Annotated in this window: 104 protein-coding genes and 1 riboswitch (1 of these 105 only partly in view); of the genes, 18 read left to right on the top strand and 86 right to left on the bottom strand. The window is 46.5% G+C overall.

From position 1 onward, the window contains the following. The 5 genes from ACKTT9_RS26875 to ACKTT9_RS26895 form a co-directional block, all read right to left on the bottom strand. Positions 1–367, bottom strand: the 5' end (the start) of a protein-coding gene (locus ACKTT9_RS26875) for an FAD-binding protein (RefSeq protein ID WP_407868316.1). 893 nt of this gene lie to the left of the window's left edge; the window shows 367 of its 1,260 coding nt (coding positions 1–367); its start codon is at positions 365–367; its stop codon lies beyond the left edge, outside the window. 78 nt (positions 368–445) lie between these two features. After that, positions 446–1,075: a LysE family translocator gene (locus tag ACKTT9_RS26880; RefSeq protein ID WP_407868317.1), complete on the bottom strand. Its 630-nt coding sequence runs from the start codon at positions 1,073–1,075 to the stop codon at positions 446–448. 278 nt (positions 1,076–1,353) lie between these two features. After that, positions 1,354–1,860: an SRPBCC domain-containing protein gene (locus ACKTT9_RS26885; protein ID WP_407868318.1), complete on the bottom strand. Its 507-nt coding sequence runs from the start codon at positions 1,858–1,860 to the stop codon at positions 1,354–1,356. Positions 1,861–1,911: 51 nt separating this feature from the next. After that, on the bottom strand, positions 1,912–2,238 hold the full coding sequence (locus ACKTT9_RS26890; protein ID WP_315955497.1) for a metalloregulator ArsR/SmtB family transcription factor: 327 nt from the start codon (positions 2,236–2,238) through the stop codon (positions 1,912–1,914). A gap of 122 nt (positions 2,239–2,360) precedes the next feature. After that, positions 2,361–3,164 carry a uroporphyrinogen-III synthase gene (locus tag ACKTT9_RS26895; RefSeq protein ID WP_407868319.1) on the bottom strand — a complete coding sequence of 268 codons (804 nt, stop codon included), beginning with the start codon at positions 3,162–3,164 and terminating at the stop codon, positions 2,361–2,363. A gap of 192 nt (positions 3,165–3,356) precedes the next feature. On the opposite strand from ACKTT9_RS26895, the gene ACKTT9_RS26900 reads away from it, so the two are divergent. The 3 genes from ACKTT9_RS26900 to ACKTT9_RS26910 are packed head-to-tail and all read left to right on the top strand — an operon-like array spanning position 3,357 to position 7,357. Continuing rightward, on the top strand, positions 3,357–5,102 hold the full coding sequence (locus ACKTT9_RS26900; RefSeq protein WP_407868320.1) for a spore germination protein: 1,746 nt from the start codon (positions 3,357–3,359) through the stop codon (positions 5,100–5,102). After that, a complete protein-coding gene (locus tag ACKTT9_RS26905) occupies positions 5,086–6,183 on the top strand; it encodes a GerAB/ArcD/ProY family transporter (protein WP_407868321.1) in 1,098 nt (365 codons plus the stop codon). Before ACKTT9_RS26900 ends, ACKTT9_RS26905 begins: the two co-directional genes overlap by 17 nt. Beyond that, positions 6,170–7,357 (top strand): Ger(x)C family spore germination protein, encoded by a 1,188-nt coding sequence (locus tag ACKTT9_RS26910; RefSeq protein WP_407868322.1) that lies wholly within the window; start codon positions 6,170–6,172, stop codon positions 7,355–7,357. The genes ACKTT9_RS26905 and ACKTT9_RS26910 overlap by 14 nt, the downstream gene beginning before the upstream one ends. A gap of 20 nt (positions 7,358–7,377) precedes the next feature. Here the strand turns inward: ACKTT9_RS26910 and ACKTT9_RS26915 are convergent, their stop codons facing one another. Beyond that, positions 7,378–7,947: a DJ-1/PfpI family protein gene (locus tag ACKTT9_RS26915; protein ID WP_407868323.1), complete on the bottom strand. Its 570-nt coding sequence runs from the start codon at positions 7,945–7,947 to the stop codon at positions 7,378–7,380. Between the two features lie 102 nt (positions 7,948–8,049). Between ACKTT9_RS26915 and ACKTT9_RS26920 the strand changes: the two genes are divergently transcribed. Together ACKTT9_RS26920 and ACKTT9_RS26925 are read left to right on the top strand one after the other, a co-directional pair. Then, on the top strand, positions 8,050–8,835 hold the full coding sequence (locus ACKTT9_RS26920) for a class I SAM-dependent methyltransferase (RefSeq protein WP_407868324.1): 786 nt from the start codon (positions 8,050–8,052) through the stop codon (positions 8,833–8,835). 161 nt (positions 8,836–8,996) lie between these two features. Next, on the top strand, positions 8,997–9,617 hold the full coding sequence (locus ACKTT9_RS26925; RefSeq protein WP_157322432.1) for an isochorismatase family cysteine hydrolase: 621 nt from the start codon (positions 8,997–8,999) through the stop codon (positions 9,615–9,617). A 162-nt stretch (positions 9,618–9,779) separates the two neighbouring features. Here ACKTT9_RS26925 and ACKTT9_RS26930 read toward each other — a convergent pair whose 3' ends face one another. Next, positions 9,780–9,953, bottom strand: coding sequence for a hypothetical protein (locus ACKTT9_RS26930; protein WP_407868325.1), 174 nt, complete (start codon positions 9,951–9,953; stop codon positions 9,780–9,782). 167 nt (positions 9,954–10,120) lie between these two features. On the opposite strand from ACKTT9_RS26930, the gene ACKTT9_RS26935 reads away from it, so the two are divergent. The 3 genes from ACKTT9_RS26935 (at position 10,121) to ACKTT9_RS26945 (ending at position 12,894) form a co-directional block, all read left to right on the top strand. Then, complete coding sequence (locus tag ACKTT9_RS26935; RefSeq protein WP_407868326.1) at positions 10,121–11,185, top strand: LLM class flavin-dependent oxidoreductase; 1,065 nt, start codon at positions 10,121–10,123, stop codon at positions 11,183–11,185. Positions 11,186–11,355: 170 nt separating this feature from the next. After that, the gene (locus tag ACKTT9_RS26940) at positions 11,356–11,673 is read left to right on the top strand and encodes an ArsR/SmtB family transcription factor (RefSeq protein ID WP_407873122.1); all 318 of its coding nucleotides are present in this window, start codon (positions 11,356–11,358) and stop codon (positions 11,671–11,673) included. Positions 11,674–11,778: 105 nt separating this feature from the next. After that, positions 11,779–12,894, top strand: coding sequence for an NADH:flavin oxidoreductase (locus ACKTT9_RS26945; RefSeq protein ID WP_407868327.1), 1,116 nt, complete (start codon positions 11,779–11,781; stop codon positions 12,892–12,894). A gap of 240 nt (positions 12,895–13,134) precedes the next feature. Here the strand turns inward: ACKTT9_RS26945 and ACKTT9_RS26950 are convergent, their stop codons facing one another. The 8 genes from ACKTT9_RS26950 to ACKTT9_RS26985 all read right to left on the bottom strand — a co-directional run bounded on the left by ACKTT9_RS26950 (position 13,135) and on the right by ACKTT9_RS26985 (position 21,621). Continuing rightward, on the bottom strand, positions 13,135–13,896 hold the full coding sequence (locus ACKTT9_RS26950; protein ID WP_407868328.1) for an arylamine N-acetyltransferase family protein: 762 nt from the start codon (positions 13,894–13,896) through the stop codon (positions 13,135–13,137). A 92-nt stretch (positions 13,897–13,988) separates the two neighbouring features. After that, positions 13,989–14,807 carry an inositol monophosphatase family protein gene (locus tag ACKTT9_RS26955; RefSeq protein WP_407868329.1) on the bottom strand — a complete coding sequence of 273 codons (819 nt, stop codon included), beginning with the start codon at positions 14,805–14,807 and terminating at the stop codon, positions 13,989–13,991. A 35-nt stretch (positions 14,808–14,842) separates the two neighbouring features. Further along, positions 14,843–15,286, bottom strand: coding sequence for a DMT family transporter (locus tag ACKTT9_RS26960; protein WP_407868330.1), 444 nt, complete (start codon positions 15,284–15,286; stop codon positions 14,843–14,845). 18 nt (positions 15,287–15,304) lie between these two features. Further along, positions 15,305–16,246 (bottom strand): ComEC/Rec2 family competence protein, encoded by a 942-nt coding sequence (locus ACKTT9_RS26965; protein WP_407868331.1) that lies wholly within the window; start codon positions 16,244–16,246, stop codon positions 15,305–15,307. A 12-nt stretch (positions 16,247–16,258) separates the two neighbouring features. Beyond that, entirely contained in the window at positions 16,259–17,362 is a 1,104-nt protein-coding gene (locus ACKTT9_RS26970; RefSeq protein WP_407868332.1) for an ABC transporter ATP-binding protein, read from the bottom strand. Positions 17,363–17,374: 12 nt separating this feature from the next. Beyond that, positions 17,375–19,021, bottom strand: coding sequence for an ABC transporter permease (locus ACKTT9_RS26975; RefSeq protein ID WP_407868333.1), 1,647 nt, complete (start codon positions 19,019–19,021; stop codon positions 17,375–17,377). Positions 19,022–19,108: 87 nt separating this feature from the next. Further along, positions 19,109–20,221, bottom strand: a complete 1,113-nt coding sequence (locus ACKTT9_RS26980; RefSeq protein WP_407868334.1) for an ABC transporter substrate-binding protein — start codon at positions 20,219–20,221, stop codon at positions 19,109–19,111. Positions 20,222–20,286: 65 nt separating this feature from the next. After that, positions 20,287–21,621, bottom strand: coding sequence for a hypothetical protein (locus ACKTT9_RS26985; RefSeq protein WP_407868335.1), 1,335 nt, complete (start codon positions 21,619–21,621; stop codon positions 20,287–20,289). Between the two features lie 315 nt (positions 21,622–21,936). On the opposite strand from ACKTT9_RS26985, the gene ACKTT9_RS26990 reads away from it, so the two are divergent. Further along, positions 21,937–22,650 carry a GntR family transcriptional regulator gene (locus ACKTT9_RS26990; protein WP_407868336.1) on the top strand — a complete coding sequence of 238 codons (714 nt, stop codon included), beginning with the start codon at positions 21,937–21,939 and terminating at the stop codon, positions 22,648–22,650. A gap of 58 nt (positions 22,651–22,708) precedes the next feature. On the opposite strand, the gene ACKTT9_RS26995 is transcribed toward ACKTT9_RS26990, so the two are convergent. From ACKTT9_RS26995 to ACKTT9_RS27130, 28 genes are all read right to left on the bottom strand, one after another. Further along, positions 22,709–23,008: an iron-sulfur cluster assembly accessory protein gene (locus ACKTT9_RS26995; protein ID WP_407868337.1), complete on the bottom strand. Its 300-nt coding sequence runs from the start codon at positions 23,006–23,008 to the stop codon at positions 22,709–22,711. A gap of 177 nt (positions 23,009–23,185) precedes the next feature. Next, positions 23,186–23,395: an alpha/beta-type small acid-soluble spore protein gene (locus ACKTT9_RS27000; protein ID WP_161411024.1), complete on the bottom strand. Its 210-nt coding sequence runs from the start codon at positions 23,393–23,395 to the stop codon at positions 23,186–23,188. A 55-nt stretch (positions 23,396–23,450) separates the two neighbouring features. After that, positions 23,451–23,987: an RsfA family transcriptional regulator gene (locus tag ACKTT9_RS27005; RefSeq protein ID WP_407868338.1), complete on the bottom strand. Its 537-nt coding sequence runs from the start codon at positions 23,985–23,987 to the stop codon at positions 23,451–23,453. Positions 23,988–24,109: 122 nt separating this feature from the next. Continuing rightward, on the bottom strand, positions 24,110–24,268 hold the full coding sequence (locus ACKTT9_RS27010; protein WP_127456391.1) for a DUF3934 domain-containing protein: 159 nt from the start codon (positions 24,266–24,268) through the stop codon (positions 24,110–24,112). A 59-nt stretch (positions 24,269–24,327) separates the two neighbouring features. Further along, positions 24,328–25,236: a multidrug resistance efflux transporter family protein gene (locus tag ACKTT9_RS27015; protein WP_407868339.1), complete on the bottom strand. Its 909-nt coding sequence runs from the start codon at positions 25,234–25,236 to the stop codon at positions 24,328–24,330. After that, positions 25,233–25,940 carry an ABC transporter ATP-binding protein gene (locus tag ACKTT9_RS27020; protein ID WP_407868340.1) on the bottom strand — a complete coding sequence of 236 codons (708 nt, stop codon included), beginning with the start codon at positions 25,938–25,940 and terminating at the stop codon, positions 25,233–25,235. Before ACKTT9_RS27020 ends, ACKTT9_RS27015 begins: the two co-directional genes overlap by 4 nt. Further along, positions 25,937–26,722 carry an ABC transporter ATP-binding protein gene (locus ACKTT9_RS27025; RefSeq protein ID WP_407868341.1) on the bottom strand — a complete coding sequence of 262 codons (786 nt, stop codon included), beginning with the start codon at positions 26,720–26,722 and terminating at the stop codon, positions 25,937–25,939. Before ACKTT9_RS27025 ends, ACKTT9_RS27020 begins: the two co-directional genes overlap by 4 nt. Further along, positions 26,719–28,020 carry a branched-chain amino acid ABC transporter permease gene (locus ACKTT9_RS27030; RefSeq protein WP_407873123.1) on the bottom strand — a complete coding sequence of 434 codons (1,302 nt, stop codon included), beginning with the start codon at positions 28,018–28,020 and terminating at the stop codon, positions 26,719–26,721. The genes ACKTT9_RS27025 and ACKTT9_RS27030 overlap by 4 nt, the downstream gene beginning before the upstream one ends. Positions 28,021–28,029: 9 nt before the next feature. Beyond that, positions 28,030–29,016: a branched-chain amino acid ABC transporter permease gene (locus ACKTT9_RS27035; protein ID WP_315955387.1), complete on the bottom strand. Its 987-nt coding sequence runs from the start codon at positions 29,014–29,016 to the stop codon at positions 28,030–28,032. 73 nt (positions 29,017–29,089) lie between these two features. Further along, complete coding sequence (locus ACKTT9_RS27040) at positions 29,090–30,304, bottom strand: branched-chain amino acid ABC transporter substrate-binding protein (RefSeq protein ID WP_315955388.1); 1,215 nt, start codon at positions 30,302–30,304, stop codon at positions 29,090–29,092. Between the two features lie 1,129 nt (positions 30,305–31,433). Further along, positions 31,434–32,357 carry an NlpC/P60 family protein gene (locus ACKTT9_RS27045; RefSeq protein WP_407868342.1) on the bottom strand — a complete coding sequence of 308 codons (924 nt, stop codon included), beginning with the start codon at positions 32,355–32,357 and terminating at the stop codon, positions 31,434–31,436. 2 nt (positions 32,358–32,359) lie between these two features. Next, positions 32,360–33,463 carry a dipeptide epimerase gene (locus tag ACKTT9_RS27050; RefSeq protein WP_218033175.1) on the bottom strand — a complete coding sequence of 368 codons (1,104 nt, stop codon included), beginning with the start codon at positions 33,461–33,463 and terminating at the stop codon, positions 32,360–32,362. A 12-nt stretch (positions 33,464–33,475) separates the two neighbouring features. Continuing rightward, positions 33,476–34,408, bottom strand: coding sequence for an LD-carboxypeptidase (locus ACKTT9_RS27055; RefSeq protein WP_407868343.1), 933 nt, complete (start codon positions 34,406–34,408; stop codon positions 33,476–33,478). 72 nt (positions 34,409–34,480) lie between these two features. Beyond that, entirely contained in the window at positions 34,481–36,124 is a 1,644-nt protein-coding gene (locus tag ACKTT9_RS27060) for a peptide ABC transporter substrate-binding protein (protein ID WP_407868344.1), read from the bottom strand. Positions 36,125–36,155: 31 nt separating this feature from the next. Further along, positions 36,156–37,202 carry an ABC transporter ATP-binding protein gene (locus ACKTT9_RS27065; protein WP_407868345.1) on the bottom strand — a complete coding sequence of 349 codons (1,047 nt, stop codon included), beginning with the start codon at positions 37,200–37,202 and terminating at the stop codon, positions 36,156–36,158. 5 nt (positions 37,203–37,207) lie between these two features. Continuing rightward, entirely contained in the window at positions 37,208–38,125 is a 918-nt protein-coding gene (locus ACKTT9_RS27070; RefSeq protein WP_407868346.1) for an ABC transporter permease, read from the bottom strand. Positions 38,126–38,128: 3 nt separating this feature from the next. After that, positions 38,129–39,061: an ABC transporter permease gene (locus ACKTT9_RS27075; RefSeq protein ID WP_407868347.1), complete on the bottom strand. Its 933-nt coding sequence runs from the start codon at positions 39,059–39,061 to the stop codon at positions 38,129–38,131. Positions 39,062–39,082: 21 nt separating this feature from the next. Further along, positions 39,083–39,907 carry a M55 family metallopeptidase gene (locus ACKTT9_RS27080; protein WP_407868348.1) on the bottom strand — a complete coding sequence of 275 codons (825 nt, stop codon included), beginning with the start codon at positions 39,905–39,907 and terminating at the stop codon, positions 39,083–39,085. A gap of 123 nt (positions 39,908–40,030) precedes the next feature. Continuing rightward, entirely contained in the window at positions 40,031–40,387 is a 357-nt protein-coding gene (locus ACKTT9_RS27085) for a DUF3870 domain-containing protein (protein WP_127456414.1), read from the bottom strand. Between the two features lie 162 nt (positions 40,388–40,549). Further along, positions 40,550–41,707: a serine hydrolase domain-containing protein gene (locus tag ACKTT9_RS27090; RefSeq protein WP_407868349.1), complete on the bottom strand. Its 1,158-nt coding sequence runs from the start codon at positions 41,705–41,707 to the stop codon at positions 40,550–40,552. A 51-nt stretch (positions 41,708–41,758) separates the two neighbouring features. After that, complete coding sequence (locus ACKTT9_RS27095) at positions 41,759–42,997, bottom strand: MFS transporter (RefSeq protein WP_407868350.1); 1,239 nt, start codon at positions 42,995–42,997, stop codon at positions 41,759–41,761. A gap of 27 nt (positions 42,998–43,024) precedes the next feature. After that, a complete protein-coding gene (locus ACKTT9_RS27100) occupies positions 43,025–44,599 on the bottom strand; it encodes a response regulator (protein ID WP_407868351.1) in 1,575 nt (524 codons plus the stop codon). Continuing rightward, a complete protein-coding gene (locus ACKTT9_RS27105) occupies positions 44,596–46,389 on the bottom strand; it encodes a sensor histidine kinase (RefSeq protein WP_407868352.1) in 1,794 nt (597 codons plus the stop codon). Before ACKTT9_RS27105 ends, ACKTT9_RS27100 begins: the two co-directional genes overlap by 4 nt. Before the next feature lie 125 nt (positions 46,390–46,514). Continuing rightward, positions 46,515–47,342: a carbohydrate ABC transporter permease gene (locus ACKTT9_RS27110; protein ID WP_407868353.1), complete on the bottom strand. Its 828-nt coding sequence runs from the start codon at positions 47,340–47,342 to the stop codon at positions 46,515–46,517. A gap of 27 nt (positions 47,343–47,369) precedes the next feature. Beyond that, entirely contained in the window at positions 47,370–48,242 is an 873-nt protein-coding gene (locus tag ACKTT9_RS27115) for a carbohydrate ABC transporter permease (protein WP_407868354.1), read from the bottom strand. A 106-nt stretch (positions 48,243–48,348) separates the two neighbouring features. Next, positions 48,349–49,482 (bottom strand): Gfo/Idh/MocA family protein, encoded by a 1,134-nt coding sequence (locus ACKTT9_RS27120; RefSeq protein WP_407868355.1) that lies wholly within the window; start codon positions 49,480–49,482, stop codon positions 48,349–48,351. A 20-nt stretch (positions 49,483–49,502) separates the two neighbouring features. Continuing rightward, positions 49,503–50,300 (bottom strand): sugar phosphate isomerase/epimerase family protein, encoded by a 798-nt coding sequence (locus ACKTT9_RS27125; protein ID WP_407868356.1) that lies wholly within the window; start codon positions 50,298–50,300, stop codon positions 49,503–49,505. A gap of 56 nt (positions 50,301–50,356) precedes the next feature. After that, entirely contained in the window at positions 50,357–51,688 is a 1,332-nt protein-coding gene (locus ACKTT9_RS27130; protein WP_407868357.1) for an extracellular solute-binding protein, read from the bottom strand. Positions 51,689–51,958: 270 nt separating this feature from the next. Between ACKTT9_RS27130 and ACKTT9_RS27135 the strand changes: the two genes are divergently transcribed. Together ACKTT9_RS27135 and ACKTT9_RS27140 are read left to right on the top strand one after the other, a co-directional pair. Beyond that, the gene (locus tag ACKTT9_RS27135) at positions 51,959–52,678 is read left to right on the top strand and encodes a 3-ketoacyl-ACP reductase (RefSeq protein ID WP_407868358.1); all 720 of its coding nucleotides are present in this window, start codon (positions 51,959–51,961) and stop codon (positions 52,676–52,678) included. 109 nt (positions 52,679–52,787) lie between these two features. After that, positions 52,788–52,970, top strand: a complete 183-nt coding sequence (locus ACKTT9_RS27140) for a hypothetical protein (protein ID WP_407868359.1) — start codon at positions 52,788–52,790, stop codon at positions 52,968–52,970. A 163-nt stretch (positions 52,971–53,133) separates the two neighbouring features. Here the strand turns inward: ACKTT9_RS27140 and ACKTT9_RS27145 are convergent, their stop codons facing one another. The 18 genes from ACKTT9_RS27145 to ACKTT9_RS27230 form a co-directional block, all read right to left on the bottom strand. Further along, positions 53,134–56,253, bottom strand: a complete 3,120-nt coding sequence (locus ACKTT9_RS27145; RefSeq protein ID WP_407868360.1) for a glycosyl hydrolase family 95 catalytic domain-containing protein — start codon at positions 56,251–56,253, stop codon at positions 53,134–53,136. Positions 56,254–56,298: 45 nt separating this feature from the next. Continuing rightward, positions 56,299–57,171 carry a carbohydrate ABC transporter permease gene (locus tag ACKTT9_RS27150; RefSeq protein ID WP_407868361.1) on the bottom strand — a complete coding sequence of 291 codons (873 nt, stop codon included), beginning with the start codon at positions 57,169–57,171 and terminating at the stop codon, positions 56,299–56,301. Positions 57,172–57,183: 12 nt separating this feature from the next. Beyond that, complete coding sequence (locus ACKTT9_RS27155; protein WP_407873124.1) at positions 57,184–58,113, bottom strand: ABC transporter permease; 930 nt, start codon at positions 58,111–58,113, stop codon at positions 57,184–57,186. A 131-nt stretch (positions 58,114–58,244) separates the two neighbouring features. Beyond that, on the bottom strand, positions 58,245–59,885 hold the full coding sequence (locus tag ACKTT9_RS27160; protein WP_407868362.1) for an ABC transporter substrate-binding protein: 1,641 nt from the start codon (positions 59,883–59,885) through the stop codon (positions 58,245–58,247). 227 nt (positions 59,886–60,112) lie between these two features. Beyond that, positions 60,113–62,479, bottom strand: a complete 2,367-nt coding sequence (locus tag ACKTT9_RS27165) for a helix-turn-helix domain-containing protein (protein ID WP_407868363.1) — start codon at positions 62,477–62,479, stop codon at positions 60,113–60,115. Between the two features lie 416 nt (positions 62,480–62,895). Beyond that, on the bottom strand, positions 62,896–63,384 hold the full coding sequence (locus ACKTT9_RS27170) for a hypothetical protein (RefSeq protein ID WP_407868364.1): 489 nt from the start codon (positions 63,382–63,384) through the stop codon (positions 62,896–62,898). Between the two features lie 130 nt (positions 63,385–63,514). Next, a complete protein-coding gene (gene kynA / locus ACKTT9_RS27175; protein WP_407868365.1) occupies positions 63,515–64,372 on the bottom strand; it encodes a tryptophan 2,3-dioxygenase in 858 nt (285 codons plus the stop codon). 27 nt (positions 64,373–64,399) lie between these two features. Then, entirely contained in the window at positions 64,400–65,026 is a 627-nt protein-coding gene (gene kynB / locus ACKTT9_RS27180) for an arylformamidase (protein WP_407868366.1), read from the bottom strand. 14 nt (positions 65,027–65,040) lie between these two features. Next, a complete protein-coding gene (gene kynU / locus ACKTT9_RS27185; protein ID WP_407868367.1) occupies positions 65,041–66,327 on the bottom strand; it encodes a kynureninase in 1,287 nt (428 codons plus the stop codon). 1,201 nt (positions 66,328–67,528) lie between these two features. Next, positions 67,529–68,356, bottom strand: a complete 828-nt coding sequence (locus tag ACKTT9_RS27190) for a carbohydrate ABC transporter permease (protein ID WP_407873125.1) — start codon at positions 68,354–68,356, stop codon at positions 67,529–67,531. Between the two features lie 74 nt (positions 68,357–68,430). After that, on the bottom strand, positions 68,431–69,387 hold the full coding sequence (locus tag ACKTT9_RS27195; RefSeq protein ID WP_407868368.1) for an ABC transporter permease: 957 nt from the start codon (positions 69,385–69,387) through the stop codon (positions 68,431–68,433). A 178-nt stretch (positions 69,388–69,565) separates the two neighbouring features. Next, entirely contained in the window at positions 69,566–71,383 is a 1,818-nt protein-coding gene (locus ACKTT9_RS27200) for a sensor histidine kinase (RefSeq protein ID WP_407868369.1), read from the bottom strand. After that, complete coding sequence (locus ACKTT9_RS27205; protein ID WP_407868370.1) at positions 71,380–72,396, bottom strand: response regulator; 1,017 nt, start codon at positions 72,394–72,396, stop codon at positions 71,380–71,382. The genes ACKTT9_RS27200 and ACKTT9_RS27205 overlap by 4 nt, the downstream gene beginning before the upstream one ends. Positions 72,397–72,501: 105 nt before the next feature. Continuing rightward, positions 72,502–74,064: an extracellular solute-binding protein gene (locus ACKTT9_RS27210; protein ID WP_407868371.1), complete on the bottom strand. Its 1,563-nt coding sequence runs from the start codon at positions 74,062–74,064 to the stop codon at positions 72,502–72,504. Between the two features lie 121 nt (positions 74,065–74,185). Next, on the bottom strand, positions 74,186–76,495 hold the full coding sequence (locus tag ACKTT9_RS27215) for a glycosyl hydrolase family 95 catalytic domain-containing protein (protein WP_407868372.1): 2,310 nt from the start codon (positions 76,493–76,495) through the stop codon (positions 74,186–74,188). Between the two features lie 195 nt (positions 76,496–76,690). Then, complete coding sequence (locus ACKTT9_RS27220; protein ID WP_407868373.1) at positions 76,691–78,301, bottom strand: S-layer homology domain-containing protein; 1,611 nt, start codon at positions 78,299–78,301, stop codon at positions 76,691–76,693. Positions 78,302–78,391: 90 nt separating this feature from the next. Continuing rightward, on the bottom strand, positions 78,392–83,164 hold the full coding sequence (locus tag ACKTT9_RS27225; protein WP_407868374.1) for a pectinesterase family protein: 4,773 nt from the start codon (positions 83,162–83,164) through the stop codon (positions 78,392–78,394). A gap of 23 nt (positions 83,165–83,187) precedes the next feature. Continuing rightward, complete coding sequence (locus ACKTT9_RS27230; protein WP_407868375.1) at positions 83,188–85,662, bottom strand: FxLYD domain-containing protein; 2,475 nt, start codon at positions 85,660–85,662, stop codon at positions 83,188–83,190. 628 nt (positions 85,663–86,290) lie between these two features. Here ACKTT9_RS27230 and ACKTT9_RS27235 point away from each other — a divergent pair. Continuing rightward, positions 86,291–86,611: a hypothetical protein gene (locus tag ACKTT9_RS27235; RefSeq protein ID WP_407868376.1), complete on the top strand. Its 321-nt coding sequence runs from the start codon at positions 86,291–86,293 to the stop codon at positions 86,609–86,611. 212 nt (positions 86,612–86,823) lie between these two features. Here the strand turns inward: ACKTT9_RS27235 and ACKTT9_RS27240 are convergent, their stop codons facing one another. From ACKTT9_RS27240 to ACKTT9_RS27250, 3 genes are all read right to left on the bottom strand, one after another. Beyond that, entirely contained in the window at positions 86,824–87,855 is a 1,032-nt protein-coding gene (locus tag ACKTT9_RS27240; RefSeq protein ID WP_407873126.1) for a PAS domain-containing protein, read from the bottom strand. A 7-nt stretch (positions 87,856–87,862) separates the two neighbouring features. Next, complete coding sequence (locus ACKTT9_RS27245; protein WP_407868377.1) at positions 87,863–88,516, bottom strand: response regulator; 654 nt, start codon at positions 88,514–88,516, stop codon at positions 87,863–87,865. A 109-nt stretch (positions 88,517–88,625) separates the two neighbouring features. Continuing rightward, on the bottom strand, positions 88,626–89,093 hold the full coding sequence (locus tag ACKTT9_RS27250) for a GAF domain-containing protein (RefSeq protein ID WP_407868378.1): 468 nt from the start codon (positions 89,091–89,093) through the stop codon (positions 88,626–88,628). 203 nt (positions 89,094–89,296) lie between these two features. Here ACKTT9_RS27250 and ACKTT9_RS27255 point away from each other — a divergent pair, with 203 nt between their 5' ends. After that, positions 89,297–89,977 carry a Crp/Fnr family transcriptional regulator gene (locus tag ACKTT9_RS27255; protein ID WP_407868379.1) on the top strand — a complete coding sequence of 227 codons (681 nt, stop codon included), beginning with the start codon at positions 89,297–89,299 and terminating at the stop codon, positions 89,975–89,977. 38 nt (positions 89,978–90,015) lie between these two features. On the opposite strand, the gene ACKTT9_RS27260 is transcribed toward ACKTT9_RS27255, so the two are convergent. The 8 genes from ACKTT9_RS27260 to ACKTT9_RS27295 form a co-directional block, all read right to left on the bottom strand. Next, the gene (locus ACKTT9_RS27260) at positions 90,016–90,558 is read right to left on the bottom strand and encodes a hemerythrin domain-containing protein (RefSeq protein ID WP_407868380.1); all 543 of its coding nucleotides are present in this window, start codon (positions 90,556–90,558) and stop codon (positions 90,016–90,018) included. Positions 90,559–90,667: 109 nt separating this feature from the next. Beyond that, on the bottom strand, positions 90,668–91,192 hold the full coding sequence (locus tag ACKTT9_RS27265; RefSeq protein ID WP_407868381.1) for a DoxX family membrane protein: 525 nt from the start codon (positions 91,190–91,192) through the stop codon (positions 90,668–90,670). 153 nt (positions 91,193–91,345) lie between these two features. Beyond that, positions 91,346–92,128 (bottom strand): carbohydrate ABC transporter permease, encoded by a 783-nt coding sequence (locus ACKTT9_RS27270; RefSeq protein WP_407873127.1) that lies wholly within the window; start codon positions 92,126–92,128, stop codon positions 91,346–91,348. A gap of 129 nt (positions 92,129–92,257) precedes the next feature. Next, entirely contained in the window at positions 92,258–93,130 is an 873-nt protein-coding gene (locus ACKTT9_RS27275; RefSeq protein WP_407868382.1) for a carbohydrate ABC transporter permease, read from the bottom strand. 1 nt (position 93,131) lies between these two features. Next, complete coding sequence (locus ACKTT9_RS27280; protein WP_407868383.1) at positions 93,132–94,211, bottom strand: ABC transporter ATP-binding protein; 1,080 nt, start codon at positions 94,209–94,211, stop codon at positions 93,132–93,134. A 21-nt stretch (positions 94,212–94,232) separates the two neighbouring features. Continuing rightward, a complete protein-coding gene (locus ACKTT9_RS27285) occupies positions 94,233–95,546 on the bottom strand; it encodes an ABC transporter substrate-binding protein (RefSeq protein ID WP_407868384.1) in 1,314 nt (437 codons plus the stop codon). Positions 95,547–95,738: 192 nt separating this feature from the next. Further along, positions 95,739–96,371, bottom strand: coding sequence for a glycerol-3-phosphate responsive antiterminator (locus tag ACKTT9_RS27290; RefSeq protein ID WP_407868385.1), 633 nt, complete (start codon positions 96,369–96,371; stop codon positions 95,739–95,741). A gap of 26 nt (positions 96,372–96,397) precedes the next feature. After that, positions 96,398–97,240, bottom strand: coding sequence for a metallophosphoesterase family protein (locus tag ACKTT9_RS27295; RefSeq protein WP_407868386.1), 843 nt, complete (start codon positions 97,238–97,240; stop codon positions 96,398–96,400). Between the two features lie 174 nt (positions 97,241–97,414). Continuing rightward, a riboswitch (SAM riboswitch) is annotated at positions 97,415–97,547 on the top strand. Between the two features lie 98 nt (positions 97,548–97,645). Here ACKTT9_RS27295 and ACKTT9_RS27300 point away from each other — a divergent pair. The 3 genes from ACKTT9_RS27300 to ACKTT9_RS27310 all read left to right on the top strand — a co-directional run bounded on the left by ACKTT9_RS27300 (position 97,646) and on the right by ACKTT9_RS27310 (position 100,242). Continuing rightward, positions 97,646–98,146: a hypothetical protein gene (locus ACKTT9_RS27300; protein ID WP_407868387.1), complete on the top strand. Its 501-nt coding sequence runs from the start codon at positions 97,646–97,648 to the stop codon at positions 98,144–98,146. 64 nt (positions 98,147–98,210) lie between these two features. After that, positions 98,211–99,593: an MFS transporter gene (locus ACKTT9_RS27305; RefSeq protein ID WP_407868388.1), complete on the top strand. Its 1,383-nt coding sequence runs from the start codon at positions 98,211–98,213 to the stop codon at positions 99,591–99,593. 10 nt (positions 99,594–99,603) lie between these two features. After that, positions 99,604–100,242, top strand: a complete 639-nt coding sequence (locus tag ACKTT9_RS27310) for a peptide-methionine (S)-S-oxide reductase MsrA (RefSeq protein WP_407868389.1) — start codon at positions 99,604–99,606, stop codon at positions 100,240–100,242. A 46-nt stretch (positions 100,243–100,288) separates the two neighbouring features. Here the strand turns inward: ACKTT9_RS27310 and ACKTT9_RS27315 are convergent, their stop codons facing one another. The 4 genes from ACKTT9_RS27315 to ACKTT9_RS27330 all read right to left on the bottom strand — a co-directional run bounded on the left by ACKTT9_RS27315 (position 100,289) and on the right by ACKTT9_RS27330 (position 103,149). Beyond that, positions 100,289–100,816: a DUF2569 domain-containing protein gene (locus tag ACKTT9_RS27315; RefSeq protein WP_407868390.1), complete on the bottom strand. Its 528-nt coding sequence runs from the start codon at positions 100,814–100,816 to the stop codon at positions 100,289–100,291. A 244-nt stretch (positions 100,817–101,060) separates the two neighbouring features. After that, positions 101,061–101,915 carry an IS3 family transposase gene (locus ACKTT9_RS27320; protein WP_407872978.1) on the bottom strand — a complete coding sequence of 285 codons (855 nt, stop codon included), beginning with the start codon at positions 101,913–101,915 and terminating at the stop codon, positions 101,061–101,063. An 11-nt stretch (positions 101,916–101,926) separates the two neighbouring features. After that, positions 101,927–102,223, bottom strand: a complete 297-nt coding sequence (locus ACKTT9_RS27325; protein WP_407867563.1) for a transposase — start codon at positions 102,221–102,223, stop codon at positions 101,927–101,929. Between the two features lie 269 nt (positions 102,224–102,492). Then, complete coding sequence (locus ACKTT9_RS27330) at positions 102,493–103,149, bottom strand: cupin domain-containing protein (RefSeq protein ID WP_407868391.1); 657 nt, start codon at positions 103,147–103,149, stop codon at positions 102,493–102,495. Positions 103,150–103,355: 206 nt separating this feature from the next. On the opposite strand from ACKTT9_RS27330, the gene spoVB reads away from it, so the two are divergent. Continuing rightward, positions 103,356–104,906 (top strand): stage V sporulation protein B, encoded by a 1,551-nt coding sequence (gene spoVB, locus ACKTT9_RS27335; protein WP_407868392.1) that lies wholly within the window; start codon positions 103,356–103,358, stop codon positions 104,904–104,906. 44 nt (positions 104,907–104,950) lie between these two features. Here spoVB and ACKTT9_RS27340 read toward each other — a convergent pair whose 3' ends face one another. Continuing rightward, positions 104,951–106,237 (bottom strand): S1C family serine protease, encoded by a 1,287-nt coding sequence (locus ACKTT9_RS27340; RefSeq protein ID WP_407868393.1) that lies wholly within the window; start codon positions 106,235–106,237, stop codon positions 104,951–104,953. A 291-nt stretch (positions 106,238–106,528) separates the two neighbouring features. Between ACKTT9_RS27340 and ACKTT9_RS27345 the strand changes: the two genes are divergently transcribed. Continuing rightward, positions 106,529–106,876: a VOC family protein gene (locus ACKTT9_RS27345; RefSeq protein ID WP_157319408.1), complete on the top strand. Its 348-nt coding sequence runs from the start codon at positions 106,529–106,531 to the stop codon at positions 106,874–106,876. 65 nt (positions 106,877–106,941) lie between these two features. Here the strand turns inward: ACKTT9_RS27345 and ACKTT9_RS27350 are convergent, their stop codons facing one another. From ACKTT9_RS27350 to ACKTT9_RS27390, 9 genes are all read right to left on the bottom strand, one after another. Continuing rightward, complete coding sequence (locus ACKTT9_RS27350; protein ID WP_407868394.1) at positions 106,942–108,150, bottom strand: multidrug effflux MFS transporter; 1,209 nt, start codon at positions 108,148–108,150, stop codon at positions 106,942–106,944. A gap of 98 nt (positions 108,151–108,248) precedes the next feature. Then, the gene (locus ACKTT9_RS27355) at positions 108,249–108,944 is read right to left on the bottom strand and encodes a DNA alkylation repair protein (RefSeq protein ID WP_407868395.1); all 696 of its coding nucleotides are present in this window, start codon (positions 108,942–108,944) and stop codon (positions 108,249–108,251) included. Between the two features lie 68 nt (positions 108,945–109,012). Continuing rightward, positions 109,013–109,330: a GDSL-type esterase/lipase family protein gene (locus ACKTT9_RS27360; RefSeq protein WP_407868396.1), complete on the bottom strand. Its 318-nt coding sequence runs from the start codon at positions 109,328–109,330 to the stop codon at positions 109,013–109,015. A 138-nt stretch (positions 109,331–109,468) separates the two neighbouring features. Then, positions 109,469–110,230 carry a DeoR/GlpR family DNA-binding transcription regulator gene (locus ACKTT9_RS27365; protein ID WP_181646587.1) on the bottom strand — a complete coding sequence of 254 codons (762 nt, stop codon included), beginning with the start codon at positions 110,228–110,230 and terminating at the stop codon, positions 109,469–109,471. 110 nt (positions 110,231–110,340) lie between these two features. Beyond that, positions 110,341–111,381, bottom strand: coding sequence for a hypothetical protein (locus ACKTT9_RS27370; RefSeq protein ID WP_407868397.1), 1,041 nt, complete (start codon positions 111,379–111,381; stop codon positions 110,341–110,343). Between the two features lie 19 nt (positions 111,382–111,400). Continuing rightward, positions 111,401–112,228, bottom strand: a complete 828-nt coding sequence (locus ACKTT9_RS27375) for a glycerophosphodiester phosphodiesterase (RefSeq protein ID WP_407868398.1) — start codon at positions 112,226–112,228, stop codon at positions 111,401–111,403. A gap of 23 nt (positions 112,229–112,251) precedes the next feature. Continuing rightward, on the bottom strand, positions 112,252–113,583 hold the full coding sequence (locus ACKTT9_RS27380; protein WP_407868399.1) for an ABC transporter substrate-binding protein: 1,332 nt from the start codon (positions 113,581–113,583) through the stop codon (positions 112,252–112,254). Positions 113,584–113,622: 39 nt separating this feature from the next. Then, on the bottom strand, positions 113,623–114,432 hold the full coding sequence (locus ACKTT9_RS27385; protein ID WP_127455984.1) for a carbohydrate ABC transporter permease: 810 nt from the start codon (positions 114,430–114,432) through the stop codon (positions 113,623–113,625). A 39-nt stretch (positions 114,433–114,471) separates the two neighbouring features. Next, positions 114,472–115,308: a carbohydrate ABC transporter permease gene (locus tag ACKTT9_RS27390; RefSeq protein WP_174806808.1), complete on the bottom strand. Its 837-nt coding sequence runs from the start codon at positions 115,306–115,308 to the stop codon at positions 114,472–114,474. Between the last annotated feature and the right edge of the window lie 35 nt (positions 115,309–115,343).

Raw genomic sequence — 115,343 nt, forward strand, 5'->3', positions numbered from 1 at the left:
TCCGATCGCCAGAACCGTGCGATGCGGTTGCACAGGCACCCGCAACGGTGATGTGCGGCAGGGACGCCAAATTGTGAATCGCGTAACCATGTTTATGTAGGTACTCACCTAACTCACCATACCGGACTCCTGCTTCAATCGTTACCTTATTGCGAACGGTATCTAACGCCACTACATGATTCAGGTTTTGAAGCGAAAGCAAGCTTTCGGTACAATCGGCAATGCTATTAAACGAATGCCGTGTGCCAAGCACCTTGATTTGTTTACTTCTAGCCACTAATTCTTGGACTTCTTCTACTTTTACGGGAGTATGCATTTCTGTAGCGCTGTACCGGTAATTTCCAGCCCAATTCAAATTGTTTTTCATCTGTTCACGCTCCTTCGAATTAAACGTTCGCTTTAAACATTCGCTACAGCGATCATAATTCCTTGCTTAAGAGAGAAATTACCGGCGCTGGATCGCCAGCTTAACGGCAAGCCCCGCCAGCACTCCGGACATAAGCCATCGCTGTGCTTTAAGCCATGTCGGGCGTTTGCCGAACCAGCCGGCAATTTTACTTGCAGTGAGCACGATTAACAGATTCACTGCAAAGCTGATTACGATTTGCGTCAATCCTAGCGTTGCACTTTGCGCCAGCAAGGAGCCTTGTGTCGGATCTTGAAATTGCGGAAGAAGCGAGATGTACAACACGGCGATTTTGGGGTTAAGCAAATTGGTGATGAAACCCATCAGGAACAATTTCCTTGGCTTCTCAATCGGGAGCGCGATGGGTTCAAGCAGTGAGGCGGAGCCAGGTTTCATTGCTTTCCATGCCAGCCAAAGCAGGTAAGCCGCCCCCGCCCACTTCATAGCCGTGTAAATAATCGGCACCGTATTGAAAATAGCGATTAATCCCACCAAAGAGGCAATCAGATAAACGAGAAATCCGAGCACAACGCCCATTAAAGAGATAATGCCGGCTTTGCGACCTTGCGATATCGAACGCGAGATTAGGTAAATCATATTGGGCCCCGGCGAGCATACCATCCCCAGCGATACAATTCCAAACGCAACTAATGTAGTAAGACTAATCAAAGGCGTCCCTCCTATGGATAGATAAATTCAGAATATAGTATCACAATTCAAGCTATCCAGCCAACTTAGTTAGAGGAACGACAGGCCGCTATTTCGGCGAATAGCGGAGCTCGGGCTGCCCGTGGGGAACTACAGGGCTTTATTTCTCCATATTTGGCTGTATGGCAGCCAAATTCGAGGAAATAGCGGTCCCCATTCCACCATTACACGTAAAAGAGGGTATCCCTCGGTCACTATAATGACTGAAGGATACCCTCTTTTTATCTGAACGATTACGCCTAAACCGACGCCAAATGTTCGCCCAGTCTGTCCCAAGTTTCTGTGATACCTTGCAGCATGCCCATATCCATCACTTGCTGCAAACCTTCTGCTGAAGCATATTCTCCGCGGTTAATGACTTTCGTCCCATTCTCGGTCTCGATGAATTCCAGTGTCACGATCGTTGACGGCATATTTGGCGCTTCGTTGCCTTCAGCATCGGAGAAGAAATCCACGTACACGATCTTCTCAGGTACGACGATTTCACGGTACACAGCTTTGCCCCATGATTCCATGCCATAGAAGTCGCCCTGGTTCTTATCTTCGCACTTCATGCAATAATGCCATACCCCGCCTACGCGGAAATCAACATGGCATACCGGAACCGTCCATCCTCTAGGTCCCCACCAATGTTTCAAATGTTCCGCTTGTGTGAAAGCTTGAAATACCAGCTCGCGAGGGGCTTTGAATTCCCGCTCCAAAATTAATACCTTATCCTCTACCTTGGATACCAGTTGATCCGCCATTTTAACTTCCTCCTCGATATCTTTGATGGGTCACAATCGTTCTGTTACCATTCAATTCTTGGTGTCCTTACCCTGCAGCTTCTGCAAATAGTCATCCAGGCGGTCGAAGCGCTGCTCCCAGATGACGCGGTAGCTCTCCAGCCATTTGTCGAGTTCTCGAAAAGGATCCGGCCGCAGCCTGTAGATTCGGCGATTCGCATCCACCTCGGCTTCCACAATGCCGGCCTCGCTGAGAACACGCAAATGTTTGGAAGCTTGTGGCTGCCGCAGCTGCAGCCGTTCGGCGATTTCCCCTACGGTCAGCGGACATTCGCGCAAAAGCTCAACCATTTGCATGCGGGTTGGTTCTGCCAAGGCACTCATGACGTTAATATCCATTATCATCATCCGTTCTCTTGCTGTAAGTATACGGGGCCTTCGGTTCGTGTGAGTCATGGATGCTTCACTTACTAAACCGAATATACCACATAAGGAATATTCCTGTAAAGGAATATTAATAATTACTTGCTGTAATCCTTCACTAATTCAATAATCATAGCTCCCATTCGTTCCGTTTCAGGCACAATGACCTGATTCAGCCCTTCATCTCTCAAAGCCTCGGCGGTTACTTTGCCGACTGCAACTGCTTTTACCTGGGTGGAAAAAGCTTGTCTCACGGCATCACTAATCCCTTGGCGTCTCGTATATTCGAACAAGTACCTCACTTGCACGGCAGTGGTGAAACATACCGCATCAATCGAACCTGTCGTAAGCTCGTGGCACAACGTTTCAAGTACAGCGGATTCCGGTTCAATATGCCGATAAGGCAAAAGCTGAACGACAGCGGCCCCCCGCTCCTCCAAGAATTGAATCAAAGCGGGCTGTGGTTCTCCGTGCAGTTGCACGACGACCGTTTGATTCGCGAAATCGCAATCATCCAGACGGTTAATTAAACCTTGGATCGTCCCATCTTCATCAATGACGGCTGGTTTTATCTCTAACTTCTTAAGTAAATTGATTGTCTTATATCCGCGCGCGGCAACATTCGCATCTTTCATTTTTTGCAGCAGCGTGGAAGCAACACCTAACTTTTCAGCCGCGTCAAGCAGCGTTTCTGTGCCAACTCCCGTAGTGAATACAAACCAGTCCACTTGGTTATTTGCGCAAAAGAGCAATTCTTTCTCTATGGCCGACTCATCCAAGTAAATGAAGCCCTGCAAGGGACGAACTACGGGTATTCCACCCTGTTTTTGAATGAGCAAACTCATTTCCTCTGTTTTTCTGGATCCCGCAATAACGATCTTTTTACCCGATAATTTATCCATCTCTCTCCAATTCCCCCTATCTTACTATGAAAAGTATATAGAAATTAGCCGCTGAATTCATCAACCAATTCGAAATTTTATGAACCATCCACAAACCAGGCTTCTGATCTTCCCAGAGTTCCGCTTGTATCGCCACTCATCCATACATGAAAATTCTGTTAAATAAACATAATAAATACGGGGGTGTTGTCAATGTGGCGCACAATTGTGGAAGCTCTTCCTGGTTGGAAAACGCTCTTTTGGGCTTTATTCACTTTTCTTATTCCTTATAGTACCTCTAAACTATTCGGTTGGTTTCATAAAAAGGAACGGATTAATCGCGGTTGGGACGAAGAAAACAAGTCTACAGTTCCTAATCCCCCCCTCACAACCAACAGCAGCAACTCACCATCGAAACCATGGACGAATTGGCCGCCTTCCGATACACTGACTAGCCAGTTACAAGTGAATTTAAATCTGTTATCCGAACGGCTTGGCTGCGACTCGGACTATTCCGTGCGCGAATTTAACATCGGAGGAAGCTCGATTCGTGCGGCTATAGTCAGTATGAGCAAATTGTCCGACTCAACCATCATTCAAGAGCATATTCTCAAACCGTTGATGTTGGATCTTTGGAAATCCAATGTGACAGAGATGTATGCCCGCACCGATTTCAAAGGTTTCATTAAAGATCATGTTTTACCGCTTTCCAAAATAAACGAAGCTGAACTTGTTCATGAGGTCATTGAAAAGGTGATAACAGGTTCAACCGCTTTGCTTATTGAAGGTATTTCCGGTTGTTTAATCCTCGGAACCAGTTCCACGGCGCCGCAAAATTTCGAAGAACCGTCTTCGGAATCGCTTGTCCGCGGACCTAAGATCGGCTTTGTCAACTCGCTCGACGAGAACATCTCCCTGCTGCGCTCACGAGCATCCGATCCTAATTTGCGAATGCTGAGCTTCCAAGTTGGCGAGAGGAACAAGAAAAACCTGGTCATCTCTTACGTAGAGGGAATCGCAGATCCTAGTCTGGTGGATGAGGTGAAGCGCAGAATCGAGAAAATTAAGATCGATGACGTTCTCGAATCCGGATATATCGATCAATTGATTGAAGATAACTTCATGTCACCATTTCCACAGGTTCAAAGCACGGAACGTCCAGATCGAGTCATTGGCTCCTTGTTGGAAGGCCGAGTAGCCATTCTGACGAATGGAAGCTCCTACGTTTCCATTGTTCCAGTGACGTTCAGCATGCTGCTGCAATCACCCGAAGATTATTATGTGCATTGGATTCCATCTTCTTTGGTGCGCTTATTGCGCTTTTTTGCCGCATTCGTAGCACTGCTCGGACCTGCTATCTACATCTCATTCTTATCGTTTCACCAGGGGCTGATCCCGACGAAACTTGCTATTTCTATGGCGGGTACCCGTGAAGGCGTTCCATTCCCCCCATTCTTGGAAGCTCTGATCATGGAGGTTGTTATTGAAATTCTGCGTGAAGCAGGACTTCGTTTGCCCAAACCTGTCGGTCAGACAGTCGGCCTTGTCGGCGGGCTGGTCATCGGTCAAGCCGCCGTTGAAGCAGGCATCGCAAGTCCATTAATGGTTATCGTTGTATCCTTAACCGCAATCTCCTCCTTTGCGATACCTCAATACGATGCTGGTATTGCTTTGCGCATGCTGCGTTTTGTCGCCATGTTATCTGCGGCAGCGCTTGGGATCTACGGAGTTGTCATGTTCACCCTTTTCCTGAGCATTCATTTTGTCAAAATTAAAAACTTCGGAATTCCTTATGCCAGCCCCTTCGTTCCTTACCAGCCAGGCGATTGGAAAGATCTCTTCATACGTGCTCCTCTTTCAAGTATGAAGAAACGGCCCCGGATGTTGCATCCGCAGGACCAAACACGGCAAGGAAATCATGCACGGAAAGGGAAGCAACCACATGATCCGTCCGAATGATCGCATTACAACTCCTCAAGCTGCTGTCATCTTAGCGAATATTCTCCTAGGAGTGGGCATTCTGACCTTGCCAAGATTTTTGGCGGACAAGATGGAAACTCCTGACGGATGGATAACCGTGATTGTCGGTGGCATCCTGGCGTTTGGGTTCGGTTTGATTATGGTCAAACTTAGCCAGCACTTTCCAGGCAAAACCTTTTTTGAATACAGTCAAATCATCGCAGGCAAATGGATAGGAAAATTGCTTAATCTAATTATGATCGTGTATTTCGCCCTTTTTGCCGGATTTGAAATCCGTGATATGTCCGAGATCATCAACTATCTTTTCCTTGAAAAAACGCCTAAGGAGTTTATTATTCTCGTCTTTATGTGCGTTGCCGTCTACCTGACCGCCGGAGGGATCAGCTCCATCGCAAGGCTATTTGAATTCATTTTGCCGCTTACCCTTGTCATTATTATTGCAAGTTATTCGTTAAGCTTAAATCTTTTTGAACTTGAAAATTTACGGCCGGTACTCGGTATGGGGATTGGCCCCATTTTCAAGGGATTACCTGAGACTTGGAGGGCCTTTGCAGGCATTGAAACGATGTTATTCGTTACTGCCTACATGAGCCGGCCTGAAAAAGCCGGCAAAGCACTTTTAGCCGGAATCAGTATTTCCGTTTTCGTTTATTTGATCACCATGATCGTCGTCTTGGGGGGCATACCTTATGAACAAGTCGCCACGTTGACATGGCCTGCGATATCCATCGTCCGGTCCTATGAGCTTACCGGGTTCTTCCTTGAACGTTATGAATCATTGCTCATCGTGGTTCGGTTAATCCAGGTGTTCACAGGATTTGTTATGTACCAATACATTGTTTCTTTAGGACTATCACAAACATTTAAAAAAGCTTACTATCGGTATATTTACGCCGTATTACCGGTGATTTTCATCATAGCGATGTATCCCAAAAGCATCAATCAAGTGAAAGCGCTCGGAGACATTGTCGGCAGCATCTTTTTTGGAATCATCGGTCTGCTTGCCCCTATTCTTCTTATCATCACAGTGCTAAGGAAGATCTCTTATGTCCAAAATTAAAATACTCACCGCCACGATGCTTATAATGTCGCTGCTATTGTTAACCGGATGCTGGGATAGTAAAAACATAACGGAAATGTCGATTGTCGTTGGCGAAGCTATCGATCAAGGCGATGAAGCCCCGAAAGAGGACAAATTAAACGAAAAAGGCGGCGGTTACCGCAAACAAGACTTAATCACCATCACATGGCAAGTTGTTATCCCCAAGATTGCTGCATCAAGGAATGCCTCCGGCGACCTGAAGCCGTATAAGAATCACTCCCTGTCTGGAGATATGATTCATCAATTCGCACGCGAAGTTTCACTCGAGTCCAAACCCCTTTTCAACCAGCATCAAAAAATGTTCGTCTTCGGGGAGAAACTCGTGCGCAGCATGGATTTACAGACGTTAATCGATCAGCATTTCCGCGATAATGAGGTAAGAGAAAGCGGTCTTGTTCTCATAGCCCGAGGGCTGGCCAAAGATACATTAGAGTCAAACAGCCCGGAAATCCCCGTAGATCGGTTAGTCCGAATTTCAAAAAATCAATACAGATCTACGAGGATTTTACCGTCCATGACGATTCAAAACGTGATGGAAAAGATCGCAACCCATTCCAGCTTCCTGATCCAAAGCGTAGCTGCTTCGCAAGGGGAAGTGAAATTTGCCGGAGCTGCCGTGTTCAAGCAGGAGGAAAATAAGCTAATCGGCTTTCTAAGTGAAGAAGAATTGGAAGGCTTGACCTGGTTAACAGGAAAAAGTAAAGGGGGCGTGGTGAAAACAACAGATGAGGGCAATCATCCCTTTATCATCTATGAGCTGGAATCGCTAAAAAGCCGTATTCAACCGAAAGTAGCAGGAGACCGGATTTCCTTTCATGTGGATATTGATTCTGTTGGCCGTCTAACGGAGGACTGGCGCGAGAAAGTCGACTATTTCGATAACAGCTACCTTCAATCCGCGGAAAAAGCGGCGGAAAAAGAAGTTGCACGGCATATCGACCTGATTCTCCATACAATGCAAAGCAAGTATTCTGTTGAAGTTGCCGGGTTTGGAACGCAATTAAGAATCCATTACCCCAAAGTTTGGCAAAAAGTGAAACAGAACTGGGATCAAGAATTCAGCAAGATCCCTGTTACGTACAGCGTGAAATTGAAAATAAACGATTATGGCTTGAGACGCATGAAAAAATAAGCCAGACGGCGCAGGCCAAGTTATCTGTCCATGATGTCTCTAAACAGCTCTCTCTTTTCATTCTCGTCGGTATAGATGCCAAGATAATCAAATATTTCAAAAGAGAAGTCGACGAAAGCGCGACCTTTGGCTGTAAGGACATGCCCATCTCGAACCACTCGTTTATCTACATAATTGTCCCGCGGGAACGGATCTTCTACATGCAATTGAGTTATACGCTCTACGGAACATGATGTCGTGAACCTGCGATGATGCAGCAGACCGGCTCTCCCAAGATATTGTGGCCCGTTACAAATAGCGGCAAGCATCTTGCCTTCTTGATCAAGTTTGATGATAAAATCGGTCAGCTCTTGCTGCTGGTTTCGAATCGGGCCACCAGGGATAAGAAGTCCTTCGATATCGTTCAGCGCCATCGCTTCATGGAAAATCAAATCAGGCCTATAGGTTAAACCGGATTCGCTGACGATAGCTTTATCGCTATATGCCACTGTCAAAACTTCCTTCTTCCCTACATTTCTAATTTTATGGAGCGCCAGGGTAATCTCAAAATCCGCAAATTCATCAGAGATAAAACAAATTATTTTCCCCATCGTGGATACCACCTTAGCTATTATTGTGATAAAATAAGTATGAGTTCCGTAATGTGATACTGAGTTTCATCTAGTGAAATAATTATTTCGGAGGTGTTTCTTATGGAAAATGAAAGTACCATCAAACAACATGTCCAGCAGCAGTTCGGCAAACATGCCAGCAAGTACGTGACAAGCGAGAATCATGCAAAGGGTGATGATCTCGAACTGCTACTTACTTGGCTGCCCTTGAAAAATACTTGGAACGTGCTGGATATTGCAACGGGCGGAGGCCACGTTGCCAAAAAGCTGTCTGCTCACGTCAGGCAGGTCGTCGCTACCGACCTAACGCGCCCCATGCTCTCTGTTGCCGCTGATCACTTGAAGCAGGCGCAGTGCGATAACGTCCTTTTTGTTGTAGCCGATGCCGAACAGCTGCCTTTTCTCGATCGTTCGTTTGATGCGGTCACCTGCCGCATAGCTGCCCATCACTTTCCTAATCCGCACTTATTCCTTCATGAAGCGGCACGTGTACTCAAACCGGGCGGCAAACTGGTTCTCATCGATAACGTCGCTCCTTCTGACGAAGCACTTGATCAATTTATGAATACATTTGAAGCTATGCGCGATACGAGCCATGTTCGGTGTCTAACCGTCCCCGAGTGGCAAGCCCTTGCCGAAAAAGCAGGATTACAAGTGGAGATTTCCCTTATGAATCGCAAACCACATAAGTTCCCTGCATGGGTCATGCGTACCGCCGAGAACGAAGAACAAGCAAAGTCGGTTGAGCAATTTATTACCAGCGCAGATCAGGCGAATCAAGATTATTTTTCCGTTCACATCGAAAATGGCAAGCTTCAATACCTCGAAATTGACGAGTGGCGGGCTGTGCTCAGCAAACCATTGTAAATAACAGTAAACAGGCAGCCAATCTACTTTGGCTGCTTATTTTTTTAAACATAGTTTACCACACTTTTCTAGCGGAATATGACCAGGCTCCCCTTCATATATTCATGGGGATAATAAACGAGACGAATCCTCATATTTCAATGTGATTTGGAGGAACATACATGTTTAAACCACATCCCGCCAATACAGCAATTGTCATTACGGACCCGCAAAACGACTTTCTTTCCCCTGGAGGCAAGGGCTACCATTTAACTAAAAGCTTGATTGAGCAATACAATACACTAGGGAACCTGGAAATTCTCATGCATACTGCGATGAGCAAAGGATATCAGCTTTTTATCTCGCCCCATTATATCTATCCGCATGATTACAATTGGCAATTCACGGGTGCTGAGCAAGAAATGTTATTAAAACTCGGTGTCTTTCAAAAGCAACACGACTATACTTCGGTCGGCGCCGATTGGGTTCCCTCACTTAAACCCTACATATTATCTAGTCGAACCGTCATAACAACAGCCCATAAGGTAGCCAGCCCGCAGAGCAATGATCTAGTCTATCAACTGCGTCAGCACCGGAAAGAAAAGATCATTCTGGCAGGAATCCTTTCGAATATTTGCGTTGAGTCACATATGCGTGATTTGATCGAAAACGGCTTCCAAACCGCTGTTGTTTATGATGCCACTGCTACGATAAGTGAACAGGCTTTTCAGGCCGCGCTGACCAACTATCAGGCATTCAGTAGTGCTACGTGGTCAACACAACAGGCAATTTCACAATTATAGTATAGTCTAAAATGTGAACCGCAAATTGCAAAAAAGAGACCCACAGCAACGGGCTGCGGGTCTAAAGTTTTATATTTTAAAGGGGGGTCGACTTTTATTATAGGCTTGTTTCATTAAAACCAGATGAATATAAGATTTCAATTGTGTTACATTTTTTTCAATTTAACTTTGGTTAATTTTTTGCGAAAAAAAAGATACTACAATAGTGACAAGAAACCAAGATGCTCCTCCGACGAAGCTGACACTGATATGTTTATCTAAAAAGTAGTTCACGGCTGCCCAGCTAATCCCGCCTGCCAAACCCAACAATACGGCTTTACGCATTCTCTTTTGCATAACATTCCACCTTTCAACAGGCTCTATTTTACTCTAAAACTGTTGCTTAGGGTATTCATAAATATTCCCGGTCTATCGGTGTGCCACGGAGCGATATTTACTTACTTTTGTTGAGTTACACTAAAATATAAAGTATAATATTCCTATACAGAAGGGAGAGAAGAACCATGTCTAATCATACAACTACTTCACTCGAAATAGGAATAAGCACTTTTCTCGAGGCTGCCCCGAGAGCAGGCGGGATCACACATGCGCAGCGGCTCCGTCAAGCCGTTGAAGAAATTAATCTTGCCGAGCAAGTCGGCCTGGACGTCTATGCGATCGGCGAACATCACCGCGCGGATTATGCGAGTTCGGCCCCAGCCGTTATTTTGGCAGCCGCGGCTTCTACAACCAAGCGCATTCGGCTGTCTAGCGCCGTAACTGTGTTGTCATCGGACGACCCTGTTCGCGTGTACCAAGCTTTTTCCACGTTGGACGGCCTATCCAATGGGCGGGCGGAAATTATGGCGGGCCGCGGCTCGTTTATCGAATCTTTCCCCTTGTTCGGATATGACTTGAACCACTACGACGAACTATTCGAGGAAAAGCTAGAGCTTTTACTCGCGATCCGTGAAACGGAGAAAGTGAACTGGCGCGGCGGCCATCGCCCCGCCATCAACAACCTTGGCGTCTATCCGCGTTCCGTTCAGGAGCCGTTGCCCGTATGGATCGGAACCGGCGGCAATCCGGAGTCCGCGATCCGCGCCGGCCTACTTGGGTTGCCGGTCGTTTTTGCGATCATCGGCGGTATGCCGGAGAGATTCGCTCCTCTCGTCAAGCTATACAAAGAAGCCGCTGCGAAAGCCGGGCATGACGTCAGCAAGCTGCAGATTGCGACGCATTCACACGGCTTCATTTCCGATACAACAGAGAAAGCCGCCGACTTGTTTTACCCGCCAACGGCTGCTCAAATGAACACCATTGGGCGCGAGCGCGGCTGGGGTCCCTATACCCGCGAATCGTTCGACGACGCCCGCAGTCTTCGCGGAGCACTCTACGTCGGCGATCCCGAGTATGTCGCCGAGAAAATCGTGCTGCTGCGCAAAAACTTGGGCCTAACGCGCTTCCTCTTGCACGTTGACGTCAGTTCGGTGCCGCATAGCGAAGTGCTGCGCACCATTGAACTGCTTGGCACGAAGGTAGCGCCAATCGTTCGCAAAGAGCTTGCTCGCGAGACGGCTCAAGGGTGATTGAACTATACCAAACAATGGGTCCGAGCCAAGGTGTTACTTGGCTCGGATTTTTTAACCTGAGCGGTTCCTCCCATTCTAGAAATCCCTCTATTTCTCAAGCGCCGTACTTTTGGTATACTGGGAACAAATCAACCAGAAATGGGTGTCGAGTAGTGAAACATGAAGAAATGCTTGCGGTGCTGAAGGCTCTCTCCAATGAGACCCGTCTCAACATTCTTTGCTGGCTCAGGGAGCCAGATAAGTTGAACGAAAATCTGCCGAGCGTCATCAAAGAAGAATTCCCGGGAGGGGTCTGCGTGGGAAGCATCCAGGAGAAATCCGGTCTGGCGCAGTCCGTCATCTCCTCCTATCTATCTTCCATGCAGAAAGCGGGACTGCTGGAATCTCGCCGTTTTGGGCAATGGACCTATTACAGACGAAATGAAGAAGCTATCGCCGAGTTCTTGGCGAACTTTTCCGCAGGGCTGCAAGCCATGAAGAAGTAGCTCTCAAAAGTTTTCTCCGTAGAACTTGCATCTTTATCGATTAATCTATATATTTGTATTTATAGATTAATTCTAAACCTTTTACATGCAGGAGGAGAAAATAAGATGACTACTTCCCAAAAAACAGCAGCTTTGTTCCAACCTTTTGAAGTTGGTAACCTGAAGCTTGATAATCGTATTGTCATGGCACCAATGACTCGTACTTTTTCGCCAGGAGGTATCCCGGGCCCTAACGTAGCGGGCTACTACCGCCGCAGAGCGGAGAACGCGGTTGGCTTGATCATCACCGAAGGAACCGTCATTAACCATCCGGCTGCGTCGGCAGATCAGGGTGTGCCGCATTTCTACGGCGAGGAAGCTCTGGAAGGGTGGGCGCGTGTCGTCCGCGAAGTGCATGAAGCCGGGGGCAAAATCGCTCCGCAGATCTGGCATACTGGAACGGCCCGCGATAAGAATAAATTCCCCGATTCGGATATCGATTCCGTCGGCCCATCCGGCCTCAACCTGAAAGGCGAGAAAGTATCCGAGCCCCTTTCGGTCGAAGAGATTCAAGGTCTCGTTCAGGCTTATGCCCAAGCCGCAGCGGACGCGAAACGTCTAGGCTTCGATGCTGTAGAGATTCACGGCGCGCATGGTTATCTCATTGATCAGTTCTTCTGGGACGTGACCAACAAACGTACGGATGAGTATGGCGGCAGCGACCTTGTTGACCGCACCCGATTTGCGGTAGAAGTTATCGAAGCGGTACGTGCCGCGGTTGGTCCCGACTTCCCGATTATCTTCCGCTTCTCCCAATGGAAGCCGGTGAATTACGATGCCAAACTCGCAGCGAATCCAGAGGAGCTGGAACGCTTCCTTGCACCGTTGTCCGCAGCTGGCGTTGACATCTTCCACGCATCCACACGCCGCTTCTGGGAGCCTGAGTTCGAAGGTTCTGATCTCAACCTGGCTGGCTGGACGCGCAAAATCACCGGGAAACCGGCTATTACCGTCGGTTCCGTTGGATTGGACTCCGTCTTCACCAGCCTATTTGAAGAAGGCAAAGGTGGCGAAGCTGCCGGCATCGAAAGCCTGATCGAGCGTCTGGATCGCGGAGAGTTCGACCTCGTTGCCGTCGGTCGTGCGCTATTGACTGACCCTGCTTGGGCAGCCAAAATCCGTGATAACCGCACGGATGAATTACAGCCGTTCACGCGGGAGTCTCTTGCTACGCTGAGCTGATTTCATTCCGAGCGAGCAAGCCTTGTGAATTTCGCTGTAACGGACATCAGAGTCGTTATTTTCAATAAATGGTACTTATTTCATTTCTAGCGGACACCAGAGCCGTTAATAGAGCAAAAGCGAGCAAACACGGAAGCAGTAAATAACTGCTCCTGGGTCCGTTAGCGTAACAAATAACCGTACAACATCATAAAAAAGGGTGCCCACCAACCATATCCATGGCTGGCGGGCACCCTTTTTTTATATAACAATACCAAAATAAGCGAACAACGCTTCTTTATACGCTTCATCTGTCTCAGGGGTGAAGGTTCGTACCCCCTCAGAGTTGAACACACGAAACTCACGATCAAAGACGGTATGCCGCCCCTCCAATGTCCGGATTGCAACAATCGGGCATTTGGTGAAAATCGAATCAGGCGCATTTTCACACCAGAAACTGGCAAACAGGTAGTCTTTCGGCAGCTGCGGCTCCTCCGTGAACGAGTAAATGCGGGGCCAACCCCCATGTTTCTGTTCACAAAGCACCCAGCCATGATCGGAATCTCTCTCGAGGCGGTAATACTCCTCGCCTTGCTGCTGGACAAGCCCTTCGATAAGGGCAAGCGGCCTGATGGGTACAACCCCGCCGACACCGACATCGCACAAATACTCGGCGCCCTCGGCCTCTACCTTCAGGACGTGGTGGCGTCTTTTGGGCGGGAGCTGGGTCTCATCGCGCCAAAACCTGGCAACAAGGTCAGTCACCTCGTACCCCAGTTCGCGCAGCAACCAACCGAATAAGGCGTTTAACTCAAAACAGTAGCCGCCTCGTTGGCGCACGACAATCTTTTGAAATAGCTCCTGCGGATCCAAAGATAGCGCTTTGCGTTCCAGAATATCCAAATTCTCATAGGGAACGGAGTACAAATGTCGCTCTTGCAGAGCAGCCAACGTTTTGGCACTGCCATCAAGCGAACCTTTAAAGCCGATGCGATCTAAGTAGCTCTGAACTTGATTATTCAATCTAAGACACCGTCCTTACGAGAAATACTTGCCAGTAAGTAAACAGTCATATGATTGAATCATACCATGGGGCACGAGAGGATGACAAAAGATCATTTTAATAGAGACATTAATTCCTCATGGACGGCCGCATTGGAGGCAACCAAGCTATCATCGCTTAGGACAAATGTTTTTCCTGCCGCATCGGTTAGCAGCCCACCCGCTTCCTGCAGAATAACCATTCCGGCGGCGACATCCCAAGGATACAGGCCATCATGCCAAAATCCCGTCAATCGCCCTGACGCTACCAGGCATAAATCAAGACTAGCCGCCCCCATAATACGCACGCTCCGGGCTTTGCCTGTCATTCTTCCGATTTGTTCCACGACCACAGAATTCGGCTTCCAGTCCAAAGCGCGAAAACCCGTTGCCAGCAAAGCTTGGCTGATGTCCTGCTCCTGCCCGACCTGAAGCCTGCGGCCATTGAGAAAAGCCCCGCCCTGCTTTTGACCCGAGTAGAGCTCATTGGTTACAGGATTATAAACGACTCCGCCAATCGGAATGCCATCTTTCACAATCCCAACCGAGATCGCAAAATGCGCGATATTGTGAATAAAGTTAATCGTGCCGTCAACAGGGTCGATAATCCATCCATAGCCTGTTGGCGACTGCTTTAACGTATGGTGGGAATCCTCCCTGCCGCCATCTGTTTCCTCCGATAAGATCCAATGATCCGGATAAGCATGGTTAATCCGACTGCGCAGCAATTGCTCACTTTGCACATCAACTTCCGTCACCAGATCGGCTTGATTCTTCTTTTCCTGAATGTGCAGCGGCATCTTCATGAGTTCCATAATCAAAGCGCCCGCTTCTTTCACATAACTGATTGCATCTTGCATAATTGCATTCTCATACGCTTGTCGCTCGTTCATATGCGCTCCTTCTCCTAAAGCTTTCTCTGATTGATTTATCTGGATGATTTAATGAAGCAAAGGATACCTGTCATAATAAGTAAAATACTTCCGAATTTCGCTAAAGTAACCGGATTTTTAGGCAATCCCATGAGCCCGAAATGATCAATAATTGATGAGGCTACCATTTGCCCGGCAATGATCAGAATAAATACGGGAAGGGTGCCGATTTTCCCTGTGGCATAGGAAGTGCTAAACATGATGCCTACACCCAAAACACCAGCTATCACAATCCACGGAATGACATGAAGCTGCAGCGGAGCAGGAGATTTCATACGCCATAATAAAAAAGTAGCAAACACGATTTGGATGGCGGAAACACCGATAATCATTCCGTATTGTCCCTGCACTTTCCCGATGTGCGCATTCATCATTCCTTGGGTAACGCCTAATAATCCAGCAGAAAAAGCAAGTATGAAGCTGATCTTGTTGACTAACATTCGCTTATCTCCTTTAAATTAAAAGCCAATTTCAATTGGCATGGATCCATTAACAATTCGGCAAGTCTTCCCTCTGCCATAACTCCCTGTTAAGTAAAAGGTGGCATCCGTTTCAGAACGGAGCTCTTCCCATTCTCCCTTCAGCGCATGTGAGCGTCCGATGCTGACGGGAATGATGCAGTATTCCGGCTGAATCCACCCGAGAATACGGGGATTAAAGCCGTCATCCATCCCATGATGGGAAACTTTCCATATGCTGCACGTAAGATCTGTCCGCTGTGCCAGACGTTCCCATCCCGGTTCTAATTGATCCCCTCCGAATAAAACGCTCGACTGCGGCTCTCCCTCACGGCTAAGTCGATATACGGAGCTATCATGATTAGATAAATCAAAGAAACGCGGTAAATTCTCTCTAAAGCCATTATCCTCAGCCTCATCTGAGAGAGCTTGCATGAGCATCTCGTAGGCCGGAAGCGGATCTCCTTCCCAAGGATATAGTTGGGTTAAGGTGATACCTTCCTCGGACCAAATCACGGATTGCTCGCTTGATCCATACGCGCTGCGCCATTTAATTTCTGTCCCCTGTTCAATTAGAACCTGAATCAATTCCAGATAAGTGGCCAGCATGCGGTATACTCTAGTAGTAAAATCGTCCCTTAGCTCTTCGACCAGCTCTACCGGTGGCAGCACAAAGGGCTCATACGGCAAAACGGCTTGGACGACCGACTTGGCTCTAGCTACATCCAGAAGCCCGTTGACATGGTCTTCATGAATATGTGTAAGCAGCATCCACTCCATCTGATCAACGTCATTGCGGTTCATCCAGGACAAGGGATGGTCTTGCTCTTCGGAGAACGTACCGTCCCCTCCGTCGATTAAGCAAACACCGCCGGAAGGCAGCCTAATCAGATGAGCATCCCCCCACCCGACATTCAGGAATTGTACTTTTGCATTCAACATAAGAATTCCCCCTTATCTTTCGTTTGTCATTGTATCCTTCTCAAATGGCAGCAAATGAATGTTATGCTTATCCAAAGCCAGATGCACCGTGCCCTGCAGGTAGCCTCGCATGCTAGGACTCGAGTCATCGACAATCCATTGAAGCGGAGCATCATTGATCCAATAACGGATCATGCGCCCCAGGAAGCTGCTTCTCTGAATGACGCCGCTCCAAACATTGTGACCTTCCGTCGTCTTATCGACGAAGGAGATGCATTCCGGTCGGATGACAACCGTCACCCGGTCACCTGTCCGGAAGGGGTAATCGCTTCGATAAACGCGAAATACGGCGGTTCCGCATTTTACAATCAAATCCTCGCCCTCTTCAGCCGCTACTTCGCCCTCTATAAAATTAGCCGTACCGACAAAATCGGCAACAAACTTGCTTTCCGGTTTAAAGTAGATATCCCAAGGTGTCCCCACCTGCCCGATACGCCCCTTGTTAAACACAGCGATTCGATCCGAAATCGATAACGCTTCATCTTGATCATGCGTAACAAAAATAGCGGTAATGCCCAATCGCTGCTGCAGCTCTCTTAGTTCATCTCTGACTTCCACTCTCATTTTGGCATCCAAATTGCTGAGCGGTTCATCCATTAATAGCACTTTCTGCCCCATAACCAGTGCCCTCGCAAAGGCAACGCGCTGCTGTTGTCCTCCGCTTAGCGCTCTAGGGAGCCTGTCTTGCAGCCCTTGAAGCCCGAACATGCTGAGCATGGCATCAACTTTATCCTTCACTTCTTGCCGAGTCGGCCGCTGCAGCTTTAATCCGTAAGCAATATTCTCGAATACGGTCATATGAGGGAATAAGGCATACTCCTGAAAAACAAGCGGTGTATTCCGTTTATATACAGGCAGCTCATTCATATTTTTACCTTCTATAAAAATGTTACCGGCATCCGGTTCGTAGAATCCGGCAATCAGCCGCATCAACGTCGTTTTGCCGCAACCGCTTGGCCCCAGGAGTGTTGTGAAACTGCCTGCGGGTATATCGAGAGACACTTGACTGATGGCGTCGAAGTCTCCGAACCTTTTTGAAACATTGGCGATTTGGATCATCGGTTTCTCCGTGTTCATGGTTTCCTCCACTTATAGTTCTATCGATCTGCCCTGCTTCTTCAAGAAAAACTGTGCTGCCAACAGCACCACGAAGGCGATGGAAATCAGCACAACCGTAAAGGCCGATGCGCTTCCCCAAGCCCCATTCTGCACTAATCCAAGAATGGACACCGTACCTACGGAAGTTTTCGCCGAATAAATGAATATAATAACGCTCAAACAGGTAACGGATCGCAGAAAAGACACGACAATCCCTGAGATAAACGGTCCTTTCAACAAGGGAAGCACAATTTTTCTGAAGGTAGCGAAGTTGCTTGCGCCGAGATTGAGTGAAGCTTCTTCCAGCGCTCCGCTGATCTGCTGAAGACCCGCCAGACTGGCGCTATAGCAGGTTGGTAAATTCCAGAACATGAGGGCAAGAACCATAATGAGAGACGTTCCTGAAATCATCAGCGGTTTCTCATTAAAGGCCATTGCAAAACCAAGTCCTAAGAATACGCCCGGCACAGCTCCCGGCAATATCGCCAAGAAATCAAGCAATCGGTTGATGCCGATACGCTTCCTTTGCACGAAATAAGCTAATGGCAGGGCAAAGAATCCGGCCGCTAACGATGCAAACAAAGCAAATTTCAAGCTGTTGAAAATTTCTCTTCCTTTGGCCTCCACGTAAAGGAGATTTTGCAGCGTGAAGGACCAGTCAAATCCCCATGTCTTGGTGAAAGCTCCATAAAACAGAACCCCATAAACCGAAAGAACGATGAGCGTGACGAGCATGCAGAAAGCGAATAGCCCCCATTTCACCGCAAAGGGCAGTGGAAAATGTTCCAGCGAACTTTCTTTACCGGTAACTGAGACGTAGGAACGCTTTCCTACCCATGCCCTGTTCCAAATAAAGAGACCAACTGCGGGAACCAGCAGCGCGGTTGAGAGCACAGCAGCCGAATTGAGATCGAACATCCCCGACATTTGCATATACGCCTCTGTTGGAAGAACCGTAAAATTCCCGGCTATGATCATGGGATTCCCAAAGTCAGCCAGAACATTCATGGCTGTAATTAAGGCTCCGCCTGCAATACCCGGTCTGCATAAGGGAAGAAAAACTTGTTTGAACACTTGCCAATGAGAGGCTCCAAGATTATAAGCCGCATACTCCAGATTGGTGGAAGTAGATTTCAGCACACCGTGAATAACCGCATAAGCATATGGGAAAAAAGTCATCGTTTGAACTAGCCAAAGCCCATGCCAGCCGTAGATATCTATATTAACGTGCAGCACATATTTTGAAATAATTCCCTGCCTGCCGAAGAGCAGGATGTAGGATAAAGCAACAATGAAAGGAGGCGAAACAATCGGCAAAATCGTTATAAATTTAAAGAGTCCTTTGAAAGGAACTTTCAGCCTTGTAATCGTGTAGGCAAAAATAAACGCAATGACCGTACATGAAACGGTTGAGATAGCTGTCATGAATAAACTGTTTAGAGCTGCATGATACCATCTGGAGAACGTAAAAAGTTTAAAATAATCCTCCAGGCGAGTGAAGCTTAGCACCTTCAGGATGGGCCAAATGACAAAAAAACATGTGATCAGAATGATCGCTGCCACCCCCAACGCTAAGGCAGGTTCATTCTTCAACCTCTTTATTTCCGACCAGGTATCTTTGACAGTAGATGAAATCAAATCTTTCCACACCTTTCGGTTATAAGCATGCACCTCCACCCGCCGATTGGCCGCAGGAGGAGGTGGACAAGCTTTTCCTTTACAACATTATTTGCCTGTCATTTCAGTAAATTTCTTCACAACATCTGCTTTCATCTGAGCAGCTTTATCTCTGTCATAGTTGACCAATTTGACATCCTCAATTTTGATCATACCGTCTGGTGGCGCGACATCTTTTCTTACGGAATAACGATTAGACATCTTCGTATTCATTTCCCCAACCGGTTTGGTTAACAACCAGTCCACGAATTTCTTCGCATTCTCTGTATTCGCTCCACCTTTAACCACACCAACACCGCCGATTTCAAAAGCCGTTTGCTCAGGAACGATAACTTTAATTGGGTAACCCTTTTGAGCCGATTTAACGATATCATGCGCCCATGACATACCAGCTACAAACTCTCCTGTCGCAGTAAGCGTAATCCCGTCCCCTGCTGCTGGTGTATAATGATGAACATTAGTATTAAGCTTTTTCAAGTAGTCCCAACCTTTTTCTTCTCCCAAACGGAACAACTGGTCAGCCACGAAGATGTAACCGCCGCCCGCTGTCGCAGGATTGGACGTAAGGAATAGGCCTTTATAGTTAGGATCGAGCAGATCGTCCCATGTCGCTGGCTCTTTCACACCTTTTGGCGCAAGCTCTTTTTGGAATCTGTCTTTGTTCAGAACGATACCGAGAACTCCCATGTACCAACCTTGCCAGAAGCCCTTCGGATCATTAAAACGAGCTTCGATATCTTTGGCATTAGGAGACGTGTACTTCTCAAGCAAACCCTGCTGAGCAAGCGGCTCGTAGAATTCAACCGAACCTCCTACAAAAATATCCGCTTTAGGCGCAGCCTTTTCAGCTTGAATGCGTGTACTCGCTTCACCAGCACCGCTTAAACGCAAGTATTCAATCTCAATACCCGTATCTTCTTTGAACTTCTTTTGAATTTGTACGATATCATCTTCATTTAATGCTGCGTAGACAACCAGTTTCTTCGACTCCGGTGCTTTCGTCTCTTTCGCTGGCTCACTGCTCGCCGTGCTGGCTGGCGTTGATGCTGGTGAACTTGCTGTCTTGCTGGCACCGGCTCCACACCCTGATAAAACAGTGGTTAACATGAAAGAAGCTGCTAATAACAAACTTACAGTACGTGCTTTCGGTTTCAGAAACATTTCCATCCTCCTAGATGTGTTCTCTTTCGTATATTTGGTTTGAATCAACTTACCCTGCAATAACCCTATTGCGCAGTTACCGTAGCTGTAACCTTGGCTTGGCCATTACTTGTCAGTGCATCTGTCCAAGACTTGGTAGTTCCAGGTGCTACAACCGCTGATACATATCCCATATCGTCATCACCGGAAGTTCCGTCTGAATCATAGACATGGATTTCAACATTGGTATTTGATGGTTTCGCAACATAGACGGTGTTGTAGTTTTCTGAGAAGTTAGCTCCGAATTCAGCGTCGTTAGCACCAAAAGCTATATTGTAAAGTTGATTTTTAGGCGCATCATTTTTCTTCCAGAACCTGGCATCCGTTTGTCCTTGGCCGTTGACATAAGCCTTAATGTAGATATCGCTTTTACCGCCGAACGGATCGCGATCTTCAAGACTTTGCGTGTTCTGGAGAACGATTTTATGAGAGTAGTAAGGATTAAACACATAGGTATGTGAGAAATTACCGAGACCATTCAGGTGTACATCGACTTGATGAGCCGGATCAGACCAGTTCATTCCCTGTAATGCTGGGCCATCATCGCTATCGTCCCATCCCCATGGGGCATTCGCTGAATTAGCCGTATTGTTGTCTCCTGCAATGGTCCCCCAAGAAGCGAAAATGTTAGGGTCATTCCGGCGGTTCCAAAGATCTCCCCACTCGATTAAGGCATAGCCGTAATGGTTCGTATAGCTGCCTGATGTATTCGTTGGAAACTGCGCTACACCCGTGTAATCGTAGACAATACCATCTCCGCCTGGCGCGCTTGATCCGTCGTAAGCTTTGACGCCATGCCCACCGCTTGGACTCTGTCCATTCGCTTGGCAAAACACCATGGGATGACTTCCATTGAAGAGAACGCCACCGTCAACGTTATCAGAACCAGAAGTAATATTAGGATCATTCGTGTAATCGTACCACTGATTATGTGCCATGGTTTCCATCAGCTGGAACGACCCATAGTTGGATCCATCCTTCTTGATCACAAGGAATAGGCCTTCAAGGTCATTTTCATGGGCATCAAGCGGTCTAGTATAAGCATCATCTCTTGCATGGAACAAGTCGTACTCGATAAAGTAATGCGTTGTCGTTTCGGACACTTTATAGTAGACATACGCATTCTCATTGTAATTGGAGAGATTATCCCAGTTATTCCGAGCCAAATAATCGCCGTCATAGTTGAAATTGGTAATAAAATCCGCTCTTACATCAAGATCAGCATTCACATCCTGGTAAATCTGAGGTGCCCAGTAGGCAGCCAGCTCTGAGTAACTTGCAGCATGAGTGGTGCTCGCACTAGTGAAGAAAGGAACCGCCAAAGTTAAAATCGACATTAGACCTAACATTTTTTTCCTCATTTAAAATGCCCCTCCGTGAAATCAAATTATTTTCATTCAACATCCTGTCACCCTATGATTAGCAAGTCCTCCTTCCTTCCTCGATGCGTATCATGCTGTCTGACATCTAAAATTATAGGTAAGATATCTCGTTTGTGTCAATCAATCCAATGTTAAATAATTGTGTAGATAAATCGCTTGATTTTGCTAATAATATGGCTTAACTAGTCTTTCAAATTTCAAAAAGTGTGGTACACTATTGTTGTCAGACAGCTTTGAATTTTATGTAAATGTTGAACATACCATCATCAACCTATAGAGAGGAATCGCTGAAATTTGGAGAAAAAGCTGCTTTATCTCAGAGTCAAAGAAGAGATTGAACGAAGCATCAACGAAGGCGAGCTTAAGCCGGGAGACAAGCTTCCGTCTGAGCCGGAGCTCGCCAAGAAATACGAGGTAAGCCGCCCTACACTCCGGGAAGCGCTCAAGATGCTTCAGCGGGAGAAGGTGCTCATAAGCAAAAACGGTGTCGGGACCTACGTCAACAATCGTCCGGATTTCATTATCAATCCCCTGAGCAAGCTGCAAAGCGTGGGTCAAATGATCAAAAATGAGGGGTATATCGAAAGCGAATTAGACATCAAGATCTACACACGGGAACCTGAGGAAGATTGGAGAAAACAACTGCAAATCGATGATGAGGAAAAGGTTGTCATTTTGGAGCGTTCGCGAACAGCAAACGGCAAGAAAGTGGCATTTTACTATAATATTTTCCCGCAGAGCTTAGTGGCAGGCCATTTTGAGGGGGAATTTTCCGGAGCCATCTTTGATTTCTTAAAGAGCAGGATGGGCATCAACATCGCTTACGCCATCACCGAAATTTGCGCGTTAAGCAGCTCCGAAGAGATGGATCAGAATGCGGTGAACGTGCTCGGCAATGAAATTTTGTTATTAAAACAGCTACATTTCGATGAAGATGATCGACCTGTCTTTTATTCGCTGGACTACTTGAAAAATAGCGTTTTTAAATTTTTTATTAAACGTGAATAGAAACGAAAAAGACGTATGTTCCTGTCCCTCTTTTGCGACAAGAATATACGTCATTTCATTACTTCTCAAGAAATCCTGTGGAAGGATTCGTAATAAAAAAACCTTCTTCCGGAACATGAAAATATTGAATCCAAACGCCGTCTAACAGGCTTTCTCTTTTATCCAGCAACACATTAATCCCTTTATCGGTTTCTACGATTTCATCATTTTCAGTTGCATCATCCAAGATAACGTCATAATGGCCATGATCCCCATGATTCTGTGTAATAATGACTCGGACCATCTTCCCCTCCGCACCTTCTTGACTCAACATATCCTTTAAAACTTTAGCTGCGTTCCGGTTTATTTTGCATTTCATCGTGGCTTTCTCCTTGAATTAAGATTAGTTTCGCCTTCCTAACTTCACCCAATCACCCATAAAATATTCCAAGCATATGGAAATAGAAGCGATGCTCCTCCCAACATAAAAAAGACTGCATTCACCCAAGGAGGAAGAGTGACTGTAGTCTTTTTAGCTCTTGCTATTTGTTAATGATTAGCGTCTAAAACCTTGCAATTGCTGCTCTGCTATTTGCACCAAGCGTTTGGTGATGGTACCACCAATTGAGCCTGCATCGCGCGTAGCCAGATTGCCATTGTACCCATTCGGTTGCAATGCAATCCCTAACTCTTGAGCAACTTCAAATTTCAATTGATTTAAAGCCGCTTTTGCTTCTGGAACAACTAATGTGTTACTGTTTGCCATAACTAAATCACTCCTTCTCGTGGTGTAATCTTATCATGTGGAGTGAAAGGAAGACTTATACATTCAAATTCAAAGAAGTTAAATTTCTTGCTCTGTTCATGATTTTGAGGAAGGTTTGAAGATCCTCTGTGGCCACATCTTCATTGCTTCTTACGATGTTTACGGTTTCCTTCTGGCTTCTCAATTCATCTATTTCAAGCTTGAGCTTTGAATTCTCGTGCATCAACTGCTCAAATTTTTGCGCTTGATCCTTCGCGATTTTAATGATTTGCCTAAATGCATCCTCATATTTCGGCATGATCGGTTCATCATCCAATGTTGGCAGGACAGGAATTGCTGCATGGATGTCTCTTTTTTGTTGTTTGCGTTTCATTCTGAAAAATTTAGCGTCATTGATCTCGGTTTCGTATTGATGCCTCAGTTCTTTATTCCACCGAAACCCACAGGCGGCCGCCGTGCGATTCAGTTTACTCGCTGAGTCTTCGAATGCAGCTAGCTGTGTACTCCCATTTTTAATATGACTAATTACCGTTTGAGCTAATGTTACATCATGATTATCTGTCCAAGCATCTTCTCGTCTTTTATCTTTCATTCTAGTTCACCTTCTTTACTATGTTATTAGAAATTGTTACCTGTAATATTATTTTTATTCAATGGACATGCATAAAAGACCCACATATCGTATATGTAGGTCTCTTTTAACTAGTTTGCAATCTATTCTTTACTGCTGGTACTTACTTGATTGTCACTTTCTTTTTTAACCCCTTTGCTTTTGTACGGTTTCGGGGCGCTTTTCGCTCGATTGGCACTAGCTTGCCACCTATTCCAGCCTTTTTTGTCCGTTCCTCTGCCTGTTCCTTTGCCTTTGCTCATGTAATCACTCCGTTCCATTCATCTGATAGAAAGCTATTGTATCATGAAAATGGAATTAATCATCTATTCTTTGGTAGTAAGCTATGGAAAATCACGCCGAAAATCACGCAGCACATCCCCGTCCAAGACAGCATCGTTGGAAATGCCGCACCAAGAAATAACATTTCACCGAACATGGTAAAAATAATTTCACCGGCTTGCGTCGCTTCTACGGCAGCCAGTTGATGAGATGAGCGTTTCACCCGCTCCGTTGCTGTGAAAAAAAGAATCGTGGCAATCACGCCTGAGCACACGGCCACAAGAGCGGACTGTTCGATTTGCCCCACAGTAGGTGCGCCTGCTTTAATAACAGCATAGAGCGAGAGGACGATCCATAGGGGAAGACTGGCTATTGTCATGCCTAGTACGCGCTGATACGTATCTAACCGCTCTTTGCAAACCTCCATCATCTTCCGATTGCCCAGCGGATATGCAAAAGCTGCCAGTAACACCGGCAGCGTACCTACAAAATCCTCTTTCACGGAGAGTTGATCGCTATGCTCCGCCTGGACAACGATTACACCAATTAAAATAAAAAGTGAAATAAGCAAACCCTGTACAGGGAGTTTTTCCTTGAATAATGGAGCAAGCAATGAACCTGCAATGATGGTTATTTGCCAAGTGGCCGCAAGCAACCAGCCAGGTCCATAGGCGGCGGAAAAGCAAAGCGGCACATAAAATAGCCCGAATCCGACAAAACTCCACCCCATCCACACCCCTATTTGCCTTCTTATTTCATAGAGAAGAACCTGTAGATTCCCCCTGAGCCCTACTATTAACAAGAGCAAAGGGAGCATAAATAGATAACGAAGTGTAGCACTCCATACCCAGTAGCCTCCAGATAATTCCATGGATCGGTTCATGATGAAGGAAAACGAGAAAAAGAATGACGCCAAGATGCCATATAACATCGGCAGAAATGAACTCATCCCGCTAAATAGGCTTCTTTTACTTGATCATTGACAAGCAATGTTTTGGCGTCATCCTCCAAAATAATTTCTCCCGTCTGTATGACATAACCGCGATTCGCAATTTGCAGAGCTTGATAAGCATTCTGCTCCACAAGTAGAATCGTCATCCCGGTTCGGTTCAATTCCCGGATAATGTCAAAGATTTGATCCACGATAACCGGTGCCAACCCCATCGATGGTTCGTCAAGCAGCAGCAGCTTGGGCTTCATCATAAGCGCGCGGGCGATGGCTAACATTTGTTGTTCGCCGCCACTCATGGTGCCTCCCGTTTGGTTTAAGCGTTCTCGCAACCGTGGAAAGTAATCAAAAGATTGCTCCATACGCTCTTTCATCACTTTTTTATCTTTCACGGAAAATGCGCCCATCTCCAGATTCTCTTTGACGGTTAGCTTGGGGAATATTCGCCTGCCTTCCGGAACATGTGCGATTCCTGCCATTGCCGTTTGGTGAGGCTGCCAACTTGAAATGTCTAGATTTTGAAACAGGATCGAGCCCTTCGTTTTCACTTGACCGCAAATGGACTTCAGTGTCGTTGACTTTCCCGCTCCGTTGCACCCGATCAAGGTAACAATTTCTCCTTCATGAACATGAAGAGATATCCCTTTTAATGCCTGAATACCTCCATAATAAGCCTGAACCTCTTGAAGCTGTAATAAGCTCATCCTTTCACCCCTTCCACTAAAGCACTTTTACCTAAATACGCTTCAATGACACGCGGGTTCGAACGAACCTCGTGCGGAGATCCTTCCGCAATCTTCTCACCGTGATCCAATACCAGGATGTGATCGGACAATTCCATGACGAGTTTCATATCATGCTCAATCAATATAATTGAAATGCCCATTTCCCGTTGAATCCTTCGAATAAGTTCTGTCAAATCTTTGGTTTCACTCGGATTCATTCCCGCTGCGGGTTCATCGAGCAGCAGTACTTTAGGTTTTGCCGCGAGCGCTCTCGCGATCTCAAGCCGTCTTTGCGCTCCGTAAGAAAGGCTGTTTGCATTTTCATTGAGAGAGGAAGCAAGACCTACATACTGCAATAACCGATAGGCTTGGTCCATCGCCTGTTGTTCCTCAAGCCGAGTTTTCGTGAATCCTAGTAAAGTGCTGACGATTCCACTTTTCAAATGGATATGCATGCCGACCATCACATTTTCAATTACCGTCATATTGCCAAACAAGCGTATATTCTGAAAAGTACGGGCAATGCCTCTCTCCGTAATGCGATCAGGCTTGACGTTCACAATCGACTTGCCTTCCAATTCGATTTCACCTTCATCAGGCGTATAAATCCCGGTAATCATATTAAAAAATGTTGTCTTCCCTGCGCCGTTCGGACCGATAACTGCGGAGATTTTCCCCTTTTGAAAATCAAATTGAACACCATTAACGGCAACTAAACCGCCAAAACGTTTGACCACATCTTTAACTCTCAAAACGGTCATTGGACGATCCCTCCGCTTGGTGGGGATATTGGCTTAACCGACGTTGTTGATGCTGATTTTGATGAAACCCGCTCCTGAATCAGCTTTTCGTTCACATTGCGATTTTTCACGGAAATCAAGCCATTGGGCCTAAAGACAGCGAAGAGAATCAGAATAGCCCCAAATATGAAACGCTGCATCTTGGCCGGAGATAAAGCAAAAGGAATGTGGACGACGCCTTGCAGCGTTAATTGATTCAGCCAATTCGCAAATTCCGTAAGCACCTGCAAGTTAAGAATCGTAATAAGCGCAGCTCCAAGTATAACGCCGGGAACACTTCCCATTCCGCCTAATACCACCATGACTAATATCGTAATGGATTCAAGCAGGGTGAAGCTGGACGGATCAATAAACGTCTGTTTGGCCGCAAAAACGACCCCCATCATACCGGAGAACGATGCTCCAACAGCAAATGCTGTCAACTTCGTGCGAATTAGCGGAACGCCCATAGATTGGGCGGCAATTTCATTCTCTCGAACGGCCTTCCAGGAACGCCCTATGCGGGAATGCTCGAATCGTTTTACCCCGAAAATCACGAACGCCAATATCCCAATCACAATGAAATAAAATTCATGAGGATGCGTGAATTCCAGTCCGAACAGATCGGGCGGCTTAATCGACGAGATGCCCTTTGCGCCGTTCGTAATATTAATCGGCTTCTCTAAGTTATTGAAGATGATCCGAACAATCTCACCGAAGCCCAAAGTCACGATTGCCAGATAATCGCCTTTCACCCTGAGAACGGGCAAACCTAGGAGGATGCCGAACAGTGCAGCCATAAATCCGCCAATAAAAATAAACAGCCAAAACGTTGAGCCTGAAAGCGGAAAGAAATCTCCCGTTAGGAACTTGTTCGCTTGTGCGGTAGAGAAGATGCCGTATGTGTAAGCTCCAATTGCGAAAAAAGCGACAAAACCTAAATCTAATAGACCTGCAAATCCTACGACAATATTTAGTCCAAGCGCCATTGCGATATAAATTCCGCTTTGCGTTGCAACTTCCATATAAGACTCGTATGCAGGGCCTCCCGATGTAGCGAACGGAATAATGAGAATGACCAGGATACCGCCAATGATCCATTTGACCTTAACTGTGAAGGAGGTGTAGTGCAGCAGTAACAAGGATGCCAGCAATATTAAAAAGGCGATGACCGATTTAGCCATCATATATACACTTAGCGCTGAAACCAAAACAAGAAGAACAAGGATCAGAGCTTGCATTTTCGAATTCTGCGCGAATGCCTGTTTGATTTTATCCATATGAGTCACCTACACTTTCTCCTTGACGGCTTTACCAAACAGACCTTCTGGCTTAAAAATCAATACGATGATAAGAATCATAAAAGCAAACACATCTTTATATTCTGAACCAAAGCTGCCGCCCGTCAGTAAACCTAGATTTGAAGAAGCAAACATCTCGAGAATGCCAATGACCAGTCCGCCAAACATGGCTCCCCGAATGTTTCCTATACCTCCAAGCACAGCTGCCGTGAACGCTTTCAACCCTAATATATAGCCGATAAACGGATCGATCGTTCCATACTGCTGCGCAAATAAAACCCCAGTTGCTCCACCCAAAGCGGATCCGATGAAAAAAGTCAGGATAATAATTTTATTCACGTTTATCGACATTAACGAAGCCGTTTCACGATCTTGCGCGACCGCTCGCATGGCGACTCCCCATTTGGTACGGTTAATAAAAAAATCAAGGCCGATCATTAAAAAAACAGCCACTGCGATGATAATGACCGTATTGGTTTTCAAAGACGCGTCACCGAGCCAAGAGCTGAGCGATGACGTGCCGATGGTCATGCTTTTATCGAATAACGTAATACTGCTAATGATGTAGTTTCCTGTTCGCAATTCAGAGATAAATCGAACGATATCTTGAACCACGAAGGATACACCAATCGCGGAGATCAGCGAAATGAGCTTTGGTGCTTTTCGCAAAGGCTTGTAGGCAATTCGTTCAATCCCAACCCCAAGCAATCCCGTAACCAGCATGGCGATAGCGAGAATCAGAACGTAGGCGACCCATCCCGGCATCCCGCCAAGCCATCCTGTCGATTGGAAAAGGAATAAGACTCCCGTTCCAACGAATGCACCTGTCATAAAAATTTCACCATGCGCAAAATTGATCAGCTCAAGAATGCCGTAAACCATGGTATAACCTAAGGCAACAACCGCATAAATCGCTCCTAAAGCAAGCCCGTCGATCAATACTTGGGGGAGTGCGTGCAGGATGTTAAGGATCATTGAGCTTCTCCTTTCGCTGATAAATAAAACGTAAAGAGGTATATCTACTGAGCACATACCTCTTTACTTAACGTTACTTCCCTACTTCAGAAATCATCGTGCCTGGATATTTCGGGCCATCAAATTTGTAAATAAATACTTTTGCATATGTATTGTCACCTTTGCCGTCAAAGGAAACCTTCGTAGCCACGCCTTGGAAGTCTTTGGTGGCGCGCACCGCATCGCGAACTTTATCACGGGCAGGCACTTTCCCGCCGTCTGCACTGCTCGCGGCTTTAATGCTGTTAAGAATGATCGTCATACAGTCATAAGCATAAGCAGAGTATCCGTCTGGGGCTTTGCCGAACTTGGCTTTGTATTGATCCGCCCATTTCATTCCTTCTGACGATTTCGTAATATCCGTTGAGATGGAGGCGTACAAGGCATCTTTGACTTTGTCGCCGGCCACATCAACCAGACCTTGCGTGTCCCAACCATCAGCCCCCATGAAAGGCGCTGTAATTCCTTTGTCCCGGGCTTGCTTGATCAACAAACCGCCCTCGGCATATAAGCCACCGAAAAATACGAAATCCGGTTTCTTGCTGAGCGCAATGTTCAGCACCCCGTTGAAATCCTTCTCGCCTACGGTAATTCCCTCATAGCCGACTATATTCGCCCCTTGCTTCGTCGCTGCGTCTTTGAACGCTTCCGCTAAGCCTTGGCCATAGGCTGTTTTATCTTGAATGACGAAGATATTTTTGGCTTTCACTGTTTTAAAAGCATAATCAGCCGCTGCGGGGCCTTGAAAATCATCCCTTGCAACGATTCGGTTTACGACCTTCAGATTTCGATCCGTTACTTCCGTTGCTGTGTTCGACGGTGACACCATGACGATATTGTTCTTCTCGTAAACAACGGAGGAGGGGATCGCTACGCCTGAGTTCATATGCCCGACAATTCCGAGGATGGCTGGATCAGCACTGATGATCTCGGCATTGGCAACGCCTTTTTTGGGATCTGCCTGGTCGTCATAAGGAACCAATTGAAGGTCAAAGCCTAACTTGGCAAACTCTTCTTTGTGGTCATCCAAGGACATTTGGGCGCCTAGCTTAATCGCTTCTCCTTGAACGGCGCTGCCTCCTGATAAGGGGGACTGAGTGGCAATTTTGATGACGCTCTTCGTGACTGTGCTGCTGGGTGTAGTTGTTCCTGTAGCAGTACTAGAAGTTGTTTCATTTCCGCATCCTGCCAACACACTAATGGCAAGCGCCGATACTGAGATCAGTAGAGCCGTCTTTTTCAAAATCATGAAACATCCTCCTCAGATAGTTTGGTACGCAAAAATGCCGATACAGCAGCATTCAGAACTTCGATTTAAGCTACGAAATTCATACAAAAACTACTTCATCGGCACTTTCAACACATGAACCTTCCCTATTTATCATATTCAAATTCATAGTTTATGTCAATTAAAGTGACATATAAATAAGAAATATTATAGGTTAGATTAATTTGTGTTATATTAGTTAACATTTATAGTAAACAAATTTACACTTATTGTAAATTTATGGCGTTGTGAGTCTAGTTTTAGTGTTATAAACTTATCGATAGTAGCTCCTCCGCCTGCCGCCACTTCACCAATTTAGCCCACCTTCTGTAACGGACTCAGAAGCCGTTATTCCGTCACTTTCGACTAATCTAGCCTGCTAACGGACTGAGATAACGTTATTTATGGATTTTGCCTCTGTTTTCGGCATTTTCAGCACCAATAACGGCACCTGAGTCCGTTAGATGCTGAAACTGCTCCAAAAACGCTAAATAGAGTCATCTCAGTCCGTTAGCCGACGGTTACGACTAGCAAGATGTAAACCAAACGGTCCAAAGTAGAAAACACCGCTATAGTAGTTAACTAATTTAAGTGCCATGCGTCCCACCAGTAGCAACTCATCCATCATCTCGTCCATTAACTCACCCACCAGTTCACCCCATCCTAGTAACTCACCAGCCCCCAACTTACCAATGCAGCTACTCATTCACCACCTATAGCCAGCCCAACCACCAACAACTCCGCCACCCCACCAATAGCAACCAATCATCCAAAAACCCCATCCTTCAATAACAACCAACCCTCCGTATGCGACCTTCAGTAACTCAATCGCCTGCCCCACCCAAGTAGCCGATACTCTGTAACGGACTCAGTAGCCGTTATTCTGCTATTTTCGACTGATCTGGCCTGCTAACGGACTGAGATAACGTTATTTATGGATTTTGCCGCTGTTTTCAGCATTTTCAGCACCAAATAACGGCGCCTGAGTCCGTTAGATGCTGAACCAGTCCCAAAAACAGCAAATAGGGTCATCTCGGTCCGTTAGCCGCCACAACCACCCCTACAACGCAAAAAAAGCGCATAAGATCAGCATCTTACGCGCTTTTCTATCTTACTTCCAATACCGCCTAGACATACAATGCTCCTTGGCGAGCTTACATGTTTTCAAATCCACCAGCTCAATAGAACTGATAGTTTCTGGAGAGTGAATCATCTGTCCGTCCCCTGCATAGATCCCTACATGGTGAATAGCACCCTTACCTTCATCATGGGCAAAAAAGAGCAAATCCCCCGCTTCCAGCTGTTCCTTCTCAACGGGAGTTCCCTGCCTCGCTTGGTCCGAGGCGTCCCGAGGAATCAAAATCCCATAATATCTATGCATGGTATGCGCAAAACCGGAACAGTCAAAACCATAGGAGGACAAACCTCCCCATAAATAAGGCAGATCCAGGAACCTCTTCGCTTGTTCCACGATCCCCTGCCCAATGTCAGCTACTCCTGCATGCGAAGCTACAGGGCCATCAATCAAGCGGATATCATCCGCTTTCAGATACCCCACCCCCTCCGGCGTCTGCACTTTCACCAGCTTCTCCATTTCCTCCAGCACAGGCAGAGAGGTCAGATAGCTCAACTCAATCAACTGTTGGGACGGACTTTTATACAACCATGCTTTATCGGAAATCACTTCCGCTCTTTTTGAGCCGAGAGGGACATCCGATTCTTCAACCAACTGGCAGTTTGGCACCCAGCCAGGATAACCCAAGTCATCCTTTCGCGTTCCCTGTTGAGGGATAAGCACCTTGCTCCAGCCCTCCACTTCTTCCGCAACAAGAACAGATGCCCCATAAAGAATCTGCGTCTGAACACGGTTCGCCAGACACAAATCCAGCTTATCTCCAAGTGTCATATGCCCTAGCCACTCTCTCATATCGGCTGGGCATCTTAATGCCGGCTCATCTATAGAACGCGGCGAATCCGGCTTTGACCATACAGTTGCAACAGACACAGCGACCATCTTCCGCACCGGTACTCTCATACTCACGAACCCACTGGACTTTGGCTGTGGACTACATCCAAGATGCCAAGTCCAGATGCTTTCGGAAAGGTCATGACCCTTCCATCATACTTCACACCGCCAACCACAATATCCTGAAGCATCATTAAAGGCGCATCGAAATCACAACGGGTGATATTCTTCTTGCTGGCCGCAAGATGAGCGGCGGCTGTCACAGCTACACGGGATTCGATCATGCTGCCCACCATGCACTCGACCCCGAATTCTTCCGCAATATGATTAATAATTTGCGCTTTGTATATACCTCCGGATTTCATCAATTTAATATTGATCAAATCCGCCGCACGGCTTTTCAGCACCTCGAAGGCTTGAATAGGCGAAAAAACACTCTCATCTGCCATAATAGGGGTTTCCACGTGATCCGTCACCATCTTCAACCCTTCGATGTCTCCCGCTTTCACCGGCTGTTCAACCAGTTCAATGTCCAGACCCAAATCCTCCATACGCCGTATCGTACGAATGGCATCCTTCACCTGCCATCCCTGATTCGCATCAATGCGGATCTTCACGCTGCTGCCAATGCACCTGCGAATTTCTTTGATCCTTTCAATGTCCTCGAGAATGTCATCCTTACCAACTTTAATCTTCAATACATTGAAGCCTTCTTGCACATAACGAACCGCATCTTCTCCCATTTCCTTGGGGGAATTGACACTAACCGTAAAATCCGTTTCAATCTGATCCTTATAACCGCCAAGGAACTGATACAGCGGCAAACCACAATGCTGCGCAACCAAGTCATATATCGCCATATCCACAGCCGCCTTAGCGCTGCTGCTCCCGATCATCGATTGATGAATCTCCTGGAGAATGCGTTCATAGGCCAGCAAGCTTTTGCCAACTAACAACGGAGTGAATGTATGTACAATTGCCGAATGGATACTGTCCAGGCTGTCACCTGTTATGACAATGGTCGCCGGAGCCTCCCCCCAACCAACTCTGCCATCATCGCTCTGAATTCGGACAATGATAGATTCCGTACTGTACACGGTACGCAATGCCGTTTTAAATGGTTTCTTAAGCGGTGTCGACTGCCGCATCACTTCAACACTTTGAATCATGCTCATGAATTTGCCTCCTTATGCCTCTACACCAGGTTCCGTACATGCCAGCAACTTCTCGTAAGTACTCATTCTCGCCCCTATTCCAAAGGGAATTGCAATATTCGGAGAGCAGTGGCCAATCTTAAATCCGGATAATGTCGGCTTCCCGGCAGGTACGATATGATGATGAAAAACTTCCTCTAACGTAAACGACACTTTCCGTTTATCCGGCTCGCAGTTATGAAAATCGCCAATCAATATGCCGGCCGCATCCGCAAATTTCCCTGCATGCTTAAGCTGATTTAACATACGATCCACTCTGTAAGGCTCTTCGTCAATATCTTCGATGAAAAAAAGCTTCCCCTTTGTATCCAACTCATAAGGCGTCCCCAGCGTACTCACGATTAAAGAAAGGTTGCCTCCAACGATAGGTCCAACAGCCTCTCCCTCCACTAATGTTTGGAGCGGGGAAATCTCCTCGGTATACCGAAGAACGGAAGGACGAAGGAGCGTCTCATAATTCTGAACCGTGAGCGGGTGCAATTCATCTTTGCCCAAATCAATCAACATGGGGCCGTGAAAAGTAACCAAACCCGCAAACCGACGAATAGCAGCATGTAAAAAAGTAATATCACTATATCCCCAGAAAATCTTCGGATTAGCGCGGATCAAGTCATAGTCCAGCAAATCCGCAATTCTTCCGGTACCGTAGCCGCCACGCGCACAAATGATAGCTTTGATAGCAGAATCAGCAAACATAGTGTTCAATTCCCCGGCTCGCTCCTCATCCGTTCCCGCCAGATAGCCATACTTCTTATTCAAAGTATCTCCCAGCCGCACTCGCAGCCCCATTTTCTCCAAAACGGTTGAGGCCGCTTGCACCTGCTCCATGTCTACCCAACAGGCCGGCGCCATAATACCTACTGTATCACCGGGGCTTAGGTGCTTAGGCTTTATGAGTTCAGCCATGATTACCAATCTCCTTTCCGCATGAAAAAGGGAGAAGCACCCCTTCAAGGCGCACCTCTCCGCCATCCAAATTTATTTCAAATCCGCCCACTTAAAGTCCAGGAAGCCGAAAGCATGTCTAACGACACCTTCCAATTTATCGCTTTGCAAGTAAGTCGAGTTGTAGAAATAGAGCGGCAGAACCGGAGCTTCATCCATCAAAATTTTCTCCGCATCATGCATCATTTTGTATCGTTTCGCCTCATCTGTTTCTACATAGGCATCTTTGATCAATTTATCGTACGTAGGATTCACCCATCCTGTACGACTGAACGGATTCGTTGATTGGAAACCGTCCAGGAAGTTGATCGGATCCGCAAAGTCAGGAAGGAAGGATGAACGGGACAATTGCAGTTGTAAATCCTTTTGCTCCGTAGTCAGCACTTTCCCTTCTTTGTTTGCCAGTTTCACATCAATGCCCAAGTTATCTTTGAGCATCGCTTGCAGCGTTTGGGCAATCCGTTGACTAACATCGTTGGTGTTATACGTCAAAGTAACTTCAGGCAGCTTCGAGTATCCGGCCTCCTGCATCCCTTTTTCCAGCAGCTTTTTCGCTTCTCCCGCATCAAACTTGATCAGGCTGCCCCCCACTTTACGGAAATCTCCCCCTGCAGGATCGTTAAGCCCCGGTGACACATAACCGTCAGCTGGTTTCTGCTTCTGCTTCAACACCAAATCTACAAGTTTCTGTCTGTCTACAGCCGCAACGAAAGCTTTTCGGATGTTGACGTTGTCGAATGGAGCCATTTTCACATTAAAACGATAGAACGCCGTACCTGCGGCATCTTCCACCTTCACTTTGTTGTCCGCGAACAATTTATCGCTCATATCAGCCGGAATGGATCCCGTCGTATGAAGCTCACCGGTCGTGAAGAGCTGGTAAGCTGTGTTCGTGTCATTGATCATTTTAAAAGTAACGCCTGCCAATTTTACGTTTGCGGCATCCCAATATTGATCGTTCTTTACCATTTTAAGCTCGCTATCGTGCTTCCATTCCGTAATTTTGAACGGTCCGTTACTTACGATCGTAGCCGCTTCACCCGCCCATTTGGCGTTACCTTCCACAGTCGCCTTATGTACCGGGAAAAAGGCAGGACTGGAAACCATGCCCACCAACCAAGAAGCAGGCTGTGCCAAAGTAACCTCCAGCGTCTTATCGTCGAGCGCCTTGATTTTCACATTGTCCGCCGATCCCTTGCCGGAATTATAAGCTTCTGCGCCTTCAATCGGATAGGCAAGGAATGCCGCATCGGAAGCTGTTTTGGGATCTAGCAGACGCTTCCACGCATACTCAAAGTCGGCAGCTTTCACTGGATCTCCGTTGGACCATTTAATACCGTCGCGCAGCGTAAAGGTATACTTCTTCCCATCCGGCGTGATTTTCCACTCTTTGGCCATCGCCGGCTCAGGCGTCTGGTTTTTGCCAAGCCGCGTTAACCCTTCGAAGGCATTATTGACAACGTCATAGGAAACTTGGTCAAATCCTTTCGGAGGATCGAGAGATGTCGGCTCTTTTAAATTGTTGTAGAGGAGGACCTTGGACTTCGTTTCTTTGGCCGCTTCCGTCTGGCTGGCTCCAGACGCTTGCGATCCGGAACCAGGATCTTTGCTGCACCCAGCGAGCAGCGTACCAATTACCAATACGGAGCTGATTAGCAATGCTGACATTTTTTTCATGAGCACTTCTCCCCTTCGTTCATCGTCTTATTTATCCTAAAGCCGTCATGTTATTTCTTTGAATCGACGGCTGGAATACAACTTGAGAGCGTGGATCCTGCAGCCAACAGGCTACGGAATGTCCGCTCGAGACAGTGGTCTGCTCCGGCTGATAGACACCGCATACTTCCATCGCATAACTGCAGCGCGCTGCAAATGCGCAGCCTTGCGGCGGAGCAAACAGATCCGGCGGCGTTCCTGCAATCGGCGTAAGCGGAAGCGACTTGTCCGTGTCCAAGCGCGGCATAGAAGCCAACAGCCCTTTGGTATAGGGATGCTGCGGGTTGTAGAACAGCTCATCCACGGTGCCCGATTCAACAACCTTGCCGGCATACATCACATTGACCCGATCAGCCATATTCGCAACAACACCAAGATCATGTGTGATCATGATGATGGACACGCCGGTTTTCTTCTGAAGCATTTTGAAAAGCTCGATGATTTGCGCTTGAATGGTGACATCGAGTGCGGTAGTCGGCTCGTCCGCTATAAGCACCGAAGGTTTGCAAACCGCCGCGATGGCAATCATAATCCGTTGTCTCATGCCGCCGCTAAATTCATGCAAATACTGCTTCAGGCGCATCTCAGGATTAGAAATGCCAACCAACCCCAGCATTTCCGTGGCTTGCTTACGCGCTTCTGCACGTGATATTTTCTGATGGCGAATAATTCCCTCCATAATCTGCTCACCGATGGAAATGGTGGGATTCAGCGCCGTCATGGCATCCTGGAAAATCATGGATATCTCCGAGCCTCTCAGCTCTCGCAGCTGCTTTTCGCTAAGCGCGGTCAGCTCCCTCCCTTTATACCGAACGCTGCCTTGGCTGATCTTCGAGCTTTGTTCGGGAAGAAGACGCGTCACGCTGCGTGCCGTTACACTTTTGCCGCAACCGGATTCGCCTACAATAGCCAACGTTTCTCCTTTTCCTAACGAAAAACTGACACCGCGAACCGCCTTCACTTCTCCACCATGCGTGGTGAACGAGACGTGCAGATTATCCACTTCCAATATAACGTCGGGCGAATTCGTCGTTTTCACCTTGGCTACCTCCTCCTTTTCGGATTAAAAGCGTCCTGCAAGCCATCACCGACCAAGTTAAAAGCAAGCATCGTGATCGATATGAAAAAGGCCGGATAAAATAACCGCCACCATTGCCCCGACAAAATGGTCGACAGACCATCATTTGCCATTACACCCCAGCTTGCCAAGGGAGGCTGAATACCCAAACCAAGAAAACTCAGGAACGCTTCCGCGAATATGGCGGAGGGCACCGAAAACGTCACTTGTACGATAATGACGCCGATGGCATTCGGCAGCAAATGCTTGCGGATGATGTAAGCCGCACCTCCACCTAACGTTCTTGCCGCCAGCACATACTCCGATGATTTCAGGCTGAGCACCTGCCCGCGCACAATTCGCGCCATTCCGATCCAGCCCGTTGCGCTTAAGGCCACAATGATCGTCAGCAGCCCCGGTCCCATGACAACCATCAATAGGATGACTACGAGCAGATAAGGAATTCCGTACAAAAGATCAACGAACCGCATCATGATGTTATCGATTCGCCCTCCCAAGTACCCGGCGATGCCGCCATAAATGATGCCGATGACCAGGTCAATGAAAGCCGCCATTAGGCCGATAAAGAGGGAGATCCGTGCCCCATAAAGGATTCGGGCATAAACATCACGCCCAAGTTCATCCGTACCGAACCAGTGAGCAGCCGATGGCTTCTGGTTGGCATCCAACAGCACCTGCTTCGAATAGCTTTGGTCTGTAAGATGAGGTCCGACTATCGCGAGCAGCGCCATCACAATAATGATCATCAGTCCCGCCATAGCCAATTTGTTGGCACGCAGCCTAATCCAAGCTTCCTGCCAAAACGACAGCCGCACTCGAACAATGGCTTCCGCCGCCCCTTTGTTATTGACCATTGGGATAAATAAGGAATCCGGCACATTCATCGCTTACCCCTCCTTCCTGTGCAGCTTGATGCGGGGGTCAACCAGCCCGTAGGCGACATCCACCAGAAACATCATCACAACGAGCAGCGCACTATAAAATACGGTCGTCCCCATAATGAGCGAGTAATCGCGATTATTAATGCCATCGACGAAGTATTTCCCCATTCCCGGGATCGCGAAAATCTTTTCAATGACAAAACTCCCTGTAAGAACATTGGCCACCAGCGCCCCGAGCAGAGTAATGACTGGAAGCACCGCATTTCGGAGCGCATGCTTGATAACAATTGTTGCTGGCGACAAACCTTTTGCCCTCGCCGTTTCGATATAGTCGGCTGTCAGCACCTCCAACATACTCGCTCTCGTCAATCTGGCAATGATCGCAAGCGGTCCGGTTGAAAGGGCAAGCGCCGGAAGAATGACATGCTTCCACGTCCCCCAAGTGGCTACGGGAAGGAGCTTCCATTCGACCGCCACATATTTAATCAACAAAGTAGCTACGATGAAATTCGGTACTGCTATGCCGATAACCGCGAAGATCATAGCGAGATAGTCGATCATACGGTTTTGCCGGAGCGCAGCGACCGTGCCTAGCGCAATGCCGGTAACGATGGAAATCAGGATCGATACGATTCCCAGCTTAAACGAAACCGGAAATCCCCGGGAGATCATGGAATTGACGGTATCGGGAAAGTGGCCGATAGAGGGCCCAAGATCCAGGGAAAGCAGTGATTTTAAATAAAGCAGGTACTGTGTCGTAATGGGTTGATCCAAATGGTAAAATTCCATTAAATTTTGAACCGCCGTCGGATTCGAACTCTTGCCCTCTTTCTCGAAGGGCGACCCCGGAACAGCGTGCATCAGTGCAAAAGTAACCGTAATAATTAGCCACAGTGTGACAATCATGGAGATAAATCGACGAAGAATATATTGTGTCACGCCATCACCCACTTTCGCTTTTTAACAAAATGCCGTTCTCATCGCCAACTCCGTCATCACCAACATCGCCCGGTACGCTTCAAGAATGTCTTTCGCCTGAAAGGTAACAGTCGGACTGTTATCGTCTATCGTCGTACCTGGCATCAGGTGAGCCCACTCCGCTTGGCCATAGTTGGCAAATTCAATCTTCAGCACCGGATGATCCGGCGGCACAAGCGGCTTCACTCGGCCCGCATTAGCCAGCGCTTCCTTTGTTTTTTCCTGAAGCAGCAGTCCGCTTTTCTCGGGGGTTAAACACATAGCCGAAGTTCGTGATATCCGTTTTTTCACAATGGCTGTCGTAACTCCTGGAATTAGCTCCTCCGCCTCAACGGCGGTTTCATCATCCCCAGCCACCAGTAGAACAGGCACACCATAATGGCCGGCAACATAAGCATTAAACCCAAGCTCGCCAATGACTCTATCATTGATATACATATTCCGAACGCCGAAAATCATCGTATGGCTAAGGACTCCCTTGGTTGCCGCTCTCGTGTGATAACCCAGAAAAGCCGCGCCAGAGAACGAAGCATCCAATCCTTGCACCATGGAAAAAGGCTTCACATCACCTGATATCAACTGCGTTTCGGGATGCAGCTTCTCGATGAGCAGATTATTCATTTTGGAGTGGCTATCATTCACAATGACTTCCTTGCAGCCTTCATCGAAAGCGGATCTGATGACATGGTTCGCTTCATCTGTCATGATGTGCTGCCCGCGCGTGTAATTGTACTGTCTGGAATCAACAAACGTGTTATCAACAAGTCCGGTTATCCCTTCCATATCAATGGAAATATAAAGTTTCATAGGTCGCCTCCAGGTTTGTGAAATAACAAAAACCCAGCAAACAGCCCCAGGAACCAGTGTCCCAAGAAACCATTTGCTGGGTTTTATTTACGTGTATGTTGCCATACGGATAAATAAAGCAGCTTACACTGTACCGGAAGATTGGAATCCCAGCTCTTCCCGGCCGCTAAGTGCTAATTTGTATTTTTTTTGCGCGTCTTTATACGCTACGATCAGGGCCTTCTGAGATGATCCGTGATATCTCTGGCGGATTTCCTCCGCCACCACATCAAGGAGAAGCATATTGTGCCCAATGAAAATCGAGCGAACAAAATCCGATGTGAGCGGTATGGTGGATGAACATCCTGCATCAACAATTTTGTGGCTTGCCGTATCGACGACAAGACCGATAAAAAAGGCGTTAAATTGTTGGGTAATCGGATTGTTCACAGAAGCTTGCGCGTCGCCGATGATGTAAATTGTATCTTTGTCGTAGACCAAACGACCACTCTCCTTATTAGCATTCCGTTCGATTTCTGAGCGGGATGTGAGAGAGATAGAGTCTCCTACGACCGCCAGAAGCTAGAATACTAATGATGTAATATATACTAACATCGAAATAACATGTTGTAAATATGTAAATATCGAATTCCTTTCTCTCCCTCACAATGCGAGGAAAGCAGTCTTCAATACTTGCGCAAGCTCTTCTTCCGCCTCAAAATAAACGCCTTGTCCTTTACTCTGAATGACACCGTTTATGAGTAGAATGAAGCCCCATTTTTCTTTTTTATGAAAATACATATCGCTTAGCAGCCCATACGCATCACCGGAATGCCCAATCAGTCGGTGTCCCGGGAGCAAATCGTCCGTAATCTGGAATTGGAGCCCGCAATTGCGGAAAAACCCCTCTTGTCGATGCCCCGACCAATGCGGCGCGTGCATCAGATCCACAGATTCCGGCTTCAGGATTTGAACATCGTTCAATTTACCGCCGTTAGAATGCGCTTCCATAAATCGAGTTAAGTTATCCACGCTTGTGCGAAGTCCGCCTTGTGGGCTGAATAACGCTCCGTTAGTGCCCGGCACATAGCCGCTGTAATCGATGGCTTCCGGCTTCTTCCCGAGAAAATCGTCCGCACTGGCGAAAAATCGCTCATCGGCCGTTGAATATTCATACAACACGGCAACAGAGTCCATGTCGTTCATATCCCCGATGTTAAAGCTAGAGTCGCACATATGAAGCGGTTCGAACAGATGCTTTTTGCAGTATTCGTCAAATCGTTCATTCGAGAGCCGCTCCACCACCGTCGCTAGAATGACAGCCCCCAGATTCGAATATTCGAAGTAATTCGGATCTCCCGGCCGTCCATCTCCCCAGAGACTGTCGGTGTAATAAGTCCCGCCTGGAAGAAGGAGATCCGTAAGACGAATCTTCGGTGGATTCTCACTGCGCGAATCAACGACAAAACGAACATATTCATCTTGCAGTCCCGAAGTATGCGTCATGATCATCCTGAGCGTTATCGGCGTTTCCGGATACTTGGAACTGCGAACTGGAATTCCAAGTATTTCGCTCACATCCTGATCGATTCCACATAAGCCTTGCTCGACAAGCTGCATAACCGCTGTCGCAACCACCGTCTTCGAGATAGAAGCGATGCGAAATATGGTTTGAGATGTAACTGGAATGCGTCTATCTACATTTGCCCATCCATATCCCGCGCTCCAAATCTGTTTCCCTTCACGCATCACGGAGGCCGCTAATCCAACGATTCGATGCTTGTCCATCACCCGCTGAATTTGTTCATCCAAAGAATTCAAGGAGATCCTCCTTCGACCTGATTTGTCAAAGATTTGATTCTTATAAATCCATTATAATAAAGTCTTTTCGTACTGTGTAGCATTTTTTTGGCGCACTTCCATTCTAGCAGCAATTACGAACATTGAAGTGAACCCCGCTACTCCTATAAGCGCCATCATCGCACTGATCGTATACATGGCATGCGCGCCCAGTTCCTGGAAGATCAAGCCACCGGCGATCCCGGCAACCATACCGGACAGACCTCCCCAACTCAAAGCATAAACTGCTTGCCCTGACGCTCTGAATGCCGGCGGAATCAAATATGCTGTCAACTGCGTCCCCACATAGTAATAGCCGGCGAACGTGATGGAATTTAACGCTTGGATAAAAAGGATGTGATACGGCGATGTCGCCGATGCCATCAGAAACCAGCGCAGCGCGTACAACAAACTAACAGCCGCCAGACAGAAAAACATGCTTCTGCGGTCCTTTCGTAAAAAACGGTCGAACAGCAAGTAAACAGGGATTTCAAATATAGAGGCGAAAAATGCGGACCATCCGATCAAGGAGCTATTCCCGCCCAGTTCGGACATGTAAATCGAGACAAATGTGTTGTTCATCGCATTCGGAATCGAAATAAGAATTCCCATCAGAATGAAAACCAGAAACCATTTATCACTCATAATTTGCAGATAATTGCCTTTTTTGCCGCTTTGGATTGAGCTTCCTGACTCCCGGTTCCCACTAGTCTGAGCCCGAGGCAGCATCCATGCAAACACAATGGCTAACCCCATCATGACGCCGCATACTTTCCACAAATCCCGGATCCCCAGCCACTCCATCACAGGACCTGTCGCTAAGGCCATCAACGCCCAACCGAGCGCCCCCCATAAGCGAAAAGAACCAAATTTGTGATTCGTATGTTCGATCGCCTCCAAAATAAGGCTATTGGATTGAGCAAACAAAGGGCTCTGAAAGCAGAAAAAAACAAGTAAAAAAATGACAAGGAACGGGAAAGAATTCGTAAAAAAGACTGTTTGCAGACTAAGAAAGCTGCCGATCAGGAGAATGATCAGAATGCGCCTTACATTAGACAAACGGTCGCTCCAATAGCCCCAGAACGGATTGGCGAATAACGAAAGAATAGGCCCGCCGGCCAGCAGCAAGCCTATCGCTACGCTAGAAACGCCTAATTCTTTCAAGTACAGCGGGAAAAATGCACTATAAATCGCGAAGGCGCCATATAAAATAAAGCTGAATGCTTTGATGACGCCGAACGGGTGATCTTTCAGTCTTGCGATTACTGACATAGGTGCCACGCTATCCTTTCTGAGCTCTTAAGTCGAATGGACAAGTTTCCGATATTGCGTTGGCGTTACTCCAGTATATGTTTTGAAAATGGAACAGAAGTATTTATATTCTTTGTAGCCGACGCTTTCGGCGATTTCGAATACGCGATCGTCGGTCCCGGACAACTTCGCCTTCGCCTGTTCAATGCGCACTTCGTTCAGATACTCCGCGAACCCTTTGCCGAACTTTTGCTTAAAAAGGATGCTGAAGTAATTCGGCGTTATTTTTAGCCATGCTGCAACCTCAGATGCCTTAATATCCTTGTTGTACCTGGCTTCAATGTAGGATTTCACCCTGTCTGCAAGCCAATGATTTTTCCCTGTAAGGGAGCTGTTGATTAATGAGAACATGGACTCCAGCTCCGCTCGCAGCAAGGACTCCATCGCTCTGTAGGAATTGTGCACCAAAAGATCAATCTCCTGAGAATGAAAGACATTGAGATACCCCGTCAAATCGATCCCCGCCGCACGCAGCCGCCTTTGAAGAATAATGACCAGCTCCTGGAACGCCTGCCATATTTCCTTAATCAAGCTGCCACTCTCGCGAAATTCCTGCATGATTTCATCCATTTGCTGGCGCAGTTCCGCATCATTTTCTTGAAATAAAGCATGAATCAGATTTTTCTCCCATACGATCAACTCAGGAAGACGATGGCTTCTTTTGAAAATCAGTTCTTCATCATGGAAAATAATTGGAGCAAGGGATGATAGCACGGCATAGTGCAATAAGGAAATAGCCTCCATGCAGCTAGCGTGAATCTGATCTGAACTATGGAAGGGCCGGGATATACTGGCATGCAGATCAAGATCCTCCGACAACTTCAGTACGCCGCTTAAAATGCCATGAAGATCCTTCGTGCTCATAGATTGAGGTCCGACTACTAGCGACAGCAGCAAATTCTGATGTTGGAAAAATGAAACGGTCTCCAGACCAGATGATCGCAAGGCTGTATCAACGCTTATTTCCCAGCGCCCCCGCATCTCTCTGCGCATTTCTTCGGACGATCGCCGGGTCCATTCCGCATAATCGGAAAGCTGCGTGGCGATCATCCAATAGCTGCACGACCCGGTTGTCATCATCAAAGGTACATAATCCTCATTTTGATCGATGACTCTCTGCTGCAGCTGACCCATCAGCCATTTGCGCGTCTTTTCTACTTCTTGCTCACCCTCAAGCTTCCGTTCTTGCGTAATCTCTTCGCCAATCCGCTGCACCATGCTCATCAACTCATCGATATTCACCGGTTTCAGCAAATAATCTTCGATACCAAGCCGCAAAGCCTGTCTGGCATACTCAAAATGGTCATATCCGCTAACAATGATCACACGCGACTGAGGGAAGCGCTGCTTCAATTCCTTCGCAAGCTCAAGTCCGTCCATGCCTTCCATGTTCACATCCGTCAACACGACGTCCACCGGACAATGCTCCAGGAAGGCAAGCGCCTCTATTCCGTCATACGCTTCCCCAACAACTTCAACACCAATCGTCTCCCAGGAAATGGTACGACGCAATCCTTGGCAAATAATAGGCTCATCATCTACAATTAGCATTTTGATGGTCATCGCTTTTCCTCCTGAGCACTCATTTGAAATGGAAGTCTGATCCTTACGCAAGCTCCGGTAAAGGGCGGTTCCGAAGGTAGCTCGATGCCATACCCCTCGCCGTATTCAAGCGTTATGCGCTCATGAATGTTGCAGATTGCATGGTTCATGATGCCCTCATCCCCGGTTCGATCTTGAAGTACCTGACGGATAACCTCCAGCTTATTCTTCACAAATCCTACGCCGGAATCCACCACATCAATTAGCACATCCTGCTCCGCCTTATAGCAGCGCACCTCGATGCGGCCACCCCCACGCTTAAAACCATGTTTGATGCTGTTTTCCACCAAAGGCTGAATGATTTTCTTCAAGAGGACGGCATGGTTCAACTCCTCGTCCATGTGCAGGGTGAATTGGAGTTTGCTTCCCATTCGCTTCTGCTGCAAATCCAGATAAGCATGAACAAAATCCAATTCCTCAGGCAATGTCGTATATCGCTTGCCGCCATTCTGCCCCATTCGAAAGAAAAGGGATAACGTTTCGATCAATTGGCTCGTCTCCGCCGCTTTCTCCAACCTTGCCGTCCAACGGATCATATCCAGCGTATTATATAAAAAATGAGGGTCCATTTGGCTTTGCAAAATACGAAGCTCCGACTCCTTCTGCCGAATCTCTAATTTATACTTTTTGTCGATCAGCTCCTTGATGGTCATAACCATGTTGTTGAACTGTCGGCCCAGCTCCCCGACCTCGTCTCGCGATCTGACTTTGACCTGAGCCGAGAAATCACCTTTTTTGAGCTTGGAAGTTTGTTTGCTCAATTCGAGCATGGGGCGGATCATAGCAAACTCGAACCCGATTAAAGCGATTAATCCAAAAATAAGAATAATCAGAATCAAAAATTTGAGGGAGGCTTTAATCGCTTCTGTTTTTTGCACGATGGTTTGGTCCTTAACCATCGCTACGATGTACCAGCCCGTCGACTTCATGGGCTGACTAAAAACAACATAAGAAGCTCCGGCTTCCTTCAAGGAAGAGACTTTTTTGGACAGCCCCCCTTGAAATTGGCTCAATAGTGTTTCGCTTGGGTAGGGATGTCCAATCAAGTTTTGATTTTGATGCAAAACGACATCGCCCTCAGGCCGAACAATAAAGATCGACCCCTGATCCTGTGGAACAGCTGACATTAATAAGTCCGTGATTTCCGACTCATCCAAACGAACGATCACCTTGCCCACCGGACGTGAAGGGTTATCGAAGGAATTGATGACACGAAACATGGAAACAACGCGCTTATTTCCCGTCCAACCGCTCTCCAGTTCATAGGAGTCCGTCCAAATGACCCCGCCTCTTCTCCCCTGTGCAAGGTCTGTCCAAGATTGTTCCAACCCTTTGACAGGCTCGCCCATCTGGAGTTGATTGCCTCCAACACCTTCTAGTGAAATCGATTTAATGTACACCTTGGACATAATTTGAAAGGCAATAAATCCCTCGATGGTCGTCTGATCTTTGTTCATTTGCACCATATTGCCCGGTGTGGTCGGCGTCTCCATAAACCGTCTAAAGTTTTCTTGATAAATCATGTAGTTCGATAAATCTTCAACAGCTTTTATTTTCTCGGATAAATTCAGTTCAATGGTATTCAAGTTCTTTTCCATGGCATCAATATATTGCTGCCGCAGAACAGCATCATAACGGCTCAGAATGACATTCCCGATCAAAAGGGAGGGGAGCGTTACCAGAAGGATGAAGATAGCGATTGACTTTGTTCTCAAACTGAAGTGCAAGAAAGGATATCTGTTTAGTATCATCAAGGTCCATCCCCTTCGTCGGTATTTCCTCATTTTACTATAAAACGGGGTCAACCTACTTGAAAAGGATGTAGAATGACTTGAGAAAAGTTTCGAGCGGTTAAAGTGCCGCTACCATCACATCATCACCCTTTAACAGCGCCCGCCGTCATCCCTTGCACCAACTGCTTCTCCATGGCCAAGTAAAAGCCAACAAGCGGAATAAGCGCCATGGATAAGGCAGCCATCTGAAGCGTCTGAAACCTTGTTTCCGTGCCGGCGAAGTTAGCCAAGCCTAACGGCAGCGTTTTGAGAGCCGCTTTATTGATCAAAACGAGTGCGAATAAAAACTCATTCCAGTTATAGATAAAGTTGATAATAATGACTGTTGCCAGCGCAGGACGAGTCATCGGAAGAATGATGGACCAGAAAATTTTATAGAGTCCAGCACCGTCCATGACGGCAGATTCCTCAATATCTTTAGGGAAGGCCTGCATGAAACCTACCAGAATGAAGATGGTAATCGAGAGATGGAAAGCCGTGTAAGGAAGCACCAGGGCAAGGTGGGAATTCAGCAAGCCTATTTTTTTCATAATAATAAAAATCGGTACTAACGTAGCGTGAATCGGAATCGTCATGCCAATAATAAACAAACCGTAAAGCCATCCGCGTATACGGAAGTTAAACCTGGAAAGAAAGTAGGAGGTCAATGCACTAAGCAGCACTGTCAAAACGATTGCGCCAACGGTCACAATGACACTGTTCCAGAAGTACGTTCCTAAATGCGCGACTTTCCAAGCGCTCGTATAATTGCTGACCTGCCAAAACTTTGGCAGCCCCAGCGGATTTGTTGCATAATCTTCCTCTGACTTAAATGAACTGACAACCATCCATACAATCGGGATGATATTAATAACACTTAGAATGGCTAAAATCAAATGAATGATCGTTTTTTTCCCTAAAGATGTTCGCATAGCTCCTCCTTTCTCTACGTGCGGCAATTAGCCGTTTCGACGAGTGACTAATTTGGCTGCATAGATGGCTAATAGGCTAAAAAGCAGAATAAGAATAGAAACTGCGCTCCCAAGTCCGAAGTAACTGTTGTTGAAGGCCTGGGTATACATATAGATGGTCATCACTTCGGTATTATGAGCCGGCCCTCCAGCTGTCATGACATAGATTAAATCGAAAACCCGGAAGCTATTGCTAATGGAGAAGATCAGGGTGACCCAGATCGTTTCTTTCAGCATCGGAAGGGTGATGAACCAGAACCGTCTCCAACCTGTAGCGCCATCCATGACGGCCGCTTCTCTTACTTCTTCGGATATATTTTGCAAACCAGCCAAGAAAATGACCATATAGAAACCGTAATTTTGCCAAAGATACGTGACACTTACCGACAGCATGCCCCAGCGCGGGGAGCCCAGCCAGTTTTGTTTCAAGCTGTCCAAGCCGAAAAGTCCGAGCATGTTATTCATCAGACCCGATTCCGTACCGTAGACCATGTTCCAGATGAGCGAGACGATTACCGCCGAGATAATGACTGGCAGAAAAAGTACCGAGCGGTAAACTTTGAGCCCGCGCAATGAGCGGTTCAATAGCAAGGCAAAAAACAAACCTACCGGCAGCTGCCCCACAATACCGCTAACCATCATAAACAGGTTGTTCTGTACACCTTTCCAGAAGATCCCGTCTTTCAAGACCGAGATATAATTGTCCAACCCTACAAAAGACATATGGGATAGACCGTTCCAATCGAAAAATGAGTAATAAAATGACATCAAGATCGGAATCATGGCGATGCCAATATAAATGATCAAGGCTGGCAGCATGCCGATAAAAATTGCCCAGCCCATCCGCCTCGTTACATGCATACATAGCCCTCCTTATGCGCTAAGTGATAAGTTGAGAGATGCCAAGAAGACGGAGACTGGGGCAGGCTCCGCCTCTTTGGCAGCCGAAGAACGGCTTTTGCCTCTCTTACAATGGTATAGACAGCGAACGGGACGCAGCCACAATTTCGGCTGCCGTCGCTTCCCGTCCGAGCGAATCGGATAAATATAAACCTTCGCTAATCAACATCGTCGCAAGAGCTATTTCCGCAGTTGGCATAAGTTCTACGCGTCCCTGCAGAGCAGCAATCCAGTGCTTCTGCGATGAATCATAAGCCTCTTCGTTTTCTCTCATTCTGTGCCAACGAATATCCATGCGGTTAAGATCAATCTTGCTGTCCAGGTCGATGTCGGCTACCGTTGTGTGAAAGGTGATATCGGAAGTCATCTCTCCGGAATGGTACGATGGAAGTCGGATACCACCTTTGGATCCCATAATGCTGCTTCCCTCAACGCCCCCAAGATTAACGGCCCAAGCTTCAAAGATGTCTAGCGTGAGTCCATTGCGAAGCGTAACGAACCCAAGCGCCAACTCTTCCACGTCGAACCCGCTTTCGGCACGCCGGCCCTCATCCATGTCCATTTCTTGAATGAGCTTCCCCGTGACTCGCTCTACTTCGGTTTCACCAAGCAAGTAGAGCATTTGAGCGATATGATAAACGCCCATATCGAGTAAAGCTCCCCCGCCTGCGCTTGCTTTTTTCGTGAAATACGCGGTGCCGAAACCATCGACATAAGGTCTACCGCGCCGCCGGAAGCCATTCGACCGAGCGTGGAACAATTTGCCCAATTGACCGCCGTCAATCAGCGCTTTGGCCGCCTTTGTTTCTTTTTTATAAAGCGTGCTCAGTTGAATGTGAAGTTTCTTGCCATACTCCTTGGCTGCGTCAACCATAGCTTTGCCGTCATAGTAGGAGCCTGCGATCGGTTTCTCGCAGTACACATGTTTACCCGCCTGCAGAGCAGCAATCGTTAGTGGTGCATGAAAGTTGTTATGCAGACATACATCCACCGCATCGATATCGTCTCGCGCCAACAGATCTTTATAATCCGTGTAAACATGAGCAACTCCGTACTTGTCTGCGACTCGGCGCGCTTCCTGTTCATTAATATCGCACAGAGCCACGACCTCGGCGCCTTCTATGGCTGCATACTGATCCAAGTGGGCTTTCCCGATAATTCCTGTTCCGATAACACCAATTCGAATCTTGGCATATTCCATCACGCACGCCTCCAGATCACTTATCCATTGTTCGGGCACGCAGATGCAAGCAATCGTTTCGCAGCTGCCAATGCCCACTCAATCTCGATATAAGGATTGGACAAAGCATTATATTCGACTGCCCAATACCCCTGATAACCAAACTCACTCAGAAACTTGATCGTTGATTCCGTATTCTCCGAGCTTAATGTTCGTTTGTCCAAATGGACGTGATTTACCCAGGGAGCCACCATTTCATTGCCTTGATTCCCGTCTATCCAACGATCGATATGTAGTAAAATACCGTATCCCGGATGATCCACGGCTTCAGCAACGCGCTTCATCCAAAGGGGATCCAACGAAATCCCTGTATGATTCTCAGGCCCCAATGTAAATCCGTAGTCGGAAGCTTGCTGAGCCAATTCCTGATAAGTACGAACCGTGTATTCGAACTGCTCCTCTGTCACTTCACCGGGGCCGCGATTGGCATCAATCCGAACCGTCTTGGCACCAAGCAATTTCGCCGCCTTCATATGTGCTATCGCATTTTGATATAGTAACTGCCTGGTATCCGGATCAGCATCCCATAAATGAGCGCGATCCACCGCTATGTTAGCAACTGTTAATTCTCTCTCATCCAGATTGCGTTTGATCTTCATCAACTCATCGTCACCCGGAAGTTCCCAGATGGGAACCTCACGGTTGGCGAAAAAGCCGTTCCAAAGATCTACAGCATCCAAGCGATACCGGTATTTCACCGTCTCCAGATAACCGTACATATTCATTTCGTTTTGACTTAAAAGCTGAAAGAAGGAAAATGCTCCGATGGAAGCTTTCATCTCCGTCACCCTTTCAAATCGTTAGCTTCGAGCTTACTTTCGCTCTCGCTAGCCGATTATTTTTTCACTTTATCCATGACCTCTTGCATTTCTTTGGCGATTTGCTCAGGTGTTTTCTGTTTCATCGTAATGGCTTGCAGCCCGTTCTCAATCGAATCTTTGACGGCCGCCGGCATCACACTGTCAAAGACAAGCGCATCGCCGGATTTCGTCAACTCCAGCATTTCTTTCAAATATTTGCTGGTGTCCGCAGGCATTTCAACTTTAGCCGGTACGACAATCCCTTTACTCATCAAGTTCTGGTACAGTTCAGGGGAGTAGAAATATTTCAGGAATTTATAAGCCGCCTCTTTCTTAGCTCCCGTTAATTCCTTGCTTAATCCGATACCGTATTGGACAACGCCTGCACTTTTGCCAGCCGTTCCTTTTCCGCCGTCGATGGATGGGAACAAAGCGATCCCAATATTAGCGCCACCTTCTGCGTTACTGACGCGGAACTTCGTATCAATCGTAGAGCTCGTCATGGTCATAGCCGATTTCTTCTGTAAGAAGTAATCTTGCACTTGCACTTCATCCATGGTGTTCAAATCAGCATTAAAGGCATCAAGCTTCGTCAACTCATCGAAAATGCCAAGTGCTTTCACATAATCAGCATCCGTAAATTTAGCTTGTCCTTGTTTCACCTTCGTCAAGAAATCCGTACCGGCAATACGATCCTCAACTGCGGACATCACCGTGGATTGAAGCGGCCAACGATTCTTATTGCCAATTCCCATCGGTGTGACGCCTGAAGCTTTGAGCTTTTTCACGAGATCGAGGAAATCGGCATACGTTTTCGGAAACTCATTGTAGCCTACTTTTGCTAGCATATCTTTGTGGTAATAGATGATATCGACAAAAGTCATTTTGGTTGGAACGGCATACTGCTTACCGTTTACTTTATATCCACCTAACGACTGTGGCGGCAAAATATCTTTCCAAGTATCCATAATTTCATCTAGCGGCATCAATACGCCGGCATCGATGAACGGATCCATGTCGACACCTGGATACAGAATAAACATATCCGGCATGCTGTTGCCTGCTGCCTCGGTACGGAGCTTGGTCCGATATTGGGCCGACGGGATATCCTGCATTTCAATCTTAATATCCGGGTTCAACTGTTGAAATTTTTGAATTCTCTCTTTGTACAGCTGGTTATCTACGTTCGGGGTGGACCAGTTTTCCTCAAAAGTAAGCGTAACTTGTTGTTTCGAGGCGGGCTGTGTTGAGGCTTGCGTTTTTCCTGCTTCTTTCGCCGGCTCAGCCCCGTTACTGCAAGCTGTAATTGTCAGTAAAGCAGCCGAAGCAGCAGCTAACACCGATTTTCTAATTACTCCATGAATCATCCATGAACCCCTCACTTTATGTTATTATTTTTGACATTCATCTTACGCCTTTATTATATGATAACGTTTACCATGTTTGTATCCCATCAACTTATCATAATGTCTGAATTTTTAATGTAATATAAACTAACATACAGATGAATCCACCCATTTGGCAATAGAAAAATATCCCAGTAGCTAAAATTGACTCCGCTTGGTAAATGGCATAAAATGGGGCCATACTTTTCATAATACGAATACCTAATTCACCGAATAAAAAGGAGATTTCTCATGAGCTTACACAACCAAACGGCCATCATTACAGGAGCTGGAAAAGGAATCGGCAAAGCTGCCGCCATCGCATTGGCGAAAGAAGGTGTTCATCTTGGATTAGTAGCGCGCAGCCATGCCGACCTCGAATCCCTTCAACAAGAATTAACAAGTACATACGGCATCAAAGTGAGCATTGCCACAGCGGACATTTCCAAGCGAACCGAAGCGGTACGTGCAGTGGAGTTACTAATCGAGGAACTGGGTTCCCTGGATATCCTGCTCAATAATGCCGGAACAGCACAGTTCGGCAAGTTGGTCGATATGGATCCCGATCAATGGGAGCAAATTATTCAAACCAATTTGATGGGCACGTATCATGTAACTCGCGCTGCACTGCCCACCATGTTGAGCCAAAATGGCGGAAGCATCATCAACATTGCTTCAACCGCAGGAGAGCGAGGTTTTGCCACCGGTTCAGCCTATTGCGCCTCGAAGTTCGCTGTTATCGGAATGACGGAAGCGCTCATGCAAGAGGTTCGCAAATCGAACATCCGTGTTACAGCGCTCACGCCATCCACTGTGAACACAGAGCTGTCCGTCAAAGCGGGTCTGCCGATAGGCGATGAGGACCGCATGATGCAGCCGGAGGATGTAGCCGAGCTCATCATGGCTGCTTTGAAATTGCCGCAGCGCGTGTTCCTGAAAACCGCAGGGATTTGGACAACGAACCCGCAATAGCTGGCAAGCAGTTGTGGGAATAGCAATAAGACCGATAAAGGCCCGTTGGGGCTTTATCGGTCTTATTTTCGCTTTCTAGGGCGGGCGGAAGCTAGGAAGCTCCACTTCGTTGCCCAGTCCCAGTTGCATCAGGGGCGATGCCTCAGCTGAAACAGATGGAAAACCTACCGTTATTCTGCATCAAATTGTGGCAGGGAATGAAATAACGGTAGAAACTCCATCTATATCGGTAGCTGCTGCACGAAATCCGCTCGATCCGGTGAAATCAGCGGTAGAAACTCCACTTAATTAGATAAAAGTAGATCAGACACCGAAATTAGCTGGAGGAATCGGCGGCAATTGGAAAAAGCAACCATCCACTCCACCCATTGTCCAGCTCCTAAGCGACGATTCGCTAACTCGCCTCAGGCTGATAATCTACTATGTAATTAGAGCTGTATCAACTCTTCCCGCTTCTATAAATACGTGTAATTTTTATTAATAATCAGCGCATTCATTCTCCACTGCGAGCCTTCGCAGGTGCGAAATCGCAGCTTCACGTAACCATCACTTCTTTGCGTGATTGGCAAAATATCCGTTGCAAATTCACCCGCTTTCAGCGTTTTCTCCGGCTTCCACGTGGTTCCCCCTACGATCTCTATCTCCGTATAAGAAGGCACCTCTTGATCGCCGGATACGAAAAGCAAATCATATCTGCCTTTTGGAAGCTCCACCACAAACGTCGCTTCCCTCTTTCCACCGATAAAATCCCTCCGCAGTTCGTCCGGTCCCCCACGATCCATCGCTCCGAGATCCTCCACACACTCCCAGCCGATGCCGGTATAAGGCTTAAACATCGAATCCAGCGTTACTTTACGAAACGTCTGACCGAGAACCCCTTCCACATGAACCTGTCTGGGCAGCAAGTTGTTATAATCTTTCTCCAGCCGATGCGGTTCCACACCAAAATCCATCCGATAAGCGGCCAACCTCGATTCCCTGGTATTACCGGAGTAATAATCAAAGGTGAAGTGATCGAGCAGTCTGGCATACTGTGTATCTTGGTTTTTGCCAAGGAACACTCGCCGGTGCGTATGAGCTTCATGAACAATTGGATAGTCTTGCTTGACACCCCGCCCACTAGAGTTAACTACAAATAACTCAGGAGTGGAGAATTCGCCACGAGGATAAATCGCATACTCCCCGTTCTTCTCCGTTTTAAACGAAATCCGTCCCTCTTCTTCCACATGATCCATCCTACTCCAGGATTGACCCTCTTTTCTCGCAACTATTACCTCATCGCTAACGTGAAACGGATTGCGAATCACAACCCGCTTGCCGGCCTTACTCTGGATCGTAACCCAAGCGGTTCGGCCATTTTTCAGCTCTGCGCTAACTTCGAAGGCGCCTACTGCCAGCAGGCCTCGAAAGGAACAGTCGCTCCATTTCTCATATCGCTTAACCTTCCAATCTACCTCATGTTCGTAGAGGCCCATCGAAAGCTCCGGCTCTGGCTTACCATCAGGCAGCGCCGGGAACACCTCAATCACGCCATCATAGCTCTGAAGCAGCATTTCGTTCACGGCAGCAACCATTTCACCAGAAGCTTCCATCATGTGGGGATGGTACAACGGTTCATTGGTGATGTTGCAGTAGTTCATCCAGCGTTCCGTTTCTTCCGCAAACAAGCCATTGCACCTGAGCGACAAATCGATGCCTTGTTCATAGAGCAGCCTAAGCGCTGCGTTGCCCTTCCCCAATCGTGAAGCGGCACAGGACAACCAACCGAACTGAAACATCCCATATTCCGTCTGATTTGCTGCATACCGGAGCGTATTTTCTCCTCTTTTCCGCAGATGAGTTTCACTATTTCTATCGATTTCTCCAATGGGATAAATGGGCATAAGCAGCGAAGGATGCCGCAAATGCATCTCGGCAGGCGCCCATTCCGAGTCCAGGAAAACATCTCCATACGATTTGGAAACAGCTGTTGGATACTCAGTCAAGCTGTCCGCAAGCGCCATCCACCTTAGCCGATCCTCTTCGGCTTCACCAAGCAGCTCACCCGCATCCGAAGCGATCTCCAATAAGTATTTAACTGCTGCAAGGGAACAAGTTGAGTTCCGAGTCAGAGGCCCCTGCTCCGGAGAAATGTCAGGAAATATCTCATAACGCCCCGAGCTCTCATTCAGCTGTAAATAACCTTCAAAAAATCTGGCAATCCGCTTAAACAGCGGATATGCCTTTTCTCTAAGAAAATCAACGTCCATGCTATAGCGATAATAATCCCATAGGAATTGCGCACACCAAGGCCAAATGCTTACATACAAGGCATGCGGGTAATCACCCGCAACGCCTTCAAGCCCGTAAAACTGCTGCGACATTCGCTCAGCGAGCTGCACATAAGAAAGCAGCCCCTCGTTGAACGCCTCAGCAACTTCAAGGCGATTAGCCGTATAAAGCGGCCAAAATGCCGCTTGAATGTTAACGTCCCAATACCACATGCTGCCCCACTTGGTTGGCTGCTTAATATCCCACAAGCCGTTCAATCCGCACGCTTGCTCGCGCATCCTGCCGCCATTCCCGCTGCTGCAGGCAATTGCGTATAGATTGATATACCAGAGATCTTCAAGCATTTTATCCGGCAAGGTGATCGAGCTCCGGGACCAGAAGCTTCTCCAATAGGCTTGATGATGCTCCACCATTTCTGCCACTTCCACATGTGAAGCTGGCTTCGTCAACCTCATCAGCGCAGTCGAAAGGAGTTCCTTGGTCTCTTCCTCCGTGACCACCGTTGTTAGCAGTGTCAGGTTTGCCTCCGCATCCCGAAGAGCAATTTGCAAGCTGTCGTCGGGACCGGCAACAACACTTCCTTTGGCACCAATGATTCTCATCATCACAATGAACGAAAACGGATCGTAACGTTCCTTCTCTTCACCGTCCGGGTAGAAAGCGCCCACGTGATAAAACGTCGTATCATCCAATTGATGATACGTCACTTGCATATCCACATATCTTCTACGGGGAACAGTTAGCGCAACCGAGGGTAACAACGCGCCATTCGTCTGGCTGATTGTGGTAATCACGTAATCGCCATCCTGAGCAATGATCGTGTTCACGCCAAGTTTATCCTCATTTTTGACCACATTTAACTGAGCAACTGCCTTCTCAATATCAAGGGATAACGAATAGTGATCAGGGTCTGAAAGCTCCTTGGATGGAAAAAGATGAAGTTCCCCCGTCGGATAATGGGAGGACCCACCCGAGGGTTTACCATATTTCCTGTACATGCTGTTCGGGTTTAATGCATCGCCATATAGATAAAACGGGCCTTTTTCGGGGTCACAATAGCTCTCTTCAGCCAGCTTTTTCAATTCATTAAAAGTACGTCCATGTTGAAGCGTGAAATCCGGCCCTTCACCATTCCGGTACTTCTTACTGTAGCGATGCAGCTTTTGATAATAAACTTCATAATGATTAAGCGCCAATGTCAGCTTGTTATCTTCGAAATACACCATACCGCCGAAGTGTCCATTGCCGATCGGTAAAGCTTCGTTCCAGCTGCTTGGAGCATTTTCAAAAGTAACGCCTCTCACAGGATCCCTCCTTCTGCCTCTATCTCATGGTGAAATCGTCCCTGTTTACTCCTTAATGGCACCAATCAGCACACCTTGAACAAAATACTTCTGAAGGAACGGATATAAGCAAATGATCGGCAGCGTAGAGACCATAATAGCCGCATATTTAATAGTTTCTCCAATGGCATATTTGTCGTCGCCTCCACCCGCCATCATGGAATCCGTATTATTGGAAATCAATATTTCACGGAGCACAAGCTGGAGAGGATACGCTTCACGATTTCGCAAATACACAAGCGCATTAAAATAAGAATTCCAATGCCCAACCGCATACCACAAAATCATAACGGCAATAACCGGCATCGAAAGCGGGATGACGATTCGGAATAAAATCACCCAATCATTGGCCCCATCCATCCTGGCCGACTCTTCCAAACTGACCGGGATGCCTTGAAAAGAAGTTCGCATAATAATCATATTAAACGTATTAATCGCACCTGGAATGAGGATGGCCCACATCGTATTCATCATGCCCAGAGAGTTCACGAGCAGGTAACTCGGAATGAGTCCCCCATGGAAAACCATCGTCACAACGATGAAGAACATGATGATATTTTTAAAATAGAGATTCGGCCTGGACAACACGTAGGCGCCAATCGACGTCATGAGCAAATTAATCGTCGTACCTAGCACGACATAGATCAGTGTATTCTGATACCCTTTCATGATCATCGGATTCTCAAAAACAGCCTTGTAGGCACCGAGATCAAACCCCGCCGGTTTGAACATTATACCGCGATGCTGCAGCAAGGATGTCGCATCACTTAGCGAAGCGAACGCGACATATAAGAAGGGATACAGCGTGACCGCGCAAAGCACGAGCATCAACAGCATATTGAAGTAGCCAAATGTTCGCTCTCCACTGGTTAGTTTCATGTGCAAATCTCCTTACCACAGTTTGTTCTCGCTGATCCGTTTGACAAAACTATTGGCCGCAACGATCAGAATAAAACTGATCACCGAGTTAAATAACCCGACTGCTGCAGTGAAGCTGTAGCTTGCCTCTAATACCCCTTTACGATAGACATAGGTCGAAATAACGTCTGCAGTTCCATAGGTAAGCGGATTGTAAAGCAACAGCACCTTCTCGCTGCCAACCGTCAACATATTGCCCATTTGTAAAATGAACAAGATAACAATGGTCGGCATGATGCCTGGAATCGTAATGTGCAGCGTCTGCTTCCAGCGGTTAGCGCCATCCATCCTGGCCGCCTCGTACAGCGTCGGGTCAATCGTCGACATTGCCGCCAAGTACACGATCGAGCCCCAACCAATGCCTTGCCAAATGCCCGACGAAACGAATAAAAACCGGAACCAGTTCTCATTCTGCAAGAAATCAATCGGCTCTATACCAAAGATTCCAGTCAATTGATTAATAAGCCCGTTGCGGCTTAGGAAATCAATCATCATCCCGGCCACAACCACGATCGAAATAAAATGCGGCAAATACGAGATCGATTGAACAACCCGCTTAAACACACTGTGGCGGATTTCATTAAGCAGCAGAGCCAGAAGGATCGCTGCCGGGAATCCGAACAATAGATCATAAAGGTTGATCAAGATCGTATTTTTTATTAAGCGCCAAAAGTAGATTCCGTTAAAAAAGCTCACGAAATGTTTAAATCCAACCCAGGGACTTCCCAAAATCCCTTTGGCCGGCGAAAAATCTTTAAACGCAATTTGCAATCCATACATCGGTCCATAGTGAAATATTAGGTAATATGCAATGACGGGAAGCGCCATGACGTAAATGGACCAGTGCCGTCTCACATCTGCGCGTATAGTTTGCAGGACAGTCGGATTGCGACTCGTTTTCATTGTCGTTACGGCATATTCAGCCTTTCCATTTGCAGGACTTTGCCTCATCGTCTCCCTATCCTTTCTTTCAAGCTGCTAAAAGCAAACGAGGGGATAAACAATTCCGGTTCATCCCCCCATTCAATTATTTCTTAACGTTTGTTGAAACGTTCAAGAGCCCCTTGCTGGATTTTAATCGCTTCATCAATCCCCATGCTCTGAATCTTTTTCACATATTGATCGAAGTTACTGACTGGTTCGACCCCCATAATGAATTTCAGCAGCATCTCATCTTGGTACGTTTGGATGTCCGTTACAATGGATGCGAACTTGCTGCTTTCATCCTGCGTTGGAGAAACAAGCGGGATCTTCCGCTCAGCCGTTGGCTGCGACCAGACTTCCAATGCTTTCTTCTGCTGAGGCAGAGCCAAATATTGCATTTGGAAATTATCGCTGAGGACAAAAGGAGCACTCCATGTTGCCCGATTATACTTGGCAATGGCTTGCTGGATACTGGTTCCTGCCGGTGGATTCAAAATCTCAGGAAGGAAGGTTGCTTTGCCATTCTCCATCTTATAGCTGGTGCCCTCCACCCCGTAGTTGAAGAGCAGATCGCCTTTGTCACCGTAAGCATAATCCAGCCATTTGACGGTTTCGATCGGGTTTTTATTGGCTGTCGAAATCGCTGCTCCAACGCCGTTATAAGCAAAATCCTTTTGCCCCCAAATCGCTTTATCCCCTGCTTTCAACACAGGATAAGGAGCCGCTTCCAGATCGAACTTGGGATCCTTGTCCTTCATAAGCCCTGCATATTTCCCAATGCCTCCCCCATTAAATGAAGCGGTTGCTCCTATGAGATTAGTCGTCATTTTGTTATCGAACAGCTTATCGTTAGGCGCTGCGAAATCCTTATCAAGCAAACCTTCCTTATACCATTTGTTCATCGTGGCCAGGAATTCTTTGTATTCAGGCTGGATCGGACCGTATTTCACCTTTCCTCCGTCCTGGTAGAAGCTGTAGTTAATGCCCCAAGCTCCAAGGAATGGCGCGTCGGTGGCAAACAGATTTTTGTCCAAATAAATAGGAATTTCATCCGCTTTGCCGTTGCCGTTCGGATCTTTTTCTTTAAAAGCTTTTAGGACGGTGTACCATTCGTCGATTGTCGTCGGCATCTTGAGGCCCAGCTTATCCAACCAATCTTGGCGGACCGATGGCCCGAAGAACACTCTGACCTTGTCATCTCCACGTAAGAACGGGAAGGCATAGATGCTTCCTTCATCTGTTGAAATTTGCTTTTTCCAATCCGGATGCTCATTCAGCAGCTTTTTTAGGTTTGGTGCATATTTATCGATCAAGTCGTTCAATTTAATGATTTTTTTATCTAAAATCGCTTTTTCCGGCCCACCTGGATATCGGACGACCGCACCGCTGGTGGCTCCCCAACTCGCTTCAATAACATCCGGCAGCTCGTTGGTTGCAACCATTAAGTTGAACTGCTCTTGGGCTTGCGGAACCTCAAGGGGCGGATGTTGAAACTCAACCTTGACGCCGGTTACTTTCTCAAGCTCCTTGTACATCCCCATTTCAGCATACGTTTTCATCTGACCTGAAGCTGCCGGGTGATTCGGTACCCAGTACGATAATTTAGTCAATTTTGCCGGTTCAGCACTACTGCCCGTCTGTGGCGCAGCCGATGAACTTTCGGTTCCTGAATTACTGCTGCAGGCAGCTGCCGAAGCCACCAGAGTCGAAAGCAATACGATAGATCCAACTTGTTTCAAACGTTTCTTCATTCTTCATGCCTCCCTTTATATGAGTAACCCTAAGCTTGGTTGGCACCGCAATCGTCTTCCAGCACCTGTTCCCCAGTATGCTTCCTCAGCCCCGACCTGACTACTGCCTAGTTCTCATCCCCATTGTATTTTAGTAAGAAATACGGGCGATATGAGAATTCATCAGTCCATCTTAGAAATCGTCAGTAGCTGGCGCTACAGAAAAAGCAGCCCCAAGAGGCTGCCTTTTATGCGTCTGAGCTAATGATTTCCGGCAACATCGTTTCACGGTATTTACCTGGCGTTACGCCCTCGAGCTTCTTGAATGCCCGAATGAAAACGACATCATTGTTGTAGCCGATTTTTTGAGCGATCTGTACAATGGTCAGTTCTTTGTTCTCCATTAATTGCTTGGCTTGTTGAATCCGTTTATGCGTAATGTAATCCAGCAGGTTTTGTCCCTGATGTTTTTTGAAGAAGGTAGACAGATACTGCGGTGTCATTTGAATACGTTCAGCAATTTGTGCCACGCCAAGGTTCGAGTCATCGAGGTGCTCGTGTACAATGCCAATAATTTCCTCCAGGCGCTGCGTACTATGGCCGGATCGATCCACATTAAACGAACGGGTCAGCGTTTCGTATAACTCCTTCGTTTTCGAGTACATCCCTTGCGCAGTTGGATAACTGAACACTTCTTTGATCGGATCAAAGTCAGCGCCAAGTACTTGCTCTTGATTCGTATTCGAAGAGTTAACTATTTTCAGAAGCGTACTTGTCACGTTAAAAAACAAACCTTTGCCTAACTCAGGCGTCATATGACCGGAGTCAAAATTCATCGCATATATTTTATTCAGCAGCTTTTCCACATTTTCGGTATCCCCGCTTCGCACGAAATTAATCAGCTGGATCTCACTTTCAAGCGGATAGTAGTAATGCTGTTTCACTTCAAGAATATCCTGAAAATGGATTGTGGCATGTTTCCCCAAAATCAACCTGTATTCAAGCGCCGCCAGTGCTTCAGGATACGAGTCTCGAATGGCTTTGGGGCCTGAATGAATCCCGCCAACGGCAATCGTAATGCCAATATGGAATCTTTGTGAGGTGATGCTGAAGAGCGAATCCGCGATATCCCGGATATCGGATTCGGCGAATTCCTCGCGATCTGCTGTTAGATTCATGAGAAGCGCAATGCGATCCCGGTCGAGTTCGACCGAAAATCCTCGATGATTCGCCGCAATCAGATCCGCGCCAATATTTGAAATAATGAACCTTGCATGCGCCCATTGCTTCTCATCTTCTTCCGCCGCTAGAAACGGAATATCCTCAATCTTGACGAGCAGCACGGCGAAACAGTCACTTGTAAATTTCAAATCCATAAATTGCAGCGAATCCCCGTTGGCTGCCGACACATCGACATCCATGTGACCATTCAGAAGACGGGACAAATAGTTGGCCCGAATGAACGGGATTTGCTGCGTTAGCGTCATGCGCAGGTTTTTCTCTTCATGGATGGAGCCCTCGACGGTTTGCCGAATAAACTCGTATTCATTCGAGGCCGGGCGCCTGATCATTTCTTTTCCACGCATAATCGCGTTTACTGTTTTTTGGAGAGGTTTGTACGTACGGTAGGCGCCAATGCTGACAGCCACTAAACCGCAAATTAAGCAAAGGATGAACAGGCCGATGGACCAGCTCTGGATTTGATTCACCTGCTGCATAAACACATCATTGGGCATGATCGATACATATTTCCAGCCTGCTTTTTGCGAGGAGGTCACGGAAACCACTTGGTCAACCCCTGCGAGTCGGTAATCAAATGGGCCCGAACTCCCTTGAACGCGCTCTAACAAGTCAGATGGGAATGGGGAATCGCTGTTGCTCATAATGGTTTTACCGGCATGATCAATGATATAAACGGAGCTATGGCTCGCCGACTCCATCTGCGCGAACAATTCCTTGACTTGCTCACCATCAATCAGCACGATGAAGCTTCCAAGATTTTGCGATTGCGATTGAACGGGAAGGGATTGCATATAAGTAATCACATTTTTCGGGACTTGCTCTTGCTCGTTGGATAACGGAGTTGCCGGCAAGTAGGACATTTTATGCTCCTTATCCAGCAGCTGATGCCACTCTTCGTAGGACATGTCCTTATAAGCGTAATAGATGGAATAAAACGTCCGCGAATCCGACACCAAGTCCGGTTTGACGATGGTATCGCTGTTTGCGAAGTAGACATAATAATCGAGGATAAAATTGCTGGTCATACTGTGATATTTACTCATTTTGTCGCGCATGAATTGAATGAATTCATATTTGTCCACATCATTTGGATGGGCAGGGATTCTAAGCATATAATCCAGCTTCGGGTCAAATACAACTTGGCGCATTAACGTATCTACTTCCGCCAATTTGTTATCCAGCGACAGCTTCAACTGCTCGAGCATTGCCCCATTCGATCTTGTCGTGCTTCTCTCCAAGCTTTGTTCCACTTTCGTATACAGAAAAAGCCCCATTGCAAGCGGTATCAAAAGTATAAATAAGTTGGAGGCAATGATCGTTGAAAGCGCACTTTTGCGGCTATCGACGAGGCGTAAGAGGAAGGGCAATTTCAAAACAAACCCACCGTCCATTCCGTAAGCGAATTTATTAGAAATTGTATCTTCTCTTCACCAAAGTTGCAATACAACTTTTTGATTGTTGGGTCCTACGCCGCAACACGTATCGGATTCAGCTCGTTCAGAATTCGACTGGCAGGGACCGCCGCCATGCGCGGGCGAAGCAGCGCGCGCGTCGTATTTTACTTAGCGGAACTGGAGGCCTCTATTTTGGCGAAAACGAGGTGTTTCCTCTTCGAGCGGAAATACAGGCGCTTATTTGTCCCCCATGCCACGTTTTCCGAGTGAAATTGGCGAAATAGCGGACTGTAGTTCCCCTCGCTTGTGGGAACTACCCCTTTTCAGCGAAATAGTGGATTGTAGTTCCCTCAAAAAAACAACCTCCCCCTTAGGTATGAGGAAGGTTTTTGGCGTCAGCTGAACGATTCGTTGACTCTTCTATTTTTAATAAAAACAGCAAATAAATACCGAACAATCGGCCCTACCAGAATGAGTTGAAGAGGAAGAGCGAAAATGAAATTTCTAGCTACGATCCTCAAATAACTCCCAAGCAGGGACGCACCATTCAGCCCGTTAGAAAAATAAGCATTCCCTAACCCGTAAAGAGACATGCAAAGCACCATCCCACTCACCATAAAAAAGGCCAGAGATACAATTACCCATAGCTTCTTGGATTTGTCATAAGGTAACGAGAAAGCCATCTTCTTGGCCACGGGACCAACGACAAATAACTCCAATAAGGAGGCGATAACAAAGACTAGAATGAGTTGAAAAATAATTTCTTTCAAAGTTATCGTGCCTATCAAACCATTGGTAAATAAATTATAAAACGTCATACCTAGAACCATTCCCAAACACATCATCAGCCCAAAATAAACTTCTTCTCTTTTCGTTGTTGGCATTTTGCATCATCCTCTCTGTTTACTTTTGTAAGTATAGAGAAAATGAAAACCTCCGTGTAAGTGAACAATCCGTGAACTTTTGGATGATGATGCAAAAGATCCGCCCCTACCGCGGAGCGGATCCTTTCGTTTACAAGTCTGTGCGGAGACTCCATAATTCCGGGAAATAACGCTGCGCAACAACGTGCTTCAAATATTCCACACCTGCTGATCCGCCTGTCCCCGACTTGAATCCGATGATCCTTTCAACCGTTACCATGTGATTGAAACGCCATTGTTGTTGGCGGCTGTCGATATCAACCAGCTTCTCCGCAAGTTCATATAGATCCCAATACTTTTCCACATCTTGGTAAACAGTCAACCACGCGGCTTTGACACTGGCATTCCCCTTGTATTCCTGCGACCAATCCCGCTGCAAATGATCCGCATCGATTTCCAAGCCTCGCATAGAAAGAGCTTTAACCGAAGCATCATAAAGGCTAGGTTCATAAAGAGCTTGGCTCAATTGTTGGTGGAGTTCCGGTTGGTGCTCATAGACCGCCAAAACCTTGGATTGTTTGCCTCCCAGCATGAATTCGATAAGCCGATTTTGGAAGGATTGGAACCCGGATGAGCGGCCTAGACTGTTCCGAAATTGCATATATTCGGCCGGTGTCAATGTCGACAGAACATCCCAGGATTGGATCAATTGCTGCTGGATTCTGGAGACGCGGGCTAACATTTTGAAAGCTGGCTCCAAGTTATTTTGCTGAATGTGAAGACGAGCAGCCTCCAACTCGTGCAAAATCAGTTTCATCCAAAGTTCACTGGCTTGATGGATGATGATAAACAGCATTTCATCGTGATGCCCGGATAGCCGTTGTTGACTGGACAACACCTTATCTAGCTGGAGATAATCCCCATAGGACATTTCTTTGGAAAAGTCGCCATGAATGCTGGCATCCGCTGCTTTTGACTGTGTTGGTTCATGGTTCTCTGAATTGGACACGTGATTCACTCCTACTCTTGTTTTCGATTATGTCAAAGGGCGCAGAACGGCTCTGACAGGGCTTCCATCCGCCTCAACAAGCGGTAGAGGAAGTGCGATTAATTCATAATCGCTCGGCGCAATTTTTGCCAGATCAATACCTTCCAAAATATGAATATCATTAGCATGCAGAGTATGATGCGCAGCCAATTCCTTGCTATCCAGCGGATCAACAGAGGGGACATCCACGCCAATAAGCCGTATTCCCTTTTCAGCTAAATAAGGTCCCGCATCGTCCCTCAAATAAGTAATCTCAGTAGGAAATTCATTCGGATTTGTCCAAGAATTTGTACGTATCAGCAACCGAGTGATGCCGTCCAACTCAAACGCCTTCAATTCCTCTGCACCGATGCTCGATTTACCCGATATCTCAATAACCCGCGCAAGTCCGATGTACAGCTCCAGATCCAGCTCCATGACCTTCCGACCTTCATTATCAAAATGAAATGGCGCATCGATATGCGTGCCCGTATGGATACTCATCGTCAGTTTCCCGACATTCACGGAACCGCTTTGTTCCTTCGTCCAACTGACCTCGTAAGAGAATGGCGTGTCTCCTGGCCAAGTCGGCACCCCTGTTGCCAATGGGCGAGAAATATCAAACATGGTTGTCATCCCTTCCTTTATACTTAAGCGACTACGTCGCGCGTATTCTCGAACTTCTCGTATTGCTTTTCAACCATGATGGCTTTTAAACGCTGCACAGTCTCCCACACCTCATCGTAAGTTGTATAAAGCGCAACCGGAGCCAGTCGAATAATGTTCGGAGCTCTGAAGTCCGGTACGATCTTATTTTCTTTTAATGATTTGCAAATGCGCGCAGCTTCCTCATGCTCTAGACAGACATGGCCGCCTCTGCGCAGGTCATCCCTTGGATTCCCAATCGTGAAGCCCATTCCGGCCAATTCCTGTTCAATCAAATCGATCATATACGAGGTAATATGCAAGGATTTTGCGCGGAGTTTCTCGATGCCGGCCTCTGCGAACATTTCCAAAGAGCCGATAAGCGGAGCCATACTTAAGATATGCGGTGTGCCAATTTGAAAAGCACCTGCATGCTCCGCCGGCACAAATTGATGATCCATATCAAATTGTTTGTCTTTCCGTGAACCAAACCAACCCGCCAAACCTGGCGAGCGGCCGAAATGTTTGCGGTTTACGTATAAACTTGCTGTACCGCCCGGCCCATTGTTCAAATATTTGTAGTTGCACCAAAAAGCAAAATCAACGTCCCATTTACTTAAGTGATGGGGAACGGCACCGACCGAATGGCATCCATCAAAGCCGATGAGGATTCCACGAGCATGCGCTTCAGCCGTTAAACGCGCGATATCGAGCAGCTGACCGCTACGGTAGAGCACCGTCGGCAGAATGATCAATGCAACCTCCTCCGTCATGGCCGCAATGATATCCTCTTCTTCAATGATACGCCCATCACGGCTTTTCACTTGAATCAAATGCTCCGCCGGATCATATCCGTGTAGCTGCAATTGACTTTGAAGGGCATAAATATCCGATGGAAACGTCAATTCATCCGCCAAAATTTTCGTTTTCTTCCCCTCAGGCTTATAAAAAGTCGCCACAAGCTGATGTAAATTCGTTGTCGTGGAACCCGTCACAATGATCTCATCTTCGGATGCGCCAACTAGCGGAGCGCTTAAAGCTGCCAATTTTTCCGATAGGTAAAACCAAGGATGCTGGCCTTGCAGCCAGCCATCGATGCCTTGGGTTTTCCAAGCATCAACGACTTCCAAAAGTGTTCGCTCTGCGCGTCTGGATAACAAGCCCAAGGAGTTGCCATCCATGTAGATCGATTCCGCATTCACATAGAACTCATCTCGAAACCGGGCTAGCTCATCTTCTTTATCAAGTTGCCGGGCAAATTCTTGGGAGTAATAAAAAGGTTCTCTGGACATAAAGCCCTCCTTGTGGATTATACAACTAGATCGAATCGTGCTTATCTTACTTAAAATTGTAGATCCCGTCAATTATTATACTATGGTTAATTAATGCATGGACATAGGAGTGGCTGTTTCGCGAAAAATAGGCACATCCACATTTCATCATACTACTCACCCTTCAGCCAACTGCCACCTCAACTGCCAATAACAAATTTTAAAAACTAGCGGCCATCAATCGGCGCGGGACGGATCTAGGTGGACTAGAGTGAACCGTGAACCTGGCTTAGACTGTGTGGGCGGGACGGGGTAGATCAAGGCGGATTGACCGGGTTGATAGTTCAACGGGATGCGGCGAAACGTGCGGGGGTGCAACGGGCGGAGCACGAAAGGTCAACAAGATGAGGCAGGACGGCCAGAACCGGAGGTTGACCGGCAAACATGCCGGTTGGAAATGCGTGGCAACGCCTCCCGACTGTCTAACGGACTCAGCTGCTCTTATTCGGCGAAATATAGCCGTTCCGAAAATTTAACGGACTCCAGCGCAGCTATTTGCTTGTTTCTACCGTGATTTCGCCCCGAAATCAGCAAATAACGCTTCCTGTGTCCGTTAGATTTGAAACAGGGCGATATTCATCCTTTTAACGTCTGTGGAGTCCGTTAGAATTGGCTGGTGTGTTCGCACGTAAGGTAATTCCCATGGATCAGCATGGGCCGGGGTGAGTTGCAGCGTGTTGGTAAGGGATGCGACGAAACGTGCGGGGGTGCGACGGGCGGAGCGCGAAAGGTCAACAAGATGAGACGGGACGGGCGGGACCGGAGGTTGACCGGCAAACAAGCCGGTTGGCAATGCGTGGCAACGCCTCCCGACTGTCTAACGGACTCAGCTGCTCTTATTCGGCGAAATATAGCCGTTCCGAAAATTTAACGGACTCCAGCGCAGCTATTTGCTTGTTTCTACCGTGATTTCGCCCCGAAATCAGCAAATAACGCTTCCTGTGTCCGTTAGATTTGAAACAGGGCGATATTCATCCTATTAACGTCTGTGGAGTCCGTTAGAATTGGCTGGCGAGCTCACGCGTAAGGTAATTCCCATGGATCAGCATGGGCCGGGGTGAGTTGCAGCGTGTTGGTAAGGGATGCGACGAAACGTGCGGGGGTGCAACGGGTCAGCAGACAAAAATGCCCCATCAAGGGGCCTTTCCGGTAGATATAGAAACTAAGATTTAATCGAACCAACCATCATCCCTTTAATGAAATGCTTTTGAAGGAATGGATACACCAGCATAATCGGAATCGTCGCTATGACGATCACCGCCATTTTCAGCCCCTCCGGTGAAATGGACAACAGCAATTCCGATGATACGTCGGCTGATCCCATGTTATCGGTGATAACAATTTCACGCAGCCGCACTTGCAGTGGAATCAAGGATCTACTGGTGATGTAATAAATCGCTTGAGAATACATATTCCAGTTCCCGACGGCGTACATGATGCCCATCGTCGCCATGACCGGCTTCGACAAAGGGAGAACGACACTCCAGATCATGCGGAACTCGCCGCAGCCGTCCATTTTAGCAGAATCAAACATTTCCACAGGAAGCGTCATAAAAAATGACCGCATGACGAACAAGTTATAGGCACTAATTGCGCCTGGAATGATCAAGACCCACAGCGTATCAAGCATATGCAGATTTTTTAGCAGCAGGTAATTGGGAATTAGCGGCGCATGGAAAATCATCGTGAACAGTACCAGTAACAGCGCTGGTTTTCTATAAATATACTCAGCTCGGGACAAAGGATACGCCAGGCTTGCCGTTGCCATTAAATTAATCAATGTGCCGCAAACCGTAATGATGACACTGTTTCGGAATGAGATCCAGATCGAAGGATCCTTCAGAATCATGTGATAATTTTCGAGTGTAAAACCTACAGGCCAGAATCCTACGTTTCCACTGTTAATCGCAACCGCATTGCTGAATGACTGTGAAATAACATTCAAGATCGGAAGAAACATCGTAAGGCCGATGACAAGCAGAAAAATCATATTAAAAAGCTGAAATGCACGCTGTCCTTTTGTTAAAATCACGTTCCCTATTCCTCCTTATGACTGAACGCATGTTAGTACAAGCCGTTTCCAGTCGTTCTTTTACTCAGGGTGTTGCCAAGCATAATAAGCAATAAACCAATGACTGATTTGAAGAGTCCGATTGCCGTTGTATAGCTGTATTGGCGGTCTATAAGACCAGCGCGGTAAACGTAAGTATCCAGGATTTGGCCGTTCTCACTGTTTAGCGAGTTTAAGAAGACGTAGACTCTTTCAAACCCGAAATCCAGAAAGCTCCCGATATGCAATAAGAACAAAATTGTAATGGTAGGCAAAATGGAAGGAACCGTAATCGACATCACCTGACGTAACTTGCCCGCCCCATCGATTTCAGCCGCTTCATAGAGGTCCGGGTTAATGCCCGCGATTGCGGCCAAATAGATGATCGTCCCCCATCCGCTATCTTTCCATATCCCTGAGGTAATCAGAATCGAACGAATATAGCTGTTTTCACCAAGAAAATAAATAGACTCAATATGGAACAAGCCTAAGACGTGATTGATAATGCCTGTCGACGGTGAAAGAATGCCAATCACAATCCCGCCAACAATGACCCAGGATAGAAAATGCGGCATGTAGATGACCGTCTGCAGCAATCTTTTATACCCATTGAACCGAATTTCATTTAACAGTAGCGCGAGTATAATCGGTATGGGAAACGCAAAAAGCAAATCGTACATGCCGATCAATAGTGTGTTTTTTAAAATGGTAAGAAATTCATCATAAGCGAACATCCGTTTAAAGTGTTCCAAACCAACCCATGGACTGCCAGCTATCCCTTTAAAAATGTTGTAGTTTTGAAACGCAATGGTCGAACCGAGCAAGGGAATATATTTAAAAATGACAAAATAAATAAGTCCCGGAATTGAAATCACATATAAAGGCCAATGTTTCATGACAAAAGCTCTTTTCGCTTTTCTCGATGCAAAGGTATATACCGTCTGTCCTGCCGAATCTGTCTTTGAAGCCATGGTCGTCTTTCCTTTCTGTCCATCTAAATGTTTGATGGTCTCATCATACTATGGTCCCCAGAGTCAAACCATGGAGAAACTTCGTTTCTAGGTGTGTTTTTCAACAATTTGAACACAAAAAAACCTTGCCGCAGGCAAGGTTCATACAAGATATTCCAGTTCTACGTTTAGCGCTATCTCAACCATTTTTGCCCCTAGCTGAAGTAGGCATGACCATGATGAGTTTGGTCCCCTTTTCCACTTCACTCTCGATCTGCAAGCCATACTGCTCGCCATAGACCATCTGAATTCGTCGATGGACGTTGATGATTCCGATACCGCCGATCCCTTTCGAAGAGCCATTCTCCTTATCCGCAAGCTGGTTTGTGTGCAGTTTCTCGCGCAGTTCCTCCAGCCTGGCCTCACTGATACCAAGACCATTATCTTCAACGCTCACCCAGAACTTATCCTCATCCTCGCCGGCATCGATGCGAATATAATGATAGTCCTCCACACCGTCTGCAAAAGCATGCTGAAAAGCATTTTCAATCAGCGGCTGCAGGGTTAAACGAACCATGCTATTCAATAAATAATCTGGATGAATGCTTACATCTACTTCAAATTCCCGGCCGATGCGATGCTTCAGAACGACAAGATAGAACATGACATGCTTTAACTCATTGGAAACGGTTATCTCTTCCAGATTGGTCTGCACGGAATAACGCAGCATATACGCAAGAGCTTTAACAATTTCATAGATTTCCTTCGAATCTCTTATGACCGCATAGCAAACAATCGTTTCTAGTGTGTTATATAAAAAATGAGGATTAATCTGCAGCTGCAAAGATTGCAGCTCTGCCTTCTGGCGTTCCATCTGGCTCTTCTGATCGCTGAGTTCCGCTTGGTAGACTTTATCTACCAGCTCTGAGAGGCGCGTCACCATCAAATTGTACCGGCTCATCAGCTCAGAAATCTCATCCCGATGCTCAGGCAGCGGAATTTGGACCCAGTTCCCCTGCTCGGTTTGACGCATGGCGCTTCTCAAGATGCGAATCGGCCCCGTGATCGATCTTCCGAAGCGGAAGGCGATCCATAGCGCGATGCCCAGCGTAAAACATCCGACAACGATCGTCGTTGTCCGAATCGTATCGCTCGGTTTGCGCAGCTCATTCACCGACATCGCAACGACCAGGCGCCAATCGCCGTAAGTGGAGCGGCGGCTCATGAACATCTGCGGCTTATCGTCAATTGTCGCCATGAAAGCGTGAGGACCGGCCTCCAGCACCTGACTCCGTATAGCTTCGGGCAGCTCCGTTGCTGTTTTGTCCGTATCTGGCTGATACACATACTTACCATTATCATCGGTAATAAAAAAGTAGCCGTCTTCCCCCAAATCTATGCCTTTCCACAATTCTGAAAGCTCAGCCGCCCGTAACTCCACAACAAGAATCCCTTTGGGTTCCGTTGAGGATAGTCCACGAATCTGTCGAACCAACGTTATATTTTGTTGTCCCGACAGAATGCTGTGGTTCAATACACTCAAGCTGCCATCAGGCTTCGTATTACTTTTGAAAAACTCCAGCTGTTGCTGTGCTTCTTCCTTATTGAAAGATCCCCCAACGGTATCATTATAAAAATACATCGCATTTTGATTAAAGCTAATCATATAAATATTGGAGATTTCCGGATTACGCGCAAACGCCGGCTCAATGATAAGCTCCTTAATAAACTTTCTCGCCTCATAATAAGGGTAGCCTGTTTCCCCCTCAGGCAGATCAACGAACCGTTTGACATCGTTGCTGCTCAATAACGAAACCATGGACCGCTCATAACTTCGGATATACAGATCCGTATGGTGCGCTGCGTTTCCTACCACCTGTGTTAGCTGCTTCTCCACAATTTGATCAAGCTCATTGGATGAACTCCAGTATGAAAACACACCGACACTCGTCAAAGAAATCATAATGACAACGAAATAGGATAAAAATAGCTTCGGATATAAATTGAATTTTTTCATTTCATCCCCAACGATTCCCGATAATCCGAGGGAGAAATACCAAAGACTTTCTTAAATGTTTTTGTAAAATGGGGATAATCATCGTAGCCCACTTCTGCTGCTATATCCACGGTTCGTTTATGAGGAATCGCCAGCAGTTCACGAGCTTTCTCCATTCTTTTATTAATCCGGTAGCTGACGAAGGTTTCATTGCTCATTTTTTTGAATAAGGTGCTGAAATAGTTCGGGGTAATCCCGACCATATCCGCAACTTCTTTTAATGAAATATCCACGGACAAATGATTATCTATATAGGTTTTGGCTTCCTCCATAGGGTCCTTGAAATTGCCTCGGCGGACAACCAAAATATCCATCATAACAGTTTGCAGCCGTTCCTCAAATTCTTTAAATAGCTCCGCCTTGGAGGATGAGCGAAAATCTTCGGTTAAATCCGCGTTGATCACGCGATTTTTCTCTTGAAATTGCTTGTGCAGCAGCACGGCCGCATCGAGGAGCTGACCTTTCAACTGAGCCGCAGACAAGTGGGAGCAATCTTCTTTTAACTCCTCTATAATTTTCTGTAATTCTTCTTCCTGCAGTAACCAAATGCTGTTTTCTATCCGTTCAACCCATTCCACATAGCGGGATACAGGGATATACCCTTGTGATTGCGATTTCATAATAACGTCAAAGACATCATGCAGATCCGGCGGTGTAACCGGCTTCAGCAGATAGTGCTTGACCCCGTAAGACAGACACTTTTGTGCATAATCAAAATCACTATACCCCGAAACAACAACCATCATAACATGGGGATATTTCTCGTAGACATTGCGGCAAAGCTCTAAGCCATCCATTTTGGGCATTCGAATATCCGTTAGAAGCAGGTCCGGTTCGAACCGAGTCATTTGCTCCAGAGCATCAAGCCCATTCACCGCGGTTTCAATTTGTTGAAACTTGTGGGTATAGCTCTGGGCCATCATCATTAAGCCGCTGCGAATTACCGGTTCATCATCTACAATTAACAATCTCATGTTGTTAACGCCTCCACTTCTAACGTTTATCGAAAAATGCGCCTAAGAAAAAAGAGACTTGTCCACCCATTGCGGGGACAAATCCTTTTTTCCTGTGAGCTGAACTTAGTTTTTGTTGTTGGAAACGATAGCCCCATTGCCACTCTTGTAACGCTCAGTCGCTTCTTTCAGGATATCGTTGCCGCCTTTTGTTTTGTACTCCTCAATCACTTTCGGCCAATCGGAGATCGGTTCCTTGCCGTAAATCATCTTAATCATATGGTCAATAATTAATTTAGGTCCTACATCATCGCCTGCTGGCGCTACATCCGGATATTTCGAGAACGATTCAAGCTGCGGTACGAACCGGATAGAACCTAAACCTTCTTTGGAAACAATCGTATCCAAGTACTTGATCATGTCGCGTCCGTCTGCAGACATTTCTTCCTTGGCTTTATTGTACACTACATCGTGTACAAACCAGAACATACCGCGGAATTGATCTTCCTCAATCGCTGAGGTTTCTGTTGGTGGCGTAAATTTAATGGCGCCATTCTCCGTTGTATAATTTTCACCTTCAATACCGAAGGAGAAATATTTCTCAGCTTCCGGAGTCAGCATCCATTCCAGGAACTGAATAATCCGAATCGCTTTTTCCTTCGACACTTTGCTATTAATGTAATAAGAAGTATTAATACTGGAGTAGAGCAAATGTCCGCCGAAGTTTTCCGGTCCTCGAGGGGAGGAGATAATCTCAATTTTCCCATCAGGCACAAGGTTCTTCAGTTTGTTACGGTAACCGGACAAACTTTGGGCATTCGCTGACCACATGCCTACCTTACCAGCTTCGATATTCTTATTATAGTCGGTTGAGCTAATGGATGCGAAATCTTTTGGAATTAAACCTTCATCAAACATAGTTTTAAAAGTTTGAAGAGCTTTGGTCATGTTTTCCACATCGAAAAACTTCGGTACAACTTGATCTCCCTTGACTTCAAATTGAGCAGGCAGCACATCGAAGGCTCCTAGAATCGTATCTGCGTATTTGAAGTTTTCACGCATTTGGTACGGGTTCTCTACCCCATTGGCCTTCAGCGCTCTCATCACGGTCATGAACTCATCCACGGTTTTCGGTGCAGGCAATCCTGTTTTTGCAAGCAGATCCGCTCTAATGAAAGTCGCACGGCGGGAAGGATTGGAAAGCCACGATGGAATACCGTAGATTTTGCCGTTAAAACTGGTTTCCTGCCACGCTTCCTTTGGCACCGCTTTCATGATGTTTGGAGCATACTGCTTCAACAAATCGTCCAAAGGCATGAAAACTCCGGCTTCAACAGATCCCGACATCCCTTTGGTCGTAGCTCCCCCAACATTTTGGACAAGATCCGGAATATCGTTGGAAGCAAACATCAGGGACATTTTTTGGTCAAAATCTTTGAGAGGAATCATGCGAAGGTCCAGATCTACATTCGTAAGTTCCTCCAGTTTTTTCACCCATTTTTCCTTATTCACATCTGCTGATTGCTCCGCATATTTGTAACCGCTTGTCGTCATGGACATGGAAAACTTTTGAACTTCATCTTTTTTGGCTGTTTCGCCAGACTTTGGATTTGTTGCACCGCCGCCACAGCCCGAAAGCGCGCCAGCTGTCAACACCAGGGTTAATGCGATAACCATCCCTTTTTTCATTCTTTTCTGCCCCATTCTCTTATCGTAATTATCCAACGGAATTGGATATCTCCATCTTACCCTTCCTTGGATTGATGAGGAATGTGTTTTTTAACAATGGTGTTGTGTTTGTGTTAACACTTTATTGTGCAATCACACTATAAACGCTGCCCTGCTGCACCTTGAAGCTCATTGTCTGTTCCCCATTGGAACGGGCGATTTCCTGATCGTTCAAGACAACGACAACCGGCGATGAGGTGCGAATTGTACAATGACCATTCGTCGATGCCTGAATCGTCGCTTCGCTTAATTGCCCTTTTTCCCAAGCCAAATCGACGACATACCCGCCTTGTGCTCTCAAGCCTTTGATCGAACCCGACGCCCAATCGTTAGGAAGAGCCGGCAGTAGATTGAGCTCACCCATATGACTTTGAAGCAGCATCTCGGCGATACCTGCAGTTGCTCCGAAATTTCCGTCAATCTGGAACGGTGGATGTGCGTCAAATAAATTCGGGTACGTCGATTTCTCAAACAGATTCAACACATAAGCAAGCGCAGAGTCACCATCTCCAAGTCGTGCGAACATGTTAATGATCCAAGCGCAGCTCCATCCCGTATGGCCGCCCCCGTTAGCCAGCCTGCTTCGCAGCGTCATCTTTGCGGCTTCGGCCAGATCTGGTGTTGTATGAATGTCAATCTGTCTGCCAGGATGAAGCGCGAATAGATGGGATATATGCCGATGACCAGGCTCCGCTTCTACGTATTCCTCCATCCATTCCATTAACTGGCCGTTCGCTCCGATTTGCGGCTGCGGAAGTTTCCCCATCCGTTCTGACAGTTCATTACGGAAGACTTCATCGCATTGCAAGAGATGACTGCTTTTGATGCAAGCTTCGAACAGGGCATGCACGATCTGCGAGTCCATCGAAGGTCCCATGCATAGCGTACCTCGGAGCCCATTTGGCAAAATGAAACTATTTTCCGGAGAAATAGAAGGACCTGTCACCCACGTTCCATCTGGGGCTTCCGTTAAATAATCCATGAAAAATTCGGCAGCCTCTTTCAACACAGGATAAGCCCGCTCACGCAAGAATTCCGTATTCCCTGTGTAAGCATAGTGCTCCCACAGATGGAGGCTGAGCCACGCTGCACCCATCGGCCAAAGGACACTTGTTGCGAGGATGCCCTCAGGACGAGTTTCAGCCCATATATTCGTATTGTGATGGGAGACGAAACCTCTGCAGCCGTAAAGCGTCTTCGCCGTTATTCTCCCTTTGACTCGCATTCTTTCAACCATATCAAACAGCGGTTCATGGCATTCCGATAACCCGCAAACCTCAACCGGCCAATAATTCATTTGAGTATTAATATTAATCGTATATTTTGACTCCCACGGAGGCGTGAAGCTGTCATTCCAGATCCCTTGCAGGTTGGATGGCAGACTTCCAGGACGGGAACTCGCAATGGTCAAATAGCGGCCATACTGAAAGTATAACTCCGCAAGCCTCTTTCTATGCTTCGGATTCCCCTCCACTACGGCTTTCATAAGTTCGTCCGTTGCCAATGGCTGTTCCTCGTCCGAGGCTGACAAGCTAAATTGAACGCGGTTAAACAACGTTTTGTAATCGTCGAGGTGTCTTTGTTTTAGCTCCGAATACGTGTAAGCTCCTGCTTTCTCAAGCTGCTGCAAGCAGGCCGCTTCGGGATCAGCCTCTCGGAAGGTACTCCCCGCTGCAAACATAAGCGTTACTTCCGAAGCGCCTTCCACGGAAATAAAATCGCCAATCGTCTGAATCACGCCGTCCGGAGCTTTTGCTTTGAGCACTCCGCTAAACTCCACACCGTCTCTGCCGCATTCTCCGTTCATGACAATGCTGTCCGAGGTCCGTGCATAACTATCTCCCTCATAAGGACGCCGATTTAAATTCACACAGAAGGTTAGACCGCCAGGCTTGCTGCAAGTCAAATGAATTACCATCACCTGATCCGGATAGCTTGTGAATATTTCTCTGTTATAAGTTATTTCGCCAACATTAAAAGCTACCCGAGTTATCCCTGTCTGCAAGTCCAATTCACGCAGATAAGCTTGGACATCCCCTTGCATATCCGTGAAAAACAACTTCATCTCTCCAAGAGGCTGATACGGATTATAATATTTGGGCGTAGAAAACATAGACATCCTGGTCAGATAGGTTGCCTTCTCCACATCCCCGTCAAACAACAGCTTGCGAATGTGAGGGAGCTGCTGCAGCGCATCCGGATTTTCTCCCTCTTTTGGTCCGCCGTACCAGATGGAATCTTCGTTTAGCTGAATTTTTTCCTCCTTGACCTGGCCAAAAACCATTCCGCCCAAGCGGCCGTTCCCGATCGGCAATGCTTCCGTCCATTGTTTTGCAGGCTCCCGGTACCATAATTTGAGCTCCTTATTTTCCCCAGCTTTGTGAGTTTTCATAATGACTCCTTGTCATAATCGTTTTTTTGGTCATACCTTAAGGATAGCTTAACAAAACCCAAACGCTATATGTTTTGCCAGATTACGATAAAATGTTGCTGTATTATGATTTGAATTCCGGATAAAGGTTTAGTTCCCCTTCGCAGAAAAAAGTGCCAAGCAGCATCTGCTCGGCACCCTCCCCTATGTTCGATCTCATCGCTCAAAATAAATATCCGGAGCATCTGGGACCACAGTTTGATTTTGTTGTTTGTTATAAATCCTATAGAGCAATACAGCCGCTTCCGCTCTTGTCGCATAGCCGCTCGGATTCAGCATGCTTCCGCTGCCTTCCACAAATCCGCTCTTCATCAATGCAGCAATATCATTTACCGCGTATGAAGCTACATACGACTTGTCGCTAAACGCTTCAAGATCACTTGCCGCACCTTTGGCAATCTCCATGCCGGCTGCGCCCATTGCTCTTGCAAGAAGCACCATCATGTCCTGCCTGGAGATTTGTTCATTCGGATGAAATGCCCCGTCCCCTTGACCTTCTGCTAAGCCAAGCTGCTTGGCGATTCCAACCGCTTCATAGTAGTAGTCAATGGGGTGCACGTCACGGAAGTTCGTCGTCACATCGGCGTTAAAATCGAAAGATTTCGTTAACAACATCATGAAATCAGCGCGACTTATATTCGCCGCTGGTTGAAATGACGTATCCGAAGTGCCGGATATAATTCCCTTGGATGCCATCACTTCAATCCCCTTTCTCGCCCACTCAACCGCATTCAAGTCGGCAAAACTCTTTTGCTGATATCCTACAGCAAATGTACTGAAATGTGTGGTTTTAAAGGTCACTGTCCCTGTTGAAGCCTCATATTTCCCGCTTGGAACGGCATGAGCTTCACCCGCATGATCGAAATACCATACGACAATATGCTCAGGATTTTTCAATTCTTCTTCTGTAGGTTGATACGGAATTGCAACAGTAACTGCCATACTAGGATTATTAAAGGTTACTGGGTTTCCGTCGACTAAGATGCTGAGTTCAAGGACGGGTCGTTGACCGATTTGACCTTTCATCTCGTCCGGAATGCTGCTCCTGTCAGCACTAGCTATGACAAAACGGACTTCTGTGGCTGAATGAAGATCGACATTACTTAATAGTCCGTTAGGAATCGCTAGCGATCCAAACTCCGTTACAATCGTCAATTGTTGCTCAGCAGCCGTTAAGAACATACTTGCCGGTGCATACAATTGATATTGTTTGGCGCCTTCGACAGGTTGGATCTCAACAACCAAATGGCTATCGCCGGTCGAAAAAGCTTTGTCCACCGCTTCCTTATCCAACTTAGCCGAAACGATTGCACCAGTCTGATCCACCACAACGTGCGGGGTAGACTTTACCACAGCTCCTCCTATCCCCACATTCGAATTCGGAGGATTATCGCTATCACGATCCGGTGTTGTAAATGACTTCACCTCAAATGTTGTACCAAGCACTTGATCCGACCGTTCCACATTGACATTAACAAAATAGGTACCATTTATTTTTTGCTTCAACACATAGCTGAATTGGTATAAGCCGTCTGCGCCAATTGCGGTTTGGTCTAATAAATCCAACTGATTCAGTGGATTAATTACTTGCAAGCTGATGAGCTTACCTGCCTCCGAGCTTAATTGGCCGGAGATGATCACTCGGCCATCTTGTTCATTATACGTTGCACGAACGTCAGCTGCAGAAGCCACTGCGGACAAAATCATCGCGCCCGCACACACCATAACGGCGAGTATTACAATCGTCCAATTTCGCAAACTTTTCAAGCATAATCCTCCTCGGAATAAGAAGACATAGAAAGGGATGCCACTAACTACCCTCCCTACGTCTCCCATCGCATGATAAAAATAACAACTCTAAGGAATGATAATCTCGTTTGAGATTCTGATTCGACTGGATGTGTTATTCCAGACAAAAGCTTTTAGTTTGTAGCCCATCACAATATCAGGAACCCTCATAATGGCCTTCATTTGCTTATCTTCACCAGCGGAGAACGAACTTGACACAAAGGAATACCAGACCATCCGGTTTTGCTGGTCGAACAACCCAAGGACAAGAACACCGTTCTGACCTATTGCCGAATTATTTTGAACAGACATGCTCACTACAACATCGGTGGAACCAATTAGACCGGATACCGCATTCCCACTACGATCTGTCAGAGATAAGTCTTTCATGCCAAACAGCTGGTCTCCCCAGTTTCTCACATAATTCACTTGATAAGTTTGTAGGCCAACGTTTTGATAATCATCAACACTTTTTACTTCAATTATGTTCATGCCTTCCTTCAAAGTCATAGGAACAGTTAACGTCACGTTATTTAATGTTCTAACATTGTTGAGAACGTCCGTACCGTTGACTTTGACCGTTACGTTCGCATCCCTATTAATACTGCCTAATAATGAATAGGCTGGTGAATCAACAACTTTAGGGATATCGACAGAAGGTGTAAATATGACTGCGGCCTTATGATAAGTAACCACAATCGTCTTGGAGCTTGAAACGTTGCCAAACAGCTCTTCATTCGATGCCGATACGACAATCGAGTTAACACCTTCGTTTAAGGTGATTTTTTTAGAAAAAGGCTCACCCGCTTCTGAATATACGGCATCCACGACCGAAACTCCGTTATTGCTTACAGCTATTTTCGCACGATCTGTGACAGTCCCCGAGAGGGTATAGTCCGGGATCTCAACACTTTCGCTTGCAGCATTATCAAGAGTAAACTGCGGCGAAGATGACAAATGAAGGTTCGTAAAGCTGGCCGACATTAAATAATCAATGTTTGTGGTTTTTTTTGCTCCGTCCACGGCCATGCCGACATAAACCGTCTCCCCATAATCAACAACATTTGAAGCGACCAAAGACCAATCCAAGCCATCCTTCGAAACGTAACCGGATACTGTGTTTTCTTTGCGTTCAAGTTTGATCCAGTATGGCGCTTTCAAGGTCGTACTTCTTCGCAACTGCTCGGTATACCCGCCCCCGGTTTTACTGCGGTTTATGACTGAAATCTTTCTACCGCTCGTATCGACGCTAAAATCATCGGTTGGATCTGTAGACAAGAAGACCCCGGTTGCCTTCGATGATGGCTCTAGGCTCTCACGCATCATAAACCCGGTCTTAACATCATCATCGTATTCCGACTCATAGGCGACATTCGCATAAATTTCAAAGTTGCCTTTAACTGGTTTATAGGCATAATGGAATGAGTCTGTTGTACCCTTGATGTTGATTTCGCCAGAACCCTTCACTTTGTACACATTACCGGATAGGTTGGCGGTTCCTGGAATTTTAACAGTGCCAATATCCTGAGACACCCAGGACTCCAAGTTTTCAGGTCCGTTCACGTAGATAATGACAGCATCTGACAAGGTCGTTACCCCGTTATTATCGATTGCTCTTGCATAAATGTAATGCTGACCTTCCGGAGCGTTCTCCCAAGTAAACTCGAAAGGTTCGCTTACATCTTCACTAATCTTCTTATCGGCATCATAAAAAATCACTTTGGCTATCGATTTTCCGCTGGCGCCCGCTGCTGCTGCACGAATGCTGATCGGGTCGTTCAGGAGGTAAGCTTGGTGCATAACCGGTGTCTCGATAGAAACAGCTGGATTCAGTGGCACAGGTACATCGGCCAATGAATTGATGTAATCCTCAATATTGGTATAACCGTTCCCGTTGATATCCCCGAAACTGCCGTTGACGTTGCCTGAGATTTTATTTCCAGCAGCATCTAGACCGTTATCATTTGGATCTAATCCATTGGCAAGCTCCCATTCATCCGGCATTCCGTCACCGTCCGTATCAATTGGTGCAGGGGCCGACAACAATTCCGGCAAGCCACCATCGTACGCAATCTTGTTGACGGTTCTTCCGGTTCCGTTCTTTACCTCACCAACGATACGAGCATCAAGCGAATCCCGCTTCGGAAGCGAAGCCCCGCCATGTTGCAGCACTTTCTCATAGGCCGCTTCAGCCGTATCAGTCGTCGTTGGTCCTCCAACCAGATCATTCGCGTCCGGGTAGATGAAAGGCGTTGTTTTGAGCGTAAATGTTGAATCCGGGTTAATTGCTTTATAAGAGCCATTCGCATTTTTCACCAAGTTATTAGCTGATACTTCAGGATCGCCTACCACATAGTTTCCATTGACATAAAAGGCTCCCCCACCAGCATCGCCAGCCGAAGGCGCGACAATTCGGTTAAAAGCGCTATACGTGTTAGGTCCTGGCTTATAGTAATTGTTGATCATATTAATCCCTGTTGCCATTTCCCCACCGTATGCCGTATTGCCGCCCCAGTTATAAATAACGTTGTTCCGATAGTCAATCTTCTGGGGATAATTCACGATATCCGTCGCCCTTGCAAACCGAACGTTACGGTTAATATGGTTCGTAATTAAATTATGGGCAAATGTAATATTCGACCCTCCCCAGATCCCACCGTAGCCATGAGGGCCTTTCGTGTGAATGGAGTGGTTTAAACTGTTCGTGATGAAACTCCATTGGAGCGTAAAATTTTTGTTATTCTCGGAAGAGAATAATTCATCCGTACTCCAACTCCCTGAAACGTGATCGACAATGACGTTATCTCCCGTGATGTTGAACGTATCATCCAGTTCAACTTCGCCGCCCCAGAATCGCATATATCTGACAATAATATTGCCTCCAGCGGTACTTGTTCCACTGCCAACTTTCACCGCATAACCGCTAAGGGCGATACCGTCGCCCGGGGCGGTTTGACCGGCAATCGTAAGATTGGGTTGACCGATAGTCAGAGGTCTGGCCAAATGGATGACGCCGGAAACACTGAAAATGATCATCCGGTTCGGCTGACTCACCGCATCACGAAACGAGCCCGGGATAGCAGGCGTGCCATCCGCATAATCCAACAGGTTATTCACCACATACACGGAGCCACCGCGTCCGCCTGTTACATACATCCCGCCGCCTTCAGCACCAGGGAATGCCGGTACTCTTGCCTGTTCAGCAGGATTTATTTTAAGCGAAGTTATTGCACTTGTGCTTGGAGTCCCTAAAGCGTCAACATAACGATATTCTATACGATGTGTACCCGTATCGCTTACTGCGAATTCTTTGGTATAAAATGCCCATTGTCCGCCATCGATACGGTACTGTACGCGATTCGCCGCAGGAGCCTCGTTATTTACTTCCATGTAAACGAGAACTGGTTTGGTATAAGCGCCCAAAGTTCCATCTGGCCGTGCAGGATTTACTATTGGCACCACGGATTCAAACAGTTTTGGATAAATGATTCTCTGGCTCGGGTCCCATCCTCCAAATATCCAGGGTATCGTGAATTGGCTAGCCTGTTCCGCTGTCATGGCAAAATGGCTAGGATCGGTATCATCCTGCAACTTGCGCGTGGATGGACTTGCTCCAGGTCCTGAGCTGTTGTACTCGGAATAATGGTAGGTAAGATTATCCGTCATTACCGTCCAACCGTCCGGGTGAATATGATCATCCATCCATGTATTGATAAATCGCACCGTTGGTTGGTCCTGCCAAGGGCGGCCTAAATAATGTTTCCCCTGTGTAGTAGCGTCTTTCAATAGACGGGAGTTCATAAACACGATACCGGGAAGATCGCCGGTTGGATTCTGCGTAGCTGCAGCTGTGATGTACCCTCCGGAACGCGAAGAACCGTTTATACTTATAATGTCAGAGTGGTCAAAAACAGCCGCAGTTGCCGGTCCATAAATAAAGTCAACGGAACCCTTGATCTCGCAATTGCGATAATATTGCCTGCTGCTTTTGTCGTAATAAGTGACGCCTGTGTAAAGCGTGTCTTGGTAACCGACAAATCGGACATTTTCAAAGACAACTTGATCTGCAATGACACGTGCTGCCAATGCCCGGCCTTTCGTAACGTCGGAGGAGTTCTCGATGGTTAAGTTGGCTGCATAAAAGTTAGTCGCTGCAGCTCTTGTGCCATCCGTACGATCCTTCGTTCCTCCAACTGTAAGCGTCGCCGTATCTAAAGCCGCCAAAGTTGAGGTCGCGCCGCTCGAGGTCGGTGTGAATTCATTGTCGTTATAAAAGATTTTCGTTTTATCTTTACCTGCGCCAATTAAAGCAACATAGGGCACAGTAACAGAAATTTTTTCGTTATATGAACCTTCTTTGATGTAGATAATCTTACGAGATGTGTTGTTGCTGGGGATCGATTCAAGAGCAGATTTAATACTGGAGAAATCACCGGTTCCGTTCTGAGCCACGGTCAAAACCATAGCAGGATTTGCAACAATTTCCTCACTGGCGTTAATCTCTCCGTTTGCGCCCAACGCAGTAACAATGTAGTAGTAAATAGTGCCATTCGTAACGCTTGTATCCACATACGAAGACGCAGTTAAAGAACTGCTTAACGTCGTAAAAGTGCCGCCGCTTTCCGTACTTCTTTTTACAGCATACGTAGTTGCGCCGGATACAGGGGACCACGACAGTTCAACACTGCCGTCATTGGCAATCGCAGCTGCATCTATCGGTGCTGTCACCTGGGTTTGGTTACTGGATGTCGATGCGGCAGCATTCACAACGGTCGCTGCAGGCAATAGCAGAACATTCAACATGAGTAAAAAGCTTATCCCTAACGTTAGGGCTTTCTTCATGATGCTTTCCTCCTAATCAATAATTACTGCACGACGAGCTCCTCAGCGAGCGGGCTTTGTCCGACAATATTATTCGAGCTGTCCCAAATGAATACTTTGACTTTATAATTCGTGACTTCAGCCGGAAGCGTGAATCCAGCACCTAAAGTCCTTGTTTCTCCAGGCTTAAGCTCCGCAACCGAAGAGGCAAAATCAATCATCGCATTGTCGGCATTATACAGAACAAACCATAACGTAAGCTGTTTATCTGCCCCCGTTGTGTTGACGACTTTCTTTTCGGCATAGATATCCTTTGAAGGCTCTAGTGTATGTACAAGATTTCCGTTCAAATCATGGATTGCACCTTGTCCTGCCCAGAATATGTAAGCAATTGTGTAACTGGCTTTATTGGTATTACCAGCTAAATCGACAGTAGAAACTTCTATTGCGTTATTTCCCTCTTGTAAAGTTAATGGATATGAGAAAAACGCATCTGCTTGCTGATAAACAGAATCCACAACACTTTCGCCATTTAATTTAATGGTTAATCTCGCTGCTTTACTTAACGAGCCTGTAAGCGTATAGACGGCATCTCTAACTGTGGTAGGAGGCGTTGCAATGCGAATATCGGGAATAATACTGTCCTGATTGATTGTGGCATCGACACGATCGAAGAACGTTGATTTATCACGTTTTGCATAAACTTCAAATAAATTGGCACCGGGTACCAGGTTTACATTCAGTTCGAAGCTCCCTCCGTTAATAAATCCATTATTCGGAAGCGTAATAGGCGTTTTATTTTGATACACCGATAAATAGACACTCTCGCTAACTGAACCTGTTAATGCATACGCGGATGTGTTGACCCATTCCGTCACTGGATTTAGCTTTAATCCCGTTGTAGCTCTTTCTACCATTGCAAAATAGCCGGCGTTCTGGGACAGATCGAAATTCGCGTAATCGTTATAGCCGAGCAACACGGAAGAACCGGCGGCGAAACTCTTTTTATAAATATTAAATGTGTATCCCGATGTCGCACCTGTCATCTTAATCACATCACCGGTGTTGGTCCAATCGGTCAGCCATGCGGGCAGGATTGCGTTTTTATCAATTGCCACATAGACGGTCGTTTTGTCCTTCGCATTGAAGCCGATGATCTGGTTTTGCACGGCACCATCAGCGCCCAAGGGGTATCTCATCACGTCTTTGTGCGTGGTAACGATTCGTTCCATGCTTGCATATTTACTAGGAATTTCTGCGAACTGGATTAAGGTATTATCTGCAAATGGATAGTCCCCTATCGTCAAACCCGCTTGCAGCTTCCACATATATCCATAATAATTCGCATAGGATGTGAGTTCCCCAACCACGCTTGTATCCGGTGTCGGGAGCGGTGTTGTTGCATAAGGCGTACCATCAAATTCCGTTATTTTACTTTCAAAATCTCTTGGCACGCCATTGTTGTATACACCTGATTCATCGCGCGTAACAACAGATAAACCTAACGTATACGGTTGACCATTTACTAATGGTGTAGATGCGGATTTCGCAATGTCGTAATAGGCGTTAATATCGGAAGCCGGAATAAGATTGGTTCCCGTATAATCTTTATACAAGGTTGTCGCATTCCCGATCGGCCTCCAGTCCGACTCGCCCTTCAGCTTAATGCGAAGCCGGTACTTTGATGCATAGGCATAGTGCTCCGATGTCCACATGACGCGTGAGTTACGCGATCCGGAAGTAACGATTTTTGGTGCCGGTGGCTCTGGCATGAAGGGTGAATGAGTGACTCTAACGCCACGAATCCAAAGATCCCCGGAAGTGCCGGGCGCAGCAATAACCAATCTCCTGAGATTATAGATGGGGAGACTTTTGTTCATATTGTTGCGGGCTTGCACAATATTCCCATCGTAGTACAAGCTGTATTTTTGGGAAACTGTATTAAAATCCAAGCGAATGGTATGCCATTCTCCTAGCTCATACGCACCTAACGAACCTGAAGGCGCTGTCGATAAAAGGTAGCCCAAACCTTTGCTCGCCGTCACACCTGCTCCAACCAGGAACGTTGTGCCGGATGATGGAAAAAACTGAATGATGCGATCATCCTTTTTCGCGCCAGTCTGCATGAACGTAATTTCCGTAGAAATTGTTCCTGTATAGGGCTCTCCGAACGTCTTGCTGATTTGAAATTCATTTCTTAATGCTCCATCCGTAACAATACCATTTGCTTTCAGATGAAGAGCTCGAGTCCCTGTATAGGGATCTGCTTCAATGACGGCCGAAGCCGAGCCTGACGTATAGGAGGAGTAATCGAATCCAAGATCGGAGCCTGTTAATCCTAGAGGCGTGGTAGTAAAGTCTTTATCAAAAACCGAAACGGGTTCATAACTATTATCCGTGACTGAAGAACTTCCGCTTTCCGCTGATACCGTCGGAACGTTATCAGGGCAGATCATGAGCACATTAAAAAACAGCGCTAAGATTAACACTAGCGAAATCTGATTACCCTTTTTACGCAAGAGAATCGACACCTCCATGGCATATTTTCGATTGGCCAGTCTAAGAACATCTTTCCTTACGAGTTGGACAATGAGCGGGCTATCATCACCCCCTTCACAGAAAATAGGAATGGCATATATGTGGATTAGCAGTTTCCAACCGCGCGCGGTGTCGCCGAAGCATGGCGGCGGTAAAACCCCCACGAAATCTTAGGTGTTTTGGTAACGTTTTCATGAAACTCGGAAGTATATGTACGAGGTAATAACAGAGAAGGGGCTTCTACTTTCATTAAAGATACTCCAATTATTGAAATTAATAATGGGGGATTCCATCCATAATCATAGACGATTCGATCAAAAAGAGAGTTAGCTGAAGAGTATTGGCCAAGGCCTCCTCTATGTTGCACTTTGTGCAGCATAGAGGCCTCGAATCGGCTGCTGCCTCCTTCTACGTTGTACTCTGTGCAACGATTTGGGCAGGATAGCGCAGTTTTCGCGCTATTTGGGTTGAATTCATTGTACTTTGTGCAATGAAGATCGGGGTGGTGGGGTTAAAAGCTGTTTTATGTTGTACAGAGTACAACATAAACATAAGTGCGAGGATCCGTGGAGCGAGGCGGTCGTGCGGAGCTGAGTGGTTACTTGGTGCGTGGCTGTCACACAGAGCAGATTAGTCACTTGGTGCGAGGCGAGCATGCGGAGCGGATTAGTCACTTGGTGCGAGGCCGGCATGCGGAGCGGATTAGTCACTTGGTGCGAGGTAGTCACACAGAGCAGATTAGTCAATTGGTGCGTGGCTGTCACACAGAGCAGATTGGTCAATTGGTGCGTGGCTGTCACACAGAGCAGATTGGTCAATTGGTTCGTGGCTGTCACACAGAGCAGATTAGTCACTTGGTGCGAGGCCGGCATGCGGAGCGGATTTGTCACTTGGTGCGAGGCTGTCACACAGAGCAGATTAGTCACTTAGTGCGAGGCCGGCAGACTAAGTAAGGGAACTGGGGTTCGCTATTCGGAGAAAAACGAGCATTTTTCCATCTGAGCGGAACTACAAGGTCTTATTTCTCCGCCATAGCTCGTTTTTCAGCTGAAACCAGCGAAATAGAGGCTTGTAGTTCCCCTCGCCTGTGAAAAACATGCCCTTTCAGAGAAATAAGGGACTGTAGTTCCCCCACAGTTAAATCAATCAACCTTACGGGGAATAATTAACCGCACTCTCGTGCCTTTCCCCATTTCAGAGAGAATATCCAGCTTGCCTCCGATACTTTTTGCTCTTTCCTCCATGCTAAAAAGGCCGACGCCTTTAGAATTCCGCCCTCTTTCGAAGCCTTTTCCCTTATCCGAGATCTCCACTTCTACAGCTGATTCCTTCTCATGTACAAGGACACTAGCCTCCGACACATCCGCATATTTCGCAATGTTGGTAAGAGCCTCCTGAATAACTCTATAGATCGTAGTCTCCTCTAGGACTCCTAATCTCTTACGTAAATTGCTATCCAGTTTCACTCGAATGCCATAGTGATCCGTGTAGTTCTCGATATGCGTGCGAATGGCAGGAACAACGCCGAGATCATCCAAAACGGATGGCCGAATTTTCCAAGCCAGACTGCGCACCTCTTCGATGATGGCTGAAACATTTTGCCGGAGATGCCCTATCTCGGATTCCGGTTCGTCTCCAATGAGCCGGTCCATTTGGATCAACAAAGAGAACAGGCTTTGCCCAATGCCATCATGCAATTCTCGCGAGAATTTCCTGCGTTCCTCCTCTTGAATCTGCATGACCTGTGACATCATCAGCTGCAGCTCTTCCTCTACCCGCTTCAATTGCGTTACTTCATTACGGATCGCTAAGTATTGATAAGCCCGGCCTTGATCATCCACAAAAGGGACAATCGTCGTATCGACCCAATAGAATGTACCGTCTTTGGCTCTATTTTTGATCTCACCGTGCCAGACCTTGCCTGCAGAAATCGTTGCCCATAAATCCGCCATGAACGCTTTATCATGATAACCGGAATTAATAATCCGATGGTCTTTGCCAAGGAGTTCGGACCTGTCGTATTGCGAGATTTTACAAAACTTATCATTGACATAAAGAATCTTGCCTTTGGCATCAGTACCAGCAACGATGGAAGACTCATCAAGCGCAAACTTCACATCAGATAGCTGCTTAAGGGATTGTTTCAAGTCCTGCAATAGCTCGGATTCCGGCATATGCTCCTTATTCAAAGTTCAACAGCCCCTTCTTAGCCGCATATCTCACTAATTCCGGGCGTGTTTTTAACGCTAACTTTTCCATCACATTGCTTTTATGCGATTCAACCGTCTTTACACTAATTACCAATTGCTCAGCAATTTCTTTATTGGAGAAACCTTTCGCAATGCGCGCTAGAACTTCCTTTTCACGCTCGGAAAGCGATTCATACGGGCCGGAATTCTCCCCGCTCTTCATGCGCTCCATGTATTCGTTCATCAGCCTTTTGGTAGCCGTCGGATATAAATAAGCATCTCCTGCCGCAACGGAGCGAATGGCTGTCAATAATTCTTCATGCGGAGCGCTTTTCAAAATATAACCGGAGGCCCCAACGTGTATAGCCCTGAACAAGTACTCATCGTCATCATGCATCGTGAGAATCAAAATTGCCATGTCTGGCATCAATTGCTTTAATTTTTCAGTCGCAGTAAGTCCGTCCATACCTGGAGGCATGCTTAGATCCATTAACACGACATCCGGTGTAAGCATCCGGGCGGCCTGAATGCCTTCTTCACCAGCGGCGGCTTCGCCGACCACTTCCATATCATGCTTGCCGTTTAGCAGCATAACAAGCCCTGATCTTACGATGGCATGGTCATCCACAACCAGAATCTTTAGCATTTGCTTCCCCCTTTCAGCGGCAACTCCGCGGTTTAAGCTTCCATTTCATTTCATTTCATTCCATTCCTTTTCCCATCATAGCAAAAAAAACCTCATCCAGAAATGCCATTCATCGTGAGGCTTCCTTGCAAGGTCTCTCTATATAGGTTACCAACCTTTCGAGGTTATCCAGAATGGCTTTTATATCGTTTTCTTCATAGCTCTGGTCCGTGCGTCTTCCGATAAAAAGCAGTCCCTTCATCCCAGTAGAAGTAGAAGGACCCATGATGAGCGGGAATGCGGCAGCAGTCTGCAATTGCTCGGCAAGCATGACGGGGCATTCGCGCCTTTCTTCCACTGCTCTCGGATTGGCCGCATCGAGTTTAACCCATCTGCCCAGCCGCAAGGCTACGCCCGCGAGCCCTTCCCCCATTTTGATGACCATTTGCTGACAGCGATCATTTTTGTTGCCCAATATGTACATCCAACGCCTACGCGCTGGCTGATCGACGAAAGGAGCCAATGCGACGAAATCGCTTGACGTCATATCTCGAAGTCGTGTTAAAACATCCATGATGTTCACTTGACCGGCTGCCATTATACCACTTCCAATCTTTATGAATCCGTACGAAATCGCTTCTACTACCATTGTAGACGGTTCCATCTTACTTGTCTGTCAGGGAAAACCCTGATTTCCGTATCAGGAAATGAATTCATAAATCAGTGAATCTCCTGATAAACAAAAGTGTTAAAAAAGACTATCATGAAGATAGCCAAAAACCGTGGAGGAGCTGATCCACTATGATGAAATTTTTCTCTGAGACTAATTTAGATAGATTGAAAAACGCTATGCAGATGAAGCTGGCCAAAAAAGGCGAGTACCTGTTCTGGGAAGGTGAACCGGCAGACCGATTGTTCTACGTCTTCCAAGGCGGAGTCCGCATCACCAAAACATCAGAAACAGGCAAAAACCTCATCTTGCATTTGCATCAAACGGGTGACTTATTCGGGCAAATAGACCCCTTTCAGAATTCCGTGCAAAACTTCAGTGCCGAAGTTACCGCTGACTGCAAAGTTGGGGTCATTATGCGCAAAGATCTTGAGGACCTGCTGCAGCAGCACAGTGATCTGGCTATTGAATTCATGAAATGGATGGGGCTCATGCACCGGATGACCGAAACCAAATTTCGCGATTTAATGATGTATGGGAAGCCCGGGGCGCTTTGTTCTTTGTTAATAAGACTTAGTAACTCCTATGGCGTTCCTTCAGGCGAGCATACCTTGATCGATTATAAGCTTAGCAACACCGAAATGGCGGATATGATTGGTTCTACACGCGAAGGTGTCAACCGGATGTTAAGCGAAATGAGGAAAGAAGATGCGATTACCTATCGCAATGGTCAAATTGTTATTAAAAATGTAGACTATCTGCGAAATATTTGTCATTGTGAAAACTGTCCGTTAGAAATATGCAGAATGTAATAGCCTGTAATAGCCCCAATCTCCTCGCCACATTTCTCCTATGAAAAGAAGGATTCCAGATCCATTAGCACCCTATCCGTTAAAGGCAGAACAAACTGTTCTTCCATGGTGAGATGATCATTTAATATCAAACACGCCTGCAGGAGGTATGAGGCCGTTTCGGTTAACTGCTTTTTATTGAAAATAGGCGTTATATCGACAACGGCCTCCTTGAACGAATGAAGAAATGAAACACCCAATTGATGATCTTTTTCCAGAACCCAAAAGGATGGCATGATCGTAGGCGCTTGCTGACTATGAAAGTAGTTGATCAGGAAAGGGTACAACTCCTGTTCTTCCCACGCGGCATGCCGCTCCAGCTCCTCCTCGAAATGCGCTGCCTTCCGTCTTAAATCCTGAAGAATGTGCATGCCTTCCGCCGTATCATCGATCCAGCTCACTTCTTTGGCACTCGCTTCGAGACTCCGTAATTGTCTTCGCAATTGTTCATGTTCATCGGCCAAACGGTCCGTTGCATAAGCAAGCTTGGCTGGATTTGAAGACGCGAGTCCGATAGGGCGACTTCCCACATTAACCTCCATGCCTGATCCCTCCCAAGTTATTTATATGAAAGCACCTGATCTTCTCTCCATCTATGAGTGGAAGAACAGGCGCTTTGCTGAATTTTGTTCATTTGATTCTACCCTCATGTTATCTAAGCTTAAATGTTAAATGAAACCTGTTAACGATCTTATCGAACCATTTGTGCAAATACGGTAAGATTAAGTGATCTACCCCAAATTTCCCCGCATTGGCACCAGCTGCAAAGACAATGAAACCAAGCAGCACTAACCAAGGATTCGTGCTAACTGTTCCTGCGAACATATACATGAAGTTCATGATTAGTCCGAAGAAAATCGCTGTTGTTGTCAAAGCTCCCAACAAAAGCCCCAAACCAACCAATAATTCTCCCCAAGGAATGACTACATTGAAGATGCCAACGTGTGGAAGCGCGAAGTTTTTCAAGAAAGCTACAAAGTTGCCATAGACTAAATCCGTTGTACCTGTCTCAAGAACCGGTTTCGCGATGGCACCTTTCAAGTAGCCTGTAGCGTCAAATGCCTTTTCGCCGGTTATTTTGTGCCATCCGGCTACCATCCATGCCCACCCTACATACAACCGAACGAGTGTCAATAACATTGCTGCGTACTTATTCTCTCTGAGCCACTTCATCATCCGAACCATCTCCTTTTTCTTTTATGCTTTTATTGTAGCTTTCAGTAAAAGAGATGTATGTGATAAAAATCACATGCTCATCGATTTCAAAAGAAAAAGGCATGATCCCAATGGATCACGCCTCCCTCGCCATCCTATCTAATTTTCAACGGATTATTTGACCCCGGTATACACGAAAGCCCGAATAATATGTCTTTGTGCAAAAAAGAAAGCAATGAGAATTGGCGTTACCAGAATCATATTCCCTGCCATAAGCACGTTCCAATTCGCGACCCCTTCTTCTTCCCGGATCTTGGCAATCCCTAGAGGCAGCGTCCGCGCAACATCGTCTGTCGTCATAACAAGCGGCCAGAAATAATCGTTCCAATGCGCGATAAAGCTGAACAAAGCAAAGGTCGCCAGCACCGGCTTCGCCATAGGCACCATTAATTTCACAATAATTTGCCACTCTTTGGCGCTATCGAGCCGCGCTGCTTCAATCAATTCTTCCTGCACTTGTTTAAACGATTGCCGCAGGAGGAAAATGCCGAAGGCGCTGGACGCGAAGGGAAGAATAAGCGCAAGATGCGTATTCAACAGCTTCCATGCACTCAACTGCAAATAAACAGGCAAGAAAATTAATTGCGACGGGATCATTAAGGTCACCATCACCATGCCGAACAAAATTCCCGACGCTTTAAACTTATAACGAGCAAAGGCATAAGCCGCCGGAATAATCGTAAGCATCTGCAAAACGAGAATACTGATCGAGATGATGATACTGTTCGAAATATAGTGCAAGAATGGGCCTGATCCCCAAGCTTTGGCGTAATTGCTCCAAATGAACTGTTTTGGGATCCAATTCGGCGGAAAAATCATCGTTTCAGGCAGCGTTTTAAGAGAAGTAGAGAGCATCCATATGAATGGCATTGCAAAAATGAGGACTAACGCAATCATGCCAATCACGCTTATTGCACGAGTTATATATTGAAGTATTTTTGATGCAATTTCTTCTTTGCTGTTTACATATAACAACGTGCGATCCGCTTCCATGATCTGTTCAGCTTTCAATGGAGTCACTTCCTTTTATTGATAATGTACGCGTTTGGACATCAGTTTAAAGTAGATGATGGTTAACACGCCGACAATGAACAACAGGATGACTCCCGCCGCAGAGGCGTAACCAATTTTAAAGAACCGGAAACCGTATTCGTATATGTAATAAACAAGGGTATTCGTTGTGTTAACCGGCCCACCTTGCGTCATGATCGCGATCGTCTCAAAAACCTGAAAAGATCCAATCATATTGATGATCACGAGGAAAAAGATGGTAGGCGAAAGCATCGGAAGGATCAACTTGTAAAAAGTCGTCCAAGGTTTGGATCGATCCAGTGCTGCCGCTTCGTAGATGTCCTTCGGTATGCTTTGCAATCCGGCGATAAACACCAAGGTATTGTAGCCAAGTCCCTTCCAAACAGCGACGATAACTAACGAAATCAGAGATGTCTTTTGCGAGGAGAGCCAGGCGAGCTTGGCAAAGCCGAACAAACCGATAAACCAGTTTAATAAACCATACTGCGGATCCATCACCCATGCCCAGATCATGGAAATGGATACCCAAGAAACGATATGCGGACTGAAGATCGCTCCTTGCACAAAACTTTGAAACACACCCGTTTTATTCAGCCAAAGCGCCAAAATTAAGGAAAGTCCAATGATGAACGTAACCGTCAAAACGGTATAGATGGATGTGTTGTTTATTACTTGTATAAATTCTTTTTCCGTTAAGAGATCCGTAAAGTTCTGCATCCCGACAAAGTTCTTGTTAGGGCTAATAAAATTCCAATCATACACACTCAGGTACATCATATAAAGGATCGGATAGATAAAAAACAACGAAAACACAGTAATGGCTGGAGCCACCATGGCGTACGGACGCAGTTTTCCCCATATGGTCATATTAAACACCGCCGCCAGCAACAAGGATTTTCTCACGTTGGACATGTCTGGATATGTCGCGAATTCTTTGGCCCTCTAAGTCAAAATAGTAAAGCTGGTCATAAGGAATCAATACGTTAATATGATCATTCGTTTCCAAAGCGGTAAGGAAGGTTTTGACGAAAAAGGTGCCCATGTGTGAATCGATCTGATAAATATTTTCCGCTCCCAGGCTTTCTCTGGTAATAATTTCACCTTCCATAACAAACCCGTCTGCGCGATCCTTCGGAGACATCACCACATGTTCAGCCCGGAAGCCGATATACCCGATCTCCGAAGCTGCCTCCACCTTTAATCCTTGTACATGGCCATAATCAAAAATATTCATAGCCGGAGTACCGATAAACTGTGCCGTGAAAACATTTACCGGATCGTTATAAAGCTTCAACGGCGAATCCGACTGCTGAATAACTCCTTTATTCATAACGACGATCTCATCGCCCATCGACATCGCTTCCACTTGATCATGGGTTACATAAACAAACGTGCTGCCCAGCCTTTTATGAAGCTGAATCAACTCCGTTCTCATCTGATTGCGCAGCTTGGCGTCCAGATTGGAGAGCGGCTCATCCAAAATAAATACCTTCGGTTTCTTGACCATCGCCCGGGCTAACGCCACCCTCTGACGCTGGCCCCCGGATAAGTTTTGCGGCTTTTTGTCCAGATGAGGCGTTAACGCCACGATTTCACAGATATCGCGGATCAAGGTTTCCCGCTCCATTTTGGGTACTTTTCTGTTCTTGAGCCCGAACTCGATGTTTTCTCGTACAGTCATGGTCGGATATAACGCATAGTTTTGGAAAACCATGGCGACATCCCTAAGCCCAGGCTGCGTATCATTTACACATTTGTCGCCAATCCATATTTGTCCTTCGGTCTGTTTTTCAAGTCCTGCAATCATGCGCAAGGTTGTTGATTTGCCGCAGCCGGATGGGCCGACCAGCACGGTAAATGACCCATCTTTGATCGTCAGATTCAGACCGCTGATAATCGTATCGTCTTTATATTTTTTGCCAATATTGACTAGTTGGATCTTGGCCATACGTTCATCTCCTTACCAGGATTACTTGCTCAACAATTTATTCGCTTTTTCCGCAGCCTCGTTCATGGCATCTTGCGGTTTGACATCTTTTTCAAGGATGGCTTTCGTCATAGCATCAATGATCGTTTTTGAAACTTCAGCGTAGGCATTCGCGTTCGGACGCATGACGGCATACTGTAATTGATCGGAAGCTACTTTGTATTGCGGGAACTCTTTATAGTAGTTTTGCAGCTCATCGCTTTGCAAAGCAGATAGACGGTTAGGCAGGTATCCAACATATTTATGCTGATAGATCGTGTTTTCTTTGGATGTCATGAACTTCACAAACTCCCAAGTCGCTTCTTTTTCAGCATCATTCTGCTTGGACGTGATGGCCAATTGGCATCCGCCTGTTGGAACTCCATACGATTTATTAGCAGGCATAAAGTCGGTTGCCATTACGAAGTTATTTCCTTTCGCAACCTCTAAGCTTGCTGAAACGCCTGCCGTAGATCCGATTTTGAAAGCGGAAATTTGGTTGGTCCAGTCTTTCTCCGCGTCAGCACCTGCTGTCTTTCCTACCGTAAACTTGATCAAACCGTCATCGGACATCTTCTTCCAAAACTCTACTGGTGCCACGCCTTCTGGGGAGTTGAAAGCAGCTTTTTTGCCGTCCTCGCTTAGTACCTTACCACCGCTTTGAGCAACGAGCGCCTCATATTCCCAGACGCCTACGGCCATCGTCATCGGTGTCTTCCCTTTTGCTTTCAGAACGCGGGAATATTCCTCTAGTTCCTTCCAGTTTTTCGGACCGGCAGGGTCCAAACCGGCATCTTTTAGCATCGTGACATTTTTGTAAAAGATCGGGGTGCTTCTCATAAATGGAATCCCATACAGCTTGCCATCGATATATGCATTCCCCATAAGACCAGGGTTAAAATCCTTAATATTGACTTGTGCCTCATCCCTTGCTGCAAGAGGAGTCAGATCTACAAGCATGCCTGAGCGGGCGAAAATCCCGGTAGAGGCAATCTCGAGGTCAAAAACGGCAGGTGCGTTCCCAGCAGCGAATGCCGCTTGCACTTTTGCATGAAGATCATCGTAGGTGCCTTGGTTGGCTTGCTGAACTTCAATTTTGCTCTGTGACTCATTAAACTTTTTCACCAGGTTCTGTTTGGCTTCTTCAATTTTCCCACCGTTAGCCGTCCAATATTTAATGACGATTTTGCCTTGTGGAGAGGAAGCCGTATTGGCTGAACCCGAAGCAGCCTTGTCTCCCGCACCACCTGTTCCGCATGCTGAAAGCATAATGACTGAACTTACCGCAAGAATCGATACTAATTTTTTCTTAAACATTTGTAGTTCCTCCCGATTTTTTAGTATGAATCCAAAAAGAAAGAAGCCTAAATCAACCGCCGACTTCAAGTCGGCCGCTAATCAGGCTTCTCCACTACTCCAACCTATTACTATTTACTTGTCTGGCTTCATCATAATCGCCCAGTATTAAATGAGTGTTAAGTGGTTATTAATATTATGAAAATTATTCCATCAACCAATATTCCGAATAATGTTTTCTTCTGTCGTATAGATCTCTCGCCATAAATCCGTTTTGGAAGCAGATACCGCCGTTGCTCCGTGTTTAAAGCCATCCATAACCTGGCTTCGTTCGTACACCAAACCGCCTGTAATAATGGGAAGCGTCGTGAACTTCTTAATCTCTCCTATCATTTGCGGAATTCGTGCCGGCATGACTTCAATGATGTCCGGCTCCACTTGAGCAAGACTTTTGAAAATGTTCTCCACGCCTTCCGTATCAACCAGGAAGAAGCGTTGAATGGCCAGCAAGCCCATTTTTTTCGCTGTTTTTACAACATTCGTTTTCGTCGTAATAATGCCTGTTGGTTTAATTACTTTGGCCAAGTAGTCCATACCATAAGAGTCGGTACTTAAACCGCCTATTTTCTCCAAGTGCAGAAAGACCGGCAGCTGGTGCTTATTGAACAAATCTACATAGCCTTTAATAACGCCGATATGACCCGTTAAGAGGAATACACCGCTTAATTGGTGTTTAAGAGATAAGGCAATTTCGATTTGTTTTGGCTCCTTGATGGAAGCCACCATTCGGTGTGTGCTTAATCTTTCAAAAAACATTCCGCCTTCATCCTGCTTAAGCTTTTTCATCCATCAAGACCTCCTCTGATCAGAAACTATCGTTGTTCCGCTTCTATTCGCAAAGAGACGATGCACGCCCGTTCTAAATCTGTCCCGCGTGCGCTGGCATTATGTCTAAAATGGTTCATATTGCTGTATAACATCTCAACATTCCCTGTCAGGGCTGCATCCGTAAAATCAATAGCCGAAATCCGAATTTCATCTTGTTCGACGTCTACAATCCGTAAACCATGCTGATCAAGACAAGCAGATAGTTGAACAAACGTCCAATTATTTTGCTTAACAATAGAATCAATGTGCGTATGCCCGTTAAAATAGATCCCTACGCCTTCTTTCTTGCTTAAGATCTTCCACATATCGATGCTTGGGTGAATGGAGCCTTTGTCTTTATCGGAATTGGTTGTCGTGTTATGTACCGGATGATGAGCAAAAACTAAGACTGGTTTCGTCCCCGATGCCGTTATGACCTCTTCAAACCATGCCAATTGTTCTTCGTCGACCCAGCCTCCCCAGTCCTCAAAATCCATTTCTTTAGCTGTATCCAGGAAGACAAGCACGGCTTTCTCATTTTCAACAGCGTGATAGCGAGGTTGTCCCGTTATTTCGAGAACTTCCCTTCTTGTTTGAGCATACAGATCATGGTTACCTAAAGCATGGTAGAACGTTCTATCACTTTCTCGCAGCAGCGCATACACTTCACGAAGCTCCGAGGAATGCCCGTAATTCGTCAAATCCCCCAGGGAAATATGAGCATCACCTTCCAATTCTAAAAATCGTCCCAGTAGAGTTTCATAAAATTCATTCCGTGCTTCTAACCAACCAGGAATTGTTTCATCAATTTCGTGATAATGCAAATCTCCCATTACGACTAGTTTCATAAAGATCGCTCCTTCTTTCACTAAAATTTGATGTCATCTATCCTCATGATAGTTAGCTTGTATTAAATTGATTAACTATTTCATTTATTAATTTTGTAAATATTTGACTTGAATTTTATCCTTGACAACAGAGTGCTTTGTAGTAATATTGAACGTAATCGAATAGGTTGATTTTTCTTATCAAGAGTAGGTGGAGGGACTAGCCCGATGATACCCGGCAACCGACAAACCTTTGTTAACAAAGGAATGCACGGTGCTAATTCTTGCGGAGACGCTGTGTTAGGCTAGCGAATCTGGGAGATAAGAGCGAGGCGATGACTTTGAATTTCTATGACCTTTCTCTGTTTCCGGAGAAGGTCATTTTTGCTTTTTCGAGCTATTACACTTGTTTAAGGATGTGACAAGATGTCAATCACAATGAATGAGAGAATGACGACGATTGAAACCGCCCAGACTTGCCAGGATCACCCCCCTCTTCAAATCGCTTTGCTGCAAGCAACAGTCAAGATTACCCGAATAGAATGTTTTCGATATGACCATGAGCTTATTAATAAGCTGCAGCTTGGAAACGAAGTCGAACATATCTATGGACTTCTTGCTATTTCCACAGATGCGGGAGCTGTTGGCTTCAAGGAATTTGCAATCCCTTCTGGAAGCCTGAAGTGCGATTTGACTACGTGGGTTGCTCTATTCCAGCGGATAAAAGGGCTGACTTTGACCGAAAGTATGAACTATACACAATTAAAACAAGAGGCATGGGGCCCCCTGAGAAAAGAGTTGATGGAGTCCGCCTTACAGAATCTAATTGAAAAAACAGAGCCTATCTCACAACCGCACAAGGATCAAAAATATATCTTGGATCGGGCCTACTTATACAATCATGCGCAAGCGTATATCTCCTTTTAAACATAAATTGGCAATTAAAAATACTTATGTTAGATTGCAGCACCATTGAAAGGAGTTCATCTTCTTGTCAGATACCGCCAAATCAAACAAAACCGGCCATCTATGGCTCATAACAGCTGTAGCTTTGGGGACACTGCTTAACCCTCTGAACACGACCATGATTTCCGTCGCTTTTTCCAGGCTGCAGGAGGAGTTTCATGTCACGTATGCCTCGATTTCTTGGCTCATTGCAACCTACTATGTGGCTAGTGCCGTCGCACAACCCGTCATGGGGAAGGTCGGCGATTTATTCGGCCGCAAAAAAATCTTCATGCTCGGACTCGCCCTCATCACCGTCTCCTCCATGCTGGCGCCGCTTTCAACGAGCTTTGGCTGGCTGATGACCTTTCGTGTCATTCAAGCGATCGGCAGCTCCGCCCTATTCCCCAATGGCATGGGAATCATCCGCTCGGTTATCACGACGAATCAGGCGAGAGCGCTAAGTGTCATGTCAGTGTTCTCCTCCACCTCGGCGGCTCTAGGTCCATCGCTCGGAGGATTTTTGATCCAATATAGCGACTGGCCGTCTATTTTTCTCATTAATTTTCCGTTTATCGTCGTGTCATTCGTACTCGCTCTCCGAATGATGCCTAAGGATGCACCACGGAAGCAGGCAGGTGCAGGTTCTCTAGACATAACAGGCATCGTCTTTTTTACTGCGCTGATTTTCAGCTGGCTGTTCTTTTTCCTATCGTTCAAATCCGGTGTCAACTGGCTGCTGCTCCTTCTTAGTCTGGTGCTCAGCGTAGGCTTTTACTGGTATGAAGCCAAGAGAAAGCAGCCGTTTATTGATGTCCTGTTTCTAAAACGGAATGTCGATGTTTGCTTCGTTTATTTGCAATTCATTTTAGTCAATATTGTGTTCTATTCAATTATGTTTGGGATCCCTTCGTATTTGCAGCAGGTGCGGCATTACAATGGGCAAGAAGTGGGATTAATCATGTTGTCCATTTCAGGCTTCGGCATCCTCGTTACGCCCCTTGTGGGCAGGTGGATTGACCGTTCCGGTTCGCGAACTCCGCTGCTCGTCGGTACGTTATTCGTTGTGGCTGGAACCTCCATGCTCTTAACGATTCATGATAGCTCCACTGCGGTTTGGATTTTTATCTGCTTATCTGTGCTTGGCATCAGCAACGGGTTTCAGAATCTCGGACTGCAAACAGCCCTGTATTCTTATGTTACAACAGCAGAGACCGGCATTGCCTCGGGTATGTTCATGACTTCTCGTTTTATGGGAACCATATTATCTTCGAGCTTGCTCGGAACGGTTTTCAGCACGCAAATCACGACTGCACACTTTCACAGCTTGATTATAGGGTGCGTGATCATCAGCGTACTGATGCTTTTATTGTCCCTTCGCATGTTTCTTAGAGCGAAAAGTGGGACGGAGCAAGTCCAGTCGCGATAAGGAGATGAACATGATGAATAATGGCAACAACCAAACGGTAACCCTGGGGATGGGGTGCTTCTGGAGTCCGGATGCTTTGTTCGGGCAGCTGGCTGGCATCACGAGAACACGTGTGGGTTTTGCCGGAGGAACGACAGAGAACCCCACATACCGGCAGCTTGGAGACCACTCCGAGACCGTCGAAATGGACTTCGATTCCAGCATCGTGAGTTTGGAAGCCATCCTGCATGTGTTCTGGGGCAACCATAATCCGGTAAATATAAATGATTACAAAGGCCGGCAGTACCGATCTTTGATCTTATATCGCGACTCCACACAGTTGGATATCATTCGTAAGGTGATGGCAAACAACGAGGAACAAGGAAAGGGCATGCCGGATACCGAGGTTGCTCCTTTTAAAGGCTTTTACCCTGCTGAGGACAGACATCAGAAATATTATTTGAAGCGGTATCCCGATGCCATTGAGAAATTGAGAGCTCTTTTTCCAACCGAGGAAGAACTGACGAACGCAACCTTGGCTGCAAGATTAAACGGACTGGCTAAAGGTTATACGAATATGGATAGAATCATCAACGAAATCCGGACATGGCTGATTAGCGGTGAGGAGCAAGAAGAGATCATTCGGCTAATTCGAGGGATAAAATGGTAAGAGGACTAAAGGCAGCCGATCTGGTTAGATGGGCTGCCTTTTTCCTTTAATTCGTATATGTATTTTTCACTCGTTTTGAAATGATAAAGTAAGGGATCCAGATTAAACAAGTAACGAATGATTTAACAATATTTCTGCCTTGTTCCCCCATTATTTCGTGAGTCGCCATTTCCTCAATGGAGTTTGAAATAAAATAGTAGCCTACATTAGCAGCAAAGTTAATCAAGTAAAAATATATCGCCATATATTTCAATAGCTTCTTTTTTTTCAAGATGCAATAACCAATGATGACTGGAAAAATCACATAAAATAAATTCATGGCCGTCTCATAAATGATAATAAAAGCGTATTTCCAGTTTTCCTCATACAATTGAGACAAACGTCCACTTTGGTAAATAGGAAGTATCGTATCCATCAAATAGTAGAAGGAGCTCCCGAAAGTTAATAGGAGGCCTATCGCTACCAAGTAAAGCCAACCACCAAAACCATAAGGCTTGACCTTTTTCTCTGTGAGTGGCATTCTTTCTGTCGTGTTATCCAGTTTTACGGCTAAGTCGTTTTCTGTATTTGTCATTGAGTCACCTTTCAATCTTTTCCGTCTCACCTTTATACTCCCTAAAAAAATAAATTCTGTCAATCAAATATGTGAGCGTGATTACTTCGATTGCCAGCACCTCAATTGCTGATACCTCAATTGCCATCACTTCAAGCCTCGTAAGGGAACTGGAGTCCCTTATTTTGTAAAAAATGAGCTGTTTCCTAATTTGGCGGAACTACTGGACTTCTGTCAAGAAAGTAAACACACCATTAAGTGCCGATCACGCGGTTTCTGCAAAGGTCGCTGCAAACTGAACAGGCGAAACATAGCCAAGGGCACTATGAACTCTTTTGCGGTTATAGAAGAACTCAATATACCGAAAAATGGCTTCGTATGCCTGCTGCTTGGTTTTGAATTTCGTGCAATAGATGAGTTCTTTCTTTAAAATGCTGTGGAACGACTCTATGCAGGCGTTGTCGTAGCAGTTTCCTTTGCGGCTCATGCTTGCTTGCATATAGTATGAGGCTAGCTTTTCTCTGTATTCTTTGGAGGCGTATTGTGATCCGCGATCGGAATGATGAATAAGCCCTTTGCCTGGCCTTTTAGCCTGATAAGCGGCTTCTAGAGCGCTCAGAGTGAGCTCTGTTGTCATTCGATCATGAAGCCGCCAGCCTACGATTTCTTTGGTGCACAAGTCCAAAACACTTGCTAGATACAATCGACCTTCTCGACAAGGGATATAGGTAATGTCTGCTACCCAGACCTTCTCCGGTGTATCGGTTGCAAACTTCTGATCAAGTACATTTGGCGCAGTTGGTAGGTTGTGATTGGAATCCGTCGTTTGTACTCTAAACTTGCGAGATACACAGGAACGTAGTCCTAGCTCTTTCATGTAAACACTGACGGTACGCTCTGAGATGGTTAAACCCTCTTTCCACAGCATACGAGTAATTTTGGGGCTGCCATAACGCTCCCCGGAATCATGAAAGTGATAACCAATTCGCTTCAGTACCGCTGCTTTATGCAGTTCTTGCTCGCTGGGTAGCGCCTGTTGCCACTTGTAGAAACCGCTCCTCGATACCTGCATGACCCTGCACATCTTCGCCACCCGAAACTCAGAGCGATGATCTTCGATGAACTGGAACCTTAGTTCCTTTCTTTGCTGAAGATGTGCAGTGCCTTTTTTAGAATGGCCAGTTCCTCCCGGAGATCCTCTTTCTCCCGCTCAGAGGCCTGCAGGCGTTTCTCGATGTCCCGTAGTTTCTCTGGGTTACCTACAGGCTCGTTTTCAAAGGAGCGATATTTTGTCATCCAATTCTTTAATGTTCCGGCTGGAATGTTCATTTCCTCTGCAATCTCCGGCAATGTCTTTGTTTGTTCCTGAACATATTTTACTGCCTGTTTTTTAAATTCTTCATTATATCGTTGGCGTTGCTCTCCCATGGGCGGACACCCTCCTATTCGTTAAGTCTATTATTGGGGTCACTTAACGATGTGTCCACTTCTAATTCTAGCCGCATACAGGCTCTTATTTCTCGTCAATGGCCCGGTTTCACTGCAAAATTGGCAAAATAGAGGAACGTAGTTCCCCTAATATTGGAACCCGTTCGTTTCCTTCGAAATAGCGCCCTCTAGTTCCCTAAAGTGAATAACCCAAAGAACCGCAATTAATGAATTGCGGTTCTTCATTTGCCTAGAAGACCCAGCCAACCCTACCGATAGCCGTTGCCAATGCCCGGGAAAGGTGATGGCCGCGACACATACCCCGTATAAGAAGCTTGCGGATGCGGCTCCGCTTGCGGTGGGTAAGTGTCTGGCCGCACCTGGCGTTGATGCGAGCAATCGGCCGGCGGCCCGATCGTGACTGTGCTCGTGATCGGAGCTAACGCCTGCGTGATTTGCGCTTGATCCAAGCAATACGTATGAGCAAGCATGTTTCTCGGCGCCAGTCTGAGGAAGTCGGATACCGCGATGAATTCCGGTACCGGCGCATCGAAGATCGCGAGCAGATGCGTATCGTCTTCGGTTGCCATTTCCCAGTGGAACCACCCTTGCGGAATATTCGCTACCTGACCGGGAGTAATGTTGTAGGTAAGCACCATTTTGGTGAACGGATTCAGGAGGGACACGACCGCTGCGCCTCGAATGCAATAGACCAGCTCCGTTGCGTTCTGATGAACATGCGGCTCGACCACGTTCGCTTTGGATAAATAGATGTCGAGCAATGATACATTGCCCAGCGTATTCAATTGCTGAATACTAAGCGTGTTGATGAAATTGTTCGCGTCCTTAGTGAATGTACGATTGTTTTTCAGATCGTAGAAATATTGGACGTTTGGAGAAGTGAAATCCATATAGGATACAGCCATACGCTCAGCCTCCCGATATTTTCATCTTTACTAAACGTATTCCATTTCATCTATACCCATGACAAATGCCCTTCCTCCCAATCAACTTTCACTCCATACGGCCCATCCATCCGCAAAAATGACATCAAAACCGGCTTGTTCGCATGCTTTTCCAATTTTTGAATACATTTAAATATTCGATAAACAGAAACAGGAGGACACAAGTCATGTCACAACATGGGCATTCGTTCATGAGAGGTACGCTGGTATTGTCTGTCGCTGCTTTCATCAACCGTATTCTCGGTTTTATCAGCGGCATGTATATCGCGCGTGTACTGGGCGCAGAGGGTATCGGCATCTTGATGATGGCCCATCCGCTCGTCCCGCTCGTCATTACGATTACGGAGTTGGGCTTGCCGGTAGCCATTTCGAAGTTGGTCGCAGAGGCCTCCGCCCGCGGCGAACGAATGAAAGTAAGACGCATTCTGCATGTCTCACTTGCCGTCACCGGCTTCTTGAGCGTAGCGCTCACGACCATAACGCTGCTTGGATCCGAGTGGATCGCATCCATTCTCCTAAGCGACCAGCGTGCATATTACGCGATGCTCGCCATTACACCGATTGCGCCGATTGTAGCCGTCTCCGCCGTATTAAAGGGATATTTCCGCGGCATGCAGCGGATGAAAACTATTGCAGCCTCCGATGTGCTGGAGCATACCGTTCAAATCGCCTGCGTGTTAGCGCTGGTCCACCTGCTCCTGCCTTACGGCGTCGCTTATGCCGCCGCAGGAGCCATGGCTGCCTCTGTCATCAGCGAAGCGATCAGCCTCCTCTTCCTCGTGACAAGCTACAAGCTGTTCGGCGAATCGAGGATGCCTGGCGAAACTTGGGCAAACCACCTGAAGCAAGGAAGAAGCACACTCGGCGAGCTGCTGCAGATCGGGCTGCCGACAACCGGTCACGGCATTATTCACTCGTTGTACAGTACCTTCCAGCCGCTTCTTATCACAACGAGCCTAGCGCTCGCCGGTGTCGGTACGGCGCTGGCCACCAAGCAGTTCGGCATGCTGGCCGGCTATGCGTTTCCACTGTTGTTCATGCCAAGCTTTATCACGCAATCCTTGTCAACCGCACTTATACCTGCAATTGGCGAAGCAGCGGCGAACAAGAACAGCCTGCTTATCCATGAGCGAATGAATCAGGCTTTGAACTTGGGGCTTCTGATCGGCGCTCCGGCAACCGTAATCCTGTACGAGTGGGCGACTCCGCTAACGACGCTTGTCTATCATGCTCCCGAAGCAGGATTGCTGCTGAAAATACTGGCGCCCATGTTTTTCCTGCATTATTTCGATGCTCCCCTTCATGCGATTCTGCTCGGACTCGGCCGCGCGCAGGCTACGCTGTGGAATTATGTCATAGCCACCGCATTCAAGGCTGTCACGATCTACATTTTAGGCAGCCAGCTGGGCATTATCGGTGTGGCTTACGGCATCGGTATCGGTATTGTGATGCAGACGGTGCTGAACTTCTTTTCCATCTCCAACTCCATTGGGTTCTATTGGAACATTCGTCCCTATGTCAAAGTTGGGATCAGTATGATGATGATGGCGATATCCGGACACTGGATCTATCAATATGTAATGAGCCATGGCATGCCGCAGGTTTGGTGCGTAACTACTTCTATCGTTTGTTCCTTGCTTCTCTATTTCGCGGCACTCGTATTCACAGGTACGTTGAATTGGAAAAGTTCGCGTCACAGATTTTCAATTCCCTGGTAAACGTAGAAAGAGACCCTCAGCGGTTGCTGGGGGTCTCCATTTTATTAGCTTTGATAACTGGTTGCTGCGTTTTTATCACCAACTTTAACGGTAACATCTTTCTCTTGCCCGTCGCGAGAAATGGTTATTTTCAGTTCATCGCCAACAGACGCGGCTTGCACAGCTTTGGTAATGTCCTCCGTGCTGGAAGATGCTTTACCATTTATACTTAAAATAACGTCATATTGACGAATGCCCCCTTCAAATGCTGGCGTACCATGCTCTACTTCAGCTACTACGGCACCTTTTGTGCTGTTGATTTTCAAATCTGACAGCATATCATCCGTAATATTTTGCAGCGCTACACCAATGTAGGGTGCTGGCTCTTTGGGGATCGTTTCATTATTTTTCAGCTTATCCACAACTGAACTGAACGTGCTTGAGGGAATGGCAAAACCGATGCCTTGCGCTTCAGAGTTAACAGCCGTATTAATACCGATAACTTCCCCATTCAAATTTAAAAGCGGACCGCCAGAGTTCCCTGGATTGATCGCTGTATCCGTTTGTAGTAAATGCTTGTAGTTTCTAGTCCCTTGGGTATCATCAATGCTGATCTCACGTTCTTTGGCGCTTAGGACACCTGTCGTTACGGAGTAATCGAAGTCATACGGGTTGCCGATCGCAACTAACCAATCGCCTACTTCCGTATTGTCGGAACTGCCTATTTTCAATGCTGGAAATTCTTTGTCCCCTTGAATCTGAAGGACTGCCAAGTCTAGATCATAACTGCTTCCTAGAAGTTTTGCTGTAAAAGGGGTATCGTACCCTTGGACATAGACGCTAATTTCGTCCGCGCCGTCGATGACATGCTCATTAGTTAAAATATATCCACTCGAGTCAAAGATAAAGCCCGATCCAATCCCATTTTCAATGGTATCCCCACTTTGGGTGCCTTGTTGGAATGGGTTTCTTCTATTTTGCCCCGTATTCGTCTGCTTTACTTTCGTCTCAATTTTGACAATTGCCGGACTCGCGGATTTTGCAATGGCAGATACGCTATTATTCCCTGTTGGTGATAATGACGCCGTTTGGACATTGGCTGCATTTGAATTAGCCGTTGCAGCGATGCCTGATGGCGTGGACGCAGTATCAAATCCAAACAAATTCAACTTATCCGATGTGAACATCAAACCGCCAATAACGACCGCGCCAGCCATAAAAGCTGCAAACATGGATTTAAATTTAGGATTTCCTATTTTGTTATCAACCTTTATACCCTTTACTTCGATCATATCATTGATATCATTCATATCGTTCATATCTTTCATATTATCTTTCATATCTTCATTCATGTGATTACCACCTTTCGAGTGCTAGTTAATTGAATTAATGTTGATAGTTGAAGTATAGGACGCGAACCTGAAATGAGACTTAAGTTGGGCTGATAGGCATATGAAAGTTAACTGAAAATATGCTGAAGGCGCGAAGGCTGTCCTCGGTGATAATTTCAAGCATTAGCTCCTGCTCTTTAGAAAACAATACTATTGGACAACCCCACGCGAAAAAGGAACTTACCTGTACATCTCGAATATCTACTGTAATCGGATGGCCAAAAATAAGAAGATAGACAGGAGTAAATTACGATGATCAAAGGTTTCGGCGGCATATTTTGGAGAACTAAAAATGTTGAGGTTATAAAAAAATGGTACAGTGATGTGCTGAAGATTGAAATCGGAGATTGGAACGGGACGATCATACAACCTCAATCCGGCAATGAAACGATCTTTTCTTTCTTTACCGAGGATAGCGGCTATTTTCCAAAAGAACAGCAAGTCATGTTAAATTTCCAAGTCTACGATCTGGACGAGATGATTCAACATCTTGAACAAATCGGTGTACCTTTAGCGAAGAACAAAGAGGTCGGTGACTATGGCAAGTTTGCTTGGATCGAAGATCCGGAAGGTCGGCTGATCGAGCTGTGGGAAAAATAAGTCGGCAAAGCGAAAAAGCCTCTAGAATGCACAAGTTAAGTGCTTCTAGAGGCTTTTTAGTTTAGTTATCGTTGAGCGACTCCGCGTGAGCCTCTTCTTACGAGAATAAAGTATGCGAACATCGCAGCGGCGCTCGTCAACAAAATAATGACGCCTAACGGCACAGCCGTATTCTCACCCGCGATACCGACCAGCGGGGAAACAACAGCCCCGAGCAAAAAGGGGATGACACCAAGCAATGCAGCAGCGCTGCCCGCATTTTGACTTTGGCTCTCCATCGCAAGCGGAAAAGCTGCCGTTGACGTTATACCGATTGCAGCCACAAAGAAAAATAGCGGAATTACTAAAGCAAAAAGCGGCCCATGAACGATGGCTACTACTAAAACTGTAAGGCTGGCAAAAAAGGCCACCCACAGACCGAACAACAGAAAGGCCTGTTCAGAGACGCGATGCGACATCCGCCCCACCACTTGGGAGCCGATGATTAAGCTTATGCCGTTCGATCCGAACAAAAGAGCAAATACCGTCGGCGAAGCGCCGTAAATATTTTGATAGATAAAAGGCGTTCCCGACACGTAAGCGAACACGCCCGCGATCATAATGCCTTGTGCCAGCATGTAGCCGACAAACTGGCGATCTCGCAGGAGCGAACCATAGTTCTTTAACTGTTCCATAAAATTGCTAGGCCTGCGACGATCGGATGGCAAAGTCTCTTGCAGCTTCCATTTTGTCATCGTCAATAGGTACAATCCTAGTATCGCGAGTGCGATAAATACGCCGACCCACGTCGTGAAAGATAGTATTCCGCTGCCCGTAACCGGTGCTACAAGCGGCCCCAAATTACCGACTAGCAGCAGCAGGGAGAAAAACTTGGTGAGTTCGTGGCCGCTGTACAAATCACGTGCAATTGCCCGGGAAATAACAATACCCGCGGATGCGGAGAAACCCTGCACGAAACGGAATGCAATCAACACGCCGATATTAGGCGAAAACGCACAAGCTAATGAAGCGACGACATAAAAGGCCATCGAGATAAGCAGCGGGTTGCGTCTGCCATAGACATCACTCAGAGAACCCATCACGAGTTGACCGATGCCCAGACCGAGTAAACAAGCGGTCAAACTGAGTTGTACAAGGGAAGCCGTTGTACCAAATTGCTTTACAATTTCCGGGAACGCGGGTAAATACATATCAATGGTAAAAGGCCCGAGTGTCGAAAATAAACCGAGCAGCAATGCTAATCTAAACGCATGCTGATTGTTCTTGCTGGTCATAATAAAAATGATCTCCTATTCTTCTATCCTTATCCAAGTCTCATATAAAGAACCTGATGTTCATCCTAACACAAATCTACAAATTCCGACAATGAAATTTAACACCTTACATATTTGCGTTTGAAACCGATTCTCCCTTTTTCCACTTCCTTTTGAATACGCTCGGAAGCGATCAGGCTCTTATTGCGTTGGACTTCAACCGGACCAACGACCTTTGCGGTTTCAACAGCCTTATCATGAAGCGGCAAATACGATACTCCTACTGTGTAAATGAAATTGTTCATCGCATATTTCGTTCGTTCGGGCATATCATGAATCGTATTTTTTACCCTTTCGAGCAGAGCGGCAAGTTTACTTTCATCAAATTCGCTGTCCCGTCGGTTACCCAAGAGCCAGCAGTAACAACTCCAGCCTGCCGACATTTTCAACTCTTCACCGCTAAGGATCCATTTATCGGCAACCTGCTGGGCGATTTCTGTTTCTGCCAAAGTTACAGCAACCACATAATCAGACAGCATATAAAAATAGGCTCCATCTATCCAACGGTCAAAATCCGCTTCCGTCATTGCCTTTGGATCAGCAATAACGCCGGCAAAATACATCGCATCATAGTTCCCAGTATTGTAAAGCTCCTCAGCCAAAGGTTGATTGAGCTTAATTTTCTTGGCAATGGGCTTCATTTCCCCGGTAGCTACGCCAAATAGTGGCTCGTGCGCACCGTTGGAGACGTAAATTTTCTTGGTTCTTTCCTTACCCAGAACTTCAAGTTCTTGCATGACCGTTTCTACGTTCATAGATGAACACTTCCTTTTTTATTTCATCGGATAAATACTCATATCCTAGTTCGCCGAAATGTAGGCCGTCATTTCTTTGCCCTTTTAATAGTTCGGATAAATGGCGAACCCATATCAGTGAGATTCCTCTTATAATCTAGCAATTGAACCCTCTTATGATGTGCAGCATCATTTGCGCCAAATAGTACCGTCACGAGATCCGGGTTATGAGATATGACATCACTTTGAATTCTCTCGATCGCATCAAATGTATTATTGCCAGGCACGCCAGCGTTAATGACTTCCCATTCTTCGCCGAGTTTAGAGGCAAGTGTTATGGTCAATAGCGGGCGATCGTAACCTTCTGTCCTTGAAGTTATACTGTCTCCGAAACAGACCAGTTTCATGAACTTGCTCCCCTCTACCGGTTCGATATATTCACTTTAACACAAAACCAATCACATTCGTAAATCCCCAAAATATATAAAAAGGACACCCCCACGGGGTATCCTTAGTTGAACTTGGTTGATCTCCACTCTCATCGATCACACCATGATAACATCCATTCCACTGTCGCGGAATTGCCGCACCACATTTTCCGATACGTTGCTGCCTGTAATCAGTGTATTAATGGATGTGCAAGGAGCTACGGTATGTAACGATACCTTACCTATTTTACTGTCATCCGCTACAACAATTATCTTTTCAGCCGCATTTATCATGCCTTTTTTGGTAGGAACCAGCTGGGCCTCAGGATGCATGAGACCATACTTGGGATGAATGACAGGAATCCCGATAAACGCCTTCTGAACATGGAGGGAACCCAGAACATGATCCGTGAACATACCGTTTAACATATAGCTGGAAGGATAAAGATCGCCTCCGGTTACAATGACCTTGATGCCCGGTGCATCACGCAGCTCTGTAGCAATATTCATATCATTGGTGACTACTGTAATGTTTGATCGTTGAACCAGGTTTTTGGCAATATGCAGTGTTGTAGTTCCGGAGTCAATAATGATGTGCTCTCCGTCTTCCACCATGCTTGCGGCCATCTTGCCAATCCTGTCTTTCTGATCGAACTGTTGAACAACTCTTTCATTAAACGAAGGTTCATTATGCGTCCATTGATCGATTGTCACCCCACCGTGTGTCCTCTTCGCAAGTCCCTTCTGTTCGATTTCCTCCAGGTCCCTTCGAATGGTAGCTTCATGAACGTTAAATTCTTGGGCTAATTCAGCGATTGTTGCAACACGATGTATTTTTACATATTCGACTATCCTAAATTTTCGTTCTGCCGCTAACACGAGGCACCCCTCTTATGTGCAAACTTTGCTAATATTATGCTCAGATAAGAGTATATTCGCTTATTTTTGCTTTTAGATTAGTATATGCTGTTTATTCGGTCAAGTAAAATCTATTTATTGCGATTTTTGATAGCCGCCTCAGGTAGCATCCGATTGTACGTGTACACATTTGCCAAGCGCAAAGGCGTGAAGTCGGAGGCAAAGCCTACACCAAGCTCCGCTTTTTGAGGGTGTTTAACATCGGGAATTCGTACAGCTAAACCTTCCGGTTCTCTAAAAGACAAAGAACTCCCAGCCGTAATCAGCTGCTTGTCGACTATTTCTCCTGTATCAAAATTCACAGTAGTAATGTACGTATTGCCTGTCGGTTCAACCGAACCGCTTGTGCCGTAAGAACTCCCCTCCAGCAAATAGAGGTATTGCCCGTAAGAGGCGAAGCCTTGAAATGTTCCTACGCTTGGCTGCACAACATCCGCAATAGCGTCATACTGGTGCTGCTTAACACTTTCCAATTCATACACACCGAAGTGGAAAACACCATCTTTCCGGTAGCGCATTGTTAACAAGTCGTTAGCCGCATCAATATTTACCGTTGTGCGATCCGCCCCTTCGATGAGCTTGTGTTTCTGAAGCTCCGGCGACTCGGGAGTTAAGATCTTTCCATTCTCAAACTTGAATCTTGTGATGACGGTTCCCCAACCATCTTTTCCCTCTGCAACGGAGTCTGTTTCCGACCAAATATAAGGAATTCCGTCTTCCGTTTCAACTCCGATCTGAACACCATGACCGAAACCTTTCAAGTACATGTAACCTATCTGGTTTCCCTCAAGATCCAGCTGCGTTAAAGCTAAATCGCCGTTCAAACTGCGATTGGCCCCGCTGACGGCAGCCGGTTCTCCCGGAAGCATAAGCCCGCCTGCCATCAACTGCACGGTATAGATATGCTTATTTACGTTATCAAAAGCAAATGATTGCAGAACGGTGCCATTTTGCAACGTTTTATCACGAACCAGCTCCGTCGGCTGTGCGGACAAATCAAACACTTTTGAATGCCATGAAGGCTGCTTTGCACTCGCCGTAGGCATGGATGACCCAAGCACACAGGTGAGCACGACTCCTGCAATCAACACCATACACCTTTTAGTTCTCATCGAATTTGACCTCACTTTCCTAATCAAAATAGCGATTCAATAGCTCAACAAATACACTTGGCTCGTCAACTGCATATCGCCGAATTCCCATGTTCAGCAATTCAAATAAGTCTTCCTGATCAAATTTATACGGCAGCACTTCCAATTCCATCCCCGCTTCTCCCAAATACTGCAGAGCCTCTTGAATAAAAGTCTTCTGCAGTTTGTAACGCCACGACTGCTTTTCCTCGGCATCTGGCAGGTGAAGCTGAATCATATTGAGGGAGTCAAACCCTGTTTGACGAATATGTGTGAATGTTTCCATCGCTGTTTCTGGGAAGCGTGCAGGAATCCACAGCATGGTTCTCACCTCGGGAATTAACCGTTTAACAGTTTTACAATTCTCATGATTATTGTGGGCAAAAATAATCTGCCGGGCTACGCCATATTCTTGAATCAGCGCAGCCAATGCTTCCAAATCTACCTGTTTAAAGTCCAGATAAAGCTGACGGTCGGAATGCTCGGACAAAACAGCCAATATCTGCTTAAGTGAAGGAACCTTCTCATTACGGAACTGCTCGCCGAATTTCACACCTGCATCCCATTGCTGAATCTGATCAAAAGTAAGTTCAGAGATCAGCTTGTCTTGATCCGCTTCGGGTACGGACAGCGTTCGTTTCGGCGTTGCGTCATGTATACCGATAATGATGCCATCTGCCGTTTGCCGGATATCAATCTCGGGTATCCCCCCGAGATTCCATGCGTAATTCATCGCTGCCATCGTATTCTCGGGAACTTCCGAATTCGAGTTTTGGTGCGCTTGCCATTGAATAGCCCTGCTCCCTAAGTTCTTGTCAGTTATGGACATTGTCGCCATTCCTCCACATTATTTTATTTGGACTTCAAAATTCGTTCCGTTTCCTTTTTAAATCCATCTAATGAAGATTTGATATCTTTGCTGTCATACATGATTGCCTGCATAACGGAATGAAACTCTTTCATAACTTCCGGCCAAACGACGCTTTTATTGGTATCAACGGCAAATTGAAGCTGATCGTAAGCGACCTTGCGGTTCGGCTCTTTCGTCCATAGATCCTGAATTTGCTTCGTTTCGACCATTTTCTTAGTGAAAGGCAGGTAACCCGTATCGATTATGAACTGTAAGCCGCCTTGCGGATCAGTCTCCACCCAATTAATGAACTCCCATGCTGCGTCCTTTTGCTTGGATCCCGTAGTCATGGCAATATTAGCGCCGCCTGTAGGCTCAGCATTCACTTTATCTTTCGGCATGAAAGCGGTTACCATTTTAAACTTAAGGTTGGAAAGCGATCCCATGACACCTGTCGATTGGAACATCATCCCGACTTTACCGTCTGTGAACATCTGATTGACAATGCTGCCGGAGTTTTGTGAAGGTGGGTAGTACAAAGCGCCAGACTTTTGCATATCCTTCAAGTAGCTAAACACTTTGTCCCCAATTCCGTTATCAATAAAATCAACTGAAGTTGCTTTCTCATTGAAAAACTTACCGCCTGCTTGCGCAATGAAGGCAATCGGGTACCACGAATCGTGAACCATCGTAAGCCCGTAACGCTTGTATTCGCTTCCTTCCTTAATCACCAGCGCGTTGGCAACTTTGTTCAGTTCGTCCCAAGTTGTCGGAACCGCAAGTCCTTTTTCATCCAGCATATCCTTATTGATATAGAAAATCGGCGTGGAACGGTTTAAAGGCAAAGATACCAATTTGTTATTAAACGTAGAATGCCCCATCAAACCAGGAACGAAGTCATCTGCACTCAGTTTCGAGCTTTTCATATAGGAGTTAAGATCTTGCAATACCTCAGCGTCTGCGAACTGCTCGACATATGCGCGTTCAAGCATCGTCACGTCGGGGGCGGTACTGGCGGCAATCGACTGCTGCAATTTGGTAGCGGTTTCATCATAATTGCCTTGAAACGTTCCAACCACTTCAATATTAGGATGGGAAGCATTGAATCGATCAATCATCGCTGTCATATACTCACCGGTTTTTCCCCCGAGAGAGTGCCAAAATTGAACCGTAGCCTTGCCTTTTGCCGGCTCGCCAGAGGCCTTGGCCGTCGCAGCCGAAGTCGATGCTGGAGCCGTTGATCCTTCAACGCCGCTTCCATTTGATGAACAGCCTGCTAGCAAACCCGTTAATACGACTGCAGTGACCATCATATTGCCAACCTTTTTCTTCATGTATTTACCCCTCCATTAATAGGATTAGATTAATTCAGTTTATTTAATTCCTGAGTATACGAAAGCTTTAACAATGTATTTCGAGCAGAATGCATACACAATCAAAATGGGAATGACCAACACCACATTGGCCGCCATAAGAATATTCCAATTGTTCACGCCTTCCGTTTCCTTCAGCATCGAAATACCTATGGTAAGAGGCCGAACAGGTGTCGAATCGGTCATCACTAAAGGCCAGAAATAATCGTTCCAATGGCTGACAAAGCTGAAGAGGACAACCGTCGCCAAGGCAGGCATAGCCATTGGAGTCAGGATATTCCACATGATTCTGAACTCGCTCGCATTATCTATTCGGGCAGCCTCTATGATTTCTTCCGGAGTTTGCATAAAATATTGGCGCAGCAGGAAGATGCCGAATGCATTGGACATAAACGGAATAATTTGCGGCAGCAGCGACTTGATTAAGCCCCAATCCGCCAGCATCAAATAAACAGGAATGAAGGTAACCTGGCCGGGAATCATAAACGCCAACAGGACCATGCCGAACAGGATTCCTTTTCCATAAAAATTGTACTTAGCAAAAGCGTAAGCAGCTGGGATCATCACAATCACTTGCAGAACGATAACGGAAAGCGTCACGATGACGGAATTCCTTGTATAGGTTAAAAATGGCCCCGTACCCATAGCATCCGTGAAGTTTTTCCACTGCGGCATAGCTGGAACCATCGTTGGCGGGAACGTCATAATCTCATCATAAGACTGCAATGACGTCGATATCATCCACAGAAACGGGAATATAAAAACAAGTAGAAGCGCGATTTTGAAAATAAAGCTGACTGTTCGCTTCATGGCCAATTGTACTCTCCTTTTTCATCCTCTAGTTTGCCATTAAGAATAATGGACTTTTTTGGACAGTAATCGGAAGTACAGCACGGTCAACAGCCCGATTGCCGCCATCAGTACTACGCCCGTCGCTGAAGCATAACCGATATTCGTTGTACGGAATTCATAAATGTAGTAAACAAGCGTGTTGGTTGCTTTATTGGGACCGCCTCCCGTCATGATTCTCACCGTATCAAAAACTTTGAACGAACCGATGGTCATAATGATAAGGATAAAAAATAGCTGTGGCGAAATCATGGGAATCGTTATCGAGAACAGCACCCTAAATTTACTGGCATTATCAATAGCCGCTGCTTCAAGAATCTCTTTAGAAATCCCTCGGATGGCTGCGATGATAATTAGCGTATAATAGCCGATGCTGTGCCATACCGAAACGAGAATGACAGAAACCAAAGCCGTTCTGGAGCTTTGCAACCATTGGGACGGTGGTAAACCGAGCGCTTTCAACATGTAATTGAGATAACCGACACTCGGCTCCATCATCCAAAGCCATACGAGCGCAATCGATACGATTGAAATAATATGAGGTGTAAAAATACCGACTTGGATCAAGGAATTGAATTTGCTGTTGTTGCTTAGCCAAACGGCTATGATCAAGGATAATGCCAAGGTCAGAACAACAACTCCAATCGTGTACAAGCACGTATTCCATAGTGATTTGTAAAAGTCTTCTCTCGTGAAGATTTCAATAAAATTATCCAGACCAATGAACCTGCTCTTTGCCTTATTCAGCATGTTATATTTAAAGAAGCTTAAATAAATCAGGTATAGAATAGGGTAAATGACAAAAACAAGGATACCGGCCATAGCAGGCGCAATCATGACATACGGGCGAAACTTGCCCCAAAGTCTCTGTT

It is taken from the genome of Paenibacillus sp. P36 (assembly GCF_045866505.1).
Taxonomy (GTDB): Bacteria; Bacillota; Bacilli; order Paenibacillales; family NBRC-103111; genus Paenibacillus_E; species Paenibacillus_E chondroitinus.

Coding starts and splice junctions, on each gene's coding strand:
- ACKTT9_RS27055 (WP_407868343.1), bottom strand. CDS start 34,408: ATGGCTGAACTCATAAAGCCTAAGCACCTAAGCCCCGGTGATACAGTA.
- ACKTT9_RS26910 (WP_407868322.1), top strand. CDS start 6,170: ATGTCCAAAATTAAAATACTCACCGCCACGATGCTTATAATGTCGCTG.
- ACKTT9_RS27045 (WP_407868342.1), bottom strand. CDS start 32,357: ATGAGAGTACCGGTGCGGAAGATGGTCGCTGTGTCTGTTGCAACTGTA.
- ACKTT9_RS27245 (WP_407868377.1), bottom strand. CDS start 88,516: ATGCTAAAGATTCTGGTTGTGGATGACCATGCCATCGTAAGATCAGGG.
- ACKTT9_RS26920 (WP_407868324.1), top strand. CDS start 8,050: ATGGAAAATGAAAGTACCATCAAACAACATGTCCAGCAGCAGTTCGGC.
- ACKTT9_RS27370 (WP_407868397.1), bottom strand. CDS start 111,381: ATGAGAACTAAAAGGTGTATGGTGTTGATTGCAGGAGTCGTGCTCACC.
- ACKTT9_RS27030 (WP_407873123.1), bottom strand. CDS start 28,020: ATGGATAAAATCAAACAGGCATTCGCGCAGAATTCGAAAATGCAAGCT.
- ACKTT9_RS27270 (WP_407873127.1), bottom strand. CDS start 92,128: ATGATTGCGTTAGTCCTCATTTTTGCAATGCCATTCATATGGATGCTC.
- ACKTT9_RS27215 (WP_407868372.1), bottom strand. CDS start 76,495: ATGAAAACTCACAAAGCTGGGGAAAATAAGGAGCTCAAATTATGGTAC.
- ACKTT9_RS27125 (WP_407868356.1), bottom strand. CDS start 50,300: ATGAAAGCTTCCATCGGAGCATTTTCCTTCTTTCAGCTTTTAAGTCAA.
- ACKTT9_RS27100 (WP_407868351.1), bottom strand. CDS start 44,599: ATGACCATCAAAATGCTAATTGTAGATGATGAGCCTATTATTTGCCAA.
- ACKTT9_RS27345 (WP_157319408.1), top strand. CDS start 106,529: ATGATCAAAGGTTTCGGCGGCATATTTTGGAGAACTAAAAATGTTGAG.
- ACKTT9_RS26985 (WP_407868335.1), bottom strand. CDS start 21,621: ATGAGGAAAAAAATGTTAGGTCTAATGTCGATTTTAACTTTGGCGGTT.
- ACKTT9_RS27285 (WP_407868384.1), bottom strand. CDS start 95,546: ATGTTTAAGAAAAAATTAGTATCGATTCTTGCGGTAAGTTCAGTCATT.
- ACKTT9_RS26935 (WP_407868326.1), top strand. CDS start 10,121: ATGTCTAATCATACAACTACTTCACTCGAAATAGGAATAAGCACTTTT.
- ACKTT9_RS26905 (WP_407868321.1), top strand. CDS start 5,086: ATGATCCGTCCGAATGATCGCATTACAACTCCTCAAGCTGCTGTCATC.
- ACKTT9_RS27035 (WP_315955387.1), bottom strand. CDS start 29,016: ATGATCCTTAACATCCTGCACGCACTCCCCCAAGTATTGATCGACGGG.
- ACKTT9_RS27040 (WP_315955388.1), bottom strand. CDS start 30,304: ATGATTTTGAAAAAGACGGCTCTACTGATCTCAGTATCGGCGCTTGCC.
- ACKTT9_RS27295 (WP_407868386.1), bottom strand. CDS start 97,240: ATGAAACTAGTCGTAATGGGAGATTTGCATTATCACGAAATTGATGAA.
- ACKTT9_RS27110 (WP_407868353.1), bottom strand. CDS start 47,342: ATGCGAACATCTTTAGGGAAAAAAACGATCATTCATTTGATTTTAGCC.
- ACKTT9_RS27360 (WP_407868396.1), bottom strand. CDS start 109,330: ATGAAACTGGTCTGTTTCGGAGACAGTATAACTTCAAGGACAGAAGGT.
- ACKTT9_RS27010 (WP_127456391.1), bottom strand. CDS start 24,268: ATGAGCAAAGGCAAAGGAACAGGCAGAGGAACGGACAAAAAAGGCTGG.
- ACKTT9_RS26890 (WP_315955497.1), bottom strand. CDS start 2,238: ATGGATATTAACGTCATGAGTGCCTTGGCAGAACCAACCCGCATGCAA.
- ACKTT9_RS27160 (WP_407868362.1), bottom strand. CDS start 59,885: ATGAAGAAACGTTTGAAACAAGTTGGATCTATCGTATTGCTTTCGACT.
- ACKTT9_RS26930 (WP_407868325.1), bottom strand. CDS start 9,953: ATGCAAAAGAGAATGCGTAAAGCCGTATTGTTGGGTTTGGCAGGCGGG.
- ACKTT9_RS27330 (WP_407868391.1), bottom strand. CDS start 103,149: ATGGCTGTATCCTATATGGATTTCACTTCTCCAAACGTCCAATATTTC.
- ACKTT9_RS27390 (WP_174806808.1), bottom strand. CDS start 115,308: ATGATTGCGCCTGCTATGGCCGGTATCCTTGTTTTTGTCATTTACCCT.
- ACKTT9_RS26925 (WP_157322432.1), top strand. CDS start 8,997: ATGTTTAAACCACATCCCGCCAATACAGCAATTGTCATTACGGACCCG.
- ACKTT9_RS27250 (WP_407868378.1), bottom strand. CDS start 89,093: ATGGCAGCCGGTCAAGTGAACATCATGGATGTTTTAACACGACTTCGA.
- ACKTT9_RS27290 (WP_407868385.1), bottom strand. CDS start 96,371: ATGAAAAAGCTTAAGCAGGATGAAGGCGGAATGTTTTTTGAAAGATTA.
- ACKTT9_RS27375 (WP_407868398.1), bottom strand. CDS start 112,228: ATGTCCATAACTGACAAGAACTTAGGGAGCAGGGCTATTCAATGGCAA.
- ACKTT9_RS26915 (WP_407868323.1), bottom strand. CDS start 7,947: ATGGGGAAAATAATTTGTTTTATCTCTGATGAATTTGCGGATTTTGAG.
- ACKTT9_RS27020 (WP_407868340.1), bottom strand. CDS start 25,940: ATGAGCTTATTACAGCTTCAAGAGGTTCAGGCTTATTATGGAGGTATT.
- ACKTT9_RS27005 (WP_407868338.1), bottom strand. CDS start 23,987: ATGAAAGATAAAAGACGAGAAGATGCTTGGACAGATAATCATGATGTA.
- ACKTT9_RS27310 (WP_407868389.1), top strand. CDS start 99,604: ATGATGAATAATGGCAACAACCAAACGGTAACCCTGGGGATGGGGTGC.
- ACKTT9_RS27170 (WP_407868364.1), bottom strand. CDS start 63,384: ATGCCAACAACGAAAAGAGAAGAAGTTTATTTTGGGCTGATGATGTGT.
- ACKTT9_RS27000 (WP_161411024.1), bottom strand. CDS start 23,395: ATGGCAAACAGTAACACATTAGTTGTTCCAGAAGCAAAAGCGGCTTTA.
- ACKTT9_RS27120 (WP_407868355.1), bottom strand. CDS start 49,482: ATGGAATATGCCAAGATTCGAATTGGTGTTATCGGAACAGGAATTATC.
- ACKTT9_RS26940 (WP_407873122.1), top strand. CDS start 11,356: ATGCTTGCGGTGCTGAAGGCTCTCTCCAATGAGACCCGTCTCAACATT.
- ACKTT9_RS27275 (WP_407868382.1), bottom strand. CDS start 93,130: ATGACCATATGGGGAAAACTGCGTCCGTACGCCATGGTGGCTCCAGCC.
- ACKTT9_RS26960 (WP_407868330.1), bottom strand. CDS start 15,286: ATGTTAGTCAACAAGATCAGCTTCATACTTGCTTTTTCTGCTGGATTA.
- ACKTT9_RS27240 (WP_407873126.1), bottom strand. CDS start 87,855: ATGCCGGAATCCGAGCTATTGCAGGACTTGAAACAATCCCTTAAGCAG.
- ACKTT9_RS27150 (WP_407868361.1), bottom strand. CDS start 57,171: ATGAAACTAACCAGTGGAGAGCGAACATTTGGCTACTTCAATATGCTG.
- ACKTT9_RS26955 (WP_407868329.1), bottom strand. CDS start 14,807: ATGAACGAGCGACAAGCGTATGAGAATGCAATTATGCAAGATGCAATC.
- ACKTT9_RS27195 (WP_407868368.1), bottom strand. CDS start 69,387: ATGGCTTCAAAGACAGATTCGGCAGGACAGACGGTATATACCTTTGCA.
- ACKTT9_RS27155 (WP_407873124.1), bottom strand. CDS start 58,113: ATGAAAACGAGTCGCAATCCGACTGTCCTGCAAACTATACGCGCAGAT.
- ACKTT9_RS27105 (WP_407868352.1), bottom strand. CDS start 46,389: ATGATACTAAACAGATATCCTTTCTTGCACTTCAGTTTGAGAACAAAG.
- ACKTT9_RS27280 (WP_407868383.1), bottom strand. CDS start 94,211: ATGGCCAAGATCCAACTAGTCAATATTGGCAAAAAATATAAAGACGAT.
- ACKTT9_RS27265 (WP_407868381.1), bottom strand. CDS start 91,192: ATGATGAAGTGGCTCAGAGAGAATAAGTACGCAGCAATGTTATTGACA.
- ACKTT9_RS27060 (WP_407868344.1), bottom strand. CDS start 36,124: ATGAAAAAAATGTCAGCATTGCTAATCAGCTCCGTATTGGTAATTGGT.
- ACKTT9_RS27380 (WP_407868399.1), bottom strand. CDS start 113,583: ATGAAGAAAAAGGTTGGCAATATGATGGTCACTGCAGTCGTATTAACG.
- ACKTT9_RS27385 (WP_127455984.1), bottom strand. CDS start 114,432: ATGAAGCGAACAGTCAGCTTTATTTTCAAAATCGCGCTTCTACTTGTT.
- ACKTT9_RS27300 (WP_407868387.1), top strand. CDS start 97,646: ATGTCAATCACAATGAATGAGAGAATGACGACGATTGAAACCGCCCAG.
- ACKTT9_RS26895 (WP_407868319.1), bottom strand. CDS start 3,164: ATGGATAAATTATCGGGTAAAAAGATCGTTATTGCGGGATCCAGAAAA.
- ACKTT9_RS27115 (WP_407868354.1), bottom strand. CDS start 48,242: ATGCATGTAACGAGGCGGATGGGCTGGGCAATTTTTATCGGCATGCTG.
- ACKTT9_RS27255 (WP_407868379.1), top strand. CDS start 89,297: ATGATGAAATTTTTCTCTGAGACTAATTTAGATAGATTGAAAAACGCT.
- ACKTT9_RS27325 (WP_407867563.1), bottom strand. CDS start 102,223: ATGGGAGAGCAACGCCAACGATATAATGAAGAATTTAAAAAACAGGCA.
- ACKTT9_RS27225 (WP_407868374.1), bottom strand. CDS start 83,164: ATGAAGAAAGCCCTAACGTTAGGGATAAGCTTTTTACTCATGTTGAAT.
- ACKTT9_RS26885 (WP_407868318.1), bottom strand. CDS start 1,860: ATGGCGGATCAACTGGTATCCAAGGTAGAGGATAAGGTATTAATTTTG.
- ACKTT9_RS26970 (WP_407868332.1), bottom strand. CDS start 17,362: ATGAACACGGAGAAACCGATGATCCAAATCGCCAATGTTTCAAAAAGG.
- ACKTT9_RS27260 (WP_407868380.1), bottom strand. CDS start 90,558: ATGGAGGTTAATGTGGGAAGTCGCCCTATCGGACTCGCGTCTTCAAAT.
- spoVB (WP_407868392.1), top strand. CDS start 103,356: ATGTCACAACATGGGCATTCGTTCATGAGAGGTACGCTGGTATTGTCT.
- kynU (WP_407868367.1), bottom strand. CDS start 66,327: ATGTCCAGAGAACCTTTTTATTACTCCCAAGAATTTGCCCGGCAACTT.
- ACKTT9_RS27205 (WP_407868370.1), bottom strand. CDS start 72,396: ATGAGATTGTTAATTGTAGATGATGAACCGGTAATTCGCAGCGGCTTA.
- ACKTT9_RS27130 (WP_407868357.1), bottom strand. CDS start 51,688: ATGATTCATGGAGTAATTAGAAAATCGGTGTTAGCTGCTGCTTCGGCT.
- ACKTT9_RS26965 (WP_407868331.1), bottom strand. CDS start 16,246: ATGTTGAATGCAAAAGTACAATTCCTGAATGTCGGGTGGGGGGATGCT.
- ACKTT9_RS27315 (WP_407868390.1), bottom strand. CDS start 100,816: ATGACAAATACAGAAAACGACTTAGCCGTAAAACTGGATAACACGACA.
- ACKTT9_RS27340 (WP_407868393.1), bottom strand. CDS start 106,237: ATGAATGAAGATATGAAAGATAATATGAAAGATATGAACGATATGAAT.
- ACKTT9_RS27350 (WP_407868394.1), bottom strand. CDS start 108,150: ATGACCAGCAAGAACAATCAGCATGCGTTTAGATTAGCATTGCTGCTC.
- ACKTT9_RS27015 (WP_407868339.1), bottom strand. CDS start 25,236: ATGAGTTCATTTCTGCCGATGTTATATGGCATCTTGGCGTCATTCTTT.
- ACKTT9_RS26980 (WP_407868334.1), bottom strand. CDS start 20,221: ATGTTTCTGAAACCGAAAGCACGTACTGTAAGTTTGTTATTAGCAGCT.
- ACKTT9_RS27355 (WP_407868395.1), bottom strand. CDS start 108,944: ATGAACGTAGAAACGGTCATGCAAGAACTTGAAGTTCTGGGTAAGGAA.
- ACKTT9_RS27135 (WP_407868358.1), top strand. CDS start 51,959: ATGAGCTTACACAACCAAACGGCCATCATTACAGGAGCTGGAAAAGGA.
- ACKTT9_RS26900 (WP_407868320.1), top strand. CDS start 3,357: ATGTGGCGCACAATTGTGGAAGCTCTTCCTGGTTGGAAAACGCTCTTT.
- ACKTT9_RS27025 (WP_407868341.1), bottom strand. CDS start 26,722: ATGACCGTTTTGAGAGTTAAAGATGTGGTCAAACGTTTTGGCGGTTTA.
- ACKTT9_RS27190 (WP_407873125.1), bottom strand. CDS start 68,356: ATGATTTTTCTGCTTGTCATCGGCCTTACGATGTTTCTTCCGATCTTG.
- ACKTT9_RS26945 (WP_407868327.1), top strand. CDS start 11,779: ATGACTACTTCCCAAAAAACAGCAGCTTTGTTCCAACCTTTTGAAGTT.
- ACKTT9_RS27050 (WP_218033175.1), bottom strand. CDS start 33,463: ATGAGCATGATTCAAAGTGTTGAAGTGATGCGGCAGTCGACACCGCTT.
- ACKTT9_RS27070 (WP_407868346.1), bottom strand. CDS start 38,125: ATGAATGTGCCGGATTCCTTATTTATCCCAATGGTCAATAACAAAGGG.
- ACKTT9_RS27210 (WP_407868371.1), bottom strand. CDS start 74,064: ATGAAAAAAGGGATGGTTATCGCATTAACCCTGGTGTTGACAGCTGGC.
- ACKTT9_RS26995 (WP_407868337.1), bottom strand. CDS start 23,008: ATGAAATGCAAAATAAACCGGAACGCAGCTAAAGTTTTAAAGGATATG.
- ACKTT9_RS27080 (WP_407868348.1), bottom strand. CDS start 39,907: ATGAAACTTTATATTTCCATTGATATGGAAGGGATAACCGGACTTGTT.
- ACKTT9_RS27095 (WP_407868350.1), bottom strand. CDS start 42,997: ATGTCAGTAATCGCAAGACTGAAAGATCACCCGTTCGGCGTCATCAAA.
- ACKTT9_RS27200 (WP_407868369.1), bottom strand. CDS start 71,383: ATGAAAAAATTCAATTTATATCCGAAGCTATTTTTATCCTATTTCGTT.
- kynB (WP_407868366.1), bottom strand. CDS start 65,026: ATGACAACCATGTTTGATATTTCTCGCCCATTGGCAACAGGGGTGCCG.